The 115,343-nt window shown below is 50.1% G+C and carries 97 protein-coding genes, 1 tRNA gene and 2 pseudogenes; 48 read left to right on the forward strand and 52 right to left on the reverse strand.

The genetic code is table 11. The features are described from left to right. Positions 1–29 precede the first annotated feature (29 nt). Entirely contained in the window at positions 30–344 is a 315-nt protein-coding gene (gene rhaM, locus UC14_RS06480) for an L-rhamnose mutarotase (RefSeq protein WP_013577125.1), read from the forward strand. Here rhaM and UC14_RS06485 read toward each other — a convergent pair. Further along, a complete protein-coding gene (locus tag UC14_RS06485) occupies positions 319–2,493 on the reverse strand; it encodes a YgiQ family radical SAM protein (RefSeq protein WP_013577126.1) in 2,175 nt (724 codons plus the stop codon). The genes rhaM and UC14_RS06485 overlap by 26 nt on opposite strands. A gap of 259 nt (positions 2,494–2,752) precedes the next feature. Between UC14_RS06485 and UC14_RS06490 the strand changes: the two genes are divergently transcribed. Next, positions 2,753–3,484: a hypothetical protein gene (locus UC14_RS06490; RefSeq protein WP_013577127.1), complete on the forward strand. Its 732-nt coding sequence runs from the start codon at positions 2,753–2,755 to the stop codon at positions 3,482–3,484. 67 nt (positions 3,485–3,551) lie between these two features. Here the strand turns inward: UC14_RS06490 and UC14_RS06495 are convergent, their stop codons facing one another. From UC14_RS06495 to UC14_RS06505, 3 genes are all read right to left on the reverse strand, one after another. After that, a complete protein-coding gene (locus tag UC14_RS06495; RefSeq protein ID WP_112197406.1) occupies positions 3,552–5,204 on the reverse strand; it encodes a dihydroxyacetone kinase subunit DhaK in 1,653 nt (550 codons plus the stop codon). A 144-nt stretch (positions 5,205–5,348) separates the two neighbouring features. After that, positions 5,349–6,716, reverse strand: coding sequence for an L-serine ammonia-lyase (locus UC14_RS06500; RefSeq protein ID WP_013577129.1), 1,368 nt, complete (start codon positions 6,714–6,716; stop codon positions 5,349–5,351). A gap of 103 nt (positions 6,717–6,819) precedes the next feature. After that, complete coding sequence (locus UC14_RS06505) at positions 6,820–8,103, reverse strand: HAAAP family serine/threonine permease (protein WP_013577130.1); 1,284 nt, start codon at positions 8,101–8,103, stop codon at positions 6,820–6,822. Between the two features lie 587 nt (positions 8,104–8,690). On the opposite strand from UC14_RS06505, the gene UC14_RS06510 reads away from it, so the two are divergent. Genes UC14_RS06510 through UC14_RS06520 form a run of 3 tightly spaced genes read left to right on the forward strand, consistent with a single transcriptional unit; the run spans position 8,691 to position 11,074 of the window. Further along, positions 8,691–9,278, forward strand: coding sequence for a YfiR family protein (locus UC14_RS06510; protein ID WP_013577131.1), 588 nt, complete (start codon positions 8,691–8,693; stop codon positions 9,276–9,278). A 2-nt stretch (positions 9,279–9,280) separates the two neighbouring features. Beyond that, positions 9,281–10,561 (forward strand): diguanylate cyclase domain-containing protein, encoded by a 1,281-nt coding sequence (locus tag UC14_RS06515; protein ID WP_112197407.1) that lies wholly within the window; start codon positions 9,281–9,283, stop codon positions 10,559–10,561. 15 nt (positions 10,562–10,576) lie between these two features. Beyond that, the gene (locus UC14_RS06520; protein ID WP_037033513.1) at positions 10,577–11,074 is read left to right on the forward strand and encodes an OmpA family protein; all 498 of its coding nucleotides are present in this window, start codon (positions 10,577–10,579) and stop codon (positions 11,072–11,074) included. A gap of 1 nt (position 11,075) precedes the next feature. Here the strand turns inward: UC14_RS06520 and UC14_RS06525 are convergent, their stop codons facing one another. Then, complete coding sequence (locus tag UC14_RS06525) at positions 11,076–11,948, reverse strand: LysR family transcriptional regulator (protein ID WP_013577134.1); 873 nt, start codon at positions 11,946–11,948, stop codon at positions 11,076–11,078. 104 nt (positions 11,949–12,052) lie between these two features. On the opposite strand from UC14_RS06525, the gene budA reads away from it, so the two are divergent. Both budA and alsS read left to right on the forward strand, forming a co-directional pair. Beyond that, positions 12,053–12,835, forward strand: a complete 783-nt coding sequence (budA, locus tag UC14_RS06530; protein WP_013577135.1) for an acetolactate decarboxylase — start codon at positions 12,053–12,055, stop codon at positions 12,833–12,835. A gap of 27 nt (positions 12,836–12,862) precedes the next feature. Further along, positions 12,863–14,539, forward strand: a complete 1,677-nt coding sequence (alsS, locus tag UC14_RS06535) for an acetolactate synthase AlsS (protein WP_112197408.1) — start codon at positions 12,863–12,865, stop codon at positions 14,537–14,539. Positions 14,540–14,571: 32 nt separating this feature from the next. Here the strand turns inward: alsS and UC14_RS06540 are convergent, their stop codons facing one another. Continuing rightward, the gene (locus UC14_RS06540) at positions 14,572–15,405 is read right to left on the reverse strand and encodes an HNH endonuclease (protein ID WP_198670057.1); all 834 of its coding nucleotides are present in this window, start codon (positions 15,403–15,405) and stop codon (positions 14,572–14,574) included. 469 nt (positions 15,406–15,874) lie between these two features. On the opposite strand from UC14_RS06540, the gene UC14_RS06545 reads away from it, so the two are divergent. After that, positions 15,875–16,096, forward strand: coding sequence for a hypothetical protein (locus UC14_RS06545; RefSeq protein WP_013577139.1), 222 nt, complete (start codon positions 15,875–15,877; stop codon positions 16,094–16,096). A gap of 66 nt (positions 16,097–16,162) precedes the next feature. Here the strand turns inward: UC14_RS06545 and UC14_RS06550 are convergent, their stop codons facing one another. Beyond that, the gene (locus UC14_RS06550) at positions 16,163–17,299 is read right to left on the reverse strand and encodes a porin (RefSeq protein WP_112197409.1); all 1,137 of its coding nucleotides are present in this window, start codon (positions 17,297–17,299) and stop codon (positions 16,163–16,165) included. A gap of 629 nt (positions 17,300–17,928) precedes the next feature. On the opposite strand from UC14_RS06550, the gene UC14_RS06555 reads away from it, so the two are divergent. Next, on the forward strand, positions 17,929–18,264 hold the full coding sequence (locus UC14_RS06555) for a hypothetical protein (protein ID WP_112197410.1): 336 nt from the start codon (positions 17,929–17,931) through the stop codon (positions 18,262–18,264). Here the strand turns inward: UC14_RS06555 and UC14_RS06560 are convergent. The 11 genes from UC14_RS06560 to UC14_RS06615 form a co-directional block, all read right to left on the reverse strand. After that, a complete protein-coding gene (locus UC14_RS06560; protein ID WP_112197411.1) occupies positions 18,242–19,162 on the reverse strand; it encodes an alpha/beta hydrolase in 921 nt (306 codons plus the stop codon). The two genes, UC14_RS06555 and UC14_RS06560, sit on opposite strands and share 23 nt — an antisense overlap. A 344-nt stretch (positions 19,163–19,506) precedes the next feature. Continuing rightward, positions 19,507–20,343: a DUF4942 domain-containing protein gene (locus UC14_RS06565; protein ID WP_112197412.1), complete on the reverse strand. Its 837-nt coding sequence runs from the start codon at positions 20,341–20,343 to the stop codon at positions 19,507–19,509. A gap of 82 nt (positions 20,344–20,425) precedes the next feature. After that, a complete protein-coding gene (locus tag UC14_RS06570) occupies positions 20,426–20,914 on the reverse strand; it encodes a hypothetical protein (protein WP_112197413.1) in 489 nt (162 codons plus the stop codon). Continuing rightward, on the reverse strand, positions 20,911–21,219 hold the full coding sequence (locus UC14_RS06575; protein WP_112197414.1) for a TA system toxin CbtA family protein: 309 nt from the start codon (positions 21,217–21,219) through the stop codon (positions 20,911–20,913). Before UC14_RS06575 ends, UC14_RS06570 begins: the two co-directional genes overlap by 4 nt. A 12-nt stretch (positions 21,220–21,231) precedes the next feature. Beyond that, the gene (locus tag UC14_RS06580) at positions 21,232–21,681 is read right to left on the reverse strand and encodes a RadC family protein (RefSeq protein ID WP_112197415.1); all 450 of its coding nucleotides are present in this window, start codon (positions 21,679–21,681) and stop codon (positions 21,232–21,234) included. A 92-nt stretch (positions 21,682–21,773) separates the two neighbouring features. After that, positions 21,774–22,592 carry a DUF932 domain-containing protein gene (locus UC14_RS06585; protein ID WP_112197416.1) on the reverse strand — a complete coding sequence of 273 codons (819 nt, stop codon included), beginning with the start codon at positions 22,590–22,592 and terminating at the stop codon, positions 21,774–21,776. Between the two features lie 143 nt (positions 22,593–22,735). Then, positions 22,736–23,092 carry a hypothetical protein gene (locus UC14_RS06590; protein WP_112197417.1) on the reverse strand — a complete coding sequence of 119 codons (357 nt, stop codon included), beginning with the start codon at positions 23,090–23,092 and terminating at the stop codon, positions 22,736–22,738. Positions 23,093–23,146: 54 nt separating this feature from the next. Next, positions 23,147–23,638, reverse strand: a complete 492-nt coding sequence (locus UC14_RS06595; protein ID WP_198670058.1) for a hypothetical protein — start codon at positions 23,636–23,638, stop codon at positions 23,147–23,149. Positions 23,639–23,640: 2 nt separating this feature from the next. Then, positions 23,641–24,195, reverse strand: a complete 555-nt coding sequence (locus UC14_RS06600; RefSeq protein ID WP_112197418.1) for a hypothetical protein — start codon at positions 24,193–24,195, stop codon at positions 23,641–23,643. Positions 24,196–24,442: 247 nt separating this feature from the next. Continuing rightward, positions 24,443–25,327, reverse strand: coding sequence for a GTPase family protein (locus UC14_RS06605; protein WP_232829643.1), 885 nt, complete (start codon positions 25,325–25,327; stop codon positions 24,443–24,445). A 109-nt stretch (positions 25,328–25,436) separates the two neighbouring features. Further along, on the reverse strand, positions 25,437–26,225 hold the full coding sequence (locus UC14_RS06615) for a hypothetical protein (RefSeq protein WP_112197419.1): 789 nt from the start codon (positions 26,223–26,225) through the stop codon (positions 25,437–25,439). A gap of 291 nt (positions 26,226–26,516) precedes the next feature. Between UC14_RS06615 and UC14_RS06620 the strand changes: the two are divergent. The 16 genes and pseudogenes from UC14_RS06620 to UC14_RS06700 form a co-directional block, all read left to right on the forward strand. Then, positions 26,517–26,713: pseudogene (locus UC14_RS06620) on the forward strand (transposase); the annotation flags it as partial. Between the two features lie 343 nt (positions 26,714–27,056). After that, complete coding sequence (locus UC14_RS06625) at positions 27,057–27,698, forward strand: inovirus Gp2 family protein (protein ID WP_112197420.1); 642 nt, start codon at positions 27,057–27,059, stop codon at positions 27,696–27,698. A gap of 121 nt (positions 27,699–27,819) precedes the next feature. Beyond that, a complete protein-coding gene (locus UC14_RS06630; RefSeq protein ID WP_112197421.1) occupies positions 27,820–28,035 on the forward strand; it encodes an AlpA family transcriptional regulator in 216 nt (71 codons plus the stop codon). Between the two features lie 135 nt (positions 28,036–28,170). Next, a complete protein-coding gene (locus UC14_RS06635; protein ID WP_112197422.1) occupies positions 28,171–28,602 on the forward strand; it encodes a putative zinc ribbon protein in 432 nt (143 codons plus the stop codon). Beyond that, positions 28,599–29,009 (forward strand): zinc-ribbon domain-containing protein, encoded by a 411-nt coding sequence (locus UC14_RS06640; RefSeq protein ID WP_232829644.1) that lies wholly within the window; start codon positions 28,599–28,601, stop codon positions 29,007–29,009. The genes UC14_RS06635 and UC14_RS06640 overlap by 4 nt, the downstream gene beginning before the upstream one ends. 77 nt (positions 29,010–29,086) lie before the next feature. After that, a complete protein-coding gene (locus UC14_RS06645; protein ID WP_099755010.1) occupies positions 29,087–29,398 on the forward strand; it encodes a hypothetical protein in 312 nt (103 codons plus the stop codon). Beyond that, positions 29,376–29,804 (forward strand): type VI secretion system baseplate subunit TssG, encoded by a 429-nt coding sequence (locus UC14_RS06650; RefSeq protein WP_112197424.1) that lies wholly within the window; start codon positions 29,376–29,378, stop codon positions 29,802–29,804. The genes UC14_RS06645 and UC14_RS06650 overlap by 23 nt, the downstream gene beginning before the upstream one ends. A gap of 440 nt (positions 29,805–30,244) precedes the next feature. Continuing rightward, the gene (locus UC14_RS06660; protein WP_099755007.1) at positions 30,245–30,862 is read left to right on the forward strand and encodes a DUF1819 family protein; all 618 of its coding nucleotides are present in this window, start codon (positions 30,245–30,247) and stop codon (positions 30,860–30,862) included. Beyond that, the gene (locus tag UC14_RS06665) at positions 30,859–31,461 is read left to right on the forward strand and encodes a DUF1788 domain-containing protein (protein WP_112197426.1); all 603 of its coding nucleotides are present in this window, start codon (positions 30,859–30,861) and stop codon (positions 31,459–31,461) included. The genes UC14_RS06660 and UC14_RS06665 overlap by 4 nt, the downstream gene beginning before the upstream one ends. Before the next feature lie 12 nt (positions 31,462–31,473). Next, positions 31,474–35,088 (forward strand): BREX system P-loop protein BrxC, encoded by a 3,615-nt coding sequence (gene brxC / locus UC14_RS06670; protein WP_112197427.1) that lies wholly within the window; start codon positions 31,474–31,476, stop codon positions 35,086–35,088. A gap of 48 nt (positions 35,089–35,136) precedes the next feature. Then, positions 35,137–38,820 carry a BREX-1 system adenine-specific DNA-methyltransferase PglX gene (pglX, locus tag UC14_RS06675; protein ID WP_112197428.1) on the forward strand — a complete coding sequence of 1,228 codons (3,684 nt, stop codon included), beginning with the start codon at positions 35,137–35,139 and terminating at the stop codon, positions 38,818–38,820. Beyond that, positions 38,820–39,908, forward strand: coding sequence for an ATP-binding protein (locus UC14_RS06680; RefSeq protein ID WP_112197429.1), 1,089 nt, complete (start codon positions 38,820–38,822; stop codon positions 39,906–39,908). The genes pglX and UC14_RS06680 overlap by 1 nt, the downstream gene beginning before the upstream one ends. Further along, positions 39,908–40,741: a DUF4435 domain-containing protein gene (locus tag UC14_RS06685; protein WP_112197430.1), complete on the forward strand. Its 834-nt coding sequence runs from the start codon at positions 39,908–39,910 to the stop codon at positions 40,739–40,741. The genes UC14_RS06680 and UC14_RS06685 overlap by 1 nt, the downstream gene beginning before the upstream one ends. A 2-nt stretch (positions 40,742–40,743) precedes the next feature. After that, positions 40,744–43,341 carry a BREX-1 system phosphatase PglZ type A gene (gene pglZ / locus UC14_RS06690; RefSeq protein ID WP_112197431.1) on the forward strand — a complete coding sequence of 866 codons (2,598 nt, stop codon included), beginning with the start codon at positions 40,744–40,746 and terminating at the stop codon, positions 43,339–43,341. 10 nt (positions 43,342–43,351) lie between these two features. After that, positions 43,352–45,427: a protease Lon-related BREX system protein BrxL gene (brxL, locus tag UC14_RS06695; protein WP_112197432.1), complete on the forward strand. Its 2,076-nt coding sequence runs from the start codon at positions 43,352–43,354 to the stop codon at positions 45,425–45,427. Between the two features lie 122 nt (positions 45,428–45,549). Beyond that, on the forward strand, positions 45,550–46,899 hold the full coding sequence (locus tag UC14_RS06700; RefSeq protein ID WP_112197433.1) for a phospholipase D-like domain-containing protein: 1,350 nt from the start codon (positions 45,550–45,552) through the stop codon (positions 46,897–46,899). A gap of 273 nt (positions 46,900–47,172) precedes the next feature. Here UC14_RS06700 and UC14_RS06705 read toward each other — a convergent pair whose 3' ends face one another. Together UC14_RS06705 and UC14_RS06710 are read right to left on the reverse strand one after the other, a co-directional pair. After that, a complete protein-coding gene (locus UC14_RS06705; protein WP_112197434.1) occupies positions 47,173–48,453 on the reverse strand; it encodes an integrase arm-type DNA-binding domain-containing protein in 1,281 nt (426 codons plus the stop codon). Positions 48,454–48,652: 199 nt separating this feature from the next. Next, a tRNA-Leu gene (locus UC14_RS06710) sits at positions 48,653–48,737 on the reverse strand. A 219-nt stretch (positions 48,738–48,956) separates the two neighbouring features. Here UC14_RS06710 and ampH point away from each other — a divergent pair. Then, positions 48,957–50,096, forward strand: coding sequence for a D-alanyl-D-alanine-carboxypeptidase/endopeptidase AmpH (gene ampH / locus UC14_RS06715; RefSeq protein WP_013577143.1), 1,140 nt, complete (start codon positions 48,957–48,959; stop codon positions 50,094–50,096). Positions 50,097–50,189: 93 nt separating this feature from the next. On the opposite strand, the gene lptG is transcribed toward ampH, so the two are convergent. Both lptG and lptF read right to left on the reverse strand, forming a co-directional pair. Then, the gene (gene lptG, locus UC14_RS06720; protein WP_013577144.1) at positions 50,190–51,260 is read right to left on the reverse strand and encodes an LPS export ABC transporter permease LptG; all 1,071 of its coding nucleotides are present in this window, start codon (positions 51,258–51,260) and stop codon (positions 50,190–50,192) included. After that, positions 51,260–52,354 carry an LPS export ABC transporter permease LptF gene (gene lptF, locus UC14_RS06725; protein WP_013577145.1) on the reverse strand — a complete coding sequence of 365 codons (1,095 nt, stop codon included), beginning with the start codon at positions 52,352–52,354 and terminating at the stop codon, positions 51,260–51,262. Before lptF ends, lptG begins: the two co-directional genes overlap by 1 nt. 278 nt (positions 52,355–52,632) lie before the next feature. On the opposite strand from lptF, the gene pepA reads away from it, so the two are divergent. The 3 genes from pepA to UC14_RS06745 all read left to right on the forward strand — a co-directional run bounded on the left by pepA (position 52,633) and on the right by UC14_RS06745 (position 57,593). Beyond that, positions 52,633–54,144, forward strand: a complete 1,512-nt coding sequence (pepA, locus tag UC14_RS06735; RefSeq protein ID WP_013577146.1) for a leucyl aminopeptidase — start codon at positions 52,633–52,635, stop codon at positions 54,142–54,144. Positions 54,145–54,259: 115 nt separating this feature from the next. Then, positions 54,260–54,745, forward strand: coding sequence for a DNA polymerase III subunit chi (locus UC14_RS06740; RefSeq protein ID WP_013577147.1), 486 nt, complete (start codon positions 54,260–54,262; stop codon positions 54,743–54,745). Continuing rightward, a complete protein-coding gene (locus tag UC14_RS06745) occupies positions 54,738–57,593 on the forward strand; it encodes a valine--tRNA ligase (RefSeq protein WP_013577148.1) in 2,856 nt (951 codons plus the stop codon). Before UC14_RS06740 ends, UC14_RS06745 begins: the two co-directional genes overlap by 8 nt. 89 nt (positions 57,594–57,682) lie before the next feature. On the opposite strand, the gene UC14_RS06750 is transcribed toward UC14_RS06745, so the two are convergent. The 8 genes from UC14_RS06750 to UC14_RS06785 all read right to left on the reverse strand — a co-directional run bounded on the left by UC14_RS06750 (position 57,683) and on the right by UC14_RS06785 (position 67,648). After that, positions 57,683–58,714, reverse strand: coding sequence for a LysR family transcriptional regulator (locus UC14_RS06750; protein ID WP_205569701.1), 1,032 nt, complete (start codon positions 58,712–58,714; stop codon positions 57,683–57,685). Positions 58,715–59,208: 494 nt separating this feature from the next. Continuing rightward, entirely contained in the window at positions 59,209–60,165 is a 957-nt protein-coding gene (locus UC14_RS06755; protein ID WP_157962079.1) for a fimbrial protein, read from the reverse strand. A 14-nt stretch (positions 60,166–60,179) separates the two neighbouring features. Beyond that, a complete protein-coding gene (locus tag UC14_RS06760; protein WP_013577151.1) occupies positions 60,180–62,795 on the reverse strand; it encodes a fimbria/pilus outer membrane usher protein in 2,616 nt (871 codons plus the stop codon). Between the two features lie 47 nt (positions 62,796–62,842). After that, the gene (locus UC14_RS06765) at positions 62,843–63,532 is read right to left on the reverse strand and encodes a molecular chaperone (RefSeq protein WP_112197436.1); all 690 of its coding nucleotides are present in this window, start codon (positions 63,530–63,532) and stop codon (positions 62,843–62,845) included. 62 nt (positions 63,533–63,594) lie between these two features. After that, positions 63,595–64,104 carry a fimbrial protein gene (locus tag UC14_RS06770; protein WP_013577153.1) on the reverse strand — a complete coding sequence of 170 codons (510 nt, stop codon included), beginning with the start codon at positions 64,102–64,104 and terminating at the stop codon, positions 63,595–63,597. A 54-nt stretch (positions 64,105–64,158) separates the two neighbouring features. Continuing rightward, positions 64,159–64,674 (reverse strand): fimbrial protein, encoded by a 516-nt coding sequence (locus UC14_RS06775; RefSeq protein ID WP_015690498.1) that lies wholly within the window; start codon positions 64,672–64,674, stop codon positions 64,159–64,161. A gap of 754 nt (positions 64,675–65,428) precedes the next feature. Then, positions 65,429–66,454: a M48 family metallopeptidase gene (locus UC14_RS06780; protein WP_112197437.1), complete on the reverse strand. Its 1,026-nt coding sequence runs from the start codon at positions 66,452–66,454 to the stop codon at positions 65,429–65,431. A gap of 3 nt (positions 66,455–66,457) precedes the next feature. Beyond that, the gene (locus UC14_RS06785) at positions 66,458–67,648 is read right to left on the reverse strand and encodes a YjgN family protein (RefSeq protein ID WP_013577156.1); all 1,191 of its coding nucleotides are present in this window, start codon (positions 67,646–67,648) and stop codon (positions 66,458–66,460) included. A gap of 260 nt (positions 67,649–67,908) precedes the next feature. On the opposite strand from UC14_RS06785, the gene UC14_RS06790 reads away from it, so the two are divergent. The 4 genes from UC14_RS06790 to UC14_RS06805 all read left to right on the forward strand — a co-directional run bounded on the left by UC14_RS06790 (position 67,909) and on the right by UC14_RS06805 (position 72,375). Beyond that, positions 67,909–68,412 (forward strand): GNAT family N-acetyltransferase, encoded by a 504-nt coding sequence (locus tag UC14_RS06790; protein ID WP_112151033.1) that lies wholly within the window; start codon positions 67,909–67,911, stop codon positions 68,410–68,412. 44 nt (positions 68,413–68,456) lie between these two features. Then, entirely contained in the window at positions 68,457–69,197 is a 741-nt protein-coding gene (locus UC14_RS06795; protein WP_037035108.1) for a MurR/RpiR family transcriptional regulator, read from the forward strand. 147 nt (positions 69,198–69,344) lie between these two features. Beyond that, positions 69,345–70,877: a PTS transporter subunit EIIC gene (locus UC14_RS06800; protein WP_013577159.1), complete on the forward strand. Its 1,533-nt coding sequence runs from the start codon at positions 69,345–69,347 to the stop codon at positions 70,875–70,877. Positions 70,878–70,941: 64 nt separating this feature from the next. Then, on the forward strand, positions 70,942–72,375 hold the full coding sequence (locus tag UC14_RS06805; protein WP_013577160.1) for a 6-phospho-beta-glucosidase: 1,434 nt from the start codon (positions 70,942–70,944) through the stop codon (positions 72,373–72,375). 36 nt (positions 72,376–72,411) lie between these two features. Here the strand turns inward: UC14_RS06805 and rraB are convergent, their stop codons facing one another. Beyond that, positions 72,412–72,837: a ribonuclease E inhibitor RraB gene (gene rraB, locus UC14_RS06810; RefSeq protein WP_037035103.1), complete on the reverse strand. Its 426-nt coding sequence runs from the start codon at positions 72,835–72,837 to the stop codon at positions 72,412–72,414. Between the two features lie 168 nt (positions 72,838–73,005). Here rraB and argF (UC14_RS06815) point away from each other — a divergent pair, with 168 nt between their 5' ends. Continuing rightward, positions 73,006–74,013: an ornithine carbamoyltransferase gene (gene argF / locus UC14_RS06815; RefSeq protein ID WP_013577162.1), complete on the forward strand. Its 1,008-nt coding sequence runs from the start codon at positions 73,006–73,008 to the stop codon at positions 74,011–74,013. 160 nt (positions 74,014–74,173) lie between these two features. After that, positions 74,174–75,976: a sugar phosphorylase gene (locus tag UC14_RS06820; RefSeq protein ID WP_013577163.1), complete on the forward strand. Its 1,803-nt coding sequence runs from the start codon at positions 74,174–74,176 to the stop codon at positions 75,974–75,976. Here UC14_RS06820 and UC14_RS06825 read toward each other — a convergent pair. After that, entirely contained in the window at positions 75,957–76,427 is a 471-nt protein-coding gene (locus tag UC14_RS06825; RefSeq protein WP_013577164.1) for a YhcH/YjgK/YiaL family protein, read from the reverse strand. The genes UC14_RS06820 and UC14_RS06825 overlap by 20 nt on opposite strands. A gap of 688 nt (positions 76,428–77,115) precedes the next feature. On the opposite strand from UC14_RS06825, the gene arcA reads away from it, so the two are divergent. From arcA to ridA, 8 genes are all read left to right on the forward strand, one after another. Further along, complete coding sequence (gene arcA, locus UC14_RS06830; RefSeq protein ID WP_112197438.1) at positions 77,116–78,336, forward strand: arginine deiminase; 1,221 nt, start codon at positions 77,116–77,118, stop codon at positions 78,334–78,336. 22 nt (positions 78,337–78,358) lie between these two features. Beyond that, positions 78,359–79,270: a carbamate kinase gene (gene arcC / locus UC14_RS06835; protein WP_013577166.1), complete on the forward strand. Its 912-nt coding sequence runs from the start codon at positions 78,359–78,361 to the stop codon at positions 79,268–79,270. A 33-nt stretch (positions 79,271–79,303) separates the two neighbouring features. Next, positions 79,304–80,311, forward strand: coding sequence for an ornithine carbamoyltransferase (gene argF, locus UC14_RS06840; protein WP_112151034.1), 1,008 nt, complete (start codon positions 79,304–79,306; stop codon positions 80,309–80,311). Between the two features lie 52 nt (positions 80,312–80,363). Next, positions 80,364–81,767 (forward strand): YfcC family protein, encoded by a 1,404-nt coding sequence (locus UC14_RS06845; RefSeq protein WP_112197439.1) that lies wholly within the window; start codon positions 80,364–80,366, stop codon positions 81,765–81,767. A gap of 61 nt (positions 81,768–81,828) precedes the next feature. Beyond that, on the forward strand, positions 81,829–82,335 hold the full coding sequence (locus tag UC14_RS06850) for an arginine repressor (RefSeq protein ID WP_013577169.1): 507 nt from the start codon (positions 81,829–81,831) through the stop codon (positions 82,333–82,335). Between the two features lie 249 nt (positions 82,336–82,584). After that, positions 82,585–83,520, forward strand: a complete 936-nt coding sequence (gene pyrB, locus UC14_RS06855) for an aspartate carbamoyltransferase (RefSeq protein WP_013577171.1) — start codon at positions 82,585–82,587, stop codon at positions 83,518–83,520. A gap of 19 nt (positions 83,521–83,539) precedes the next feature. Next, the gene (pyrI, locus tag UC14_RS06860) at positions 83,540–84,004 is read left to right on the forward strand and encodes an aspartate carbamoyltransferase regulatory subunit (RefSeq protein ID WP_013577172.1); all 465 of its coding nucleotides are present in this window, start codon (positions 83,540–83,542) and stop codon (positions 84,002–84,004) included. Positions 84,005–84,059: 55 nt separating this feature from the next. After that, positions 84,060–84,446, forward strand: coding sequence for a 2-iminobutanoate/2-iminopropanoate deaminase (ridA, locus tag UC14_RS06865; protein WP_013577173.1), 387 nt, complete (start codon positions 84,060–84,062; stop codon positions 84,444–84,446). Positions 84,447–84,528: 82 nt separating this feature from the next. Here ridA and UC14_RS06870 read toward each other — a convergent pair whose 3' ends face one another. The 5 genes from UC14_RS06870 to UC14_RS06895 form a co-directional block, all read right to left on the reverse strand. Beyond that, positions 84,529–85,059, reverse strand: coding sequence for a hypothetical protein (locus UC14_RS06870; RefSeq protein ID WP_112197440.1), 531 nt, complete (start codon positions 85,057–85,059; stop codon positions 84,529–84,531). A 306-nt stretch (positions 85,060–85,365) separates the two neighbouring features. Beyond that, positions 85,366–85,896, reverse strand: coding sequence for a hypothetical protein (locus UC14_RS06875; RefSeq protein WP_013577175.1), 531 nt, complete (start codon positions 85,894–85,896; stop codon positions 85,366–85,368). Between the two features lie 315 nt (positions 85,897–86,211). Next, positions 86,212–86,742, reverse strand: coding sequence for a hypothetical protein (locus UC14_RS06885; RefSeq protein WP_015690501.1), 531 nt, complete (start codon positions 86,740–86,742; stop codon positions 86,212–86,214). Beyond that, positions 86,739–88,772, reverse strand: a complete 2,034-nt coding sequence (locus tag UC14_RS06890; protein WP_112197441.1) for a M23 family metallopeptidase — start codon at positions 88,770–88,772, stop codon at positions 86,739–86,741. Before UC14_RS06890 ends, UC14_RS06885 begins: the two co-directional genes overlap by 4 nt. A gap of 72 nt (positions 88,773–88,844) precedes the next feature. Further along, complete coding sequence (locus UC14_RS06895) at positions 88,845–91,160, reverse strand: type VI secretion system Vgr family protein (protein WP_112197442.1); 2,316 nt, start codon at positions 91,158–91,160, stop codon at positions 88,845–88,847. A 394-nt stretch (positions 91,161–91,554) separates the two neighbouring features. Here UC14_RS06895 and UC14_RS06900 point away from each other — a divergent pair, with 394 nt between their 5' ends. The 5 genes and pseudogenes from UC14_RS06900 (at position 91,555) to UC14_RS06920 (ending at position 96,623) form a co-directional block, all read left to right on the forward strand. After that, positions 91,555–93,006 carry a circularly permuted type 2 ATP-grasp protein gene (locus UC14_RS06900; RefSeq protein WP_013577183.1) on the forward strand — a complete coding sequence of 484 codons (1,452 nt, stop codon included), beginning with the start codon at positions 91,555–91,557 and terminating at the stop codon, positions 93,004–93,006. Then, positions 93,000–93,941 (forward strand): alpha-E domain-containing protein, encoded by a 942-nt coding sequence (locus UC14_RS06905; protein WP_013577184.1) that lies wholly within the window; start codon positions 93,000–93,002, stop codon positions 93,939–93,941. The genes UC14_RS06900 and UC14_RS06905 overlap by 7 nt, the downstream gene beginning before the upstream one ends. After that, entirely contained in the window at positions 93,941–94,735 is a 795-nt protein-coding gene (locus UC14_RS06910) for a transglutaminase family protein (protein WP_013577185.1), read from the forward strand. Before UC14_RS06905 ends, UC14_RS06910 begins: the two co-directional genes overlap by 1 nt. Before the next feature lie 26 nt (positions 94,736–94,761). Further along, the gene (locus tag UC14_RS06915; RefSeq protein ID WP_112197443.1) at positions 94,762–95,493 is read left to right on the forward strand and encodes a proteasome-type protease; all 732 of its coding nucleotides are present in this window, start codon (positions 94,762–94,764) and stop codon (positions 95,491–95,493) included. A gap of 99 nt (positions 95,494–95,592) precedes the next feature. After that, positions 95,593–96,623: pseudogene (locus tag UC14_RS06920) on the forward strand (LacI family DNA-binding transcriptional regulator). Positions 96,624–96,668: 45 nt separating this feature from the next. On the opposite strand, the gene UC14_RS06925 reads toward UC14_RS06920, so the two are convergent. The 15 genes from UC14_RS06925 to uxaC form a co-directional block, all read right to left on the reverse strand. Then, complete coding sequence (locus UC14_RS06925; protein WP_013577188.1) at positions 96,669–97,679, reverse strand: OmpG family monomeric porin; 1,011 nt, start codon at positions 97,677–97,679, stop codon at positions 96,669–96,671. 99 nt (positions 97,680–97,778) lie between these two features. Further along, the gene (locus UC14_RS06930) at positions 97,779–98,867 is read right to left on the reverse strand and encodes an ABC transporter ATP-binding protein (protein WP_112151035.1); all 1,089 of its coding nucleotides are present in this window, start codon (positions 98,865–98,867) and stop codon (positions 97,779–97,781) included. A 9-nt stretch (positions 98,868–98,876) separates the two neighbouring features. Continuing rightward, positions 98,877–99,560, reverse strand: a complete 684-nt coding sequence (gene pgmB, locus UC14_RS06935; RefSeq protein ID WP_112197444.1) for a beta-phosphoglucomutase — start codon at positions 99,558–99,560, stop codon at positions 98,877–98,879. After that, positions 99,550–101,796, reverse strand: coding sequence for a glycoside hydrolase family 65 protein (locus tag UC14_RS06940; RefSeq protein ID WP_112197445.1), 2,247 nt, complete (start codon positions 101,794–101,796; stop codon positions 99,550–99,552). Before UC14_RS06940 ends, pgmB begins: the two co-directional genes overlap by 11 nt. Then, a complete protein-coding gene (locus UC14_RS06945; RefSeq protein WP_112197446.1) occupies positions 101,793–102,851 on the reverse strand; it encodes a Gfo/Idh/MocA family protein in 1,059 nt (352 codons plus the stop codon). Before UC14_RS06945 ends, UC14_RS06940 begins: the two co-directional genes overlap by 4 nt. Positions 102,852–102,866: 15 nt before the next feature. Continuing rightward, positions 102,867–103,658 (reverse strand): sugar phosphate isomerase/epimerase, encoded by a 792-nt coding sequence (locus UC14_RS06950; protein WP_015690503.1) that lies wholly within the window; start codon positions 103,656–103,658, stop codon positions 102,867–102,869. Between the two features lie 12 nt (positions 103,659–103,670). Then, complete coding sequence (locus UC14_RS06955; RefSeq protein WP_112197447.1) at positions 103,671–104,723, reverse strand: zinc-binding alcohol dehydrogenase; 1,053 nt, start codon at positions 104,721–104,723, stop codon at positions 103,671–103,673. A 43-nt stretch (positions 104,724–104,766) separates the two neighbouring features. Further along, positions 104,767–105,612 carry a carbohydrate ABC transporter permease gene (locus UC14_RS06960; protein ID WP_013577195.1) on the reverse strand — a complete coding sequence of 282 codons (846 nt, stop codon included), beginning with the start codon at positions 105,610–105,612 and terminating at the stop codon, positions 104,767–104,769. After that, the gene (locus UC14_RS06965) at positions 105,599–106,480 is read right to left on the reverse strand and encodes a carbohydrate ABC transporter permease (RefSeq protein WP_013577196.1); all 882 of its coding nucleotides are present in this window, start codon (positions 106,478–106,480) and stop codon (positions 105,599–105,601) included. The genes UC14_RS06960 and UC14_RS06965 overlap by 14 nt, the downstream gene beginning before the upstream one ends. 30 nt (positions 106,481–106,510) lie before the next feature. Beyond that, positions 106,511–107,803, reverse strand: coding sequence for an ABC transporter substrate-binding protein (locus UC14_RS06970; protein ID WP_191996256.1), 1,293 nt, complete (start codon positions 107,801–107,803; stop codon positions 106,511–106,513). 106 nt (positions 107,804–107,909) lie between these two features. Next, complete coding sequence (locus tag UC14_RS06975; protein WP_112197449.1) at positions 107,910–109,589, reverse strand: alpha-amylase family glycosyl hydrolase; 1,680 nt, start codon at positions 109,587–109,589, stop codon at positions 107,910–107,912. A gap of 194 nt (positions 109,590–109,783) precedes the next feature. Next, positions 109,784–110,338, reverse strand: a complete 555-nt coding sequence (locus UC14_RS06980; protein WP_013577199.1) for a YgjV family protein — start codon at positions 110,336–110,338, stop codon at positions 109,784–109,786. Positions 110,339–110,434: 96 nt separating this feature from the next. Next, a complete protein-coding gene (locus UC14_RS06985) occupies positions 110,435–111,925 on the reverse strand; it encodes a UxaA family hydrolase (RefSeq protein WP_037035079.1) in 1,491 nt (496 codons plus the stop codon). A 10-nt stretch (positions 111,926–111,935) separates the two neighbouring features. Next, on the reverse strand, positions 111,936–113,387 hold the full coding sequence (locus UC14_RS06990; protein WP_013577201.1) for a tagaturonate reductase: 1,452 nt from the start codon (positions 113,385–113,387) through the stop codon (positions 111,936–111,938). Positions 113,388–113,542: 155 nt separating this feature from the next. Next, positions 113,543–114,955, reverse strand: coding sequence for a glucuronate isomerase (gene uxaC, locus UC14_RS06995; protein ID WP_112197450.1), 1,413 nt, complete (start codon positions 114,953–114,955; stop codon positions 113,543–113,545). Between the last annotated feature and the right edge of the window lie 388 nt (positions 114,956–115,343).

Below are 115,343 nucleotides of genomic sequence, written 5' to 3' on the forward strand. Positions count from 1 at the left end.
CCCCCCCGATAATCTAACCGGAGAAAAACATGATCCGTAAATCCTTCGTGATGCAGGTTAATGCGAATGCACACGATGAATATCAGCGCCGTCATTCGCCAATCTGGCCGGAACTGGCGGAAACCCTGAAAGCCCACGGCGCGCATCACTACAGCATTTTTCTTGATGAAAAACGTAATCTGCTGTTTGGCTATGTGGAAATAGAATCAGAAGAAAGATGGAACGCGGTAGCAAAAACGGAAATCTGCCAGAAATGGTGGAAGCATATGGCAGACGTAATGCCTGCCAATGCCGATAACAGCCCGGTCAGTAACGATCTTAAACCGGTCTTTTACCTCGATTAACCCTCTGCCCGGAGGGTTTTCCTTTTCCGGCAGACGGATTCTGCGCTTTTGAGGCGGTAAAACGCGTGGTGGCCGGTTTCGCTTTGCCTGAAACTGACGCCGCAAACTTCGGATCAAAACCGTCCGGCGGCACCAGACAATCAGGCCGGATGCCAATCAGACGGCGCATGCCCATCGCGGTCAGCGCCTCGCGGATCACCGGCCAGTTCACCGGATCGTGATAGCGCAGCAAGGCTTTATGCAACCGCCGCTGACGATCGCCTTTCGGCACCACGACGTCTTCACTTTTATAATCCACTTTACCGAGCGGATTCTTACCGCTGTAATACATGGTGGTGGCGCTGGCGAGCGGCGACGGGTAAAAGTTCTGCACCTGATCCAGCCGGAAGCGATTTTTCTTCAGCCACAGCGCCAGGTTGATCATGTCTTCGGTACGTGTCCCCGGATGTGCGGAGATAAAGTACGGGATCAGATATTGCTCTTTTCCGGCCTGTTTGGAATAGCTGTCGAAAAGCTCCTTGAAGCGGTAATAGCTGCCCATTCCAGGCTTCATCATTTTGGACAGCGGTCCGGCTTCCGTATGTTCCGGCGCGATCTTCAGATATCCCCCCACGTGATGTTCGGCCAGCTCTTTGATATAACGCGGATCTTCTACCGCCAGATCGTAACGTACGCCCGAGGCGATCAGTATTTTCTTGATGCCCTTCAGGCTGCGCGTACGGCGGTAAAGGTTGATCGTCGGTTCATGGTTAGTGTCCATGTGCGTACAGATTTCCGGATACACACAGGACGCACGGCGGCAACTTTGTTCCGCTTTCGGCGACTGACAGCGCAGCATATACATGTTGGCGGTCGGGCCACCCAGATCGGAAATCACACCGGTGAATCCCGGTACATTGTCGCGGATCTCTTCTATTTCGCGGACGATCGACGCTTCCGAGCGGCTCTGAATGATCCGCCCTTCATGCTCGGTGATCGAACAAAACGCACAACCGCCGTAACAGCCACGCATAATATTGATCGAGAAACGGATCATGTCATATGCCGGAATTGTCGCTTTGCCGTAAGACGGGTGCGGTACGCGCTGGAACGGCAGGCCAAACACTTCGTCCATTTCTTCGGTCGACAACGGGATCGCCGGTGGGTTGATCCACACATAGCGGTCGCCGTGTTTTTGCATCAGGGCACGCGCACAGCCGGGGTTGGTTTCATGATGCAGAATGCGCGAGGTATGTGCGTAAAGCACTTTATCGGCCTTCACTTTTTCAAATGATGGCAACAGAACGTAGGTTTTCTCCCACGGTTTCGGCTTTGGCGCGCGCACCGTTACCGGTTGCGGGGCATCCGGCGCAGGCAACTCTCCTTCCGAGCACGGCAGATCTTCGCCATACGGGTTCATGATCGGTTCAATACGTCCTGGCTTATCGAGCCGCGTGGAATCGACACCGCTCCAGCCGATAAGCGCCGTTTTGCGCATCACGGCAGTGTTACGCACATCGTGAATATCAGTGATAGATTCGCCCGCCGCCAGACGGTGCGCCACTTCCACCAGCGGCCTTTCGCCGTTGCCATAAATCAGCATGTCAGCTTTGGAATCCACCAGTACCGAGCGCCGCACGGTATCGGACCAGTAATCGTAATGTGCGATACGTCGCAGGCTGGCTTCGATACCACCGAGCAAAACCGGTACATCGCTGTAGGCTTCTTTACAGCGCTGCGTGTAGACCAGCGTCGCGCGATCTGGACGTTTTCCACCCACGTTACCCGGCGTATAGGCATCGTCATGACGCAGCTTCCGGTCGGCGGTATAACGGTTGATCATCGAATCCATATTGCCGGCAGTCACGCCGTAAAACAGATTCGGCTTCCCGAGCCGCATGAAATCTTCTTTGCTGGTCCAGTCCGGCTGCGCGATGATCCCGACGCGGAATCCCTGCGCTTCCAGCATGCGGCCAATGATCGCCATGCCAAAACTCGGATGATCGACATAGGCATCGCCGGTCACCACGATCACATCACAACTGTCCCAGCCAAGCTGTTCCATTTCCTCCCGGGTCATCGGGAAAAACGGCGCAGTGCCGTAGCATTCGGCCCAGTAACGTGGGTAAGAAAACAGGGTGCGATCGGGTTGGATCAGACTGACTGGCATAGTAAGGTCTTCGTTCGGCGGCAAATAATTGGCCGCAAATTATACGGGGACGGAAACTGCGGCGGGTGAGCAAATCGCTTAAAATTGTTTTAGATCAAATTATGTTTTCTGACTGAGCGCCGTATTATATCCAGGTTGCTCCGGCGCGGAGGGTCTCAGCAGATCCAGTATTTCTTAAGAAGTCATTTCCTTTATACCGGCAATAAAGAGTGCTCAAATAGTCCATTGCTGAATCAGGTTTTAAAGGAAAAATAGCGTTATGGATAATAAACGTTTCCAGAAATTACTCTTACCCAAGCTTACCGAAGCCATGCTGTTTACGCGTTCACGACTGTCGCTGAAATCTGCCAATAAGTTTTATCCGGATAAAAGAATGATTGATGGTCTGATGATGTCGGATCCTAAAAAATACCGGCTGCATTCACTGGGCGGCGACAGGGATCGGGGTGCCATGGTGCGGGGTCTGCGAAAGCTCAATCTTTCCTCCCAGCAGCTTTACCGGAAAGTTGAAGAAGATTATCGCAACGGGAAAGAAAATGCGGGCAACTGCGGCGAAAATGCCCGCGTCGCATTTTGTTATATCAGTGAAAACATTCAAAAATGGGAAAGGCTCGCCGGTACGCCATTAAAAGTGATCAGCATCTTCATTACGCGTCCGGTCGACCATTGCCTGGTATTAGTCGGCACCCAGCCTGTACATAACAACGGCAAAATCCTTGAGAACGCACTGATTTGCGATCCGTGGGCAAAGATCGTCTGCCCTCTGGCGCATTATTCTCTTGAGTGGAAAATGAAAATGAATAAATGGTCTAACCGTGGCCTGAAGGGGAAATATCCCGGCGGTGTTTACGACCATTTTGCTAACAGGGATTCCCGTGAAGCGATCCGTATCGGCAAGTTCGTTATTTATGAACAAAATCAGTACAAAATTTCACAGCGGATCCATGATAAAAAGCTTTATTCGCTGATTGATCCCAATGCGATTACCTGACGTTTTCATTGCCATAAAAAAGGCCTGCCGGTTTCCCGCAGGCCTTTCTTTTTTGCTGAGCTCAATCTTATTTTTTCGCCAGCGCCTCAAACACTTTTTCAACGGCCACTGCGCCGGGATCTTTCACCCCTTTCAGGCTGTTGCTGCTGAGATAAGAAGAGCGCCCCGCATTGGCTTTCTTCATGCTGGCCGTGTCTTTGGCCCCTTTGGCTGCCGCTTTAGCCGCCCCTTTCAGCGCATCTTTTTTGCCAAGGGCTTCCAGCGCCGGTTGCAGTGCGTCGATCATCGTGCGATCCCCGAGATCTGCCCCGCCGTAATGCTTCATGCGTTCGAGACCGGACAGCAACGCTTTCGGCAACTTCTCCCCCTCACCGACTTTCTTACCGGCGGCGGTAAAGAAGATCGACATCAGCACGCCGCTGGATCCGCCCATGACGGTCGCCAGACGATCGCCGACAACGCCCAGAAGATCGGCCACATTATTCAGCGGTAATCTTTTGCCTTTGTTTTCTTTCTGGATATCGCGCGCGCCGGTGGCAAACGTCGAACCGGTATCGCCGTCACCGACTTTGGCATCGAGTTTATTCAGCTCATCTTCCAGATCAGAAAGTGTCTGAGTAATGGTTTCAACGATTTTGCCAACCTGCGCATTGGACGAGGCTTTTACCGTTTTCTTATCGCTGATTTTCTTGCCTTTTTTGATCGCCAGTTTCTCAAGCTTCACCAGAGGCTGCCAGCCGGAGGCTTCCACTTCTGCCAGCAAGGCTTCCTCAATGCCGCCTTTAAGGGCAATCACCGAGAGCGAGAACCCTTTCATATCCAGCGCACTGACCAGCGATGCGGGGCCAATCAGATAACGGATCGAACTGCCGAGCGCAGAATGCACCAGTTCTTTGGTGATCTGATTCATTTCGAGCGGAGAGACGCCGCCGAGGTTATTGATCAGCACCGCCAGCTTGTCGCTTTTCTTCACATGTTCCGCAAGCTTGCCGACCAGCGTATCCACCACTTTTTTGCTGTTCTGGGTTTTCATGGTCGACACACCCGGTTCGCCGTGAATACCTAATCCCAGCTCAACGTGGCCCGATTCGATACGTTGCTCTTCTTCATCTTCACCGCCTCCCGGCAGGCTGCACCCCGCCGCCGCGACACCAATACTGGCGGTCGCATTAATCGCCTGCTGGGCGATTTTGGTGACATCTTTCAGGGATTTGCCCTGCTCAGCCGCGTAACCGGCAATTTTATGCACCAGCGCCGTACCGGCGATGCCGCGTGGCTGCTTGTTTTCCGGCAGGGAAATGTCGTCGGAGACCATCACCAGCTCGACGTTATAGCCCATACCTTTTGCTTTCTCAGCGGCCAGACCAAAGTTCAGACGGTCGCCGGTGTAGTTTTTGACGATCAGCAGACAGCCCGCTTTGCCGGTAACCGCCACAATCGCGTTCAGCACGGCGTCCACGCTCGGAGAAGCAAACACTTCGCCACACACCGCCGCCGTGAGCATGCCTTTGCCGACAAACCCCACGTGCGCCGGTTCATGACCCGAGCCACCGCCTGAAATCAGCGCAACTTTTTTCTTATCCCAGTCACGCCGCACGACAACGCGGATTGCCGGATCGATGTCCAGTTTTGCCAGGTTTTTGTAGGGAGAGGTCAGGATCACCCCTTCAATAACATCGTTAATCAGAGTCTTGCGGTCATTCATAAAGAATTTAGACATACCGGACCTTTCCTTTTAACTGTTTTCCAGGTGAAAAAAGAGCTTCTACGCAGTATAGATAACCCAAAACATAACACAGGGAAAAGTAACGAAGGGGGCGGGAAAGGCGGTTTCCCGCCTTTTAGGAAATGATGAGAAAAGAAATCAATTGCAGGCGAGAACCTTGATAGCCAACCCGCCTGTCGAGGTTTCACGGTATTTCGAGTTCATGTCCTTGCCGGTTTCGTACATGGTTTCGATGACTTTATCGAGGCACACACGCGGTTCGCTGGTGCGGCGTAATGCCATGCGCGACGCATTGACGGCTTTCACAGCCGAAATGGCGTTACGCTCGATGCATGGCACCTGAACCTGTCCGGCCAGCGGATCACAGGTCAGCCCGAGGTGATGTTCCATCGCGATTTCTGCCGCCATAAACACCTGCGCGGTGCTGCCGCCCAGCAGTTCGGTCAGACCTGCCGCCGCCATAGAACAGGCCACGCCCACTTCGCCCTGACACCCCACTTCCGCACCGGAAATCGAAGCGTTCATTTTGAACAGAATACCGACCGCGCCGGAAGCCAGGAAGAAGCGGCTGTACGAATCAGGGCTGATCGGGCGGATAAACTGATCGTAATACGTCAGCACGGCAGGAATAATGCCACACGCGCCGTTGGTCGGTGCAGTGACCACACGCCCGCCTGCCGCATTTTCTTCATTAACCGCCATCGCGTACATGTTGATCCAGTCAACAACACCCATCGGATCGACATTGTTCTTATCCTGCGTCACCAGAATGCGGCGCAGTGCGGCGGCACGGCGGTTGATTTTCATCGGTCCCGGCAGCAAGCCTTCGGTATGAATGCCACGCGTAATGCCTTCGCTCATCACATTCCAGATGGCCGCAAAGTGATCGCTGATTTCTGTGCGTGTGTGTCCCGCCAGTTCGTTTTGCAGCATCAGTGCCGACAACGACAGGCCGGTGTCCGTACAGTGTTTTTGCAAATCGCTGGCTGAATGGAACGGATACGGGCGCACCACCGGATTTTCATCCTGCATACCAAATTTGCTGGCTTCGACAATAAAGCCACCGCCGATAGAGTAATAAGTTTGGGTATAGAGCAGTTCATCGCCGCTGAACGCACTGATTGTCATGCCGTTTTCATGCAACGGCAGATTACCGGAATGGAAATTCATGCCTGAGCTGGCCGGGAAATCCACTTCTTTTGCGCCCTTGCCCAGCATCAGACGCCCGGTATTTTCTACCTCACGGATAAACGCAGGGATCGCATCGATATCCACATCATCCGGCATATTCCCCGCCAGCCCCATGATAATAGCCAGATCAGTGTGGTGACCTTTACCGGTTAATGATAATGATCCGTAAACATCAACCGCCACGCGGGTGGTTTGGGTTATATGGCCTGAAGAGATAAGTTCATCAGTGAATATTTTCCCGGCTTTCATCGGGCCAACAGTATGCGAACTGGAAGGACCAATACCAATTTTGAAAATATCGAAGACGCTGATCACGGTGGGTACTCCAAGTGAAATTATTTACGGGCGGAATAAACAGAAAAACGGGAGAGAAAGGAGCGGGATATTCCCGCTCACTTTATTTCAGAAGCTTTAATCATTAACCCATCAGGCTGAATACAATGGCTGACATCGCAATCAGACCCATTACAGCAACGAAGACATTACTGATATGGCCGCTGTATTTTTTCATCGCCGGAACTTTACGGATGGCATACATTGGCATCAGGAATAACAGCATCGCAATAATCGGACCGCCCAGCGTTTCGATCATACCCAGAATACTTGGATTCAGGGTTGCCACTAACCAGGTGGTTAATAACATGAAGATACCGGTATAACGGTTCAGCGTTGGCAGGGCAATTTTCTTGCCTTTACTGCGCAAAGATTTAATCACCATGCCGTTAAAACCTTCGCGTGCACCCAGATAATGGCCGAGGAAAGATTTAGTAATGGCAATAAAGGCAATAAATGGCGCGATATATTCAATGACCGGGTTAGAGAAGTGGTTCGCTAAATAAGACAGAATAGACACGTTTTGCGATTTGGCTTCCATCAGGTCGGCCGGAGACAGGCTCAGGACGCAGCTGAAGACAAAGAACATCACCGTGATCACCATCATGATGTGGCTAAATGCCAGAATGCGCGAACATTTTTTCTCAGCGCCATCACCGTATTCTTTGCGTTTTGCCACTGCAAAAGAGGAGATAATAGGCGAGTGGTTGAACGAGAACACCATCACCGGGATCACCAGCCACAGCGTCATCAGCATACCGTGACCTACGCCGTTACCGGAAAGCGAGGCGTTTGTAAACACTGACATATTCCAGTTAGGAATAAGGTAAAGCGCCAGCGCCATCAGCACCGTCACAAACGGGAATACCAGAATACTCATCGCTTTCACGATCATATCCTGACCAAAATGCACCAGTGTCATTAATCCGAGGATCAGGATCAGTGACAGCAACGCACGCGGTGGCGCATTCATATGCATCTGGTGAGTAATAAAACTCTCAACCGTATTAGTGATCGCCACGCTGTAAACCAGCAAAATAGGATAAATGGCGAAGAAATACAGCAGCGTAATTAATTTACCGGCCGTAATACCAAAATGTTCTTCCACGACTTCCGTAATATCTTCACCGGCATTTTTACCCGATAAAACAAAACGGGTTAATCCGCGGTGAGCGAAGAAAGTCATTGGGAAGGCGAGAATCGCCATAATAATTAACGGAATTAATCCGCCAATACCGGCATTAATAGGAAGAAAAAGAACACCCGCACCAATTGCCGTTCCATATAAACCTAACATCCACATGGTGTCAGTTTTACGCCAGGAACTTATTGATTTTTCAGACAGCGTCCCGATTGTTGTATTATCCATGATTCCTCAGCACCTAATTATAAAAATAATTCCGTTTTCCCCAGGAATGGTTGATGTTTTTTTACTGCACCCGTCATCGAAAAAACCACCCTGACGGTTAAAACATACCATTAATGCGGGCATGATACCTATCAGCAGCATAAAAATCTGACTAACGGTGTGGCTTTGAGATCATGGTCACGAATATAGCTAAAATGCCGTCTATTATTCCTTTAAATTCCAATCTATTAACATTTCCTGCAATTTAAATTCATCAAACGGTGATTACGGTAACATTTATTTTTTGTCATATTTTGTTATGACCGTGACTATTATTTTAATAACGGTTGAAATAACACCAATGTGTATTATTTATCGACGCCGCCCCTCTTATCGCTGCTCAAAAATCAACCACGCTCATTAACCTAAACATTCATTAGATTCTCTTCAGTATTCGCTGTTTTCCTGGTTTCTGTAAAAAATTCTACACAAGATGCGTGTTGTTTCAGGGTGAAAAACTTTTTATTGACGCTTTCAGAAATCATGCCGATAAAGTTATTCTTATTCCGGTGAAACAATTTCAACCGGAAGAAACACAGAGTGACGCTATGGAAAAAGCCCGATCACCTTTTTACCTGTTAGTGAAGATACGTGTCGGCCATTTTTTTAAGGCTGCGTATGGCTTCGCCCTGCTGATGGTGCTTCTGATCGCTCCGTTAAAACCGGTTATCGCAGAAACCAGCGAGACGTCACCCGACGCCGCCGTCGCCCAGACCGTTAACGGTATCCTCAGTTATTCGCGCTGGCCCGACAAAACGACCTCGTCTTCTTTAACACTTTGCATCATTCAGCCAGTTAAATACGCGGCGCTACTCACGCCCGATGGCAGCGCTTTTGCTGGCAGACCGCTCAAAGTGATGACGTTGCCTTTTGACAGCCCGCTGCTGACCGCGCAGTGCGATGCCATTTATTCCGGCAGAATAACGGCTGAACAGCAGAACGATTTGCATCAGCGCCTGGAAGGCCATGCCATTTTAACGATCAGCGAAGAAGACGAGACCTGCGGATTACTGAACGCTTTTTGTCTGGTGATCACGCCCCTTCACACCGGATTCAAACTGAATCTGGACACGCTGTCCCGCAGCGGTGTGCGGGTTAATCCCGCCGTATTACAACTTGCCAGGGAAAAGGAGTAACCATGGAAAATAAAATTCCTGTTCCTGACACAGAACAGCCGCGCCAGCGCCCGACGCTGAGCGCCGCACTGAACAGAATCCATGTGATTGTGATTTTGACCGCGATTGGCCTTGCCGGTTTTTTACTGATCTTGCTGGCCCTGATCGCCCTGCGTTCGCATGCCGAAAATAATCTGCAACTGACCGCTCGTGCTATCAGCTACACCACCGAAGCGGCGCTGGTGTTCAATGATCCTGCCGCCGCGCACGAGTCGCTGGAGTTCATCGCTAAACGCGGCGATTTCACGCAGGCTAAAATTCTGACCCCTGCCGGCGCAACGTTCACTGAATGGCAGCGGCCGGTGAACAGCAACTGGGACAAGCTCGGGCAGTTCGTCGGCCACCTGGCTTTCCCGGAGCCTGTCACGATGCCGGTGAATCATTCCGGTTCGCTCATCGGTACCGTCTGGCTCGCCGGTAATGGCGGAACCCTGGCGGGTTTCCTGCTGGAAACGGTGCTTAGCCTGATCGGCTGTCTGGTACTGACGGCCCTGGTGGCGCTGTATTTTTCCCGCCGGATGCAAAAAGGTATTGTCGATGCTCTCGGCCACATTACGCGCGTCACTCATGACGTCAGCGCTAACCGTTCGTTCAGCCTGCGTGTCCCTTCTGCGCCGATTGCCGAGCTGCACACGCTGAGCCAGGACTTCAACAGCCTGCTGACGGAGCTGGAAGCCTGGGAAAACCATATGCGCAACGAGAACGTCTCACTGACCCAAAAAGCATTGCATGATGGATTGACCGGCCTGCATAATCGCGCGTTTTTCATTGATACGCTTATTCAATGCTTTAACCCGATGCGCCCGGCGCTTTCACTGGCGTTGCTGTTTATTGATGTCGATAACTTTAAAGAGATCAATGACTCACTCGGTCATGCTGCCGGGGACCGCGTGCTGATGGTGATTGGTGAACGGCTGGCGAAAACACTGCGAAAAGGCGATGTGCTGGCGCGTCTGGGCGGTGATGAATTTGCCATCTTGCTTGAACCGATGGTTTCCACCGCAGAGGCCGTGGCTTTTGCCGAACGCATTGTTGAAATCATGAAAACCCCTGTCATCCTGCTCAATAACAAGACGCTGGATGTTTCTCTCAGTATCGGTATCGCGCTGTCGCCTTCTCAGGCCACTAACGCGAAAGAGTTACTGGATAAGGCCGATGAGGCCATGTACCGCTCGAAAAAAATTTCCGGCAGTTGCTGGCATGTTTCTTCAGGCATGCCGCTTCCTGTCGTGATGAAAGACTAAAAGGAATTAATGACAATGAATACCTGCAACACTTTCAAGACCTGGTTTCAGTTCGCCGCAATGGGGCTGTGCATTCTGCTGCTGGCCGCCTGTCAGACCAAACCGGCGGGATTAACGCCGGAACAGATCGCCGTACTGCAAAAAAACGGCTTCTCACAGACAGCCGAAGGCTGGGAACTCGGGCTGGATGCCAAAGTGCTGTTTGGCAATAATCAGGCGACGCTTTCGGCAGAAAGTAAGCAGTCGGTGGAAAAACTGGCCAGTGAACTGCTGCATGTCGGGCTGAATAAAGTCAATCTCGACGGCCATACCGACAACTACGGCGACGCCGGTTACAACAACGATCTGTCTCTGCGCCGCGCTAACACCGTTGCCGCCGCCTTTGCCGATGCCGGCATGCCACGCGCCAATATCCATACCCGCGGATTAGGGCAGAGCCAGCCGGTCGCCAGCAATAAAACCCAGGCCGGACGCGCCCAGAACCGTCGCGTTTCTGTGATTATTGTGGTGTAACTTACAACAACCCCACCATATGCAGCGCCGCCTTGCAGTTATCCGTTCTGCGCCAGGCGAGCGCGATCTGCGTCGTTAATGTCTGCCCTGCCAGGGGCAGACAGCGCACATTGGTTTCATCAATTTTACTTAGCGACGCCGGCACCAGCGCGTAACCAAATCCTGTCGCCACCATACTCAGCGCCGAGGTAATTTGCGGACACTGCTGCCCGTAGCGCGGCGAAAATCCCGCCTCTTTACACGCCTGTGTCACGGCATCATAAAGCCCCGGCGATAAATCGCGGGGAAAGGTGATCAGCGTGTCGTGGCGCAGCGCTGCCAGCCGGACTTCTTTCCCCTGACTGAGCGGATGCTTCTTCGGCAACGCCACCATCATTTCCTCAATATCCAGCACCTTATAACTGAACTCCTTGCTGCGCTCGCAAGGCAGACGGATAAACGCCGCATCCAGCGCGCCCTCGCTCATCGCGGTCATCAGCCCCGCCATATCTTTTTCCTGCGGCTCCAGCACCATGCCCGGGTACTTGTCACGGAAGCGATGCAGCAGCTCAAACACCTGCGGATTGAAGGCCGTTGAGGTGGCAAAACCGATGCGCAGCGTACCGTTCAGGCCGCGTGCCACCGCGCGCGTACGTTCAAAGGCGGCATCGGTCAGTTTGATGATGGTTTGTGCGTCGTCATACAGCACTTTTCCGGCTTCGGTCAGCTCAACGCCACGGGTCAGACGCTTGAGTAAAGGGGTTCCGATTTCATGTTCGAGCCGCTGGATTTGCTGGCTCAGGGGAGGCTGGGATATTCCCAGGAGTTCGGCAGCACGGGTGAAGTGGCCCGCCTCGGCTACCGCGACAAAATAACGCAGATGACGAAGTTCCATATCAAAAACGTCTCAAAGTAAACACCTCCTTATATTGGAACTCAGGACGGAATGGGGTCAACCTTTTAGTTAGCAAAGTTAATTATTCGACGGAGACCCCCTGCATGAAAAGCCATTCTGAGTCCTGTTCCTGCGTCGCCGATATTGCCCGCACGGCGACAGCGTTTAAACATCAGCATCCTGACCGCGTGCTTTATCAGTCGTCACTGATGAGCGCCTTGCTGAGCGGCGTCTATGAAGGCGACACCACGATGGCAGACCTGCTGAAACACGGCGATTTTGGCCTCGGCACCTTTAACCATCTCGACGGCGAACTGATCGCATTCAACAGTAATATCTTCCAGTTGCGTGGCGACGGCAGCGCCCGGCGCGCCCTTCCTGAACAAAAAACGCCCTTCGCCGTCATGACATTCTTTAACCCGACTAATGAATACGTGATTGACCGCCCGCACAGCCGTGAACAAATCCACGCCGTAATTGATAACGCCGTCGCCAGCCAGAACACCTTCTGCGCATTGCGCATTGATGGTGAGTTCAGCCGCGTCGAGACTCGCACCGTACCGGAACAGCACCGCCCTTATAAACCGATGCTCGAAGCCATCGAAGCGCAGCCAACATTTCATATTGAAAACAGCCAGGGCGTGCTGATTGGCTTTCTGACACCTGCGTATATGCAGGGCATCAACGTGGCGGGCTATCACGAACATTTCATCAATCAGACACGCAGCAGCGGCGGCCATGTGCTGGATTACCAGGTTGAGCGCGGCGTGCTGACTTTCGGCACGGTCGAGAAGCTGTTGATCGACTTTCCGCAGGACAGCGATTTCCTGCACGCCAACTTATGCCCTGACGATTTAAATGATGCGATTCAGTCCGTTGAAAGTTAACAGTCCGCAGACAAAAGGAATAAAGCCATGAAAAATTCAGACAGCCAAAGCGAATGGAAATGCGGTGCGGATCTGGTCGTCGCGCAGCTTGAAGCACAGGGTGTCAAACACGTGTTCGGCATTCCCGGCGCAAAAATCGATCGTGTTTTCGATTCGCTGGTCGATTCCCGCATCAAAACCATTCCGGTGCGTCACGAAGCCAACGCCGCCTTTATGGCCGGTGCCGTCGGCCGCCTGACCGGGAAAGCGGGCGTCGCGCTGGTCACCTCCGGCCCCGGTTGTTCGAACCTGATCACCGGCGTTGCCACCGCGACCTCCGAAGGCGATCCGCTGGTGGCTTTAGGGGGCGCGGTGAAACGCGCCGACCACGTTAAACAGGTGCACCAGACCATGGACACCGTCGCGATGTTCCGCCCGGTCACCAAGTATTCCGCCGAAGTCACCTCATCTTCCGCGCTGGCCGAAGTGCTGGCGAATGGTTTTCGCGCCGCCGAGTTCGGGCGTCCGGGTGCAGCATTTATCAGCCTGCCGATGGATATCGTCAATGAACCGGCCAGCGGCAAACTCCTGACCTCGCAACCGCCGGTACTGGGCAGCGCGCCGCACGACGCGATATTGCAGGTCGCACAATTACTGAAACAGGCCAAAAATCCGGTCCTGCTGCTCGGCCTGATGGCCAGCCAGCCGCGCAACGCCGAGGCGATCCGTCGTCTGCTGCATAAAAGCGATCTGCCGGTCACCAGCACCTATCAGGCGGCAGGCGTTATCGATCAGGCTTCGTTCCATCGCTTCGCCGGTCGCGTCGGTCTGTTCAACAATCAGGCCGGTGACCGCCTGCTGCGTAACGCAGATCTGGTCATCACCATCGGTTACAGCCCGGTCGAGTATGAACCGGTGCAATGGAGCAACGGCAGCGCCGAACTGGTTCACATCGACGTGATGCCCGCCGAAACCGACAGCGACTATCTGCCGGACGTCGAACTGGTGGGCGATATCGCCGACACACTGGATCTGCTGACAGAACAGATCCCGCAGCGCATCGATCTGAGTGCTTCTGCTATTGCGATCCTCGACGATCGCCGTCAGCAGCGCGAACTGCTGGCCCAGAAAGGCCGCAGCCTGAATCAGTTTGCCATCCACCCGCTGCGTCTGGTGCGCGCGATGCAGGACATCGTTAACAGCGACGTCACCCTGTGCGTTGATATGGGCAGTTTCCATATCTGGATCGCCCGTTACCTTTACAGCTTCCGTGCGCGTCAGGTGCTGATTTCCAACGGCCAGCAAACCATGGGTGTCGCGCTGCCATGGGCGATTGGCGCTGCGCTGGTCGATCCCAGCCGCAAAGTGGTTTCCGTATCCGGCGACGGCGGCTTTATGCAATCAAGCATGGAACTGGAAACCGCCGTCCGTCTGGGCGTCAACCTGCTGCACATCATCTGGGTCGATGAGGCCTACAACATGGTGGCGATTCAGGAAGAGAAAAAATACCATCGCACCTCCGGCATCCAGTTCGGCCCGATTGATTTCAAAGCCTACGCCGACGCCTTCGGCGCCAAAGGGTTTGCCGTCACCTCCGCCGAAACGCTGGAAAGCACACTGCGCGCCGCCATGGACGTACAAGGCCCCGCCGTCGTCGCCGTCCCGGTGGATTACAGCGATAACGCGCTGCTGATGGGGCAACTGGAGATGGGGCGGATTTTTTAGAGGGTGGGGTTTTTAGATGCAAAACGCCCTTGTCAGGGCGTTTTTTTACTCGCAGCTATCATAGCTTTTAGCTCATCAATCGAGAGCGTACGGTCTTTTTTGCGATGAATGATCCCGTGACAATTGGCGCAAACGGGAACAAGATCGGTTTTTGGATTTACGATCTTCGATTTACCAAATTCGGAAACAGGCACAACGTGATGAATATGGATAAAGTCGGTCGCATATTCTCCGTAGAAATCACCAAAGTTGAAGCCACAAGCGAAACAGGTAGTGCCATGTATGCTTTTTGCCAACTTCTTCAGTTTTGGGTTTCTTTCATACTTTGTAACGAACTTAGAAGTTTTCTTCCCTTCCTCATATGAAACCAGAGACTCTTCATCGGCTTCATCTTCTATACGGATTTCCTCGCTTTTAATGTCATCCATAATAAAGCGTGATTCCGTTAGCGCAGACGCAACAGCAATATCGGCAAAAACCTCTCCTGATATGGGACGAACACTAAAACGCCAATAATTGGTTTTTTGTTGGTCTGGAATTTCTTCGTAATAGACACCGTCATTTTTAGCTAACACAGCCTGTTCAAACGGCTGGAAATCCGTCAATACTGCATATAGATGACCGGCTTCATCCGGTTTGATCTCGCGTATGCGTCCGATACCAAAATAGTGCGGGGCATCAGACAAACGCTGTGACGAATACTCTTTATGCTCTGCCTTTAGCCTCCCTTTGTAATACACAAAACGCATTCCAGGGCTGAGTGACTTTTGATACTGCTTAGGAAAATGATATCGCTCTCCCGTTTTGTCATCCCATTTGGAGTCATCACTCTCCGCAAGAACGACACACATCTCTTCGTCCATCATCTATCGATACCTGTTAGTTGAATCAATAGGTTGAAAGTATAAGATGTTCTCAATTGCATACAACTCATGCATTTATTTTTTGAATGGTTTGACTACTTTTATCGCCAAATAAACGCAATGGACAACGCCGTTACTTTTCAAGTTTCATACCTTTTCCAAGACACCTCGCAAAACTGAAAACTGCCTAAAAATTCCGCTTACTGTACAAATCCCCACGTATTAGACTCCCTTCGCTGCGGCAAAATCCGCAGTCAGAATTAGCGTTCTGTCATTTTCTGGTACCGACAACCCTATGAAAAAATGGGGAATGTGGTACGGTCTGTTCTCACCCAAATTATGGTGGCTCAGACAGTGGCTTCTCATGAAGCACCGGATCCAGAAAACCGGTAACGCTAACGCTGTTTGAGCTACCACCCCGAGGTTAGCGTCTCAAGTGGTAGTAAATTCACTATTTTCTGGAGTACTCAACATGCCTAACCTTTACGACAATACCCCGCTGGAACTGGAAGAGATCGTCGATCACTGCCGTGCCTTGTCTTATGCCATTGTGTCGCTGGATAATCCGCAGGCGAAAGATCTGCTGAGCTATATTCTGTGTGAACGGCTTGAAGTGCTGTATCAGACACTGGAAATGCCGATTAGCGAGGATGATGTGGTGAGCATCGACGTCGCGGAAGCACTGGCGCATTAAGCAGATTTGCAGACGTAAAAAAGCCAGCGCAAATGCGCTGGCCTGATGATCCACGAGGCATGTGAATTAGAAATCGTAGAAAACGGTAACCCAGGTGGCGTCCGCTTCGTCGTCTGTGGTGTGCGCTAATGTGCGCTCCACGTAAACAGACAAACCGTAACCGATGGTGGTACCCGCGCCCAGATAAACGTGGTTCGCGTGATATTCTTCGCCGCCTTTCAGTTGCAGGGAATCGGCTGCAAGGTATGGCTGGATCGATTTCAGGAACGGCTTGTCGATATTAAAGGTATAACCGACGAAACCTTCCACACCGTAACCGCTGCCTGCGAAGTAATGATCGACAGGATTTTCACGGGTGCTCGGCACGAAATCTTTGTAATAGCTGCCGGTCCCGACGATGTACCAGTTATTTGGCTGCCAGGTTAAAGCCGTACCAGATAACTGTTGATGATAATCTTTTTCGTTATATTGATTATCTTTAACCGTGGCATCAGTCAGGCTATAAGCCGCACTCCAGACTAAATCTTTGGTGAGTTTATAATCGAACCCTAAACCGCCACCATTATTGCGGCGATAATGCTGATTCTCGCCCGCCTGAATTTCATCTTCCGGCAATAAATAGTTGGCATATAACGTCACAGGGCCAAAGTCGTTGGTATATTTCAGGCTACTTTTCGGCTTATTCGCGCCATCGTAACTGCCGTTAATACCAATACCCGTACCGCCCGCATGGCCATCGTTATCCCAGACGTCACTTTTAATCCCGACAACGGAATAATAAATACCGTACTGGTGGCCGTAGGTTAATGTCCCGTAACGATCGTCTTTAAAGCCCGCATATAACTGACGCTGAGTATCACGCTGACCGCCTTCCGGATAATGATCATTCATACCCAGAAGGTTCGCCATGTCCACACCCAGCTCGTAGTAAGCGATGACGGAGGTGTTTTGCGTCAGTTTATAATCACCACGGAAGCGGAAACGGGTGCCGCCATCGTGACCATTTTTATAATAACCCGGCTCCGGGCCGTTATTGAAAATCCACTCAGGGCGGATGCTCCCGCCTACCTGTAAACTTAATGGCGCCAGCAAAGCATTACTCTGAGGATTTTTATCTAAAACAGTAATCTCGGCCTGGGCGCTGGCAGATAATGCCGACAGCACGACGCCGCCAATTAAGATTGACGCTTTTAAATTGCTCATTATTACCCTGTCTTTATTATTTATGTGATGTGTGTGCGGTCTTGCGCCGCGTATAAATAATTAACATAGGTATGACGGAGGACAAAGTGAAAATTCAGAAAGTTCCCTATAAGAGAAAAATATGTTTAGGTGAATTATTAAACAAACAGGTTTTTAAATGTAACTCATAGAAACATTATTTGTATTATTGATTAAACAGGTATCAATACGATGAGTAATCCATCAATCGTAAACGATAAGAATGCCAGAATTGAAATATTTAATAACAATTACATCAGAAAAATAGCATCAATAAGTAAATCATGCCAGCGTGATAATAACACTACGTGACAACCCCCCGCTTTCATTATTTTAATTTGAGTGGTTTTCAACATCGCCAGAATAATATCCGGTAAATACTGTTATTCATTCACCCATTTCAATTTTTATCTCATGAATAGCGTTCTGGTGGTGAATATCTCCAATTCCCGGAACGGATTTTGCGAGACACATTCCAGATCTGACAACAAAACACTGTAAATATAAACAGGTTATTTCTTTGGCGTACGAACAGGCATAAAGTTCTCTGGCAGCGGCAATCACCTCGCCAGTACCGGGGGCCTCGACTCACTGACAATGGAATGACTTGTATGACTGATTCTGATAACCACACCGCGTTCACTACTAACTCTATCTCCGTCTTTCGCTCGCTTATCGCCGGGCTGGATTTCAGTCACTTTGATGATGCTCAGCTGTATGACCTCAATGCGCTGGCGTCAGAATCCGCCGGCGGATTATGTCAGGGGCTGTTGTGCTTAAGCGAAGGACTGGAGAACAGCGAGATATTGCTCCCGGAAGGGATTGCGCAGGTCAGCGATTATCTGAAAGCTTCCGCTCACCTGATCCCTGTGCTCTTTGAATTATGCGAGCAGGCCAACAGCGGGCTCGCAAGAAGCAAAAAGCTTACGGTGTATCCGATGAACTGACACGCGCGGCGATATCCTGCATCACATTACGCGCTGTCTGGCTGATTCCACCGAGTTGGAAAAAACCGTGGATCACCCCCAGATAGCGCTGTGCGGTGCAATTCACGCCCTGCTCTGTCAGCCGGGAGAACAGCGCTTCACCTTCATCGCATAGCGGATCGTATTCCGCCGTGATGATGTGAACCGGCGGCAACCCAGAAAAATCATCACGCCATAACGGGCTGACTTCTGGATGCATGAAATCCGTTTGCGGATAATAAGCTTCGAACCCGCTGAGCAGCGTGTCGCTGGTCAGCACGTAATCATCGCCATTGCGCTTGTGGCTGTCAGATGCTGCCATCGCGTCCAGCATCGGGTAAATCAGTACCAGCAGATGCGGCAGCCACTGCCCGGTATTTCGCAGGCGCAGCGCGGTGATCAGAGCCAGATGTCCGCCTGCGCTGTCGCCCATCAGCGTTATCCGGCTGCGTTCAACGCCAAGCCTTTCCGCGTTCTGCCAGATAAAATTTGCCGCCAGTTCTGCGTCGTCATGCGCCGCAGGATAAGTATGTTCAGGCGCTAAACGATACTGAACCGCAATCACCCGGCAGCCACTGTAATAAGCAAGCTGACGCAGCTGATTTTCATGCGTTGCAAAACCGCCACTGACAAAACAACCACCGTGATAATAGATAACGGCAGGCAGTGCGCCTTCTGCATTCAGCGGCGAGAAGATGCGTAACGAGATGCCGTCGATAACCACATCCTCAACCTCTGCACGTGGCTCAATATCACCCGCTAAAACTGCGCTGGCGATATATCCAGCGCGGCGCTGTGCAAAAGTCTGACTGCGCGACGACGGGCGACCTGCAGCGATGAAGTCATTAACAAGCCCGGCGATTGCGGGTTCCAGTGCCATGAAGAATTTTCCTGATTTTGGGGTGGGTAATTATTACATCAGTGTAAATCGCATGAGAGGGGGTGGAAAGTGCACAAAAAGCCCAAATGAACTGATTTTAGGCATAAAAAAGACCTCAGTTGAGGTCTATTTACATACTAATGGTGCGAAGGCCGGACTCGCCAATCAATTTCAACCGTCTGAATTATAAGTAAATAAATCGAGACACCACCACCTTGTATACTCACTTATATACTCAATTGATTTTGACATAAAATAACATAAAATCAATAAGTTAGTGAATTGGTGGTTTTGAGATTTTACGTGATTTTTCTGAAGAAAAACAGATTTTAGAAATGCCTAGATTAGATGCTTTGCGCTAACATTCCGGGATAGTGTTTCGCAATGATGTTATTCATCTTGTCGATTAGCTCTGGGCGCTTAAACGTCAAGTGTCCGGTACCCTTCTGGAAATATCGAATACTGAAATAATCATCTTCATACGACTGTTGGCTCGGGTTATCACGCACATGTTCCATAAGTCGGGTAATAATATCGCCCCGGTTATCAGGGATTGGTTTTCCGTCCAGCAGGAATAGCATCCTTTCCAAATCAGCTAACTGATCTCGACGCCAGCCCCAGTTCAGACTGTAGCCCCAGCGATTGTGAGTCACCAGATTATTGATGATGATCTTCTTTCCAAAACTGCACGGGCTGTTAGTTTTGTAATCCCATGACAGCCCCTTAAAGACGTTGATAATCCCCCGCTCAAATACCTCCAGTTTACTGTGATGTAGCTGCTCGAATGTGCTGAGAATGTTCTCTTCACTAATCGCAGGAAAATCACCCTCTTCCAGATTTTTTCGCCATTGGTCGCGAGCCTGTGCATCCATTAATGCCAACATCCCAGACTTCAACATCAGATCACGCCAGACACTACAATCAATGCTTCGAGTAATGGCGGGCATCGCTTCACTCACTGGCTTTGTCAGCCTGCAATCATGACGATGCCCTTGTTGCATTGCCCAGTCTTCGGCTATCCCACCGCCAATCCTGCTGGTCAGTTCAGAAATATCATTGAGGTTTTCAATCAACGCGCCAATCTGCTTGAGTGCGGCATCGCGGCCTGTGACGATCCGCTCGATATTGGTCGAGCAGATGAGTTCAGTATGGTCAGTTAGTACTTCAGGTTTTGTCTGCATAATTAGTTTTCCATGCACAAAAGCAAACACGCCTGCCGGGAATGGCTGGCGCATTATGATAGGAGAGTGGAGACAAGAAAAATCAGGCGTTCAAATCAGGAATGCGGCTCGCAAGATTTAGATACTTAGCGATCCAGTCAGCTGTTTTTTGCCAGTCAGAGAGAGGAATATCAGTATTTATCTGCCAGGTGACAGGGCAATAGTAGTTAGCTAATAGAATAACCACCCTGACCAAAAAACCATAAGGCAGGTTATTGGTATTACAGCGATAGTCGGCTGTTTGATGCATACCGCGAGTCAGTATAAATGCATCCCCAGCCTGCTGGCGGGCTCCGCTCCCGTTAAATGAAATGACGCCTAGCCCAATTAAACTATCGTCAAACCGTAGCGACGTATTACCTGAATGCTCGCAGATGGTCAGGCTGGGATGGCCTGTGGTTTGCGATTGCGTTCTTATGTAGCGATAAGCGAAAGTCACGGCCCTGCATAGATCCAGCCACGCGTCTGGTTCAGCCTCCTGAACCTGTTTGATACGGTATATTCCAGTATTGGAAGAATTCTTATCGTTCATGGCCTCTCCTCTTTTGTTTGAGAAAATATTCCGGTGGCCCGCCGCGCACGTAGAACATCGACGACGTTGAGATAAGGCTCTTCCCAGGAAAAACCATCACGGTCTGTTCGTATCAACGCATATCGCTCAACCTGGAAATTCACCGCATCTGCCAAAGAGATCCCCGCATCGATATGCTCCTGTATGACCCGGCTTTCACTGAACGGCGTATCATTTATTGTCAGGCCGTAATGTTGCTGAAACAGATAGGTCAGCAGGGTCTGCCAGGCTTCCAACGGAGTCACTGCTTTAGAACTTGAAGTCATCAGAGAATCTCCTCACAGCCAACCGCGTTCGGCAAAAGATATCGATTCGCCGTGTCCGATGACGACATGATCCAGCACCTTGATACCCATCAGAGTTGATGCTTCGATCAAACGGCCTGTCACGGAACGGTCTGTACTGCTGGGCTCCGCAGAGCCTGATGGATGATTGTGTGCAAAGACCACTGCCGCCGCGTTGTGGCTTAAGGCACTTTTGATGATTTCCCGTGGATAAACAGAGGTAGCGTTGATGGTACCCAATGACGTCATTTCACTGGCAATGAGGCGGTGCTGAGTATCCAGATACAGCACCATAAACACCTCACGTTCGAGTTGCTCCAGTTGTAAACGTAGGTACTGCAGGGTCACGGCGCTGGAATTAAAACTAACGGGTTTCTGTTTCATCTGTTTTTCGAGCAAGGTCAGCGCCATCTGGATCACTCGCTGCTGGGTTTGATATTGCATGGCGAACTCCAATAAAAGAAAAGCCGCTATCCGGTGAGATAGCGGCCTTATCGTGATGACATTCAGTAAATTAAAAATAGATAAGAGAAGGATCAGGAGGCCAGTTCCAGCATGTTTTCAGCCATAACCCAAAGGGCCCGGTTGAGCTTCACATCGCCATCGATACCTTTCACGGCGCGAGTATGGGCACGTTTACCTTTGGTCGTTCGCCCCGACAGTCCACCTTTAATCAGGTTTTCCTGGATTCGTTGATAAGTGGTCCAGAGATCGATACTTTCATCCTGCCATCGGCGAGCGCTGAGAATTTGTGATTCGGTCACTGGCTGATGCTCTTCGCCAAAGCGATACGTTAACGCAGCCTTTGCCAGCGCTTGTTGTGCAGGTGGCGGTAACAACAGAGATTGCATGGCGTCGCGTTTCTCCTCTACCCGATCAAATATCCCCAATACTTCGTATGCTCCCTCGATAACCTTCTCCACCACGTTGCCTTTATGTGGCACGCGCACTTCCCCAAAACTCTCACCGCAAATCAACCCATTTTGGCAAACTGACCTGAAGAGCCCCGGCAGCATCTGATACGAGCTGGAGCCGTCGTGGGAATTGAGGAGGATTATTTCCGGCACCTGATGCCCGGTGATTTGTCCGGTGCGGCGCAGGCGCAGCATATGTTTGGTGTGCTCGCGTTTGTTTGGGTCACGTACGCGGGTTTGACAGGCAAAGAACGGCTGGAAGCCTTCACGCTGCAGGTTGTCTAAAAGTGAGATAGTCGGGATATACGTATATCGCTCACTGCGCGACTCGTGTTTCTCTTCGCTGAATACGCTGGGAACAAAGTGCGCAAGTTCATCACGAGTTAATGGACGATCACGGCGAACGAGATTGGCCGCACCAAAGCGGCTGGCTAATTTCATGAATAAATCCTTATCTGCTAGAAAAAGAAAAGGGCCGCCCCTCCCGAAGGAGGAACAGCCCTGTCAGTACGGTCATATATGACCGGCTATGTATTTGTCGGTGAAAGTTTTGGATCCGTTTTATGCAGGCTGCAATACAGCTGTTATTTCCAGTTAAAGGTAAAAGCGCCTTTACTGGTTTGTACGCTTAGCTCCAGAGGACGACACTGCGTGAAGTTGCTGTTACTGGGTGTGGTAAAGGACAGAGTCTGACCGTACCCCAGACGTTTGTTCACATTCTGTCCCCTCCCCGACATTGAAATCAGACAGTTACCCCGGTTCAGGGTGATTGACTGGATAGTGATGTCATTTTCAAGGCTGGTCAGCGTCAGTTGCCAGACTGGAAAATTAACTTTCGGGAGATAAGTTCCCTGTGAATTGACAGACAACGGTGCGTTATCCGCCAGCGCAGGAAGCGCGACGGCAAGTAGTAGGGTGGTAAGCAGGGTTTTAAACATCATTAAAATTCCTTATTAACAACGAATTGTATTCTGGCGCACAGGCCAGATGCAGCATCAGAAGCCATTGGCCTGGGCAACCCCGTCATCCGCCAATGCGTGGCTGATGTTGTTCACCACCGTATGAGGGTCGAGCTTTACCTCTGCCAGCAGTTTTCCGGTGTCCGGAGCGCCCTTAAATACATAAAGTGAAGCTACTGGCTCACCCTCATCGTTTGATCCAGCGGATACCTGGTAGCGGGTTTCTCCGTTACGAATAGTGAATTCCTGAATACTGATGACCTGATTGCTCTGGTACGCGTAAGTGGTGCTGGCCGCTGGAACAGTGATATCCATCTCTTTATTTGTTGCTCCGGTTTTGCCAAAGGAATAAGACACGTGCAGGGTATCAATACAGATTTCGACTTCTTTGTTATGGTTGAGCGTCTGCGCATAAAAGACCGGCTTTGCACAGTGGGGACCTTCAGCCTGGACAGCGTTCATACATGACAGCAACAGCCCGGTGCTTAACAGCAGAACGCTGACGATACTTTTTAATTGATCTGTCATTTTTATTCCCCCAGTTCGGGTAATACGACATAAATATCCCTGCCCCTAACTTCAATGGTCATTGGCTCCTTGTTACCGGTATTCATCAGTGCCTGAGCCCGATAAAAACGCCCGCTGACCTCTTCCTTTAAATCCGTTACGCGAATACAGCGTTCATCAATGCCTTGCCGTTGCATGATCTGGGTAACAGTAGAACAGGCGCTCTGTGCAAGTTGTTCGGTGCCCGACTGCTTTTTAAAATGATTACCGGCCACGACTGACAATACGGTGCAAATCAGCCAAATCTGTAACAAACGCCAGGGTTTCCCCTGACGCTCGTCACGTTGTCGCAGATAAACCATCGGTAATAGGAAATATAAAAATGAAGATGCGCGTTTTTCTTGTTTCATCAAACTGAGTCGGTCGAGCAGCACCCAAATAAGGGAGAGCACCATATACAGGCCAAGGGCAATCTCTTTAGGAAAGAAAATGGCGAAGGGTACCCAGAGTATTGGAAGGCCAATGGACAAACACCAGGCGTAGGTGTCTTGCTTGAGAAACGGATAAGGTTTCAACATAGAGAAATATTCCTTTATTAATAATCAATTAGAAAATGTTGGGATTAAACGACCTCCCCAGCGAGGGGATCGTATCGGGATGTAAAGAGGAGAGATAATCGTTAGTGAAGATCAATAAACCGAAACCGATCGTTGTAACCTATCGGTATTGACGATAAAAAATATTAATTCAATAGTCACAGGCTATCATGAGTTTGTGTTCGATCGGCGAAACAGATCGAACGGGTGAGCTGCTGACCGTGAGGAATCAGAACAGGAGATGCCAGACGGCACGGACAACAGAAAGTAGCCTTTGGCGAAGCCGTTTAAACTGACGCACCACCGCACCAGTGGCTTGCATTGCACAGAGCGCATCATCGAAAATATCGCCAACTCCATGGGCAAAGTTGTCCTTAGCTGTGTTGATAACATTCTTCGTACGATACTCAGGCTCAAGCTGACGGATAACCGCACTGCTGGCGTTATCCGGCAAAGCACAAATGAAGGTTTCGGCCCAGAGGAGCATATTGAACCCCTCCGACGCCGATACGGCCAGAACTGGATGCTGGGGGGAAAACAGGGCATTGACCTGCGCTATTTTTACCTGCAGGTGCTGTTGCTGAAGTAAAGAGGGTTGGTGAGTGACGAGATCCCATTCCCGGCAAGGCTCTATTTTATCGGCCTGGTTGAGGACGAACAGAAAACGGGCGGGGTCTGCCCCCTGAGAAATCAATTGATTATAGCAACGTATATCATCATTCCACGCTCGGTCATCAGCTTTCAGCACCCAGATAATCAAGTCCAATTGACTTAACCAGTGTTGATATAACCGTGTATAGATGCGGTCAAGTTCGGGCGTTTCACCTATTCCAGGAAAGTCCACCATGAGTAAGGCATACGGCGCAAGGCTCAGTTGATAACGCTGTACCTGTCGGGTACACCCTTTGACTGCGCTGACTTTGGCAGGTGGCGGAGTAAATAGGGTATTGCAGAGGCTAGATTTACCCACACCGGTTTTACCCATAATGCCAATCGTTGGTTCATAATGAATGCACTGATGTATATGCTTGAGAATGGCAAGGGAGAGGCTTTCAGGGAGAAAAGATAGTGGTTGTGTCAAGGCAGAGATGCCTTGTTCGGTTTTATCTGGCACATTAACCTCCGTGATTTGAAATTACAAAATGGCAGAAAAATCTGCTGCCGTTCTCATGGAGATAATATAGGTCTGAAAACATTTACAACTAAAAACCTTAGATGCTGGCTTATCCGAAATGTCTTTTTTTCTGCGTGTCATTCATTGGCTTCAGTCTGACTCTGTCTTTATTGAAGGTGATATCAACGCCTTTGAGCAAAGGGATAGGAAACTTGTCTGATGGGAAAGCTTTAGCGGTTGTTCGTACAGGGATGAAAAATGCACCGACAGTATCCAGGGGTGCAATTTCTGCCAGTTGGCATAATCCCAAATTCTTTCTTACTCTGGATTTTGAAAGATCTCTGAATTTTATATATTGAATATTCTCGAAATCATATTTCCCCCCCCACCTCGCCCATTCAGACCGAGTGACATGGATGAGGGTACAGTTTGCTAAAAAATTCCCCTCGCAATATCCAGTCTCTGAGACATTACTAGTATAGAAACAAATAATATCGGTTTTAATCACAACCAAGAAACTCCCATCATGGTTAGGATTGTTGAAGTTCGAAGAGATATGTTGATAGATATTTTGATCAATTTCCTTCATCAAACCTTTGTGATCAAGTCTCTTTTGAGTTGCTTTACTCTCTAGTGAAAATGCAGGCAGGGCTGTAAAGGAAATCAGTCCGCTAACCTCAATCCTTCTTGAATTGGTATACTCAGGATAAATTCGAACCACACCGACTTCTTCCTGATTTAATTCAACAGAAGCTGCGTTTTCTCTTTCACGTGTTACCAGTGAATAAAGATAGTGTGAAGCACTTTTCTTTCCATTCGGCTTTGCGGATTTATCCCTCAGAAACTTATCGGTTTCATCATCAGAGTAGTACATCGTCGCCTTGTATTTATAACCCATTTTTTCGTACCTCTCTCCATAGCAACAGCATCAAAATTAATACTCCTTCGGTAACTGCTTAAGCTTTCCTCACCCAAAATGGTCATCGCTAGGTGCTGGTCAAAAAACGATGTCATCGCATAATTATGACCTACTTTTATGTTATATAAAATATTTAAGTAACCTATTTAAAAGTGACCTATTTTAGATTTATATGTTGGCAATCATGTAAATATATGAAAACCACTTTGCACGTGATAATGACCAGTAATTCTAGGTTTTCTTAATAAGATTGCAGTCAAAACAGAAGAGCAGCAGAGTGAAACCTGTAAGCCCCTGATGGAAATTCCCGGCGTGGGGCCGTTAATTGCCACGGCGGAAGTTGCCACCATGGAAGAAGCATCAGCATTCAAATCAGGGCGTGAGCTCGCTGCTTATGTAGGTCTGGTACCGAACCAGACTGGTTCCGGTGGAAGTGCGCCTGCAGGGGGTTAAGCAAACGTGGTGAACCACTTCAGACAACGTATAAACGCAAGAGGAATATGAGCTAAATCCCTCGAAAAGTTCAACGATAACTCGGGAGTGATTTCAGCAGGTTTACAGACTCGTCGAGGCCTGCTTTTGGCGAATCCTTCTACTATTGCAAACTGCCTTTATCCACTCGCCCTTGTCTCCGTATTGTTAATAATGGACATCAAGTCATCTAAAGATATAGGGGTATGAATAGAGCTATTAGTACGACATAACCACCTGTATGCACTTGAGTACTGTCAGTACAAGAGAGGCTGACACTCAGTAAAAAATTACCAGAGATCCGATGAACTGAACTCAATCAGCTAAGGACTCAACGTAATGAACAAGAAGAAATCAGATAAATGCACGCCTGATGAATACTATGTCAAAAGGATCAGCGAAACGGTAGATAAAGCCCTGGCGGACTATCCGCGTGTGATGGCTGTCAGATTTGACCTTCGCTTCCCCGATGAAGAAGACAGGATGGACTGCCCTACACGCTATTACGACGCTCCCGATGTTATTTCCAACTTTATTGCCTCAGTGAAATCCCAGATTAAAGAGGACATTAAGCGCAAGAGAAAAGCAGGTAAGACAACGCTGACCTGTAAGGTAAGGTTCGTATGGGTGCGGGAACTCAATCAGGATGAAACAAAACACCACTATCACGTCCTTTTGCTACTCAACAAGGATGCCTATCCCTGGCCTGGTAAAAGGCGAACAGAACCATTGATAAATTTTTACAGCATTTATCAAATAGTAATTAACGCCTGGATCCGAGCAATCAAACGTAATTGCCATGAAAAAAACTATCATGGTCTTATCCATATTCCTGCTGGGGGTTATTATTCTTTAAATCGTAATAAACCTCACTTTGAGACTGACTGCCAAGCATTAACCGAAAGAGCGATGTATCTGGCTAAAGAATTTAGCAAAGACCATTCAGATGGCAGACGTAATCTGGGGTGTTCTCAGGGGTAAACGTTAAGACAGTAATTTATTACTCGCATGTGGATGTTGAGAAGGAGAAAGTGCCAACGGTGAATCATATCTGAACGGCACATCTCCATACCTCTCAACGTTCCATATGGAGACCGTCATTATGACAACTCAGAATAACAATGCCAGCCTGCTCAGCGACCAGCTGGTCGATATGCCATTCATAACTAACTACACCAAAATGTCGGATAAGTGGTTCTACAAAATTATTCAGGATGGCGTCTTCCCTAAACCCATCAAACTCGGGCGCAGCTCCCGCTGGCTCAAAAGCGAAGTGGAATCCTGGATGCAGCAGCGTATTACGCAGTCACGCACGTAACCCACAACTCGGCAGTTACCGCTAAATCACCGCCCATCCATCTGAACTCAATCATTCCATCATACACACCCCGCCAGTCTGCCCATACAGGGACGGCTTTCGCCTGCGTGCTGTCTGGCGGTAAGGAGCAACATCATGTATGCCAAATCTTTTATTGCCCATGCTTCACGTGGACGCCTGACCTCGGCTGCCACGGCAAAAACATACCCTTACGACCGCTACGTCTGTCACTTGTGCAACAGTGCGTTGGTCTTCCATCCTGAGTGTAGCTCTGAGCGCCCTTGGTTTGAACATACCAAAAACACAATGACTGATAATGGACGTAAGCATTGCCCGTATTTGGTTATCGAACCTGAAGAAATGCGCCTTATCCGAAGACTTCGGCGTTTGGTGACTGACGTTCACCCGATAGTGCGGCAGGCTGACTGGTATTGCATGGAATGTGACAAGCATTATAACGAAGAACGCTACTGCCTCAGTTGCCGTACCGGTACCAACAGCGCAGAGGTGCCCGCGAGGCTTACCCTGTTGCGGACACCAGGAGCGGAGGACGTGACTTGCGTATGATGAAGTGTTACCTGGCGACTGATCGCGAGGGCCATTTTGTGACGGCAGAAGCGGCAATGAGTGCCACGGATCAGATATGGAGTTGTGCGTCCTGTGACTGTCGGCTGGTGCTGCACGGCGGTATACCCGCAGACCCAGCCTGGTTTGAGCATGACCAGCGGTCAGTGGCCGAGCATGTGCTGATGAACTGCGCACATCTCGACCCACAGGTAAAGGCCGATACCCGGCACAACCAGCTGCGCAGGATGGTGAGTGGGCTGGATGTCCCTGTTAGAGCGTTATCCTGGTACTGCACGTGGTGCGATAACCACTATCAAGGGGGCAAGTTATGTACCCAGTGTGGTACCGGCATATACAGCATCGAAGAAGCAAACTGGCAGGCCAATTACAACCGCGCCGTCCTGTAGTGTGCCAGCCTGTTCCCTATTTCATTACGCTACATCACCTTCCTGTGACCAATGCTATTCTCAACTGGAGAGACTTCATGAAATTATTCAATGAAGGGCTGACAGATGTGCAGCGGATTAACCGTAGGCTCCAGGCCGCGATTGATCATTACCCGCAACTTGCCGCTTTTCGGTTTAGCCTGCAACAGCCCAATGCAGAGACAGTATTTATCCCTGAAGACGATGCAGTGAAATTCGTTAATATGCTTCAGGAAACGATCAGCAGGTACATTGACATACGCCAGTCAGGGGGAAAAGTTACTCCACCTACGATCCTCAGGGCATTATGGGGAGTGAGTACGTCCCGCGAGATCCCTGTGCCAGACGATGCGCTGTCCGGCAACATTTGAAGTCGGTGGAGCCGATAATATCTCCCAAATCCTGATGGCACTGACCGGCATGCCCAACCCGGTGGGCATACCGGCTTCCCGTTTACTGGCGCTGTTGCCCACCCATACCTCCGATGGCGTGAAAGCGGTAATACGCAGTCAGGCACCGAACACGCAGGTGAGAATAACGCCCCGCTGCCCGGTCGATATGCCGGTGAGCAAACGCGCCCACATGTCAATTAATAGCGGGATGCCCCTCGGTGAGCACCCGGTACTGGGGGAACGTATCAGCGTGGCAAATTACTGTATCGGAGTAGAAATGAGAACGGAAGATGCGGATGAGGCCAGAGGGTGGATGCCAAACGGTGAGCTGCGAAGGACGTGTTTGCCCTGCTGCGAACCTATTTGGGTGTCGATTACGACGTGAGCCTGCACCTGACGATATCGACACGCTTACTGCCGCGCCCCCGTCTGGGCGACTCAAACCTTTTCTCGGGTTACAACATCATGCTGGGGCTGCGGGATAATAACGGAGATCAGATGCCGCAGACGGTGCGCATGCGGATAGAAAAGATGCGGAAGGTGGTGTTTGATGATGAGTAAATCAGGCACTAATCTCAGGGCCGAAAGCCATCAAAAAATTCGCCAGGATAATCAGGGCCAATAATGTTCTTTTACTAATGATTCTGTGTCTGCTTGCCTGGACAAAAATCATGGCAAAACGGGGTATGGTAGCCCGATCCAATTTACTCCAGCTAAATATATAGAGTTGTTCAAACCTCTCTTCCGTATGTAAGTCATGGCATCATGGCTCTATCGCCATTACAATCATTACTTGATTTTTGCGAGCAGCATTCCGGATTTCTGATGGCACAAACGATGAATAAAAACGATAAACGCTGGATTGGCGATCTGCTGGGCGGGCCGCTGATGGTTCGAGAGAGTCGGACAATTGCTGAATTGCTGCTTTCCGAACCAGACGAAACGACCTGGCAGCAGCAAATAATCGATGAAAATATCCTTCAGGCATCCTCCACCAACACGGCGAATCGCTATGCCAGAACAGTAAAACTTCGACTAATGACGCTGGATCGCGAGTGCTGGCAGCTGATAGTTGATGGTAGTGAAAGTGAACGTCTGCAAATGCTGCTAGTGGCTCTAATGATTCAGTCACCGATTGTCGCGGATTTTATGGCTGATGTCGTGAACCCGGCACGCCAGCAGTTTAAAGAAAAGCTTGGTATAAATTGCTGGAGTGAGTTTGTTGATGAGAATCTTCGTTTGCACCCCGAACTGGGGGCTTTTTCTGATTCCTCTATTCAAAAAATGGGCAACAACCTGATTAAGGCCCTCGCAGAAGCCGGATACCTGGACACCCCACGCCGCCGGAATCTTCAAACTATTTTCCTGCTATCTGATGTCGCTTCGGCTTTGCATCGTTTATACAAAGCCGAACTACTCCCAATCCTGGAGGGCAACGCGTGAATGACCCAATCCTTGATTACCGTTTAAAGCAGTTAGAAGAGCGTATCGGCGATGACCGTTTTTTAAAAAACCAGGGCTCCGGCAATGAGATTGGCTTCTGGATTTTTGATTATCCGGCACAGCAGGAGCTGCAGGTACGTGAGTACCTGGCGTTTCTTTTTAAGAAACTAGAAAAAAAATATACATTCACCCAATTGAATATTTTTCAGGTCATCATCGACATGCTGGAGGAACGTAAACTATTCGAGCGTATCTGCCAGCGTGAACCTGAACTTGGGCTGGAAACATTGAAAAAGCATCTGGCAGCGCCACTCAGCCAGAAAAAAATCGCTGAATATATTGCCCATACGGTAGATCTTCCCTCGCAGCAATTTGTCATTCTGACTGGGCTCGGCAACGCCTGGCCGTTGGTGCGCGGGCATGAACTCATGAGTGCTTTACAGGATGTAATGGGTTTTACGCCACTTCTGATGTTCTATCCTGGTAATTACAGTGGATATGACCTGTCTCCTCTAGCTGGCATTAACTCCCGTAACTATTACCGAGCCTTCAGACTGGTACCAGAAACCGGTCCTGCGGCGACTTTGAACCCTCGTTAAAAGACGACAGCAATGAATATTGAACAGATTTTCGAAAAACCGCTAAAACGTAATATTAACGGCGTGGTTAAAGCCGAGCAGACCGATGACGAAAGTGCCTGGGTTGAACTGGATGAGTATGTCATCACCCGAGAACTGGACGGTCACCTACGCCAGTTTTTCGAGGTGTACGCCCCCGCCACAGGCCCCGGTAGATTGCAACTTGCCGATAAGATGGGTGTTTGGGTTTCCGGCTTCTTTGGCTCCGGTAAATCTCACTTCATTAAAATCCTTTCTTATTTGTTGGCGAACCGCGAGGTCAGCCACAATGGCGTAACACGCAAAGCGCTCTCTTTCTTTGAAGAGAAAATCGACGATGCACTGTTATTGGCCGATATTCGCAAAGCGGTTCAACACCCGACCGATGTGGTGCTGTTCAATATTGACTCGCGCGCAAACGTTGAAGATGGCGTTGATGCGATCCTAAAAGTTTTCCTGAAAGTCTTTAACGAATTGGCAGGCTATTGCGGGGACTTCCCGCACATTGCACATCTGGAACGCGAGCTCGATAAACGCGATCAGTTTGATACGTTTAAAGCCGCCTTTGCAGACATTACCGGTTCTCGCTGGGAAGATGAACGCGATGTCTATCTGATGATCAACGATCAGATGGCGAAAGCATTAAGCATCGCGACCAAACAGAGTGAGGAATCCTCTCGTCAGTGGATCGAACAACTGGATAAGAACTTCCCGCTGGATATTAAGAACTTCTGTACGTGGGTGAAAGAGTGGCTCGAGATCCAGGGTAACCGTAACATTCTGTTTATGGTCGATGAGGTTGGTCAGTTCATTGGCAAAGATGCCCAGATGATGCTGAAGCTGCAAACTATCACGGAAAACCTGGGCGTTATCTGCGGTGGTCGCGCATGGGTGATTGTCACCTCTCAGGCTGACATCAATGCCGCGATTGGCGGTATGAGTAGCCGTGACGGTCAGGATTTTTCCAAAATCCAGGGACGTTTCTCCACACGCTTACAGCTCTCCAGTTCCAATACTTCAGAAGTTATCCAGAAACGACTATTGGTGAAAACCGAGGCGGCAAAACCGGCGCTGGAAGCTGTTTGGCAGGAGAAAGGTGACATTCTACGTAACCAGCTGGCGTTCGACACAACCACCACAGCCACGCTGCGCGCTTACTCCAACAGCAAAGAATTCGTTGATAACTATCCGTTTGTGCCATGGCAGTACCAGATCCTACAAAAGGTCTTTGAATCGATCCGTACCAAAGGGGCTGCGGGTAAGCAGTTGGCAATGGGGGAGCGCTCTCTGCTGGATGCCTTCCAGTCAGCAGCTGTGCAGATTTCTGCCGATGGTCTGGACAGCCTGGTCCCGTTCTGGCGTTTCTACTCCGCGATTGAAAGCTTCCTTGAACCTGCGGTTAGCCGCACTATCATTCAGGCTTGCCAGTCTCCGTCACTGACGGAATTTGACGGCAAACTGTTGAAGACATTGTTCCTGATCCGCTACGTTGACGTCCTGAAAAGTACTCTTGATAACCTCGTCACGCTCTCCATCGATCGTATTGATACTGATAAAGTGGAACTGCGTCGACAGATTGAAGCCAGCCTTAATCGTCTGCAGGCTGAAATGCTGATCTCGCGTATTGATGACAAATTCGTTTTCCTCACCAATGAAGAGAAAGAGATTGAAAACGAAATCCGCAATATCGACATTGAATTCACCACCATCAATAAACAGCTCTCGACTATCATTTTTGACGAGATCCTGAAGAACAAAAAGTACCGTTACCCGGCGAACAAGCAGGATTTTGATATCAGTCGTTTCTGTAACGGACACCCGCTGGATGGTGCAAACCTTAACGATCTGGTGGTGAAGGTTCTCACGCCTTTGGACTCGAACTACGAAAGCTATAGAAGTGCACATTCCAACAGCCTGCTGATGACGGATAGTAAAGACTGCATTCTGATTTGTCTGCCTGATGAAGCCCGTACCTGGCAAGACCTGACCATGTATGCACAGACCAAATCTTTCCTCAGTAAACAAAGCGGGCAACGTCCCGAGCAAGCAACGTTGTTGGCCGAAAAAGGCCGTGAAAATGGCATGCGCGAAAAAACACTCAAAACGCAGATTGAAGCCCTTCTGGCGCAGGCCGATGTCTGGGCGTTGGGCGAACGGCTGGATAAAAAATCCTCCTCGCCGTCGACGATTGTTGATGCCGCCTGCAGATATGTAATCGAAAACAGTTTCTCCAAACTTAAAATGTTGCGTCTCAGTACCGGGGATGTAAACCGTGAGACCCATGCACTGCTAACGGTAGAAAATGATACCCAGCTTGATTTGGGGGAAATGGAAGAGTCCAATCCAGAGGCGATGCGTGAAGTGGATAACTGGATCAGTATGAGTATTGAAACTCATAAGCCTGTTTATCTGCGGGACATTCTCACTACCTTTGGCCGCCGTCATTACGGCTGGCCAGAAGATGAAGTCAAACTGTTGGTGGCTCGTCTGGCGCGTGCCGGTAAATACAGCTTCACTCTGCAAGGCAGCGAAATCACACTGAAGCAGGCGTGGGATGCATTTAATAATTCACGTCGTTATAGCGATTTGCGCCTGCATAAAGTTCGTCGCCACGACGAAGCGCAGTTGACTAAAGCTGCGCAGCTGATGGCTGAGATTGCCGGAGAACCGTTTAACGAGCGTGAAGAACAGTCGTTGGTCTCTCATATTCGAGAACTCTTTGGCCGCTGGAAGAGCGAACTCACCGTTTTTAAAACTCGTGCAGAGAGTGGACAAAACCCTGGCCGTAAAGAGATAGAGGAAGGCCTGGTATTGCTGAACGGGATCCTCAGTGAGAAAGAAGAGTATGCCGTTATTGAAAAAGTGACCGCAGCGGCTGGCGACCTCGAAGATTTCGCAGAAGACTGGGACGATCTGGTCAGCTTCTACAAAAACCAATATGCAACCTGGCAACGTCTGAGTGCCGCGTTGAACGGCAGTTTTAAAGCTAACCGTAATGCGCTGGAAAAAAACGATACCGCCCAAAATACACTTCGGGAACTGGAGGCTATCTACGGGAAGCCGCGACCTTACGGTGAACTGCATCGTATTATCCCGCTGATTGAAACCGTTGAGTCTGTTAACCAGCGCCTGGTGGAAGAGTACCGAAGCCATGCGCTGTTGCAGATAGATGGTCATATCAATGAGCTGAAGCAAAGCATGCAGGAGATGCACGTCCCTGCTGATTTGCAGCACTCGCTTTTGCACCCGATGCAGCAATCGCGTAAGAAAGTGGAGCAGAACGGTCTGATCCCGCAGATTATGGAAGAGCAAGCTGAGGTTCGGGCGTTGCAATTTAAAGCAAACGAACGACTGAACGGTTGGGTTGAAGAACAGCGTAAGAAAATGCCTGAACCAAAACCCATCCCTCAGCCAGGGATTATCGACCCCGTAGTTAAGCCTGAACCCAAGCTGAAAAAGACCATCTACGTGAACACGCGTAAAACGATGGAACGAGCTGCCGGTGTGGCAACGCTGGATAGCGCTGAGCAGGTAGACAAAGCGCTGGAACAATTACGCAAAACGCTTATGGATGCCATTAACGCAGGCGAACGCGTACAGCTTCAGTAACACCTCCATTTTCAGGGCAGATGCTGTCTGCCCTATTCAGGACTTCACATGAATACGTCAAACATCAAAAAATACGCCCCAGTGGCACGTAAACAGTTCCGCGATGCGGTCATGCAGAAGCTGACCACGCTGGGCATTGAGACCGATAAAAAAGACAACCTGCAAATTTCGCAGGCGACAGTTCTTGGCGACAGCGTGCGTTATGGTCAGTTCTCGCTGGAAAAATCACTAACGGCACGTCGTGAACGCCTAGTTAAACGAGCAGAAAAACAGAGTTACGAAGTGCTGGTAGAGCACATCGCTTACACCTGGTTTAACCGCTTCTGTGCCATCCGCTATATGGAACTACATGGTTATCTGGATCACGGCTTCCGTATGTTGTCTCATACAAATCCGACACTGGAAGGTGGTTTTGAGGTGCTGGATCATGTACCAGAAGTGGCGGATGCTCTGGGGCTGGACAAATCGCGCCTGGTGGAGATGAAGCTGGCGGGCGATCGTGACGAAGAGCTGTACCGTGAACTGCTGCTGGCACAATGCCATGCACTTCAGGGCGCGATGCCTTTCCTGTTTGAAGCGGTCAATGATGATATCGAACTGGTGCTGCCGGATAACCTGACCCGCACCGACTCAATTCTGCGCGGGCTGGTGGACACCATTCCTGAAGAAGACTGGGCGCAGGTTGAAGTGATTGGCTGGCTGTATCAGTTCTACATCTCCGAGAAAAAAGACGACGTGATCGGTAAGGTGGTAAAGAGCGAAGACATTCCCGCCGCTACCCAATTGTTTACCCCGAACTGGATTGTTCAGTATCTGGTGCAGAACTCGGTGGGCCGCCAGTGGCTGCAAACCTATCCGGACTCCAGCCTGAAAGGCAAAATGCCCTACTACATCGAGCCAGCGGAACAAACGGCAGAAGTGCAGGCACAGCTGGCTTCAATTACTCCGTCCAGCATTGATCCAGAAAGTATCAAGGTTCTGGACCCGGCCTGTGGTTCCGGGCATATCCTGACCGAAGCCTATAACGTGCTAAAAGCTATTTACGAAGAGCGCGGTTACCGTACCCGCGATATTCCGCAGCTAATTCTTGAAAACAATATCTTTGGCTTAGATATCGATGACCGCGCCGCACAACTCTCCGGCTTTGCGATGCTGATGCTGGCGCGTCAGGATGACCGCCGTATTCTGAGCCCAAACCGTGGCGTGCGGCTGAATATTGTTTCCCTGCAGGAAAGTAAACTGGATATCGCTGAGCTGTGGACAAAGCTGAATTTCCATCAGCAAGTACAGCGCGGCACCACGGGCCAGATGTTCCCTGAAGGGCCAGCACTGGCCAATACCGACAGCGCGGAATATAACCTACTGATGCGTACGCTGGCGCTGTTCACCAGTGCGAAAACTCTGGGGTCGCTGATTCAGGTGCCGCAGGAAGATGAAGCGGCGCTGAAGACATTCCTGGATGGAATGTATCGTCTGGCTGTCGAGGGTGATATCCCGCAGAAAGAAGCGGCGGCGGAGCTGATTCCGTATATTCAGCAGGCGTGGATTTTGGCGCAGCGTTACGATGCGGTTGTGGCGAACCCGCCATATATGGGCGGGAAAGGGATGAATGGCGAGCTAAAAGAATTTGCTAAAAAACAATTCCCGGACAGCAAGTCAGATTTGTTTGCGATGTTTATGCAGCATGCGTTTTCTCTACTTAAGGAGAATGGTTTCAATGCGCAGGTGAATATGCAGTCATGGATGTTCCTGTCGAGCTATGAAGCACTACGCAGCTGGTTGCTAGATAATAAAACGTTTGTCACCATGGCGCATTTGGGGGCTCGAGCCTTTGGTCAAATCTCTGGAGAAGTTGTTCAAACTACCGCATGGGTTATTAATAATCTTCATACAAATAGTTACCAACCTTTGTTTTTCCGTTTGATTGAAGGTAATGAAGAGCAAAAGAAAACTGCTTTACTAGAACGTAATAATACTTTTGACAAAACCTTACAAGATGATTTTAAAAAAATCCCTGGTGCTCCAATTGCTTATTGGGTAAGCGATGTTTATCGAGATATTTTTGTGCAGTCACCTTCATTATCTTCCATTGCAAAACCTAGGCAAGGGCTAGCTACTTCAGATAATAATAGATTTTTAAAATTATGGCATGAACCATCTATGGCAAAAATTAATTTCTCAGCTAAAGATCGTAATGATGCGTTAAAATCTGGAGCGAAGTGGTTTCCATGCCAAAAAGGAGGGGGGTATAGAAAATGGTTTGGAAACCATGATTATCTTGTTAATTGGGAAAATGATGGGAGAGAATTACTGGATTTTGCAGCAAGTTTATATGGTTCTCCCACACGAACGATCAAAAATATTCCTTTTTATTTTAGGGAGGGAGCCACATGGTCTACGATTTCATCGAGTGATTTTTCTATAAGATATAGTCCAGTAGGATTTATTTCAGAAACGAAAGGTGCTATTTGTTTTGCTGATAACAAAGCGACTTTATTATCAATTCTGGGATTCGGAAATTCGAAACTAGTTAACTACTTCTTGAAGTCATTGTCTCCAACACTAGACTACCATGAAGGTCCTGTTGGAAAGCTTCCATTTAAAAAAGAATTGAGCCCTGCAGTTATCGAAAATGTTATCAATTTGATATCGTTGTCTGAGATGGATTGGAACTCCGAAGAAACATCATGGGGGTTCAAACAGCATTCTTCATTTAATTTCAACGAGTTAGATACCTTAAGTGATGTTTACGAAAAATTCATCAATGAATCAAAAAAATTAATAGAGAAAGTTCAGCAGCTTGAAGTGTTTAATAATAAGGAAATCATTCATGAATATGGACTAGAATCAGAATTGAGCTCTTATGTTTCGTTCGATGAGATAACTTTGAATGTCAATCCGGATTATAAATACCCGGGTGAATCAGACGATAAACTTATAAGAATGAGATCATATTACTTTGTATCCCTGATTTCTTACTCCACTGGCTGCATGATGGGCCGCTACTCCCTCGATCGCGAAGGCTTGGTCTACGCCCATGAAGGCAACAAAGGTTTTGCCGAATTAGTCGCCGAAGGTGCCTACAAAACCTTCCCTGCCGATGAAGACGGCATCTTGCCATTAATGGACTCCGACTGGTTTGACGACGATGTTACCGCTCGCGTCAAAGAATTTGTATCTACCGTCTGGGGTGAAAAACACTTACAAGAAAACCTCGAATTTATCGCCGAAAGCCTCTGTTTATATGCTATCAAGCCGAAAAAAGGTGAGTCTTCGCTGGATACCATTCGCCGCTATCTTTCCACGCAGTTCTGGAAAGATCATATGAAGATGTACAAAAAGCGCCCCATTTATTGGCTATTCAGCTCAGGTAAAGAAAAAGCGTTTGAGTGCCTAGTCTATCTGCACCGTTATAATGATTCCACGCTGTCACGTATGCGTACCGAGTATGTGGTTCCGCTGCTGGCCCGTTATCAGGGCAATATCGATCTGGTTAGCGATCAGCTTAAAAGCGTCGAATCGGGAGCAGCAACCACGCGCCTGAAAAAAGAGCTCGATGGATTGACCAAAAAATTCAATGAGCTGCGCAACTTTGACGACCGCTTGCGCCACTATGCTGATATGCGTATCACTATTGATCTAGATGACGGCGTTAAGGTTAACTACGGAAAATTTGGCGATCTGCTGGCAGATGTGAAGGCTATTACCGGTAGCGCACCTGAGGAGATTTGATGAAAATAGCGGCGATTTATACACAGGCCGTTGGTCCTTTGGCCGACGGTGAGATTAGTTTCCAGAGTGACTGGTCGGGAGAGATTGAATCGAACGTACTGCTCACCGGTCCGAACGGTTGTGGTAAATCGACGCTACTTTGCGGCACTGCTATGCTGTGGGATGCATTAGGGTATTGGCTTGATCATAAAAAGCCAATGCTTGCGAGCCATTCTGCAAGAAAATGGCTCGAACGCTGGGGCACTTTTGCCGTGGTTTTCTCCGATCTGAAATGTTCTAACCAGTCCCCTATTCGTGTTGGTTTATTCTTCGGAAATGAGGATGCTGTTGATAAACTTATAGCTAAACAACCGTCCAACACTACCTGGATTGGCGAAGTTAGTGGGGGGAAAAAGAAAACTAGTCTGATGACTCAGAATGGCTTTGTCACCGATTACGTACTTGATGAGTGGTTGCAGACACTTTCGATTACTCGTGCACAAGTTGTACTCGGAAGGCTCAATTCAGGCATGGCTCTGACAGTTCCAAATATCATCTATCTGGATGCAGAAGAACGCCGCTGGATTACCCCAAAGAGCAATCTTTCTTCGTTAGCGCCTGATGACCTAAGTAAAAATTGGTTAGCTACTTACTCTCCCTCCACTGACTGGAAAGATCAGCTTGAAGCATCGCTATTTAACATGAAAGCGACTCTCCCTGAACAATATCCGGAGATGATGAAAACCCTGAATCAGTTCTTCTCAGGGAAAATCATTGAAGAGGAAATCCAACCTGGACAGCGTCAGCAAGTCAGACTGGCTAACGGTGATACTCATACGCTGGATGAACTGAGTTCTGGCGAGCATCAAGTTTTGATCATGCTCTTTATGGTTCAACGTTGGCTTCAGCCGGGTGGCGTCGTATTAATCGACGAGCCGGATCTGCACCTTCACCCTTCTCTGGTTTCGCCTCTGCTTGCGACACTGGAAAACATTATCCAGAAAAAGCACGGCCAGCTTATTTTGACTTCTCATGCTACCGATGTTTGGCAACGCTACGAAAGTTTAGGACTCCGCTATCCTCTTTCGGTTGAAAAAGGTGATGATTAATGAAGGAGTTTGAGTGGCATATCAAAACTATCCTTGATGAAAAGATCCGCGATGGAAAAAGAGCGTTAATCGTTGAAGGCAAAACGGACGAAATCGTTTTTACCCAGCTCTTAAAAAAAGTCGACCCCCAATGGGAAACAAACTGGGTTCTTGCCGAAGTTGGCGGCAAACGTAACGTTGTAGACATCCTTGCAGCGCAGCCGACATGGCTGGGCATTGTGGATAGAGATGAGTGGGATAATGCTCAAATTAGCCAGAGGCAACAGCAACTTCGTAACCTGTTAGTTTTGCCCAGATTTTGCATTGAAAACTATCTTGTTGTTCCGAGTGAACTTTGGCTCGGACTGCCACCTAAGCAAAAAGCAAATCTCCCCACCGAGCGGGAAGCCGCTATACAGGCTATTACGGCGCTAATTACCACAAATCTTGAAAGTTGGATTCAGTTTGGTGCCGCATGGGCCATTATCAATCCGCTTTGGGATGAGCTGCGCTCGCTTGGATTTAACCGCGACCTTCTTGATCCTCGACAGGTGGTTACTGAGCAAGGGTTCCTGACACATTGCCAACGTTGGCATGCTCACTTAGAACCTATGGGGCTGTTAGAGAGATATCAACATAAATTGGCCGAAATCAGAGATCTGACTGTTGATGAACAGTTACGCACCATTATTCACGGCAAAAAATTTTATAATACTGTTGTGATGCCAGCGTTTAGGCAGTTGCTTGCACTCAGGAGCGCTATCTCAGTTGATGTATGGTTAAGGGAAATGCCGGTGCCAGCTGACCTTGACTTTATTTGGCATGAAATGAATTTGCCTGTAGAAGAAAATTAATTATGCAATTTAAAGAACTGGAATCAGGGCTTCGTCAGAAGTTTACCGACAATCGCATCGTCTTCTGGCACGACCCGGAACAACGCTTCATCGATTCGCTCAATGAGCTTGATCTCGACGACGTCTCGCTGCTGGATATGCGCGGCGTTTCAGTGCTCGCCACAAAAAAAAGAATCGAAATCGACGAGCCAACACAGAAATTTCTACTTTATTTCACCAGCGAAGTCCCCGCCCGCGAGCAAGACTGGCTACTGGATATCCGCCTTTATAGCACCGAATTCCACGCTGACTATGCCTCGATCACACTGAACTCATTGGGCATCCCGCAACTAGGGTTGCGTGAACATGTTCAGATTCGCAAAGCCTTCTTTACCGTCAAACGTACCCAGTTACTTAAAGGCTGGGTCACCGAACGTGAGACAGAAAAATCCCTCGATAAGAAGATGCTGGCGGTAGTTTCCGGAGCCAGCACCTTTGAAACCAAAGAGATCCTGTTTGCTCTTATCCAGCAGTTCGTTGCCGCAAGTCAGCAGGATGATAGTACTCTGGAGAATACTTTTGCTGTGCTGAAAAAGCTGGGGCTGGATAAGGTCCTCTGGGAAGTCCTTAGTCTAGAACTGGGTTACCAGGCAGAAGCACCAACGCTGGAAAATCTACTGCTGAAACTGTTCTGTACCGATCTTTGGGCACAAGGTGATGACGCTCATCGTGAGTGGTTAAGTAAAAATGTGCTGACTACTGCTGCAGGTCGTGCGTCTGCCATAGCCTTTATGGGAGCGTGGCGGAACGATCGTCGTTATAAAGCAGAATACGATTATTGTGCAGAAGACTTACAACAGACACTGCAGCCAAAAGAGCATTACAACTACAGCTCGCCGTATGCGCTAGCAAAATGTGACACTTTCGAAGCTATCGAGCAATTGATTATCCGTGGCCTGGTGACTCAACTACAGGAAGAAAGCACGACCCTGGACAGGGACGCGTTTAAAGCTCTGGTGTCAGAGCGTAGCGCGAAATACTGGAGCCAGACCCGCCCGGAATATCTCTCCATTTGGAATGCACTACGCCAAGCTGAGCGCCTGCTGAATCTGCGTAATCATTATACTGACGGTTTTAATTTCCCCGATACCGGCACGTTCTGGAAAGCCTACTGCGACGAAATTTATCGCTTCGATCAGACCTACCGCCTGTTCAATGAATATGCCGCACCGGTGCACAGTAAAGGGGCGATGATCCTCCATGAGCTGGATAAATTCATTGAAGAGCTTTACAGCAACTGGTATCTGGCAGAGCTGAGCCGTGGCTGGAACAAACTGCTGGAAGCGGAAAATCGCATGCAGACCTGGAAAATTAGCGGCGTGCCGTTGCAGCGTAATTTCTATAAAGAGAATGTGAAACGGCAATTTGACACTTCGCAGGTGAAACGTGTTTTTGTCGTGATATCAGATGCGTTGCGCTACGAGGTAGCGGAAGAGCTGGGCAGACATATCAATCATGAGAAGCACTTCAGTGCCGAACTGCGCTCTCAGACGGGAGTGTTGCCAAGCTACACGCAGTTAGGTATGGCGGCATTGTTACCTCATGAGTCGTTGAGTTATCAGCCTGACAATTCCGGCATAGTGTATGCCGATGGGATGTCTACCTCAGGGTTTGAAAAACGCGCCGCTATCCTGACAAAGGTAAATGGTGTTGCACTTAAAGCGAAGGACTTGCAGAACGCCAACAACCAGGAAGTGAACGATCAAATCCGCAACGCCTCCGTGGTGTATATCTGGCACGACACTATTGATGCCATTGGTGATAAGGCTGCAACAGAAGATAAAACGTTTGAGGCCTGCCGAAGTGCCATCACTGAGTTAAAAGATCTGGTCTCACGTTTACGTAACCGATTTAATGCCAGCCGAATTTTTGTCACTGCCGATCATGGGTTCCTGTTCCAACAACAGGCCCTGGTGGAGCAAGATAAAACGAAGTTGGAGAGTAAAGCCTCAAATGCGATTGAAGCGAATAAGCGATTTATTATTGGGCATCAGCTGCCTGAAAGTGAGTTTTGCTGGCACGGCAAACTGGCAGATACCGCAGGCGCAAGCGATGAGAGTGAATTCCTGTTGCCCAAAGGGGTACAGCGTTTCCACTTTGTAGGTGGTGCACGTTTCGTTCATGGCGGTGCCATGTTGCAGGAAGTGTGTGTTCCCGTCTTGAAGATTCGCGCGTTAGAGAAAAAAGCAGCCGAGAAACAACCACAGCGCCAACCAGTATCCGTTGTTGCACGGGACCACGTAATAAAACTGGTTAATAGCATTGATAAAATCGGCTTTATCCAGACGACGGCGGTGGACGACCTCAATGAACCGCGCACGCTGAATATCTTTATCGTTGATGAAAATAATCATGTCGTCTCCGGAACAGAAACGGTTTGCTTCGATAGTGACAATGACGATATGGGTAAACGCACCCGCGATGTGACCATGAAACTCATGGGTACGGAATTCAATCGTAAAAACAAGTATGTTCTGATTCTGGAGAATGCGGGCAGCGCGACAGAGTATGGTCGCTACCCGATTACGATCGATCTGGCCTTCCAGGATGACTTCTTTTAAGTGAGGCGTTATGCAACAGCAGGGTAACTCGGCTAACAACATGGAAATGGCCTCTGCATTGGCTCAGGACCTGGATTCATTATTGAATCAGCACTTTCGCGGTCGCGTGGTGCGTAAAGACCTGACTAAACAACTTAAAGAAGGGGCGAATGTTCCAGTCTATGTACTGGAGTACTTGCTCGGGATGTATTGTGCTTCGGATGATGATGAGGTCGTGGAACAGGGTTTGCAGTCAGTTAAGCGCATTTTATCGGACAACTATGTCAGGCCGGATGAAGCTGAAAAAGTGAAGTCTCTGATACGTGAGCGTGGCTCACACAAAATTATCGATAAAGTGTCAGTAAAGCTAAAAGAGAAAAAAAATGTGTACGAAGCACATCTTTCAAATCTTGGCGTTACCGATGTTCTTGTGCCTTCGCAGATGGTGAAAGATAACGAGAAACTGTTGACTGGCGGTATCTGGTGCATGATTACCGTTAACTACTTTTTTGAAGAAGGGCAAAAAACTTCCCCCTTCTCTCTCATGACTCTCAAACCTATCCAAATGCCAAATATGGATATGGACGAGATTTTTACTGCTCGAGCCCAATTTAATCGTGACCAGTGGGTTGATGTATTATTGCGTTCGGTGGGGATGGAACCTACAAACCTTGATTTGCGCACCAAATGGCACTTAATCGCTCGAATGATCCCGTTTGTTGAAAATAATTATAACGTCTGCGAGTTGGGGCCACGTGGTACCGGTAAAAGCCATGTTTATAAAGAGTGCTCCCCGAATTCGCTACTCGTTTCTGGTGGGCAAACCACTGTAGCCAACCTGTTCTACAACATGAGTAATCACAGAATCGGCTTGGTTGGCATGTGGGACGTTGTGGCGTTTGATGAAGTGGCGGGAATTACTTTCAAAGATAATGATGGCGTGCAGATCATGAAGGATTACATGGCGTCAGGCTCATTCTCTCGCGGACGTGACTCCATCGAAGGAAAAGCCTCCATGGTATTTGTTGGCAACATTAATCAGAGCGTGGATACCCTAGTAAAAACCAGTCATCTACTGGCACCTTTCCCAGATGCGATGATCGATACAGCATTTTTTGATCGCTTCCACGCCTATATTCCTGGCTGGGAAATTCCCAAAATGCGCCCGGAATTTTTCACCAACCGCTATGGTTTGATCACTGACTATCTTGCCGAATACATGCGAGAAATGCGCAAACGTAGCTTCTCCGATGCGATTGATAAATTCTTCAAGTTGGGCAACAACCTTAACCAGCGTGATGTGATTGCGGTACGTCGTACCGTCTCTGGTCTTTTGAAATTAATGCATCCTGATGGTGCTTACGTTAAAGAAGATGTACGCGTATGCCTGACGTATGCGATGGAAGTACGACGCCGGGTGAAAGAACAGCTCAAAAAACTTGGCGGCCTCGAGTTCTTTGATGTGAATTTTAGCTATATCGATAACGACAGTCTGGAAGAATTTTTCGTCAGTGTGCCAGAACAAGGCGGGAGCGAACTGATTCCAGCGGGTATGCAAAAACCTGGTGTAGTCCATTTGGTCACCCAGGCGGACTCAGGAATGACTGGGTTGTACCGGTTTGAAACCCAAATGATGGCGGGAAATGGTAAACATGCCGTTTCAGGCTTGGGATCAAATACTGCGGCCAAAGAAGCTATTCGTGTTGGTTTCGACTATTTCAAAGGCAACTTGAGCCGTATTAGTGCAGCAGCAAAATTCTCTGAGCATGAATATCATCTGCATGTGGTTGAGCTTCATAGCACCGGTCCGAGCACAACAACCAGCCTTGCATCGTTGATTGCCTTTTGCTCTATGCTACTGGCTAAACCCGTACAGGAGCAAATGGTCGTCCTAGGTAGCATGACACTGGGGGGGGTGATTAAACCAGTGCAGGATCTGGCAGCATGTCTACAAGTAGCATTCGATAGTGGGGCTAAGCGCGTACTGCTCCCTATGGCATCAGCTAAGGATATCCCAACCGTACCGACTGAATTATTTACCAAGTTCCAGGTGAGTTTTTATGCGGATCCTGTAGACGCTGTATATAAGGCATTGGGTGTCAATTAAATATATAGAGGAGTGGGTCACACTCCTCAGTTAAATAACCCGTCAGTCTTTTCTTGTTTATTTTTTCGAACTATATTCATTAACCTTGTTTTTCATCTGGAATGATCTACGGTTAGATAATAATGAAACTAATTGCAAATGGATTGAACAAACAGTTTTTTAGTTCTTTTTTACCCCCTCCGGATTACGAAATGGACGGTGTCGTTGCTGCAATAGCCTATGGTGATGATAAAACTGCCCTACTTGACCATTGTCTAAAAAATCATCATCGCCTTGATATCTGGATGCGATACGATCACACTGTCCCTGTATCTCCCTCACTTCTAGCAAAATTTCTTGCTAATACAAAAAATAATATCTTCTGCAAACTTGTTCCCGATCGTCTTCACAGTAAGGTCATCTGGTGGAAGGGTTATGGCGCATATATTGGATCGGCTAACTTAACAGATCGTGCATGGCATACAAACATAGAAGCTGGTATTTTCTTCAGTGAGAGTGATTTAAACAGTTCTAATCTAATTGAGCAACTTGAGGAATTCTTCGATAACTTAACGTCTCTTGACTGTTGCGTTGATCTTAGTAACGATATTATTAATGAACAAAGACAATTATTAAAATCAAAACTCGAGTTAGAGAAAAAAGAGCAAGAGCTTATCAAAAAGCGAAAAGTTCCTGAATGGAGCGGCGTAAATTTTATTGATAACAAAAAAACTAAAGATAAAAGAAAAGAAAGTTTTCATAAAGAATGGGAAAGCACGCTTTCAATCATTCAGAATATCTCAATCCAGATTAATGATTACAGGCCTATATGGGTATCAGAAGATACACCGAGATTCTGGCAAACCGATCAGTTTTTACATGCATATTATTATAAGCAAGTTCATCAGCAAGATAATACTTATCCTTTTGAAGATTTTTACCGTACTAACAGTAAAAATCCACAAGCAGCATTGATGAGTATGCTTTCCTGGTGGAAAAGCCAATCAGTTCCTCCGTCTAATGAGGATATTCACCTTGGGATCTATGCTCCAACTATTCGAAAACACTTGTCAAAAAACAGCATTAGTTCGTTGACTGAGGATAAACTTCATAAAATATTCGGCTATACGCATGCAACGATGGACCATGTAATAAAAATGAGTGCTGACACATTTGGCCTGCCTGCCAAAACATCCTTAAATAAGGAAGAACGTGCTATTTTATTCACAAAATGGATCATGGGCCAAACTAATCAAAAAGGTATGACTATTGCGGAATTACTCAACTATGTACTCTACGGTGGAAAGCCTTCTTTGATGTGGGAAAGGATCTATTTGGCAGGTAAAGATGATGAATATAAATTCCAGCATTACGGTATTAACTCCATTGCTGAAGTGGTTGGCTGGGCCAGACCTGATGATACGCCTCCCAGAAATGGAAGAACCAATAAAGCATTGCGGGCCTTGGGCTATCCAGTTCACGTGAATATTTGAACTTGTCCTCCCTTACTCCGATAAATATAATTCTCACTCAATGAAGCAGTTCAAAGGCGTGCTCAGTTCACTAGAACACGCCTGCCGGTGAAAAATAGTACAAAATAGAGTTATATTCTATCCATACTCTATCCAATCGGCCAAGATCACTCTGCATATTACTTTGAACCCAGAATCATTTTTCCCATTAAAGCATTCTTTGATACAGGCACTTCGCGGCATTTATGTGCCTTATGGAAGAAACTTACACTCGTACTGGAAGTTTCTATGAAACTAATTTCTCACATAAACCTCTTTTCTTGCATAGAGCCTTGCAAAGTCAAACGGACTAATCCCCTTCTCCCGATTCGCATCAAGAAAATCGGCCCACCACTGCAGCATTAGCCTCCGCTCATCCAAGTGCTCCGCCTTATGAATATAAGACGCACGCACAGAGTTACGTTCCTGATGGCTCATCTGCCGCTCTACTGCGTCCTTAGACCACATCCCTGACTCAATCAACGAACTACATGCCATAGTCCTAAATCCATGGCCGCAAACCTCAACTTTCGTGTCAAAGCCCATAACTCGGAGTGCATTGTTAACCGTATTTTCACTCATCGGTTTACGCGGGTCATGATCGCCAACGAAAATTAAATCGCGATTACCGTTTAGTCGTTTTATTTTCTCAAGGACTGCCAGGGCCTGCCGAGATAACGGGACCAGGTGCGGCGTTCGCATCTTAGATCCACGGTGAGAATGTTTAACACCTTCCAAGGGTTCGCGATCTGCCGGTATCGTCCACATTGCTGTCTCGAAGTCGATCTCTGACCAACGGGCGAAACGCAACTCACTGGAACGGATAAAGACCAGCAGCGTCATCTCAATAGCTAAACGAGTCAGCGGTCTGCCGGTGTAGGTATCGATACGATGAAGCAGTTCAGGGGTACGGCTAAGTTCTAAGGCGGGACGATGCTGCCGTTTTGCTGTAGCAACGGCTCCAGCCATTTCCTGCGCGGGATTGTAGTCGGTCAAACCACTTTGTACGGCATAGCGCATGATTGCTGTTGTGCGTTGTTGTAGACGCGAAGCCACCTCAAGACGTCCAGACTTCTCTACGGCTTTTATGGGTGCCAGTAAATCTCGAGTCTTAAGTTCAGTGATGTTGTGTTTACCGATGGCCGGGAAAAGAAAGTCTTCCAGCGTTTTCAAAACACGGTTGCTGTGATCCCTAGACCACTTCTTATTAGTCGCATGCCATTCTCTGGCAACCACTTCAAAGGTGAAGACTTCTTTAGCCAACTCTTCTTTTACCGCACGTTTTTGTTCGCGGGGGTCAATGCCTGCCGCAACCAGTTTTCTGGCAGCTTCTCTTTTATGTCTGGCATCAGCCAGAGATGTCTCTGGGTAAACGCCAAAGGCCATCAGGTGTTGCTTGCCGCCAAAGCGAAAGCGGAAACGCCAATATTTAGAGCCGTTAGGGTGTATCAACAAAAACATGCCATCGCCGTCTACTAGCGAGTATTCCTTTGCTTCAGGTTTTGCCGAACGCACCTTGGCATCAGTCAGGGCCATGATGGTATTCCTTCCATGTGCTGCCGTGAGTATATAAGCATTATCGAACCAGCATATATACTCGGTTCTATACTCACAAGCATGTTGATGTGGGGTAACTCAGATTGACGTCGGTTGACTGAAATGCGGGGCAAAGCCTTGCGGGGACTGGATTTTAGGCATAAAAAAAGACCTCAGTTGAGGTCTATTTACATACTAATGGTGCCGAAGGCCGGACTCGAACCGGCACACCTTGCGGCGGTTGATTTTGAATCAACTGCGTCTACCGATTTCGCCACTTCGGCACTGAAAGTAGTATGCGGAAAACGTGGGCATTATACCCAGCCCAGCCGGTCACGCAATAGTTATCCCGCCTTGTTCGGTTTAAGTGTTGAAAAAACAGTCATACACCGCAGCTCAGTGAGGATTTGCTGACAAAAATCTTCTGTTTACCCACGTTTTTCCAATGCCGTTTCTCAAACTTCGCATTAGTATACAAATCACGAATAGATCTTGCCCTGTTGATGGATACCAGCTTGTTGAAAAAACTCTCACTTTCGCTCCTCGCGCTGGCCTTCGCCAGTACGCCTTTATGGAGCCACGCGCAGCAGAATGCGCGTCTGGCGTCGCAGGTCGTGGATGACCATGCAGAACACATCTTTTACGGCAGCGGCGCGATGGGAATGGCGCTGGTTGTCGTTGATAACAATCAGCAGGTTTTCCGCAGCTTCGGGGAAACCCGTCCCGGTTCCGATGTGCGACCGCGTGAAGACTCTGTGGTGCGTATCGCCTCGCTGACCAAACTTATTACCAGTGAAGTGCTGGTAAAAATGGCGCAGCAGGGCAAAGTCAGTATTAACGATCCGTTGCGTAAATACGCCCCGGCCGGTGCCCGCGTTCCTGCTTACAGCGGCACAAATCCGATCACCCTGTTGAATCTCGCCACCCACACCAGCGGTCTGCCGCGCGAGCAGCCGGGCGGTGTCGCACATCGTGCCGTCTTCACCTGGCCGACTAAAAGTGATCGCTGGAGCTGGCTGAGTGTCGCCAAACTGACTGTGCCGCCGGGTGCACGCGCCTCTTACTCAAATCTGGCGTTTGACCTGCTGTCCGATGCATTATCGAAAGCCGCTAATCAGCCTTATACCCAGTTGCTGCGCGAGCAAATCACTCAGCCGCTGGGCATGGTCGATACCACGCTGACGCCAAACGCCAGCCAGTGTTCACGCCTGATGGAAGGTCTGCGTCCGAGCCCGTGTATCAACACTATTGCGGCAGCAGGCAGCGGGGGGCTTTATTCCACGCCTGCCGATATGGGCCGCTGGATGCGTCAGTTCCTCGGGCAACGCACTACGACCGCCGATATGGCGCAGAAGATGTATTACAAGCGTACGGATCTGGTCTCGCTCAAAGGAATGGATGTACCGGGAATGGCGGACTCGCTGGGAATGGGCTGGGTAACGATGGCGCCGACGCCGTTGCTGCCACGTATCATTCAGAAAACCGGCGGCGGTGGTGGCTTTATCACGTATGTCGCGATGGTGCCGCAGCGCGGTGTAGGCGTGTTCGTGGTTGTGACCCGCAGCGAACTGACCAAGTTTAAAAATATGAGCGATGGCGTGAACAATCTGGTGGCCGATCTGGTGCGTAATAACGAGATCTGACGGCTCAGTTCTCAATATTCAGAATTCAGAATTCAGATGTAAAAAGCAGGCCTCTGTAAAGAGCCTGCTTTTTGTTTATCTGTACTGCCGGATTTAGCGTTTTTTCAGCAGTAAGAACATGCTGATGACGAAGAACAGCCCGCTCGGCAGCAATGCGCCCAGAATCGGCGGAATGCTGTAAACCAGGCTTAACGGGCCGAATATCTGGTCAAGCACGTAGAACAGAAAACCGAAGCAAATACCGGTCACCACGCGCACCCCCATCGGTACGCTGCGTAAAGGCCCGAAGATGAATGACAGCGCCATCAGCATCATCACCGCAACCGACAGTGGCGAGAAGATTTTACTCCACATATTCAGTTGGTAACGTTTTGCTTCCTGCCCGCTCTGCTTCAGGTATTTCACATAGTTGTGCAGGCCGCTGATCGACAATGCGTCAGGGTCGAGCGCAACCACACCGAGTTTGTCCGGCGTCAGGTTGGTTTTCCATACGCCGGTCAGCGTCTGCGAACCGGTGATTTGCAGTTGATCCGTCAGATCAGATTCATCCACCTGAGAGAGTTTCCACTCACCATTATCAAAGGTCGCGGATGACGCATAACGGACTGACTGCAGTTTATTCTCTTCATTGAAATGATAGATGTTGACGCCGGTCAGCTCTTTTTCACCCGCCACGCGTTCGATGTAGATAAAATCGTGACCGTCTTTTGCCCACACTCCGTTTTGCGTGGAAAGCAGTGAGCCACCGTACATCTGTTGCGCACGGTAGTTACGCGCCATTTGTTCGCCCTGCGGCGCAACCCATTCTCCGATCGCCATGGTCAGCAGCACCAGCGGGATCGCCGTTTTCATCACGGAGGCGGCAATCTGCATGCGGGTGAAACCGGATGCCTGCATCACCACCAGCTCGCTGCGTGTTGCCAGCGTGCCGAGGCCCAGCAATGCGCCCAGCAGCGCTGCCATCGGGAAGAAGATTTCGATATCCTTCGGTACGCTCAGCAGGGTGTATAAACCTGCGCCAGCGGCGGAATATCCGCCCTGCCCGACTTTACGCAACTGATCGACAAACTTGATGATGCCGGAGAGTGACACCAGCATGAACAACGTCATCATGATGGTGTTGAAAATAGTGCGACCAATGTAACGGTCTAATACGCCAAACATCAGGCAGCTCCTCTCAGACGCGCGCGGATCTTGCGAACCGGCAAGGTGTCCCATGCATTAAGCACCAGTGCCAGTGCAAAGTAGAGCAGGTTGGTTCCCCACATCCAGAGCATCGGATCCAGCTTACCTTTGGCACCGTTGGAGCGCAGCGAGGTTTGCAGCAGGAAGAAAATCAGATACAGCAGGATCGCTGGCAGCATACTGAGTACACGCCCCTGACGAGGATTCACCACGCTGAGCGGAACCACCAGCAACGCCATAATAAAGACTGAAACGATCAGCGTTAAACGCCAGTTCAGCTCTGCCCGCGCTTCCGGTTCGTTGGAATTCCAGAGTTGAGTCATGGTCATCTGATCCGACTGATTAGGGTCAAGCTGTACAGCCTGATGCCCGATAACCGCCAGATAATCGGTGAAATCCGTCACGCGGAAATCACGCAACAGCGCAGTGCCTTCATAACGGGTGCCTTTATCCAGCATCACCTGCTGGGAACCGTCCGCACGCTGCAACATATGTCCTTTATCAGCGACCACAACGGAAGGCCGCTGGTTGCCGTTCGGCCGCAGTTGAGCCAGGAAGACGTTATGGAATTCCTTCCCTTTAACACTGCCAACGAACAGCACCGCATTGCCGTTCTGGGCTTGCTGGAACTGGCCTTCGACCATCGCGGCCATGCTCGGGTTGGCTTTCGCCTCCGCCAGCACTTCATCCTGATGTTTCGACGACCACGGGCTGAGCCAGATCGCATTCACGCCAGCAAAAACTGACGTAAATAGCGCCAGAACCAGCGCGGCGATGACCAGTGACCGTTTTCCAAGACCACAGGCGTGCATGACCGTGATTTCACTGTCGGTATAAAGTTTACCGAGCGTCATCAGCAGGCCGAGGAACAGACTGAGCGGCAGAATAAGCTGCGCCATCTCCGGAACGCCAAGGCCCAGAAGTGAGAGAACTAAATTTGTTGGGATATCGCCATCGACCGCTGCTCCGAGCACTCTGACCAGCTTCTGACAGAAGAAGATGAGAAGCAAAATGAACAGAATGGCAAATTGGCTCTTGAAGGTTTCCCTAACCAGATATCTAATGATGATCACGCTTAATACGCCTGTGAAAACTTGTCTTTTTGAAGGAAAATCGCTAGTTTCATCGCTAATCCGTCATTTATTCTCATCATATGGCAACCTTCGCAGCTAAAATAGTATTACAACACCGAGAATTGGGGTGTCCTATAGGAACTTGCTTATAGCCGCCAAAATAAAAACTAACGCCGTTTAAGGTTAACACAGGTCGTTAACACAATGACGGGAGAGTGTCTCCGGCGACTCATTCTAGCCGTACCTCCCGCCCTTGTCTTTAAGATTCAGGAGAGTGCATGGAGTTCAGCGTAAAAAGCGGTAGCCCGGAAAAACAACGCAGTGCCTGTATTGTAGTCGGCGTTTTCGAACCTCGCCGCCTGTCACCGATTGCCGAACAACTCGATAAAATCAGTGATGGCTACATCAGCGCCCTGCTTCGCCGTGGCGAACTTGAAGGCAAAGTGGGCCAGACCCTCTTACTGCATCATGTACCGAATATTCTTTCAGAACGCATTTTGCTGATTGGGTGCGGCAAAGAACGCGAGCTGGATGAGCGCCAGTACAAGCAGGTTATCCAGAAAACCATTAACACCCTGAACGACACCGGTTCTATGGAAGCCGTTTGCTTCCTCACCGAGCTGCACGTAAAAGGCCGTAATACTTACTGGAAAGTGCGTCAGGCGGTCGAAACCTCCAAAGAGTCGCTTTACACTTTCGATCAGTTGAAAAGCAACAAAACCGAGCCGCGCCGTCCGCTGCGTAAAATGGTGTTCAACGTGCCGACCCGCCGTGAACTGACCAGCGGTGAGCGCGCCATTCAACACGGTCTGGCGGTGTCAGCAGGTATTAAAGCCGCAAAAGATCTCGGCAATATGCCCCCGAACATCTGTAACGCCGCATATCTGGCATCACAGGCCCGTCAGCTGGCAGATGCGTTCAGCACCAACATCACGACCCGCGTTATCGGCGAGCAGCAGATGAAAGAGCTGGGAATGAATGCGTATCTGGCGGTGGGTCAGGGTTCGAAAAACGAATCACTGATGTCGGTGATGGAATATAAAGGAAATCCTAACCCGGACGCTAAGCCTATCGTGCTTGTGGGTAAAGGTCTGACCTTCGATTCCGGCGGTATTTCCATTAAGCCCGCTGCGGATATGGATGAAATGAAGTACGACATGTGTGGCGCCGCAGCCGTTTACGGTGCGATGCGTGTGGTGGCTGAACTCAATCTGCCACTGAACGTCATTGGCGTGCTGGCAGGCTGTGAAAACATGCCTGGCGGTCAGGCATTCCGTCCGGGCGACATTCTGACCACCATGTCCGGCCAGACTGTCGAAGTGCTGAATACGGACGCCGAAGGCCGCCTGGTGCTGTGCGATGCACTGACCTACGTTGAGCGTTTCGATCCTGAGCTGGTGATTGACGTCGCTACGCTGACCGGTGCCTGCGTGATTGCGCTTGGCCATCACATCACCGGTTTGCTGTCGAATCACAATCCGCTGGCGCATGAACTGATCGGCGCGTCCGAACAGGCGGGTGACCGTGCATGGCGTTTGCCGCTGGCTGATGAATATCAGGAACAGCTGGATTCTAATTTTGCGGATATGGCAAACATCGGTGGCCGTCCGGGTGGTGCGATCACCGCCGGTTGCTTCCTGTCGCGTTTCACCCGCAAATACAGTTGGGCACATCTGGATATCGCCGGTACCGCATGGCGTTCAGGCAAGAACAAAGGCGCAACCGGTCGTCCGGTTGCGCTGTTGTCACAGTTCCTGCTCAACCGTGCAGGGCTGGATGGCGATGAGTGATTCCTCTGCTAAATAAGATATAATCTCCACTATCAGGGTCTGGTTCGCCAGCCCCTCCACAGGCGGGCGCACCAGTTGCGCCCCTGTTTTTTCTCAGCAGCACAGTGAACTCATCATGAAACAGGCAACCTTCTTTCTTCTCGATGCGCCGGACGCCAGTGGCGAGCTCAGCTCGCACGAAGCACTGGCCTGTCTGGTCGCCGCTGAACGTTACCGGATGGGCAAACGTGTTCTGCTGGCCTGTGAAGATCAGAAACAAGCTGAGCGCCTGGATGAAGCGCTCTGGCAACGCGAGCCGAACCACTTTGTGCCCCATAATCTGGCCGGTGAAGGCCCGCGTTTTGGTGCGCCGGTAGAATTATGCTGGCCGGGAAAACGCGGCAATGCGCCACGCGACTTGCTCATCAGCCTGCTGCCTGAGTTTGCAGATTTTGCTACTGCTTTCCATGAAGTGGTAGACTTCGTTCCTTACGAAGATTCCCTTAAACAACTTGCGCGCGAACGCTACAAAGCCTATCGCAGCGTGGGTTTCTCTTTGACGACGGCCACGCCGCCCTCAGTCACCACATTGACCGACGAAAATACGAAGCGAAATGGATAAGACATATAACCCGCAAGACATCGAGCAGCCGCTTTACGAGCACTGGGAACAACAGGGCTATTTCAAGCCACATGGTGACACCAGTAAAGAAAGCTTTGCCATCATGATCCCGCCGCCGAACGTCACCGGCAGCTTGCACATGGGTCATGCTTTCCAGCAAACCATCATGGACGCCATGATCCGCTATCAGCGCATGCAGGGGAAAAATACTCTGTGGCAGGCGGGGACTGACCATGCGGGTATCGCAACGCAGATGGTGGTTGAACGTAAAATCGCCGCTGAAGAAGGCAAAACCCGTCACGATTACGGCCGTGAAGCGTTTATCAACAAAATCTGGGACTGGAAAGCAGAATCCGGCGGCACCATTACCCGCCAGATGCGCCGCCTGGGTGATTCCGTGGACTGGGAGCGTGAACGCTTCACGATGGACGAAGGCCTGTCTGACGCCGTGCGCGAAGTGTTCGTTCGTCTGTACAAAGAAGACCTGATTTACCGCGGCAAACGTCTGGTGAACTGGGATCCGAAACTGCGTACCGCGATTTCCGATCTTGAAGTGGAAAACCGCGAATCCAAAGGTTCCATGTGGCACCTGCGTTATCCGCTGGCTGACGGCGCGAAAACCGCTGAAGGCAAAGATTACCTGGTGGTCGCCACCACGCGTCCGGAAACCGTGCTCGGTGATACCGGCGTTGCCGTTAACCCGGAAGATCCGCGTTACCGCGATCTGATCGGCAAAGAGATCATTCTCCCGCTGGTAGGCCGTCGTATTCCGATTGTTGCCGATGAACACGCCGATATGCAAAAAGGTACGGGTTGCGTGAAGATCACCCCGGCGCATGACTTTAACGACTATGAAGTCGGTAAACGTCACGGCCTGCCGATGATCAATATCCTGACTTTCGATGGTGACATCCGCCAGACCGCTGAAATCTTCGATACTAACGGCGAAGAAAGCGATGCATGCGCCAACGATATCCCTGAGCAGTTCCGTGGCCTTGAGCGTTTTGCCGCACGTAAAGCCGTGGTCGCCGCCTTCGACGAAGCCGGTTTGCTGGAAGAAATCAAACCTCACGATCTGACCGTACCTTACGGTGACCGTGGCGGCGTAGTTATCGAACCAATGCTGACTGACCAGTGGTACGTGCGCACTGCACCGCTGGCGAAAGTTGCGGTGGAAGCCGTTGAGCAAGGCGACATTCAGTTCGTGCCGAAGCAATACGAAAACATGTACTTCAGCTGGATGCGTGACATTCAGGACTGGTGTATTTCCCGTCAGCTTTGGTGGGGACATCGCATTCCGGCGTGGTATGACGCCGAAGGCAACGTGTTTGTTGGTCGTGACGAAGCGGAAGTGCGCAGCGAGAACAACCTGGGCGCAGACGTCGTGCTGACTCAGGACGAAGACGTGCTCGACACCTGGTTCTCTTCCGGTCTGTGGACCTTCTCCACACTGGGCTGGCCAGAACAGACGCCTGACCTGAAAGCTTTCCACCCTTCAAGCGTGGTCGTCAGCGGCTTCGATATCATCTTCTTCTGGATCGCGCGCATGATCATGATGACCATGCATTTCGTGAAAGACGAAAACGGTAAGCCACAGGTTCCGTTCCACACCGTGTATATGACCGGCCTGATCCGTGACGACGAAGGGCAGAAAATGTCCAAGTCCAAAGGTAACGTTATCGATCCGCTGGATATGATTGACGGTATCTCGCTGGAAGATCTGCTGGAAAAACGTACCGGCAACATGATGCAGCCGCAACTGGCAGAGAAAATCCGCAAGCGCACCGAGAAGCAATTCCCGAATGGCATCGAACCGCACGGTACTGATGCCCTGCGCTTCACGCTGGCGGCACTGGCGTCTACCGGCCGTGACATCAACTGGGATATGAAGCGTCTTGAAGGCTACCGCAACTTCTGTAACAAGCTGTGGAACGCCAGCCGCTTCGTGCTGATGAACACCGAAGATCAGGATTGTGGCCTGAACGGCGGCGAACTTGAGCTGTCACTGGCTGACCGCTGGATCCTGGCGGAATATAACCGCACGGTGAAATCTTACCGGGAAGCGATGGATAACTACCGCTTCGATCTGGCTGCCAGCATTCTGTATGAATTCACCTGGAACCAGTTCTGCGACTGGTATCTTGAGCTGACCAAACCGGTCATGAACGGTGGCAACGAAGCGCAACTGCGTGGCACCCGTCATACGCTGGTGGAAGTGCTGGAAGGTCTGCTGCGTCTTGCGCACCCGATTATTCCATTCATCACCGAAACCATCTGGCAGCGCGTGAAATCGCTGAAAGGCATCACAGCAGAAACCATTATGCTGCAGCCTTTCCCTGAGTTTGATGCAGCAAAAGCGGACGAACTGGCGCTGGCCGATCTCGAGTGGATCAAGCAGGCGATCATCGCTATCCGTAACGTGCGTGCCGAGATGAACCTGTCTCCTGCCAAGCCACTGGAACTGCTGTTGCGTGGCGCGAGTGCGGATGCCCAACGTCGTGTGGAACAGAACCTGAGCTTTATTCAGTCTCTGGCGCGCCTGGAGTCCATTACCATTCTGCCTGCTGGCGACAAAGGCCCGGTCTCTGTTACTAAGCTGGTGGAAGGTGCGGAACTGCTGATCCCAATGGCCGGTCTGATTGATAAAGATGCCGAGCTGGCACGTCTGGACAAAGAGATGGCGAAACTGGACGGCGAGATTGCTTCCATCGAAGGCAAGCTGTCTAACGAAGGTTTTGTGGCGCGTGCGCCGGAAGCGGTTGTCGCCAAAGAGCGCGAACGTCTGACGGCCTGTGGTGAAGCGAAAGTGAAACTGGCGGAACAGAAAGCCACGATTGCTGCGCTGTAATCTCAGCCAGATGTAAATGTTAAAATCTATAAAAACAGATGCCAGTCAGGGAAACCTGACTGGCATTTTTTATTCCTGCTACACCCTGATTAACGCGGGGAATTATTCTGAAATTCCTGCAAAAAAGTATCTGTCATTTTTCTCACCAGCGTTGAGAAAAACTGGTTATTAAGTGCTGCTTTATTGTAAACCATATAGACCGGTTGAGAAGGCAACGTCATATCCGTCGACAACTTCTGGATATCAAAAGCATTTTTCATTTTTTCATAGAAACGTTCTGTGATAAAAGCCAGCATGTCGGATGTTTCTACCATCGAGATAATGGAGAGAAATGAAGGGCTGATAAACCGACATTTCCTGTCAACTTGCAGCAAAGTATTAACATCCAACCTGTTAGATAAAAGACTAGTACTCTCGGAATCAACGAAAATATGGCTCTCTTGCGCAGCCTGCTCCCTTGACAGGCTCCCTCTAAGGCGAGGATGCGATCGGCGGCAAATCATCACCGGCACTTCGCTGGAAATATGCTGGCTAACCCGGGAATGGCTAACGTGCGGATGAACGTCAAAAATGATGTCAGCCTTACGGAAAATCAGAGCATCTTCAGTTTCAGCAATCGAATTGCCGCTCGTGCTGTGCACTATTTCACAGTCGGGTGCAATTTCATCCAGTACCTTGCGCATCACGTTTATCGTAAACATTGAAATGTAAGGTGAGCAGTGAACAACAAGTCGGGTCGGCAGAGAATCAAACGAGATATTCTGCAATTTCGCCACTAAATTGTCGTAAGCCTCCGCCAGGCCTTCGTGTATCCCGATCGCAACGGTGGTCGGTGCCAGTGCCTTACCATCCCTGATGAACAATGCATCATTATAATGAACACGTAAGCGCCCCAGTGCCTGACTGACAGCAGAAGGCGTGATGCCAAGGGCATCTGCGGCTTTGGTTCCGCTACGATGAATAAAAACAGCCTCAAACGTAGTCAATAAATTGAGATCAAAATTTTTCACCATTTTAAAACGATCGGTGAGTGTGTTCTCTTTCATCCTGTCCAGTCCCCTGACCTCTGGTGAAATACGAGAGTTCGTATTCTCAACATCAATCATAGTCAAGATACTCAATTTTGGTCTCCTTACCAGCAATTAAATTTCATGTATCACTCTGTAAAAATAAGGTTTTTGTCTAAAAAAACAAATAATGCCTTTCATTAACACCACGGTATATAAAGTAAATAGCAGGCTGCAAGACAGTTTTAGTTAAACCTTACTTAACTATACCTTTAACAAAGTTAAAGTAAAATCCACTTTTTTTTATAAAATATATTTTTTTCTTATAAATTTTCTATGATTCAAAAAGATATAACCATAATTAACTTTTCTGAAAAATATATTCAGCAAATAACACGAATTGAACCTCATTTTAAGCATTGTCGTTTTCGCCAATACGACTCGTCTCCTGTCCATCCCGATAAATGGAAAAATAAGGCGTGTTATCGGGACGAGTGTGATTTACTCATCTGCCATTTGGGGCGGGTGGTGGTGTGTACGAATCTTCACATTGAAAAAGAAACAACGAAGCCCCCAGTTTTCACCAGGGGCTTCGTTGTTTACCGCAATTAATTATACTGGATAACAAATGCTGCAGTGGCTTTCAGTTCGCCCCCCGTGATCTGCTCGTCAGTTTGTACATAACGTGCCTGCAACGGAATAGTGACATCCATTTCCTGGGTTGTGTTAACAATATTATAAGAAGTATTAAAATCCAGATCCTGGCCATTCATTGCCAGACGGATCCCAAGTCCTTTTGCTTCACTATCTGAAGAAACAGGAATGATATTATTGCGACCTTCATTATTGAATACGCGGAAATAGACCGGTGTATTGGCACCGCAGGTAAGACGGATATTTGCATTAGCCGTTTTACTCGATTCACTGCCGATACCATCAAAGTCCTGATTACTCACCGGCGGCATAGGAACCAAGATGGATGAGGAATCGATAAAATCACAGCCAATTTCACTAATTGTCGCAAAAAAATTGTATGACCCTACTTTGTATTGGTTGCCACTATCATCATGTAAATACACGCTAAACAAAACGCCAATTATCCAACCCGGCGTAACCGTGCCGGTTTTCAGAAATTCAATATTGACCTGAGGCGACATGAGAGGTGAAACCGCGCTCGTTCTGAGAACGGTTGAATCATTGTTGACCACCTCTCCGTCTATTTTAACTCTGAAACCGATTCCTTCGGCACTACCTTCACCGGTCCCGCTTCCGAAAATATTATTTCCCATAGGCGTACGTGTGGCTTGCGTTTTAATAGTATAGAAGTAGGTACCAGTGCAAGAATCGGCAAATTTCTTCCCCCCTGCCGGATTGGCATTGGTATAGAAAACACTGCCTATGGGTGTTTCACGAGTTATTGGCAAAGTGCCTACACTCGTACTGAACCTATTTTCAGATTGCACATTCTGACACCCCGCGCTTGCGGCAAAACAGGTCAAAGCAATGGCAATGAATAACCCCACATTACATATCGATTTCAATAAAGGAATATTCTGTCTGTTCATTATCTTTCTCATAATTATTTGCATTGTGCAGAGGCTTGCTTGATCAAATCTTCAGCAGTTTCCGGGGTGCTCGCGAGTTGATAACTGGCATAGCATTGCTTCTCTGTGCCATTACCCCATTTCGCCAACAAGCGCCCTTGTGCTGCCAGCCCGGTCAGATAGACCTCGCCGTTCTCACCAACAATGCCTGTATTGTCTGTTTCGCTGTCCATGACAGAAACTACAGTACCGAACGGCAATGGTGCACCTGCGTAAGTCATCGTAATTAACGCACGATCGCCTACTTTGGCATTATATTTCGCCAAGACGACTGCGCCCTTGGTCGGTATAACGGTTAATGAAGGTTCTGCAATATCCAGTTTCGAACCCATACTTTCGGTTCTTAGCCTCACTTCATTTTTCTTGTACGGCTGAGCGTAAGGTACGACAGCATAACCACGCCAGTCGGTACTCACACCCGTACTGTTTTCAATGTAAACATCAGATGCCCCAGGTGCTTTAACAAGCGTCACACTGTCGCCCATATATTGAGAAAGCGTTACACCATTTTCATGTACTAATACGCCACCTGACAGGCCATAGGTCATTTGTTTATTTTGATCGGTATAGCTATACCCCACCAGCGCTTCACCGGATGAACCTTTATAATCTAATGAGGAAGACCCTGAGGCACCGCCGCCTTTATTTTCATAACCTTGTTGAACGCTATAACTAAGGTTATTATTTTCAAGTAATGTTCCATTAACACCCGCTTGCTGTGTTGTTGAACCATCTTTACGCGAAGTCATATTATAACTTGCCCAGGCCTGAGATGAATTCATGAATGCGCTGAACGGAATAGACATATTAAATGCCAGAACCTGATCGGATTCATCAATACCCGGGTTTTTGGTATAACTATAATTCAGGCCATAAGTCATACCTTTAAATGAGCTGGTTAATCCGGTTTGTAATGACAGTTCTTTGCCATCGCCTCCCCAATAATCTTGTTCACTGGCGCTAAAATAAATCGTAGCAAGGTCGGCGATATTCTGATTAATGCTGGCCTGAATTTTACTGCGAGCATTATGGGTACGATTAAACTCGTCCAGCCCGTCTTCCGTTTCTGCGCTAAATTTCTGCACATCGTCAAAGGAATAATATCCTTTGGTGGAATAACGATAACCAGCAAGTTGCAAGTTGGTATCGGTTTGATCGATATTTTTCGCATACATGAGGCGGTAGGATTGCCCGGTCTTATCACCGATACCCTCAAGGGTACTGACTGCATGGGTGACGTCTAAAGACAACGCACCAATTCGGCCCATATCCATACCCAGGCCCGCCGATGCGGCCTTATAATTATCGGCAAACTGTGTGCCACCATAGGCAGTGATGTTTGACGAAAGACCATAAATTGCGGTCAACTGGCCAAAATAAGGCTCTTCTACATCTTCCACGCCAGAACGATAGCGACCTGCCGTGGCGCTGTATTTCAGACGCCCTTCACGTTGCAGGATTGGCACTGAACTGGTGGCCTGAGTGTATTGCGTTGTCGACCCATCGGCCTCTTTGATTGTTACTTTCATATCCCCACCGTTACTGGAGGGATAGAGGTCAGTAATCGAAAACGGTCCAGGTGCCACGTTCGTTTGATAGATGGTGTAGCCATCCTGCTCGATAGTCACCTGAGCGTTACTGCGCGCGATACCGCGAATTATCGGCGCATACTGGCGTAAACGGTCCGGCAGCATATTGTCATCAGAAGATAATTGCGCACCAGTGAACTGGACACTGTCGAAAACTTCACCCGGCGAGGAGTATTCACCGAGCGTCAGTTGCCCGCCCTGCAGGAAACGCACATCGCGTTGCAAATAGGTTTGAATTGAATCCCATGATTGCGTTTTATCGCCATCATCATTGGTATTATCAGCATAGGTTGAATAATTACGTAAACGCCATGCACCAAGGTTAATTCCGCTACGCAGGTTCAAATAGTTAGATTGCGAGTCACCGCTGATCTCATCGTCAGTATCGGAGCCGGAATAGTTATAGTTCACCATTAACGCAGGGATACCGTCATCCCAAAGAGAGGGATCTACAGCATTTCGGATATGTGGCCGAACGCCGATTTGAGGGACAGTAATGTAATACTTCCCCCCTGCCAGATCGAGTTTTTCTGTGGCGTCTGGTATATAGGTTACCAGCGGTTTTTCCAGCGTCTGACCTGGAGATTGCGTTTTTAATGCCGGGAAAACGTCGTCTTTTACACCATACTCATAGAGTTGCGCAGGCGTCACTTTACCGAAAATCTTCCCCGGTGAATCAGGAACATCAACGAAGATAACAGAGCGTCTTTCAATTAACTCATTATTCAGGAAGACATCCACAGAATAAGTGCCAGGTGCTTGCCCACCTTCATTGGCAAAATAATTAAGATCGACGCCATCCATGTTACCGCCGTTGCCGACAGCTTTGAGCATTTCCGCACTAAATTCTTCTGCTGCAAAAGAATTATAATTAAATGCCAATAAAATTAATAAGGGCAGACTTTTTAGTTTGAATATCTGCTGTACTCCGCAATGATTAACAGTCCCGAAAAAAAAAGAGTGTTGTTTTTTCCTTGCAGAAAATCCTTTTTCGTCCTGCATTATTCTTCCTTATTAAAAATGGTGTTGAGCGATCTTATTTTTCAAATTTAAATTTTGGCATGACTTAGTTTTGAGATTCCGCCGTAATCATCAATAACCGTCCAGGAGACGTCATTACCCATAGGCGCTTTTTTTATTTTCGTACTTGCCAAAGGCGGAACCATAACACTTTCAGTTACTGGTGAGTTGTTTACAGTAATTTTACCGAATGAGACGTAATATGGCGTAGGGTTAGTCACAGTTAGACCTTCGCCCGAGCGGCTGAATTTAACCTTTGAATATATATCTTTTAAATCTTGATTGTTTAACGCGGCAGGACGATAAATCAATTTCAATCGGTTATTCACTGAGAACTGTAAGCTACCGCCTTCATCACTTTTCTTTTGTGATGGTGGTATCACCAGAACATTCATCCAGTAAATTGATTCCCGATCTTGTGGCAAACCAGCGGCAGATTTCAGCGCAATACGAATAATGCTATTTTGGTTCTTTTCAATTCTGAAAAGTGGCGGGGTAGCGATAAAGGGTATGCTTGCTTTACTTTCATCCTCAAAATTGCTGACCCAGGAGCGGACCAAAAAAGCTGAGTCGATGCCTGTATTATTAACAGAAAGCGATGTTTCTTTCATATCACTGGAGAAAACAACTCGCGTAGCACCCACTGTTACACCAGCGGTAGCCTGAAAAATAAAACATAACCCTAACAGGCCACATATAAAAATGGCTGCACGTTTCATACAATACCTCGAAAAAAAACGGAATAAGTCACCTTATTCCGTATATTTATTAAGATTCAAAATTATTGATAAGTAATTTCGAACGGAAGATTAAGAGTCCAGGAGCCGGTGCCAACATTACTAGTCTTGGTACGAGTCAGAGCAGCAACATAGTTAAGGGTGTTATCCCCTTCAACCAGGGCAGCCGGCATATCAGTATTTGGAACCTGAAGAGTACCATCGGCTGCTTTGATGATAGTACCTACAGCACTAGGAGTTGCATCAGTAAACTGGTTAGAGGTACTTGAGTTGCCTTTAAACTTCACGTTTGCGCTCGTCACGGATGCAGGGCAACCACGCAATACCAGACTAAATGGCTCTGATGCACCCGGAGTAGTTTCACCAACAGCTAATGCATTAAGGGTAGATGCTGCTACTTTCTCAATAGTTACAGTCAAATCTTTTGACTCCAGAGAACAAGCAGTAGATTTAACGGTACCGGTAAAATTAAGTGTACCATCAATAGCGAATGCAGCCTGAGAACTCAGTGCAGCAAATACAAATACAGCTGCTGAAACCATTTTCATTTTCATGAGATAATCCTTTATATATTCAAATATCAGCGAATTAAAAATTCACTTATTTTATTAATTGTAAGACAGAGTGAAACTGGTCGTTGCATCAAATGCGCCACCAGTTACAGATTCGCCCACTTTAACCGGAGCTGCTTTCAGGTTAATTACTGCGGTACCCAGTTCTGGATTTACAGCCACTGGGTTCGATTCTGTCTGAACTGCCAATTCGCTGCCATCTTCGTTATACAGACCAATACCAAAGCCCGTTGCTAAAGAAGAATCAGATAATTTCAGTAATTTATTGTTGGTGACGTCTTTATCACCGTTGGTGGTCAACTTCACATTCGCTACGGCCGGGCAACCGGTCAGGTTAATCGTGATGTCTTGTTTTGCAACGGAGCCATCAACAATTGCACTGCCTGAAACATCACCAAATGCGATCGGTGCAAGTTCACCATCAACCGTACATGCACCGGCAATAATTTCACCTTTGAATTTCAGGCTACCAGACTCATCTGCCGCATGAACACTTGCAGCAGCCAGGCCTGCAGCTAACAGACCCACTTTAAAATAGGTATTCATTTTCATCAACATATCCCTTTGCTTTTTGAGTTTACATTTCATAGACAGTACTGTCCGATTTAATAAAGCAGTAAGTTCTGTAAAATAATTACGCGCCCTTACTTCTGGGGCAGATAATAGTGCATCACAGGGATAACAATACAGCCGATCTCCTTAATTAATATTTTAGTAAAGTTAACGAACAATGTTTTAACCTTGAATTACATGCAAAAACCTATATATTCGCAAACAAAAATACTAGTAATTAAATAACTTTAGAACATACACCACATTAAATGTACAGACTAAACAATACCAGTACCTCGCATTATCCAGTTGAAATATAATGGGATATTTCATAACAGCGCGGGAGGCAATCCGACGAAAAAGTATCAACGGGCATGACAGTAAAAAAATTAGCGGAGTGCCTAAAAAACAATATGTTATTAAAGCTGGCCAATCAAAACCGGAAATAAATGTTTATTATAAATAATAATAATTATAAAAATCATCAGAGGAAATAGAAAATAGGATGAAAAGATAATAAAAACAAAAGCACAGTTCTGGAAGTAACGCTGATACCCGCAAGTCTTATTAACGACCTGATCAGTTTTTCCAAATTGTTATCTTCGCCCGACTTTGCTTTTTCATCTGAAGTCGTTGAGTTGAAGATACTTAATGCTATCGGCGAATGCAGTCGCGAATTTTACGGTGACCTACGAGTAAGACTTCACGTTCTGACGGGTTCTTTCGCGGACCCGTCAGAGGTTTTAGATCATCACTACTCCTTTGCCGCATCCCTGATATGCCCGATACGTGACTGCATCGCAGGATGTGTGCTGAGCCAGTCAGGTAACACGCCGTCCGCTTTCTCCTTCTGCGATTCTGCGGATACCCTGCTGTATATTTCCGCCATTTGCTCAAGCGAGCGCCCTTCCCGCTTCATTTCTGCTATCGCCCAGTTATCCGCTTCACGCTCCATACCGCGGGAAAATTGCAGTTCATTCGCCAGCGATGCCGTTTGTAATAAGGTATCGCCAATGCCGCTGACATCTCCGGTCATCCATAACAGCGTGAGGGACACCAGCGAGGAACGCACCAGCATGCGCATGGGATGCCGGTAAGCGTGATGTCCCATCTCATGCAGCATTACCCCTGCCAGCGCGTCATCACCCGGGCTAAACGCCACCAGTTTATCGCTGAGGATCAGCGTGCCGTCAGTCAGCATGAAAGCGTTAGCCACATCGGGAATATTCATCAGCTTCAGCCGGACCGGCGTACGGTCGGTGCGTAATGACGGCGGGATCACCTGCTGGAAAAGCTGCTGAAGTGCTTTCTGTTTATTGGCAGGCAACGCCGAATCCCGGAAATCACTGGCGCTGAGCAGTGTCAGCGTATGACGCCCGAGGTTTTGCTCAACAGTGGTGGGAATTCGCTGCGCAATCACATTGCTGGCCCACGGCAATAAACCGTAGATATAAAAGAAAATCAGCAGGCAGGTCGCCAGTAAGGTGAGGAGCACCCCGCGCTTATGGCTTTCCATGCGGTATACCCAGCCGGGCCGGCGATGCTGCCGTAACCAGTGACGAAATGCACCGTCATCGGCAGGCACAAAACGGCCGCCATCGGGAAAAGTGAGAAACAGCGGGATCGTGCCCAGCGCATCAGAAACCTCGATCTCGCTGAGAGAAAAAGTCGGGTTCAGGTTTTCAGTTTCCAGCGTCAGACACGGGTCGCCGCCCAAAAAAAGGCGGGCAGCCTTGCGAGCTGCCCGTCCAGGAGGCTGATAAAAGCCTTCAATGATCATGCATTACATTCCGACGCCAAGGTCGAACGCCTGAGTCACTTCTTCTGCCACTGCCGTGTTGGCGGTGTCAGCATGCGCCTGAACTTCCAGCAGGGATAAATCACCGGTCACCGCCGTGCAGGCTGCCATATAGCGGGCGGAACGGACATGGGCGACAGGCGTTGCGAGCCCCAGCGAGCAGACCACAATCAGCGCATTGGTGAACAGCAGACCCAGATAAGACATCGTTTTCATGGATGAACGCAGTTTCACGCGGTCACCGATTTGCGTCTGGTTAAAGACGTAATTGCGCACAGCCACCACCTGATAGCTCGCCACCACCAGCGCGCCGACAAACATGATGATGAAGGCCAGAATGAAGCTGAATAAATTGCTCATCAGCATCATGCCCGCCATGTCTTCAGACATGCCCCCCATATAAGCCATCTGTAACAGCGTAGTGAAGAAGGAACCCATCAGCCACAGGGCGATGATCAGGAAAGGCAGGAATAACACAATGCCCAGCAGGCTATATTTAATAAATGCGGCTTTTTTCAGATCAGCGCGGAAAGCGGTATTGCCGAAAAAGAGATTATTCACATACAGATCGTGTGTCATGGCGCTGATAATACCCTGCACCGCTGCCACACCCGGTACCAATGCCACCGCCACTAATACCACGCTGATCAGAATCGCGCTGATACTGGCCATCTGAACGGCAATTAATACCACCGCAGTGATCGGAATATACAGCGCCAGCATTAACAGAATCGGACACAGATACATTGTCCAGTACGCGCGGCCTGTTTTGCAGTGATAGTTAAAACGCACGCCACGGTAACTGGTCATGATCGCGTTATAACGCCAGCTGCGGATAATCACCCAGGGCAATAGCGCGAGGAAAACCAGCGCAATCAACAGAGCCAGCTGAGGCAGCAGTGCGGCCAGAATATAAAAGACGATAATGCCGCCAATCACCAGCAAACGTCCTTTCAATATCTGAACGGGTTTTGCGTGGTAATCAAAACGGTCGCCATTAATTTCGGTATTACCGAGGAAATAACGACGACGGCGAACGGTCGCCCATGCCGAATAAATCCCCAGAGTGATGATGGTTAATAATGCATTAACCAGCCATATTGCGAAATACTCTCCGCCCTTGCCATGAAAACGTACCTGATGCAGGTTATCGTTATATTGATTATTATCTGACATTTTTATCTTTCGTCCTGAAAGGAATGGGAAGCCGCCCTTCTTAAAATAAAGAAAGGTGGCAGAGCACATTGTGTAACGATGAAGATTTAATCATGTCTCTGACCTTTCAGGCAACGAATTATTCCCTCTGCCAATGAAAAAAATTCGCATTTGGGATAAGTAAAATCATCGGGAAACGCCTGCGGCGTTGCATCAGCACGCCCTAAAATGGTATTAAAACGGTCTGTTTGTTTGCCTGTTATTGAAACTGAGTGAGTAACATGACGACCTCCCTTCCTGTCAGCGTGCGGGTGCGCCCGATACGCCATGAAGATAACGCTGCCATCGCTAACGTGATCCGCCACGTTTCTGCCGAATTTGGCCTGACCGCCGATAAAGGCTATACCGTCGCTGATCCGAATCTGGATCACCTGTTTGAAGCCTACAGCCAGCCCCGTTGTGCCTACTGGGTGGTAGAACTGGACGGGGTGGTCGCGGGCGGTGGCGGCGTCGCACCCTTATCCGGTGCAGATAACGATCTGTGTGAATTGCAGAAGATGTATTTTATGCCAGCACTGCGCGGTCAGGGGCTGGCAAAACGACTGGCCTTACAGGCCATTGAACATGCACGCCAGCAGGGCTTTGCCCGCTGCTATCTGGAAACCACCGCCAGTCTGACCCAGGCGATTGCGCTGTATGAACGTCTGGGTTTCCATCACATTGACTGCGCCCTCGGCAACACCGGCCATGTTGATTGTGAAGTGACGATGTTAAAACACCTCTGACACCGTTGACGTTCTTTATTCGCGCTTTGCAAACAGGCATCTGAATGTTCACACATAAAGCCATTTCCGCGTTAAACGAACTGGAACTGACGGTCTACAACTACATCGTCAAAAACGGCGATAAAGTCATGTACATGACCATTCGTGAACTGGCGGATGCCGCAGGTGTCTCGACCACGACAGTTTTGCGCTTCTGCAAGAAAATGGATTGCGACGGTTATTCCGAATTTCGTATCCGTTTCAAGTTGTTTTTAGAGCATGAAGAAAAGCCACCGGTGTCGTTTGGCATCAGTGAGATCATCAGTTATTTCAAAAGTATTAATAACAGTGAATTTGATGAATTATTAGAAAAGGCCGCCCGCCAGATTGCCAATGCGCAGCGTATTATATTTGTCGGCGTCGGGACATCAGGTTCATTAGGAAAATACAGCGCACGCTTTTTCTCTAATGTCGGAAAATTCAGTACCTTTATTGATGATCCTTATTTCCCGATCAACAGTGATATGTATAAAGACGCTATCGCTATTATTCTTTCTGTCTCGGGTGAAACGGAAGAAGTGCTGCGTTTTGCTACGCAGTTCAGCCAGCATAATTGCAAAATCATCAGCCTCACTAACAGCGAGAACTCAACACTGGCGCGGCTTGCAGACCTCAACATCTCTTATCACATGCCGCAAATAGTCCTCGAAGGACAATATAATATTACCACGCAGATCCCGGTACTTTATATTATTGAGACCATCGGCAAGAAATTACCGTTAATAAAACGTGACTCAGCGCAATGAAAAAACAGGGTGTTTTTAATAAGTAACAAATCACCCGATTTGATTTTTGTTATATCGTGACAATACCTTTTCTTTTGCTACACTCCTGCCGACGAGTAAAAAAACAAAAAAGCTCACCTCTGTATTCCCGCAGGAGAATAATAAACAATGGCTATTGATTACGCTCAGACCGCTCAGGATATTGTTAAATATATTGGTGGCGATAATAATGTGATTAGCATCACACATTGCGCCACACGTTTACGCTTTGTTCTGAAAGATAATAAAGCCGTCGATAAAGAAGAATTAAAACGAGTGAAAGGCGTTATCACCGTTATCGAGGCCGGCGGACAAATGCAGGTGGTGATTGGCAATCACGTGAGCGACGCGTACAAGCAGGTGCTGAAACTGATCCAGATTGATGAAAATGCACCGGTTTCTGCACCGAATGTGGGTATTGTCAGCCGCGTCATGGACGTGATATCCAGCATCTTTACGCCTTTCCTTTATCAGCTTGCCGCCTGCGGTATTTTGCAGGGGATTATTTCCTTCCTGGCTGCCATCGGCATTATGGACGCCAGCAGCGGTACCTACCGTATTCTTAATTTTGTGTCGTGGACGGCCTTTACCTTCCTGCCGGTGATGATTGCTTTCACCGCCGCGAAAAAATTCAACGTCAATCCTTTCACCGCAGTCATTACAGCCTGCGCGCTGATCAGCCCCGATTACATGAATATGCTGACGGCCTTTAAGATCACGTCGATCAACTCCGCCGATCCGGCCATGCAGCAACTGATGCGTGAAGCGGTCAGTAATCCTGATATTGCGAATATCCTGCAGAACGTGGTCGGTATTCCGGTTTCCGCACCAACGCTCGATTTCCTCGGTATTCCGGTGAAATACCTGAGCTATACCGCGTCGGTTATCCCGATCATTCTGATGGTCTGGGCAATGTCTTACATCGAGCACTTCTTCAATAAAGTGCTGCCGGTGGTGATCCGCAACCTGTTCACACCGATGTTCTGTATCGCGATTATGGTGCCGATGACCCTGCTGGTGTTTGGCCCGGTCGGAAACCTGATTGGTGGTGCGATTGGCGGCGTTTATAACACTCTCTACCACCTGAGCCCGACCATTGCAGGTTTCGTGGTGGGCGCATTCTGGCAGCCGCTGGTCACACTTGGCGTTCACTGGGGCATTACGCCGGTCACCGTCGGCAACTACGCGACGCTGGGTTACGACACTTTTACCGGCCTGCAGGCTTCTGCCGTCTTCGCGATGACCGGCAGCATGTTTGGCGTGTATCTGAAAACCCGCAGCCGCGAAATGAAAGGGATCTCATTGTCTGCGGGCGTCACCGGCCTGTTCGGTATCACTGAACCCGCTATTTATGGTGTGGCGCTGCGCCTGAAAAAACCGTTCCTGTGCAGTTGTGTCGCAGGCGGGATTGGCGGTGCGATTGCCGGTTCCTTTAATGCAGTTTCATGGAGCTACTGCCTGCCGGGGATTGCCGTACTGCCGGTGTTCTTCAAAGAAGGTCATATGCCACAGTTCCTCGGTTTCCTGTTGTCCATTAGCGTCGCCTTTGTGCTCGGTGCGTTGTTCACCTGGCTGGTTGGTTTCAAAGATGAACCCGATGTTACCGCGACCCAAAAAGTACCGGCAGAAACCCGTCGGGCTGCGCAGGCGGAAATGAATTAAATCTGACATTACGATCTACAGGGCAGAAGCAATCTGCCCTCATCAAGTATCCAGGGAGAATCAAATGAACCATCAGTTACCGAAAGATTTCTTGTGGGGCGGCGCGGTAGCGGCGCATCAGGTGGAAGGCGGCTGGAACCAGGGCGGCAAAGGCATCAGCATTTGCGACGTCCTTTCCGGCGGCGCGCACGGCGTTGACCGGGTAATGACCGACGGCGTGCTTGACGGCTACAGCTATCCGAACCACGAAGCCGTCGATTTCTACTCGCACTACAAAGAAGACATCGCGTTGTTCGCCGAAATGGGTTTCAAATGCTTCCGCACCTCGATTGCCTGGACGCGTATCTTCCCGAACGGTGACGAATTACAGCCAAACGAAGCCGGTCTGCAATTTTATGACGATATGTTTGATGAGTTGCTCAAACACAATATTGAGCCGGTAATCACCCTCTCCCACTTCGAAATGCCGTGGCATCTGGTGAAGGAATACGGCGGCTGGAAAAACCGTCAGGTCGTCGATTTCTTTGTGCGTTTCAGCCAGGTGGTGATGGAGCGTTACAAAGGCAAAGTGAAATACTGGATGACCTTCAACGAGATCAATAACCAGCGTAACTGGAAATATCCGCTGTTCGGTTATTGCTGCTCCGGCGTGGTATTTACCGAGGAGGAAAATCCGGAAGAGACGATGTATCAGGTGCTGCATCATCAGTTCGTGGCCAGCGCTAAAGTGGTGAAACTTGGCCATGACATCAACCCTGATTTTCAGATTGGCTGCATGATCGCCATGGTGCCGCTCTATCCGTTCTCCTGCCATCCTGACGACGTGATGTATTCCGTTGAAGCAATGCACGAACGCTTCCTGTTCAGCGACGTCCATATGCGCGGTTATTACCCGGCGTATGCGCTGAAAGAGTGGGAACGTCGCGGCTTCAACATCAAAATGGAAGATGGCGATTTACAGGCACTTCGCGATGGCTGTGCGGATTACATCGGCCTGAGCTATTACATGAGCAACGCCATTTCAGCGCACAATCCGAGTGATGATAATGGCTTGTCAGGTTTTGCGGGCAGCGTGCCGAATCCGCATGTGAAAGCGTCTGACTGGGGCTGGCAGATTGATCCCGTCGGGCTACGTTACACCCTGAATATTTTGTACGAGCGTTATCAGAAGCCGCTGTTTATTGTCGAGAATGGCTTTGGTGCGATCGACAAAGCGGGTGATGACGGCGTCATTCACGATGATTACCGCATTGCGTATCTGAAAGCACACATCGCGCAGATGAAAAAAGCCGTGCTGGAAGACGGCGTGGATCTGATGGGTTATACGCCGTGGGGCTGCATCGACTGCGTGTCGTTTACCACCGGGCAGTACAGCAAACGTTATGGCTTCATTCACGTCGATAAAAACGATGATGGCAGCGGCACAATGGCACGCTCGAAAAAGGAGAGTTTCGGCTGGTATCAGAAAGTGATTGAGAGTAACGGGGACGTGCTTTAATTAACGCCTCCCCCTGCGAAGGGGGAGGCATTCAGATTAATGACGTTTTCCGTCATCATCTTCATCAACGAAATCTTCGTCTTCGCCTTCTTCACCTTCTTCGTCGTCATCGCCTTCGAAGTAAGTGCCCCAGCCGTCATAGTTGACGCCGTTGGCCTCGGCCAGATTCATCAGTTGCTCAACCTGGATGTCGATCAACTCCGCTTTCAGCGCGATTTCACTGATCACGTCGCAGCACATCACGGTTGAACCATCTTCCACTTCCAGTTCTTCAGCGTCAGTGACTTCATAACCCAGTTTGAATGCTTCAACTGCTGCTTTCTCCAGAACTTCAAACTTCTCTGAAGATAAGTGGTGTTCGATAGTGTAAAGCGCGTCAGGATCACTGCCATCATCCAGCAGTTCTTCGATGATTAAGCGAGTCTCTTCACGTTGTTCTTCCAGCAATTCACGGTTTGCCATATCTCTGTCCTCAATCAATGTGACGTTTGTACGCTATTTTCACACACCGCAGGGCGCGTCTCCACTATAAACGACAAAGTTTTTGCTGCGGGGTTGTATTTGCATATTCATCCAGTTAAATTGAATTTAAATTCAATCCGAAATGCTTACGCGCTATGGAGCGACATCATGAGTTTGTTGAGTAAACGTCATTTTCTCAGGTTACTGGATTTTACCCCGTCAGAGATTTCGTCACTGCTGAAACTCTCCGCAGAATTAAAAGCGGCTAAGAAAAACGGCACCGAAAAAGCCCGCCTGCAAGGCAAAAACATCGCGCTCATCTTCGAAAAAGACTCAACCCGCACCCGATGCTCTTTCGAAGTTGCCGCATACGATCAGGGGGCGAAAGTCACCTATCTCGGCCCAAGCGGCAGCCAGATCGGCCACAAAGAATCGATGAAAGATACTGCCCGCGTCCTTGGCCGCATGTACGACGGTATTCAGTATCGCGGTTACGGTCAGGATAAAGTGGAAATTCTGGCGCAATATGCCGGTGTCCCCGTGTGGAATGGCTTAACCAACGAATTCCACCCGACGCAGTTGCTGGCTGACCTGCTGACCATGCAGGAACACCTGCCGGGCCAGCCACTGAAAGGCATGCGTCTGGCCTATCTGGGCGACACCCGTAACAATATGGGCAATTCGCTGCTGGAAGCCGCCGCATTATGCGGTCTGGATTTGCGCCTTGTCGCACCGTCGGCCTGCTGGCCGGAAGCCGAACTGGTCGCCACCTGTGAGCACCTGGCGAAAGAAAATGGCGGCAGCATTACCCTGACCGAAGATATTGCGACCGGCGTGAAAGATGCTGATTTCCTGTATACCGACGTGTGGGTTTCCATGGGCGAGCCGAAAGAAGTCTGGAAAGAGCGTATTAATTTGCTACGCCCTTATCAGGTCAACAGCGCGATGCTGGCGCTGACCGGCAATCCGCAGGTGAAATTCCTGCACTGTCTGCCAGCCTTCCATGACGACCAGACCACGCTGGGCAAACAAATGGCGGAAGAGTATGGCCTGCACGGCGGCATGGAAGTCACCGATGAAGTCTTTGAATCCAGCCACAGCGTAGTATTTGATCAGGCTGAAAACCGTCTGCATACCATCAAAGCGGTGATGGTTGCCACCCTCGGTAACGACTGATTTCCCCCGGGCGTGCAGCAAGGATACACTTCCTGCACGCTGCAATCTTTACATCGTTTTGCACTTTATCCCGCCCGTTCCCGCCAGAAGACTGCATTTTCAGCTAACCTTTTTAAAGCGCTTTGGTCAAAAAAACAAAAATGCAGAAGAAGGAACCGATATGAGCTCAGTCAATCTTGAGTATGTTCTGCGGCTGGAAAGCCTGTTAAGCAGGATTTACCCCCGGGAACACATCGCCGACCTGCTGAAAAAAATCCTGCATCTCGCCGACAAATGGAATTACGGCAAACACCGCACCACCCGCTGGGTGGATGGTACCAATATTTATCTGATTACTTATGGCGATAATATCCGTCACGGCGAGCAACCGCCGCTGGCGACGCTCAATCATTTCGCTAACACTTATCTGCGCGACATTATCAGCGACATCCATATTCTGCCGATGTATCCGTACAGTTCAGACGACGGCTTTAGCGTCATTGACTACCGGCGGATCGATGAACATCTTGGTGGCTGGTCAGATATTCATCACCTTTCGGCCAATTTCAACCTGATGTTTGATTGCGTGATCAACCATATTTCCCGCTCAAGCGAATGGATGAAAGGCTATCTGCATGACGATCCGTATTACAAAGATTACTTTATTGCCGCTAATCCCGAGCTGGATTACAGCCGCGTCGTGCGCCCGCGCGCTTCGCCGCTGCTCTCGCCATTTATCAAAACCGACGGCACCGAACTGTATCTGTGGACGACGTTCAGTGAAGATCAGATCGATATTAATTTCAAGAATCCTCAGGTCTTGCTGGAAAGCATTGATGTGCTGTTGCAATACGCCGCCAGCGGCGGACAGTCGATCCGCCTTGATGCGATTGGCTATATCTGGAAAGAAGCCGGGACGCGCTGCATTCACATGCCACAGGCGCATAACATCATTAAAGTCTGGCGCACTATTCTCGATGAAGTGATCCCCGGCACGCGGATCATCACTGAAACCAACGTCCCGCATCACGAAAATATCAGTTATTTCGGCGAAGGTGACGAGGCACACATGGTGTATCAGTTCCCGCTGCCACCGCTGACCTTGCACGCTTTTTTGCGTCAGGACACCACCACGCTCACCCAATGGGCGCAAAGCCTGAATGCGGAAGCCCGTTACCCTGACACCACCTATTTCAACTTCCTTGCCAGCCACGACGGCATCGGTTTACGTCCGACCGAAACCTTCCTGACCGATGACGAACGTAAATACATGGCGCAGGAAACGCTGCGCAAGGAAGGCCGCGTGTCCTATAAAGACAACGGCGACGGCACCCATTCGCCTTACGAACTGAACATTAATTACCTGAGCGCGCTGACCGAACCGGAAGATAATACCGAGATGAAAGCCCGCAAGTTTCTGGCGGCACAGGCGCTGTTATTGTCGTTTATCGGCGTCCCGGCGATTTATATTCACAGCCTGCTGGGCAGCGAGAACGATCTCGACGGCATGCATCAGTCCGGGATCAACCGCCGCATCAACCGTAAAAAGCTGGATCTGATGGATATTGAAGCTGAACTGGAAAAAAAAGACGGCTTACGCGCCCGCATTTTTTACGGATTACAGGCACTCATCAGGCACCGCCGCGAGCACCCGGCATTTTCACCGCAGGCTGGCCAGCGCGTGTTTGATCTGGGCAAATCGCTGTTTGCGATGGAACGCTATGATCCGAAAACCGAAGACCGGATCAGCTGCATATTCAATATCAGCGATCATTCGCAGATGCTGAAGCTGGCGGTCGAAGGGAAGGATCTGATTAGCGGAGAAGTATTTAACGGCCAGATGCGTCTCCAGCCGTGGCAGGTGGTGTGGATCAAACACAAACTCAAAGCGCCGGAACGTCTCGGCAGGCTGCGTCGCTGGCGGATGAAGCTGATCAAGCGCACAAAGCGCTACACAATAAGCATTAAGCGGACAATGCGCTGACGTTCATTTTCACCACGGCTTTACGCACATTGGCCGGTTCGCCGACGGCGCACAGCGGTTTATGCACTTCGCCCGGATAAAACACCACGAAATCGCCGGTCTGCATGATCATGGTTTTTTCCTGCTCACCGGCAGCCAGGAACGCGATGTCTTTCTCTTCCAGCCAGTCGGTATCGACATACCCTGCCGGTAAGTTGCTGAACGTCATGCCTTCGGTGCCGTTGAGGATAATCTGGATATCCAGATTACGTGCGTGGAACTCGGCACGGCGTTCAGCCTGTGGCGCAGTGGAATCATTGGAAACCAGCACAAAAACGTCGTTGCCGCGGATATCGTGTTTACCCAACGGGGTGTCCGGCGTGATGTGTTGTTTAACGTATTCAATGGCCTCGCGCAGCTCAGCGGGCAGATAAGGGACGAGATGCAGTGCGTGGATGTTTCCTGTGATCATCATAACCTCGGGTTTGTAATGCATGAGTGAAACAGCGTTTCATAAATACTAATCCTGTTTGCTGTCTGCTTGCCAGAGCGGGATCAAAATTTTGACTTCCTGGGGGATATTTTTGTGGCTGAACATCACCCGTAGCCGGTAAACAATGGTTATGCAGCCAGATTGCATAAACCCTGAAAACGTATTCAGTGTGGCCCTTTCATCCTGTTGGTATTACGGATTTTTTATAAAAACTCACTCACAGATCACAAAGTTAATTAAACCGAAAACACCTCAAATAAATCATAGTTATTTAAGGTTTCAGAGTATTTATAAATATTTAATCATAAAAAAAGACATTCTATGCAAACGAGAAATAAACCCCTTATTTTTTAGCGAATTATAACTGAGTAAACATTATCTCAATCGGTCATTAACTGTCAGGATAAATAATTACGCTGATATTTCGTTTATTATTCACTTTACTGCGCCCGCTAATAAATAAAACAATGACGCTTATCAATCAACCTATAACCTCTTTCATCCGTTTATTCTGATGCGATCTGAATCACATATTAAATGCCTGAGCGGAATATTATTCACTCCGTTGCGGGCACATTCCATTTCAGGTTGAATATATTATTTATTCTCCGCGTAATTCATTTGCCCAAAACATTATTTGGTCTTCTTTTTATAAAAAGGGATAAATATGAAACGGCATTATGTAGGATCCGAAATAGGCCAACTTCGCAGCGTGATGCTTCACCGGCCAAATTTAAGTTTACAGCGACTCACCCCGTCGAATTGTCAGGAATTATTATTCGATGACGTACTTTCCGTTGAGCGCGCCGGAAAAGAGCATGACGTCTTCAGTCAGACCTTGCGCCAGCAAGGTGTGGAAGTCTTATTGCTCACTGACCTGCTGACGGAAACCCTCGATAACCGCGAGGCCAAAGACTGGCTGCTCAGCCGGCAAATCTCGGATTACCGGCTTGGGCCACAATTTGCCGAAGAGATTCGTGGCTGGCTGGCCGATCTTCCTCACCGGCAAACGGCCCGGTTTATGAGCGGCGGATTAACATACAGTGAAATTCCCGATACATTCCATAATATGGTCACAGATACGCATCAGTTAAATGACTTCGTGATTAAGCCTTTACCCAATCATTTATTTACCCGTGATACCTCCTGCTGGATATATAACGGCGTATCAGTTAATCCGATGGCAAAGGAAGCACGTAAACGGGAAACCAATAATTTACGGGCCATATATCGCTGGCACCCGCACTTTACCGATAACGAATTTATTACTTACTTTGGCGACGACGAATTTAATTACGACCACGCCACGCTGGAAGGTGGCGATGTTTTAGTCATTGGCCGTGGCGCAGTATTAATTGGTTTATCAGAACGCACGACACCGCAGGGTGTGGAGTTCCTCGCGCGTTCACTGTTCAAACATCAGCAAGCCACCAAAGTGATTGTGCTGCAATTACCGAAACACCGTTCCTGTATGCACCTTGATACCGTCATGACACATATCGATCTGGACACTTTCTCGGTGTATCCGGAAGTGGTGCGCGACACCACGTTGTGCTGGACGCTGACCGACAATGGTCACGGTGGCCTGCATCGCACCGAAGAACCACAGTTCGTGCGGGCAATCGGTAAAGCGCTGGGCATTGACGACATCAGACTCATCACCACCGGTGGCGACAGTTTTGAAGCCGAACGCGAACAGTGGAATGACGCCAATAACGTCCTGACCGTGCGTCCCGGCGTGGTCATCGGCTACGAACGTAACACCCGGACTAACGAAAAATACGACAAAGCCGGAATCACCGTTCTCCCCATTCCGGGTGATGAACTGGGAAGAGGTCGCGGCGGCGCACGTTGCATGAGCTGCCCGCTTGAACGCGACGACATCTGATCACCTATACCGGGAAAATTTCATGAACAAACCTGTTCTGGTTGTCGCCCTCGGCGGCAACGCATTGTTGCGCCGTGGCGAACCGCTCGAAGCCGAACTGCAGCGCAAAAACATCCGTCTGGCGGCCGAAACGCTGGCTGCGCTATGCCAGAAATGGCGCGTCGTGCTGGTGCACGGCAACGGCCCGCAGGTCGGATTGCTGGCGCTGCAAAACAGCGCTTATCCGGCAGTCGCGCCCTACCCGCTCGATATTCTGGTGGCACAAACACAGGGGATGATCGGCTATCTGTTGCAACAGGCGTTGAAAAATTGTCTGCCTGAGAGTCGCGTCTGCACCCTGCTGACGCAGGTGGAAGTCAGCCTACTCGATCCGGCATTTGATAAGCCGACGAAATACATCGGTCCGGTTTATACGCAGGCGCAGTCGGAAAATCTGGCCGCCGAAAAAGGCTGGGCGATGAAAGCCGACGGGCAGCATTTCCGCCGCGTGGTCGCCTCTCCTCAACCGCAGCGCATCCTCGAGATTGATGCCATCCGTGACTTGCTGGAAAAGCACTATCTGGTCATCTGTAACGGCGGCGGCGGTGTGCCGGTTCATCAGACCGCCGACGGGCTGGCAGGCGCAGAGGCCGTCATCGACAAAGACCTTTCGGCGGCGCTGCTGGCGCGTCAGTTACAGGCCGACGCGCTGCTGATCCTGACCGATGCCGATGCGGTGTACCTCGGCTGGGGCACGCCGGAGCAGCGTCCGCTGCATCAAATCACTACACGGGATCTCGCCGGTATGACCTTCGACGCCGGATCCATGGGGCCGAAAGTCAGTGCCGCCTGCCAGTTTGTCGACGCCTGCCACGGGCTGGCGGGGATCGGCGCACTGGAAGAGGGTGAAGCCATTCTGGCCGGTCTGAAAGGCACCTGTATCCGCGCGGAATAACCCGCCCTCACTTGATTATTTCAGGATGATGTTATGACTACCACATTGAAAAACCGTCATTTTCTTAAACTTCTTGATTTCACACCGGAAGAAATTCAGCAACTGATCACCCTGGCGCTGACGCTTAAAGACGATAAGCAAACGGGTCAGGAACGCCCTTGTCTGCGCGGAAAAAATATCGCGCTGATTTTTGAGAAAACCTCTACCCGCACCCGCTGTGCGTTTGAAGTCGCCGCGTTTGATCAGGGCGCACACGTGACTTATCTCGGCCCTGGCGGCAGCCAGATCGGACACAAGGAATCCATGAAAGACACCGCCCGCGTGCTGGGGCGAATGTATGACGGCATCGAATACCGGGGTTTTGCACAAAAGACGGTGGAAGAACTGGCGGAATTCTCCGGCGTACCGGTGTGGAACGGGCTGACCGACGAGTTTCATCCGACCCAAATCCTTGCCGACCTGATGACCATGCTTGAACACTCGCCGGGTAAAAAACTCAGTCAGATCAGCTTCGCTTATCTGGGCGATGCCCGAAACAATATGGGTAATTCCCTGATGGTCGGGGCAGCAAAAATGGGAATGGATATCCGTCTGATCGCGCCAAAATCCTTCTGGCCGGAAGAGACACTGGTCGCGACCTGCCGCGATATCGCCCGCACTACCGGCGCAAGGATCCTGCTGACAGAGCACGTTGATGAAGGCGTACAGGGCGTCGATTTTCTTTACACCGATGTCTGGGTGTCAATGGGCGAAGCCAAAACCGCCTGGGCAGAACGTATCAGTCTGATGACCCCGTATCAGGTTAATGCGGCGGTGCTTAACGCTACCGGCAATCCTGACGTCAAATTCATGCACTGCCTGCCCGCCTTCCATAACGAAGAAACCACCCTCGGCAAAGAACTGGAAATCGCTTACGGCATGAAAGGGCTGGAAGTGACGGATGACGTTTTTGAGTCCCCGCATTCCATCGTTTTTGATGAAGCCGAAAACCGTATGCACACCATAAAAGCGGTCATGGTCGCCACCCTTGGCGATGACTAAGCCCCTTGCGTGAAGGCGTTTTGCCTTCACGCTTTTTTTAAGGATTACGTTTATGCGTACATTCAAATTCCCTTCTGCCTACACCATTTTGTTTGTGCTTATCGCGCTGGTTGCGGGCCTGAGCTGGATTATCCCCGCCGGTCAGTACGACATGGCGATGAATGTCGGGCTGGGTAAAGAAGTTCCCGTCTCAGGCACCTATCACGCCGTTACCGGCAACCCGCAGGGGCTGGTGGATATTTTCCTCGCGCCCATTGATGGCCTGTACAACCACACCACCGGCCAGGCTGGCGCAATTGATGTCGCTTTATTTATTCTGATCATCGGCGGTTTTCTGGGCATCGTCACCAAAACCGGGGCAATCGACGCCGGAATTGAACGGGTGACTGTCCGGCTTAAGGGCAAAGAAGAATGGATGATCCCGATCCTGATGGCACTGTTCGCCGCCGGTGGCACCATTTACGGCATGGCCGAAGAGTCATTGCCATTTTACACCCTTCTGGTACCGGTGATGATGGCGGCCCGTTTCGACCCGCTGGTCGCGGCGGCTACCGTACTGCTGGGCGCCGGGATTGGCACGCTCGGCTCAACGATCAATCCTTTTGCGACGGTGATTGCCGCCAATGCTGCCGGGATCCCCTTCACCCACGGGATCGGCCTGCGCGTGGCGATTCTGATCGTCGGCTGGCTGATCTGCGTGATCAGGGTGATGCGCTATGCCCGTAAAGTGCGCCGCGATCCCTCGCTTTCTGTTGTGGCTGATCAGTGGGACAGCAACCGCGCCCACTTTCTCGGTAACCGCAGCGATGAACTGCTGCCCTTTACCGGCGTACGTAAAATCATTCTGCTGATCTTCGCGCTGGCTTTTGTGGTGATGATTTATGGCGTATCGGTAAAAGGCTGGTGGATGGGGGAAATCTCCGGCGTTTTCCTGGCTGCGGCGATCCTGGTGGGGCTGATTGCCCGCATGAGTGAGGAAGAACTGACCTCGACATTCATTGATGGCGCACGCGACCTGCTCGGCGTGGCACTGATCATCGGCATTGCCCGTGGCATCGTGGTGATCATGGACAACGGCATGATCACCCACACCATTTTGCACAGCGCAGAAGGCATCGTTTCCGGATTATCCAGCGTGATTTTCATTAACGTCATGTTCCTGCTCGAAGTGGTGCTGTCGTTTCTGGTGCCCTCTTCATCCGGTCTGGCGGTGATGACCATGCCGATTATGGCGCCTCTCGCCGATTTCGCCCACGTCGGGCGTGAACTGGTGGTGACCGCTTATCAGTCGGCATCGGGGCTGGTGAATCTGGTCACGCCGACCTCCGCCGTCGTCATGGGCGGTCTGGCCATCGCGCGGGTGCCCTATGTCCGCTGGCTGAAATGGGTCGCACCTTTGATGGGAATTTTACTGGTATTGCTGATGTTCGCGCTAAGTCTCGGTTCTTTGGTTTAACTCTTTGTAGAAAATGATTTTTTTGCCATGTTGACGTCCTTTATTTACCGGGAACATAACCATGAAAAGAACGTTGTCTACACTTGAAAAAGAACACCAGCAACTGATCCTCTGCCATCAGCTTATTGCCAGCCGGAGTTTTTCATCACAGGAAGAACTGCGTGTGGAATTCCAGCGGGCGGGATACCGCAACATCGGCCAGTCCACCATTTCTCAATTGCTGAAAATACTGGGCGTCGTGAAGGTACAGAATGCTAAAGGCAAAAAGATTTACGCCCTGAATGAGCAATCTCAGCTTATCCCTGATGCCCTGAGGCCAGTGAGTGAAATGGTCACCGATGTGGATCACAACCCTCAATTTGTCGTGGTACATGTCATGCCGGGCTATGGCCGCGCCGTGGGGCGGATTATCGATCAACACCGGTTGCCGGAGGTGCTCGGCGTGATCGCATCGAGTACTTCCGTGCTGGTTGCGCCACGGGAAATGACAGAGCTGGACAGAGTTTGCAGGATAATCAGGCGAATACTGGCGATAAAGGAAAACCACGGCAGCAACCGTTTGCCTTAGGCCATTTTTCCGCTTGATGTCGTCAATGACCCGCGTATAATGCGCCACAATTTGTCGGGAGAACCCATGAACAATCGCCAGGTTTTGTGCTCAGATGATCGACCAAACACCGTGCCATCAGGCAGCCCGCTGCCGTTGTTCTTCCGTGGTATTACCGTTTTACTGAAAGCCCCTCATTGAGGGGCTTTTTTTTGTCCGGAATTTGAGCGCCACACTTTTTTACGCGTAAAGAACAGGAGAATGACGACTATGGCCAATCCGCTGTATCAGAAAGACATCATTTCTATCAACGATCTCAGCCGCGAAGAGCTGGAACTGGTACTGGATACCGCTGCCAGCCTGAAAGCCAACCCGCAGCCTGAATTGCTGAAACACAAAGTGATCGCCAGTTGTTTCTTCGAAGCCTCAACCCGCACACGTCTGTCATTTGAAACGTCGATGCATCGTCTGGGCGCCTCGGTGGTGGGTTTCTCCGACAGCAGCAACACCTCGCTCGGCAAAAAAGGCGAAACGCTGGCCGATACCATTTCGGTCATCAGCACCTACGTTGATGCGATTGTGATGCGCCATCCGCAGGAAGGCGCGGCGCGTCTGGCGACCGAATTCTCCGGCGGTATTCCGGTGCTCAACGCAGGCGACGGAGCGAACCAGCATCCGACGCAAACCCTGCTGGATTTGTTCACCATTCAGGAAACTCAGGGCCGTCTCGACAACATTAAAATCGCCATGGTCGGCGACCTGAAATATGGCCGCACGGTACATTCCCTGGCACAGGCACTGGCGAAATTTAACGGCAACCGCTTCTACTTTATCGCGCCGGACGCGCTGGCGATGCCGGGGTATATCCTGACGTTGCTGGAAGAGAAAGGCATCGAATACAGCCTGCACAGCAGCATTGATGAAGTGGTGTCTGAAATCGACATTCTGTACATGACCCGCGTGCAAAAAGAGCGTCTGGATCCATCGGAATACGCCAACGTGAAAGCACAGTTTGTCCTGCGGGCTGCCGATCTGACCCATGCTCAGCCGCACCTGAAAGTGCTTCACCCGCTGCCGCGTATCGATGAAATCACGCCGGATGTGGATAAAACGCCTTATGCCTGGTATTTCCAGCAGGCCGGTAACGGAATTTTTGCGCGTCAGGCTTTGCTGGCGCTGGTTCTGAACGCAGACACTGCACAGTAAACTTGAGGAGAAAACGATTATGACGCACGACAACAAACTTCAGGTTGAAGCGATCAAATGCGGTACGGTCATCGACCATATTCCGGCCCAGGTCGGATTTAAATTACTGTCGCTGTTCAAGTTTACCCAGACGGAACAACGTGTGACGGTCGGCCTGAACCTGCCTTCCGGCGAGCTGGGCCGCAAAGACATCATCAAAATTGAAAACACCTTTCTGACCGACGAACAGGTCAATCAGCTGGCGGTGTATGCCCCGCGCGCGACGGTGAACCGCATCGACAATTACGACGTGGTGAAAAAGCTGATGCCGACGCTGCCGGACCGGATTGTCGGCGTACTGCGCTGCCCGAACGGCAATTGCATCAGCCGTTTTGAACCGGTGGATTCCAGCTTTGCGGTGAAACAACGCGCAGACGGCGTGCACCTGAAGTGCAAATACTGCGAAAAAGAGTTTGAGCATCAGGTGGTGCTCAATAACGACTGAGCCTTTATACTGGGGAACAATTTCTTGTTCCCCTTAACGCAAATCAGGAGACATTATGTCCCGCGAAATCAGCACTGAAAACGCCCCCGCCGCTATCGGTCCTTATGTTCAGGGCGTGGATCTGGGCAGTATGATCATCACTTCCGGCCAGATCCCAGTGGATCCTAAAACCGGCTCTGTGGCTGACGACATTTCTGCACAAACGCGCCAGTCACTGGAAAACGTACAGGCGATCGTTGAAGCCGCTGGCCTGAAAGTGTCAGATATTGTGAAAACCACCGTTTTCGTGAAAGATCTGAATGACTTCGCCACCGTTAACGCCACGTATGAAGCCTTCTTCACCGAGCACAACGCGCCATTCCCGGCCCGTTCTTGCGTTGAAGTCGCCCGTCTGCCAAAAGACGTGAAAATCGAAATCGAAGCCATCGCCGTCCGCCGTTAATTCGCGTCAGTGATGCACCAGACCAGCCTGCGGGCTGGTTTTTTTTGCCGAAATCAACACCTGACCATGACTTTAATTACCATCATTGCGGATGTGAGCAACTTTTTTTGGCCAAGTTCACATAAAAGCCATAGCTATAATCAATTTTTCTTTTTGTTGGAGGATAACTTGACAACCTTCCCTTTTCAGCCTCACCAGGAATTAATGTATAATCGAACTTATAATAAACCCCATTGATTTTAATAATGCTTTCATACATGTCAGTTAAAATACCATCTTCATTAAATATGCTGTAATTATAAAGAAAACTGTTAACCCAATGCGGCGCGCTTATTATTTTTAATGCATCTCCATTTGTATCAAACTCTAACAATCTAATTTTATAAATTTTTCCCAAGTTATTTTCAATCCACTCCCTATCGATTATACTCATTTCAGCCTTATCCTTTTTATATAGCGTATCTATTTCACAATTTATATAATAGTCCTTACTATATGAATCAACCACTTTATAGCCTAGTGGGCCAGAAGATATAATATATCTTGGCCACATATAATATAAACCTAGCAATAAAAAAACCAACCCCAGTGCTATTTTAATATTTACTTTCATTTTGGAAGGTAATCCTTATATTCCTTTGAAAGATTATAGGGCGTGGTGCCTACTCCAACATCATTCAATGCTCCATCAATGTTATATGAAGCCCGCATATTTTTATATTCATCTCACACTCTGAGGAAAGCATCTCAAACCAAGGGGTTTTAATTACCTTACTAGGTAAATATTACGACCCTGACCCCATGTATTCTCGTAATTACCGATGATAATAAACCCACCACAGGAATACTAAAATAACTCGCCTTTTCATACCCGGCCCTCCTTAGAGATAGGAATAGAACAATAACGTTGAAATTAACATCATTGCGGATGTGAACAACTTTTTTTTGCTAAATCAACATCAAAGTCATAACTATAATTTTTTCTTTCCGTTGAAGGTCTGAAACTTGCGAAATAGCCTTTCTGTATATCTCCTTTTCTGGGAGTATATTGAAAATGATAATACAATCCACTTATGAAAAATATACTTTCATAGGTATCACCATCAACATCACCACTCACATCAAAAAATGTGTATTTATACTTAAATGAGTCAATCCATAAGCCGCTTGTAATTGCTTTATAATAGCCTGTACTTTGGTCAAACTCCTTCAACTCATCTTCATATATAACATTTGTGTTATTTCTTAACCAATCTTTCGTTCTTTCATCCATTTCTGGGGCTTTTTTTTTGTATAATGCTGGTCTTTCACAGTCTATGTAATATTCCCTTGCATATGAGTCAGCTATTTTATAGCCATAGTCATCTGAATGTATAATATATTTAGGGAAAAACAAATAACCTAAAATACAAAAAGAAACAAAAATAAAGATAGCTATCTTACTCTTCATTTTGGCATGAATTCCATGTAGTCTGGCCCGAAATGAATTATTACAGGCGTTGTCCCCGCAACAACATCATGTAAAGCGCCCTGGACATTATATGCGGCCCTACAGTAGTTCACACTCTCATCGCGTTCTCGGCTCAACTCATTAAATAATTCGTCTTTTTTTATCTTACTTTCCAGACGTTCCATCCTTGTTCCCCATGCATTCTTATGATTACCGCAAATAATAAATCCCCTACGGGAATACCAAAATAAACTGCCATTTTCATACCCAGCCCTCCTCCGAGAGGAGAATCGAGCGATAACGTTGAAATTAACATCATTGCGGATGTGAGCAGCTTTTTTTTGCCAACCCCACATTAAACTCATAGCTATAATTAGTTTTCATTATTGAAGGAGTTAGGCTTGAAAGAACGCCAGAGTTCACACTTCCATTTCTAAACGAATATTGAAATTTATAATAACGGCCTGACATGAAAGTTATGTTTTCAAAAGTATCGACTAAATCCCCATCATAATCGAATAAGCTGTGCTTGTACAAAAAACCATCAACCCAATGATTGGATGTTACCACTTTTAAATAATTCCCGTCCTTGTCAAACCTCATTAACTCATCTTTATATAAATCAAGAACATGGTTTTCTATCCATTCTTTTTCAGATGGAAGCATAATGATAGGTTTTTTTTTGTATAGAGTCGCAGTCTCACAATCAATAAAATATTCCTTAGAGTAAGAATCCACCACTCTGTATCCTAACTTACCTGACTCTATTATATAATTCGGAAAAATTAAATATACGAAAAAAATAATAAATAATAAAATTATAAATAATATTTTATTGGCTTTCATACTGGAAGAAACTCCATGTATTCATCTGTCAAATTATATGGGGTAGTTCCTGCCCCAACATCATTTAGTGCGCCATCAATGTTATATGAGGCCCCGCATAATTTTATATTAACCTCACGCTCTAAGGAAAGCTTCTCAAACCAAGGATCTTTAATCACCTTACTAGCTAAACGTTGCGACCTTGACCCCCATGTATCTGCATAACTACTCCGAATAACATATGCAAAAACTGGAATATCAAAATAATTAGCCATTTTTTGCGCTAAACTTTCATTTATCTTGGGTGTGAATTCATAATCACTATGTCCATCAAGTCTTCCCATAGCAGTACGGCAAGCATAGGAATTAATTCTTCCCAACCGACTAAATATATTTTCATTTATCATTGTGTAGTTCTGTAAGTTCACACTCAACTTTTCTGAAACAGCATATTTATATCCAAATGCAAACTCACTTTGCAAACCGTGACAAAAAATAGATAACTGTTTGACGGGAATGCAATGCCTGTCACTGCCTTCATTTAGATATTTAAATAAATTAGTATTGCATTCAATTTTCTTATATTTAAAGCCAAACTTCATCGCTGATGATTCAAGCATAGCATAATGTTTATCTTCATAACCCTCTTCAAATATCAATACAGTGTATACTCCACGATTGCCTTCCTGCATATACTTCCTCATATACCTTACCGCCTGACCGATAAAAGACAGTTTATTTGCTGGGTCATTGTGTATTTGTGTCCCAACCACTGCAATATACTCAACCTGTGAGGCCTTATTGATATGCGTAATAAAAGCCGCAGGGTTGAAATGCCAGACCCTTCCTGATAATGCTGTTCGGGCTTCAGCAGGTAATTTGCCAAAAAAGCTGAGGGCATTGGCATGATTAAGAAATTTATCCCAGGAAGGAGGATTAAAAGCAGGTTGAACGAATTTATTATCCTGCTTTAACCAACTGAACCGTGAGTCAACGGTGGTTTCATCCCATTCAAACGGGAACCGGCAAATCGCGTAAAAATATTTTTCTTTTAAGCTTTTCTCATCGTTTATTTGCTGCTGCCATTGCTGAATAACCGGTGAATCACACTGGCTGTCTGCATTACTGTCATCATCAACAAGTGACCACCCCATCCAGTGAGGAAAATCAGCATCAGAGTATTGATTAATACCCGGTGCAGTCATTTTCACCCACCCCGAACCGCCGGGATAATTAGCACAAATCCATTCAGCTTCATTCCAGGTCACTGTTTCGCCGTAATCCCTTGCCGGTACGGCAGGCAAACGGACACCCGCCTCACTGAGCTTCGTGTAAATGCTGCTACCTGCCGGATTTTCCTGACGGGTAAAGACCTTCTTATTCGTAAAAGTGACGAAAAGCTCAGTGTCGCTGATATACAGCGGGGGTCTTGTCGCTTTCTTTTCGTCAGGAGAGGCCATAAAAGGCGTGCCGGAGGGCAAATAATAATGCTTATCACCATAGGTGATATCGCTGCGCCCAGGTTTGCTGATATCAAGATTGCCTGTGCTTCTCCCCGCAAGCTTTTGCAGGTTCGTATCATCACAGCAAATCTGAAAATGGAATCCGTTCTTGCCGTCTACGCGTCCGGATGTGCCCAATATCGTGCCTTTTTTAATGAGGGTTCCCACGCCTTCCAGTACATTCCTTCTCACCTGTTTCAGGTGCTGACACAACGAATAGAAAACGATGTTCACTTCGGGGTCACCCAGCGTCAGAGTGTGACGCAACAGCACCACCCCGTCGTCTGTCGCCCCCAGATAGCACAACGGATCCTCACTAATTCTGTCGGAAGGATAGCGACAAAAAACAATTTCTCCTTCCGCAATCGCCCTGACCGGATTGGCAGTCCCCCCCGCATCGGTATGAGGAATATGCACACCACCGTGCCAGGCCCCGAGATTATTTACGGGGAAGTCCCTGTATTTATCGACGTGAATACATCGCCTGACCCAGTCATCGTCAGTTTCTGTTTTTCGCTGTGAAAGTAAAATCGGGGGCGCTAATAACATATTTTCATCCTTGTTCAGCTTTCCGCTTGCTGGAATGTTGATTGCGATACTCGTGGGTTATATACCCTGTGCTCAGGAAATTCCGGCGCGGGTTATATCGTTTGTAGGCTCATTCTCTGCTTCCTGTTCCGTTAATCCGCTTATCACCGGTGGAACCGACGGAAAGTCATGCGGCATCGTTTCCGCCACCGTCAGCACCGTGTGCGGCGTTTTCCTGAAATACTCACCGGCCGTGCCGTACTCAATTTTGCCGTCCTGCAGGATGAGATAACTGCCGCCACCAATCAGCGTGATGCGCTTTTTCGCGCTGAACAGGATGTCGCCGTCCACCGCCGTGAGGCTCACTTTTTTGCCCGCCGCCAGTGACAGCTGGTTGTTCTGCGCCTGAACGTCGACCTTGCCCTCGCTGGCCTTCAGGCTCATTTCGCCCTTCAGCGCAAAGATGCCCATTTCCTCACCGGTGTTGACGGTCAGGTTCTTAATCACCCCGATATCCGCATTGTTACCGGCGTTCAGAATCATGTTTTGGGTCGCCGCCAGTTGCAGATGCTCGCCGCTGGTCAGCGCAATCCCTTGTGGCGCGCTGGCCAGTACCACCTGATTTATCGGCTTCAGCCGTTCGCTGAACATCGCGATTTGCGCCGCGATGTCGGCCTCCAGCGCGCTGGCTTCGGCGGCGGCCTGGCTGAGGGCTTTCACCTGACGCTGCAGGTAGTCGATTTCAGCCATCGCCGCGCTGTTATCCAGCACCTGACCCTGCGCGTTTGGCTGGGCGTCCGCGCTGAGAAAGACACCCTTACCGCCGCGCAGGACGCCGTGTTCATCGGTGCGCAGCTCGAAACCTTCGCCGCGCGGCGCGTTTTGCGCATCGACGATATGCCCGCTATTCAGCTGGGTCTTGCCGTATTCGGTGGCGAGTTTGATGTGCTCCTCACCGCGCCGGTCCTCCATCCGCAGTTTGTTATTTGACGGGGTGCGCAGAACGTTGCGGGTGTGGTTCCGTTCGGTCACGGGGTCGGGATGTTCGGAGTCGTGCAGCGCGGCGGCGATATACGGCCGGTCGGGGTCGCCGCCGTCAAAGGCAATCGCCACTTCGGTGCCGTCGGTCAGCGGCATATGCCAGCCGTAGCCGTCGCCGCCGTAGGGTTTGGCGAGGCGTACCCACAGGTACGCGTAACCGGCATCCGCCGACGCACGGTCGCCGTCAATCCGTACGCGGTAACGCCCCTGATTATCCAGCCACGCGTAGGTGTCGCCTTTGGCCGGGCTTTCCACCCGCGCCGGTATCGTGCCGCTGAGCACCGGCCGCGCCGGTGGTTCGGGGCGGAAGCCAATCGTTTCGCGGTAGGCCATCCCCCAGATATTGAGGCGAAAATGTTCGGTGCGTGAGCCTTTGGCGACGATGCGGGTAATGAGGATGCCGTCCGGCAGGTCGCTGAACGGGTAGGCCTGCGGCTCCAGCACCTGACCCGGCGCCAGCCCGCTGCCGGTGGTGCGGGCGAATATCCGGCACTGATGATTGAGTTTACGTTCATGGCGGATGCGGGCATAAAACGCGCCGGTTTCGGCGGCGGCGTCCACGTCCTCACCGGCCTCGCGGTAAGGGCGGGCGTACAGGTAGCTTTCGCCGGTCACCGGCGCGGCGCTGCGCACCTGCGCGCTGACGTCCAGCGGCGTGGTGGCCTCGCGGTAGTTGTAATCGCGTTTAAAGATTTTGCCGGTGACAGCGTTCCAGTGGATTTTCAGCCCCCAGACGCTTTCGGCGTGGCCGTCGCGCATCCCCGACGGCTCGCAGTACGGCAGGGTCACGCCAAACTGGTACTGCTCCGGCCCGTCGCCGAACAGCACCCTTTCACACGTCAGGCGGGTGTCCGCCTCAAAGCGGAACCAGATACCGACCTCGGCCAGAATGCGTTTTATAAACTGCAGGTCGGTCTCGCCCCACTGGGTGATAAGCTCGTGGTCGGGGTAGGTCTGGCTGAGGCGAAACTCAAAATCCTGCCCCTCGAGCCCGTGTTTGCGCAGGATAAACTCCGCCACCTCGGGCACCGACTGGTTCTGAAAAATAAAGCTGTTGGTGCTGTTTTCCAGCAGCCGCAGGCGCGGCACCAGCTCAAGGCGGTACAGGGTTTCGTCGGCGGAGGTCGACAGGCGCTGAAAGTCACGGATAACGCCGTACACGACGCGTTCCGGCTGGAAAGGCGTGCCCATCGTAAAGCTGGCGAACTGGCGCAGCATCTGCGCGGCACCGATATCCGGTTCGGGGCAGGTGACGTCAACGGTGTAGGAAAAAGTCTCGCTGAGCTGTTCCTCGCCGCGAAAGTTCAGCACGTCCAGACTGTACGGGCTGTTCCAGATATCGAGAGAATAGCGGGAAAGTGTATCCATTCCGGTCCCTGGTTGGCATGTGAAAAGCATCCTGCTTTTCGGGGTGTGAGGAAACTGTATTCACATGGTGAAATTGTGGGAATTTTGTATCAGGATCCGGAGAATGCGAATGTGATGATGCACAGAAATACTAAACATAATTAATGTATCCATAAGTTTTTTTTGTTGTTTTCATATCATCAATGGCGATTGCCTCATCAACGATCATACTTACAGTAACCTAATCATTTCTGCCCTCTTTTCACTCAACTTGAAAGCGCGCTGCACCCGAACAGGGCAGACCGGCCCCTTTTGACCTGATTTTCAGCCCGTTTTGCACGCTGGCACACTTTATGCCTGATCTTCATTGTTATTGAACGATTCAATTGCAGCCTGTCCAGTTTGTGAGGTGATGATGATCAAGATTGACCTTTCCGATTCACCCTTTTTTGATGAAATGTTGATGGCTGAAGGCAAACACCGCAGCCATTATCAGGCCTACTGGCAGTGGTTGCAGCAAGCCGATCAACAGGCAGTCCAGCGCAAAAAAGAGGAAGCTGCGCTGTTGTTTCACCGGGTGGGGATTACCTTTAATGTTTATGGCGAAGATGATGGCGCGGAACGGCTGATCCCGTTTGACAGCGTGCCACGCATTATTCCGGCCAGCGAATGGCAGATGCTTGATCGCGGGATCCGTCAGCGGGTTCAGGCGCTTAATGCTTTTCTGCATGATATTTATCATGACCAGAAGATCCTCAAGGCAGGGATCGTGCCCGCCGAACAGGTGCTGGCCAACGATCAGTATCAGCCCTGCATGCAGGGCATCGATCTTCATCGTGATACCTACGCCCACATTGCCGGAACCGACATGGTGCGGGGAGGCGATGGCGAATACTACGTGCTGGAAGACAACCTGCGCACGCCGTCCGGTGTGTCTTACATGATGGAAAACCGCAAAATGATGATGCGGTTATATCCCGAATTGTTTGCCGAGCAGCGTATCGCGCCGGTTTCCCGCTACCCTTCCCACTTACTGCAAACCCTGCGCGAAAGCACCACCGTCAACGATCCGACCGTCGTGGTACTGACGCCCGGCCGCTTTAACAGTGCCTATTTCGAGCACAGTTTCCTCGCACAACAAATGGGCGTTGAACTGGTAGAAAGCGTCGATCTGTTCGTGAAAGACGGCGCGGTGTTTATGCGCACCACCGCCGGACCGTGCAAGATTGACGTGATCTACCGGCGTATCGACGACGCCTTCCTCGATCCGCTGGCGTTCCGCGCCGATTCCATGCTCGGGGTTCCCGGCCTGCTGTCGGTGTATCGATCCGGTGGTGTGGTGCTGGCGAATGCGATCGGTACCGGCGTGGCGGATGATAAATCGATCTACCCGTATGTACCGGAGATGATCCGTTACTACCTGGCGGAGGATCCGATCCTCAATAACGTGCCGACGTGGCAATGCCGCAAGGAAAGCGATCTGTCTTTCGTGCTGGCAAACCTGGAAAAAATGGTGGTGAAAGAGGTTCATGGCGCAGGCGGTTACGGCATGCTGATTGGGCCGACGGCCAGCAAGGCAGAAATTGAACGCTTCCGCGAATTACTGCGCATCCGCCCGGAAAACTACATCGCGCAGGAAACGCTGGCGCTTTCCACCTGCCCGACCTTTGTCGGTAACGGGCTGGCACCGCGTCATATCGACCTGCGGCCCTTTGCGCTGACCGGCGCCGAAATTCGTCTGGTACCGGGCGGATTAACCCGCGTAGCGCTGGAAGAAGGCTCGCTGGTAGTGAATTCATCTCAGGGCGGCGGGACCAAAGATACCTGGGTGCTGGAAGAAAATCCGACGGAGGATGACGCATGCTAAGCAGAACAGCCAGCGAACTGTACTGGATGGCGCGTTATCTGGAACGCGCCGAGAATATTGCACGCCTGCTGGACGTGACCAATAAGCTGTCGATGATGTCGATCCGTGACGTCAACGCACGCGATGAAAACAATGATTTACTGGTACCGCTGACCATGACCGGTACGCGGACACTGTTCAACGAGCACTATCCGCAGGAGTCGATGGGTAATCTGCTCAACTTCTTCGCTCTGGACAGCTTCAACCACAGCAGCATTTTCAGTTGCCTGCAAATGGCCTGGAACAATGCGCATGCGGTGCGCGGCAGTCTTTCTTCTGAAGTCTGGGAAAGCATCAATGCCACCTGGATAGAGATGAAACTGATCCGCCGTCAGGGCGTCGGTTCTGCCGGTGCAGACGCTTTCTTCGACTGGGTCAAGGAGCGCTCACATCTGTTTCGCGGTGCGATGTTCGGCACATTACTGCGCAGTGATGCACTGAACTTTATCCGCCTCGGCACCATGCTTGAGCGGGCGGACAGCACCGCCCGCCTGCTGGATGCCAAAAATCAGTTACTGAATGCCGATGAAGATCCGGTGCGCGAGTACTACCGGATGGACACGCTGCTGCGTGCGGTCAGCGCCCGCGAAGCGTTCCACACGCTTTATAAGCAGCAACTTAGCCAGAAACGTATTGCCGAGCTGCTGATACTGCGCCGCGAGTTACCGCGTTCTCTGCTTTCCTGTGTCGAAATCATGGCCGAACAGCTGGAGGAAATCGGCGGCAGCGCAGGCAATTTGCCACGTCGCCGTGTCCATACCCTTCATGCTCAGCTTCGCTTCACCGAAATGGACGAGATTGTTGAGATGGGTCTCAGCCCCTGGTTGATGCAGTTTCTGGATCAGACCAATGCCATCGCTGAGAGCATTCATCAAACCTATCTGGAGGCCCAATAATGAAACTGAATGTCACACATCAGACGCATTACAGCTATGCGCAACAGGTTAAACACAGCACGCAATATCTGCGCCTCACACCGCAGGATTCCAGCCATCAGAAGATTTTGTCGTGGGATCTGACCTTGCCGGAATATGCCACCCGCACGCTGGATGCCTATGGCAATGTGCTGCATGTCCTGACGCTCGATCAACCCCATCAGGCGATCACCATTGAAGCCAACGGCGTGGTCGAGATTGAAGACAATACGGAAGACGATAATTGCGGGCATCTCTCGCCGCTGGTGTTTTTGCGCACCAGCCCGCTGACCCTGGCCGATGGCGCGATCCGCGATTTCGCCAGCCGTTATTACCGGCCGCAGGCACAGCATGAAAGTCTGTGCAGCCTGATGGGCGAACTGCTGCTGAAAATGCCTTACAACCCCGGCAGCACCACGGTGAAAGACAGCGCCTCACAAGCCTTTTCAGCACAAACCGGCGTATGTCAGGATCACACACACGTTTTCCTGGCCTGCTGCCGCAGCCTGGGCATCCCGGCGCGTTACGTCAGCGGCTATCTTTACTCGGAAGACTCGGCGCATGTGGCCATGCATGCGTGGGCGGAAGCCTGGCTGGATGACCGCTGGCAGAGCTTCGATGTCACCAATAACACCTGTAAACCGAATCAGCATTTGAAACTGGCTATCGGCATAGATTATCTTGATGCATGCCCGGTCCGCGGTATCCGGTTAGGGGGAGGAAGCGAAGACATGCGCACTGTCGCGGCCGTTGCCATACTCGACGTTCCGCAATGATCCTGAATACCTGAGGAAACCTTTTTATGACTTACTGTGTGGCCATGCGCTTGTCCTCTGGCCTGGTGTTTGTTTCAGATTCACGCACCAATGCCGGAGTGGACCATATTTCCACCTTCCGTAAACTGCATGTTTTTCATCAAAGCGATGAACGCGTGCTGGTGATCCAGAGTGCCGGAAATCTGGCGACCACACAGAGCATTATCAGTCTGCTGCATCGTCGCTGCGCAGACGATGAGCGGGAAAACCTGCTGAACGTGAAGTCGCTTTACGATGCCGCCAGCCTGCTGGGTGAAACGGTGCGTGAAGTGATTGCACGGGACAGCGGCGCAAATCAGGGGGGCAATACAGATTTCAGCTGCAATCTGTTGCTCGGCGGACAGATTAAAGGTGAGGGCCAGCGGCTGTTCCACATTTATCCGCAGGGGAATTTCATCGAAGCCACGCACGACACGCCTTATTTCCAGATTGGTGAGAGTAAGTACGGTAAGCCGATTATCGATCGCGTACTGAGCTACGACACCGCGCTGGATCAGGCGATGCAATGTGCGCTGATTTCGATGGACTCCATACTGCGCAGTAATCTTTCCGTCGGCCTGCCGCTGGATGTGATGACCTATCCGACAGACAGCTTCAGCGCCGCGCAACAGCACCGGATCACCGAAACACACCCGTATTTCGACATGATCCGCAAAGGCTGGGGCGAAGGCCTGCTGAGCATTTTTGCGCAGTTGCCGCCGCTGAAATTAGACGAGTAATAATCCGCCACATCAGGTCTGGGGAAAATGGACAACCTCAGACCTGCCCCGTATTATCAATATCCCGTCCTTAATACGGATATTTGAGGTGCATATATTGTGGCAGTCACTATTTATGATATTGCCCGTCTGGCAAAAGTGTCCAAATCTACCGTTTCCAGAGTTATTACCAACCAAACCAATATTTCGCCAGATGCCCGTGAGCGCGTGCTGGATGCTATCCGCACGCTGAATTATCAGCCAAGCAAACTGGCGCGGGCGCTGACATCCAAAGGTTTTGATGCGATTTTAGTGATATCCACCCGTTCGACCAAAACAACCGCCGGGAACCCTTTCTTCTCCGAAATATTGCAATCCATTGCGCTGAGAGCGGAAGAAGAGGGTTTTGACGTTATTTTGCAGACGTCCAAAAATAGCGAAGAAGATCTGCAAAAGTGTGTCGCTAAAATAACGGAAAAAATGGTGAAAGGCGTGATAATGCTCAGTTCACCCGCCGATGAATATATTCTGGAACAGTTAGATAATTATCAGGTTCCTGTGGTGGTGATTGGCAATATTGAAGGAACATATCAGCACGTCTTTTCCGTCGATACCGATAATTTTCAGGACAGTTACCGGCTGACAGAACATCTTATTTCGCTCGGTCACCAGGATATTGCCTGCCTGCACGCGCCGCTGGATTATCACGTTTCCATTGACCGCCTTGCCGGTTATAAACGCGCCATGCAGGATGCCGGTCTGACTGCGCAACCGGGCCTGATGATTGACGGCGGTTATACCACCGAAAGCGCTTATCTGGCGGCGACGACATTGCTGCAAAAGGCGCATCCGCCGACGGCCGTTTTCGCCACGGATGCCGTGAAAGTCATGAGCATTTACCGCGCGCCCATGAACAGAAAAAGATCATTCCCGATGAAATTTCCATCACCGGTTACAGCAGCGACAATATTTCGCCGATCCTGTCTCCGGGGCTGACCGGCATTGAAATTCCTATCCGCGAATTAGGCTGGCAGGGTTGCGGTGTGCTGTTCGATAAAATTTTCGATCGTCCCGGCGCGCATTCCCGCACGCTGGTGCCGACACAGCTGGTGGTGAATCATTCCGCCATAGAAATCACTGCCGGAAAATAAGAAAACCCAACCGGAAAACAGCTTCCGGTTGGGTGATGAGAGGCATCAGAAAGAATAGGTGACACCGACACCGGTATAATGGAATTTGGTCTTCGCATTGGCGCTGGCATCGGTATTATCGTGCAACTGCAATTCGTAGGCATATTCCAGTGAGATGGCAAAACCGTTGGGTAAAGGCTGATTGATTAACAACCCGAATCGCGTATCGGTTTCTCCTTCGCGTTCTCCGCGATCATCATTGTAATAATAGGTATCCAGCGTCCGGCGGGCATAAGGCGTCAGCACGGTTTTCCCGCTGGAGAAAAGATCGAAGCTCACCGGCAAATAGATACGCGCTTCCTGTTTAGCGAATTCCCCGCGCTGGCTGTCACCGGTATTCCATCCGCGATCTAAATAATAACTGACCTGCATCGCGATATCGTCGGTGAAACTGTATTTCAAACCGGTTTCACCTTCAAACTCTTTATTCAGATAACCGTTATCGTCCATACTATTATAATAATTATACAACGCCATCCAGCCGTTATATTTCAACGCAGGACTAAGCGACACCGACCAGTCTGGCTGAATGGTATAACGCTGGGTATTATAAGAATTGCCCTCTTTCTTTTTATCTTCATTATATTGCCACTGATAGTTCCTGAAACCGAGCATCAGCCCCAGCGCATAATCTGCGTTATCCACAAACTGATAATGCATATCGAATTCGACCTGATTAAACCAGTCACTTCGGGTATCTTCGGAGTAATCGACGTTATGGTCTTCCTGATAAAATGCGCCGTAGAAGTTCCACTTTCCTTTGCTGAAGTTAACAAATACCGTCGGTTCATAAGCGCCGTCTTTATCGCCCTGACCTTCTGTGTTCTCTGTTTCCTGCATGGCGCCGATCTGCACCTTCCAGGGTTCAGCAGGTAACGCAACGTTACCGATCGGTACCGGCGTCAGCATTGCCGGTGAATTATGATCTTCATTTTTATTTACGCTTTCGCTCTCAGCGGAAAAAGCCGACGAGCAGACTGTGCCGCATAATAATGCGGCAGCCACTTTCATTTTCATTATAATAATTCCTTTTACAGTAGGGGCAGATGGATATTAAAACAACGGATAACCTCTTTTAAAATTCGTGTTATTTATACACGTTAGTGAAATAACTTATTAATGCGCGGTAATGACTTCCTCAGTTTCACAATCAAAGAAATGACATTTATTCATATCAAAGCACAGGGATAATAATTGTCCGGCCTGATAATCAGTATTAGCGTTTGAACGGCAGACAAATTCATGACCGCCAATCGAGCAATACAACATAAATTCTGCTCCGGTCAGTTCAGCCACCGTAATTCGCGCGTCAAAATGTGCGTTCTGCTGCTCTGCACCGGCGATATCTTCAGGACGGATCCCGAGTACCAGCGGTTTACGTTGATAACCCCGTGCATTCAATATCGTCAGTTTGTCTTCAGGCACCGGAATATGCAGACTTTCCGTCACGAAAAAGTTGCCATCCAGCGCACCACGGATAAAGTTCATCGCCGGTGATCCAATAAAACCGGCCACAAACATATTTTGTGGATGGTTATAGACCGTTTTAGGCGCGCCAACCTGCTGGATAATGCCGTCTTTCATCACCACAATCCGCGTCGCCATGGTCATAGCTTCGGTCTGATCATGGGTGACATAAATCATCGTCGTATTGAGTTTATGGTGCAGCTTGCTGATTTCGGCCCGCATCTGTACCCGCAGTTTGGCATCGAGGTTCGACAGCGGTTCGTCCATCAGAAAGACTTTGGCATCACGCACAATCGCGCGCCCGAGCGCGACGCGCTGACGCTGGCCGCCGGATAACGCCCCCGGACGTCGCGCCAGATACTCATTCAGCCCGAGGATCTGGGCCGCATACTCCACGCGCTGACTGATTTCCTCCGGCGCAATCTTTCTCAGTTTCAGGCCAAACGCCATGTTGTCGTACACGGACATATGCGGGTAAAGCGCATAGTTCTGAAATACCATCGCTATCTCGCGATCTTTCGGTGCGACGTCGTTCATGCGCACGCCGTCGATCAGCAGGTCGCCGGAAGAAATTTCCTCCAGCCCGGCGATCATACGCAGGGTGGTAGATTTTCCGCAGCCGGATGGCCCGACAAACACGATAAATTCTTTATCCGCGATCTCCAGATTGAAATCCTTCACCACGTGAACCTGTTTGTCGTAAATTTTCTGAATGTGTTGCAGTGAAATCTGAGCCATAATTTTTCCTTAAATATCAGCCTGATGATGCAACCATAGTTGCCTGATAACCGCCCACGACAGCCCGTCGGTAGAATCCAGACGGTGATTTGCCCCTTCCAGCGTGGCGCCAATGCCAATCGAGAAAATGCCTCCGGCACGTAATGCATCAATCCCCGCCTGCGCATCCTCTATCCCTGCGGCATGCTGCGGCGCGATATTCAGCGCCTCGCAAACCTTGAGGAAAATTTCCGGATGCGGTTTGGAATGCGTGATCCGGCGGGCGTCCGCGACATAATCGAAAGCCTGCTCCAGTCCTAACGCCCTGAGCACCTGCGGGGCATTTTGTGAAACGGAAGCCAGACCGGTGAGTACGCCCTGGTCACGCAACGTGTGCATCAATTCACTGATCCCCGGCAAAATGTCCGCCGTGGTCAGCCCGGCGAGTAATCCGACATAATCGTCATTTTTCTCCGCCGCCATTGCGTCACATTCTGCCTGCGTAAAAGTTCCGGTTTTTCCGCCCACAGCGAGGATCTTCAACAGCGATTCCTGACGACTGACGCCCTTCAGTTGCTCATTAAACGCAGCATCGATGGGGATCCCGATACGCTGCGCCAGTCGTTGCCAGGCCATAAAATGCAGGTGCGCGGTATCGACCACCACACCATCGAGGTCAAAAATAACGGCACGCGGCAGGGGTTCAGTTTTCATCATGAGATCCTTTCAGAATGAGGCTTTCCGTAAATGTGTGAGAGATGCCGTTGATCCAGACCTTCAGCGGCTGAGCATCCGTTTTGCTGAGGGTAAATTGCCGGGGTTCGATAGACACCGTCAGGCGCGTTCCACGCCAGCAAAGGGGAAACTGTAACCGCGTCCAGCCCTGCGGCAGCGTGGGCCGGAAATGCAGTTCGCCTGACTGATAATCCAGCCCCGCAAACCCCATCAGCGCCCCCGTCCAGATAGCGGCCGTGGCGGCCGCATGAATACCGTCGTCCGAAGAGTGAGGTTCTTCGCCCAAATCGATGCGGCACGCCTCGCGGTAAAACTGCAATGCCTGTGCGACCTGCCCGGTCCGGGCGGCAACAATCGCATGCACCGATTTACTCAGCGAAGAGTCGTGAATCGTACGCGGTTCATAAAAACTGAGACTGGCAGCCTGACATTGTGGCGTGAACTGTGCGGGCAGCAGTTGCATGAGCATGACCACATCGGCCTGTTTCAGAATCTGCATCTCGTTGATTTCCGCACGGGAATAATCCAGCAAAATGGCCTGTGTGCCCTGCCGGGATTTATAGGCTGTCAGGTCGCATTGCGGTTTGCTGAGGAAGGAATCATCCTGCGCGATCACACCCTGCACATCGGGCTGCGGCAGATACAGGTGCGTCAGAAAATCTTCCGCCTGCGCAAAGAATGCGGCGTCCTCATGATTAAATTCATGCAGATACCGGCAGGCCTCCCGGACGTTGTACTGCGCCATATAATTGGTAAACGCATTATTATCAACATGTTCGGTGTATTCATCCGGCCCGATGACGTTGAGAATTGCCAGCCGGTCGCCACGCCATTCAGCGCGGCTCATCCAGAACCGCGCGGTTTCTTTCAGCAGCGCCAGTCCCATTTGTTGCATAAATTCCGTGTCGAGCGTGGCCTGGAAATAGCCCACCGTGGCATAGGCGATATCCGCCACCAGATGATGTTCTGCCAGCGCCGATGCCACCCGTTGCCGCTGACCGGTACGGATATTGATCGCGGCAAATTCAGGCGTTTCCTCTTCGCCGCTGAACGCGCTTTCCCACGGAAACAGTGCGCCCTGATAACCGTTCTGCCGGGCTTTGTCCTGCGCCTGCGCCAGATGCAGATAGCGGTATTCCAGCAATTTTCGCGCCTGTTCAGACGCATTCAGCAGGGCAAAAGGCAGGATAAATATTTCGGTATCCCAGAAAACATGCCCTTTATAGCCTTCGCCGGTCAGCCCTTTCGCCGCCACGCTGGCGCGCGCGTCATGCGCCGGGATCATCAGCTTCAGGTGATACAGCGCAAAATCCAGTGCACGTTGATCCTGGGGATCATCTGACGCCACACAGACCCGTGATGCCTGCCAGTAATGCTGCCAGTGGCGGGTATTTTCCATCAGCAGGTGTCCGTAACCTTGCTGCGCGTGTGCCAGCAGGGCCTTCAGGCAGCGTGCTGCGAAGGTGTTTTCTGGCAGGAAATCTGCGTCGAGCGACGTGGCAATCCAGCTGAATTTCTCCAGCGTCACCACTTCACCGGCAGATAACGGCAGGCTGATATGTTGCAGTAACTGGCGGTTTTTCGACGAAAAACTGCTGCTGGCGCGGGCAGGAAACAGGCACTGGCTGGTGATGATCGCCTGCTGCTGGCCGTCTGTGGTCTGATAACCGCCTTGTAAAACGTTTTGATCGAAAACCCGAACTGAACATTCATTCAGATGCTGTCTGCCGCTGTTGGTGAGCGTTGCATCAATGCCGGTGCTCACGCACAAATGTGCATCCGCATCCAGCGCGGTGACAGTTAAACGGCTCGCCACCAGCGCCAGCGGAGAAAGCGCCACAAAACGACGGGTTTCGATTTTGAACCGCTGACCGGCGGGCGACTGCCAGACCAGTTCGCGATACAGCTCACCGTTCATGATGCGCAGTTCACGCTGATAGGACAGCAGCGTGCCGGAAAGCAGCGATAAACTTTCGCCGTCCAGCTCAATGCGCATACCAATAATATCCGGCAGATTCACCAGTTCGGTGACTTCGGTCGTATTCGCACGGTGATAAAAACCCGCGACAAACATGCCCCGCTGTTGATCGGTATAGGCTTCTTCGTGACAGCCACGGATACCAATCCGGCCATTGCCGCAGGTATGCAGGCTGCCGTACTTATTCAGGCGATGTGGTGAAAACGGTGCTTCGGGCAGGATCTGAGGCTGAATCATAGATACACGCTCTCCCCCGACTCTGCCGACTGATAGACAGCCGCCACCAGTTGCTGGATCCGGTATCCCTGTTCCGCGTCTGCCAGACTCACCGTTTCCCCGCGAACCGCCGCTACAAACGCCTGAACGCTGCGCACATGGCGCTGATCGTCGGCAACCTCCCGGTGGAATAACCTCACCAGTTCACCCTTTTCATCGGTATACACCTGGGCAGGAAACAGTGTGGCACCGGCCTTATCACCGCAAAACTCAACATTCATCACCGATTGCGGCTGAATATTCAGCGCAAACGCCGTTTCCAGACGCAGCAACCCGCCGTTGCAGAACTCAATCGCGGCAAATACTGAATCTTCCACGCTGTATTTCTGCGGATCCCAGCTTCCGAACTGCCCTTCACTTTTGCGGTTACCGATTTTCTGAAACATCTGCGCGGTGACTTTGCGCACTGCCGGAAAGCCGAGCACGTACATGGCGGCATCCAGCATATGAATGCCGATGTCGATCAGCGGTCCGCCGCCGGACTGCGTTTTATCCGTGAAATTGCCCCAGCCGGGCACGCCGCAGCGGCGCAGGGCACGCGCGGTGGTGACATAAACGTCACCCAGTTCTCCCGCTGCGACTTTCTGGCGTAAAATGCGCGCATCTTCGGCGAAACGGTGATGAAAGTCATAGGCCAGAAGCCGGCCAGCCTGTTCCGCCGCCTGCCACATTTCCAGCGCCTGCGCGGCGGTCATGGCAGGCGGTTTTTCACAGAACACATGACAGCCGTGCTGCAATGCCGTGATCACTTGCTGATGATGGAAAAGGTTGGGCGTACAGATGCTGACGATGTCGGGCCGTTCAGCCTCCAGCATCTCTTCCAGTGAGGTAAAGGCACGGGCGATACCGTTGCGCCCGGCAAATGCCTGAGCGCGCGCCGTATCGCAATCCACCACCGCGACCAGTTCAAGCCCCGGAAGCTGGCGGTAACAGGCCACATGGACCTTTTCCGCCACCTGACCCGCCCCCACCAGCGCCACTTTCAGCGTTCCTGCCGGTTTCGTTATAAATTCCATTTCGCGGCCTGTCAGTCAGAGTAAATTGCGAAGATAAGTCAGTGAATCCTGATAAGCCTGGGTCGGATTTTCTGCCCGCACGCGGCATTCGTAGACGATATAGCCGTCGTAGCCATCTTCTTTCAGTTGCTGAAATGCGCGGCCAAAATCAATGCTTCCGCTGCCCGGCTGGTAACGATGATTGTCAGCAATATGTACATGGCCGAGCAGATCGCGTTGCTGATGGAACGCAGCGCTGAGGCAATCCTCCTCAATACTCATATGGTAAAAATCACCGATGATTTTGACGTGCTCAAGCGCCCCCTCTTCGATATAACGGCGTGCCTCCGCCAGCGTGTTTATCATGTGATCCTGATAACGGTTCAGCGGCTCCAGATACACCGTTGTGCCGGTGCGTCTGGCGACATTTTCCAGCTCCCGCAAGGATGCGCTGACCGCCAGACGGTCGCCCGCCTGACTGCGCGGTGAGGTCATCGGCGGCAGACGGTAGGTAAACATTCCCCAGGCGGCGGGCACGATAATCCCTTTACCGCCGACCTGCGAAAGGGCTTCCAGAATCGCAGTGATTTGCTGCAATCCGTTCAGACGACGCTCCTCGATGAAATCACCGATCCAACCCTCATAGCCGCCGCAGGCGGTAATCACTGGCAGGCCGGTTTGGGCGATAGCGGCTTTCACTTCGTCGAGATGATTTACCAGCAATTTGCCGTCAATTTCAAAACCGTCGAAACCCATTGCCTTGATAAATTTGAATTTCTCCAGAATATTTTCCGGGAAGAATGCCTGATTTTGTGTACCGATTTTCATGTCTAAGTCCTTTTAGAAAGTGATGCCGAGCTTGATGCTCTGATCAGGATGTTGATCGACGTATTTCATGTAGCTCTCCACGCTGTTGCTGAACGTGACCACCGGATCGATCAGGTCTTCGCAGTTCAGGTAGCCGTTCATCAGCAGTTCCCAGCAGGAGTCTTCGATGCGTTTACGGCTCCAGCGGGGATAATCGGGATTGGGTTCGCTGCATGCGCGGGAAAAGACGATTTTGGCATTGTTAAAATGGGCTTCCCGCCCGAGGTTAAAGCCTTCGGCAAAGGGTTTGGCAAAGGCGACATAAGAAATAGTGCCGCCGTAAGCGATACCCCGCAGCGCCGCCTGCAATGCCTGGGCATTGCCGCTGGTTTCGATGATGACGTCCGCACCCTGTTTGCCGGTGAGTTTTTTGATCTCCAGCCCGATGTCAGTACCGATCGGGTTAAACACGGCATCCGCGCCGTTTTTCAGCGCAATTTCCCCGCGTTTTTCCAGCGGATCGACGCCAATCACGATGCTGGCACCGGCCTTTTTCGCCAGTTGCACAGCGATTTGACCGATCGCCCCCAGCCCGACAATCACCACGAAATCGCCGACACGGACATTGCCGTCACGCACACCACTCATGGCGAACTGCGCCGGGTCATAACAGACGGCGTTTTTCCATGAGGCACCGGCGGGCATTTTGCGCAATTTGTAATTGTTCACGGCGTTGACGATCACCGTTTCGCTCAGCGGTCCGTAAGTACAGACATCATCACCCAGCGCGTAATCCGTCACCTCGCAGCCCTTTTCGCAAACGGTGCCCACCACCATGTTGCCGAGCTGGAATTCGCCGAACACGATACCGCGCGGCGCATCCGCCGGACGGGGGACAAACATGCCCCATTCAGCCGAAAACTCCTCGTCAATAAACGGGCTGACGCCGCGAAAATCTACCACTTCGGTACCGTGTTTCGGTGCGCCAAATTTCACGCGAATTTTGACTTCATATGCCGCGACCGGGCGGTCCTCATAATCCATCAGTTCAGCCACACGCGGCTGGGTTGCGACCAGTTTTTTCATCGGATATTCCTTCATCTTTAATCAGTCAATATGCGTTTTAACGTCAGCCTTTTACGCCGCCGTCAGTAAGATTGCCTTTGATAAACCGCTCCGAAAGCGCGTACATCAGGACAACCGGCAGCGCGGTCACCAGCGAGGCAGCCATCATTCTTCCCCAGACATAATCCGGTGTGCTGAACAACGTGTTCAGGCCGACAGGCAGGGTGAAATTGGCAGAGCTGGAGAGGAAAATGGAGGCGAAGAGATAGTCATTCCACGCCACCATAAAGCAGTACACAAACACCGAAATGATGCCGGAGATCGCCAGCGGCACGGTGATGTAGAAAATGATTTGCAGCCGGTTAAGCCCGTCCATCATCGCCGCTTCTTCAATGTCGTGAGGAATGGTGTCGAAGTAACTTTTCAGCATAAACACGGCCGTCGGCAAGGTCTGAACCACCATGGTGATCACCAGCGCGGTAGTGGTGTCATACAGGCCCAGCGCCGAAATAATCTTGAACAGCGGCACCACCAGCAAAATGCCGGAAAACATGTAGACGGTATAAAAGCTGGCGTTGATGGTGACGCGCCCTTTAAAACGCAGCCGTGACAACGCATAAGCGCCCAGGATGCCGAAAAACACAGCGATCACGGACGCCAGTACCGACACGGTCAGGCTGTTTTTGAAGTAACTGAGGAACGGGAAAATCTGCGGATTGAAAATATCCACGTAATGATGGAAATCCCACTCCTGCGGAAACAGCGTCGGATGGCGGGAAATCGCCTCTTTACTGCTTTTGAACGAGGTCATCAGCATGATGAAAAAAGGAAATAACATCGCGCCAAGGAAAATCAGCAGGCTGGCATAAAAGCCCGCTTTGCGCAGGATCTTGCGGTTAGTTGCTGCCATTGATATTCACCCGTTTTCTGGCAAGAAGGATCACGATAAAGATCAGGGCAAACAGCACCATGGATATGGCGGCTGCTTTACCTAAATCGTTAAAGGCGAAGGCGGTTTTATAGAGATACACACCCAGAATATTGACCTTGTTGGTCAGCAGGTAGACGTCGGCAAACATGTAGAACATCCAGATCGCGCGCAGCGTGACCACCGTTGCCAGTACCGGCATGATGGCGGGCAGCGTGACGATGCGGAATTTCTGCCAGGCATTGGCGCCATCCATGCCTGCGGCTTCGTACAGGGATTTATCGACGGTCTGCAAAATCGCCAGAAACGAAATAAAGGCGTAGGGGAAATAACGCCAGATGGCGAACAACACCACCAGCACGAAGCTGCTGACCGGATTGTCGAACCACAGCGGGGCATCGCTGAACAGGTGCAGCATGTCAGCACCGATCACATTCACAATGCCGTAGCCGTTGTTGAACATGTATTTCCAGGCAAATACCAGCGAAATGGAAGGCGTGACATAGGACAAAATCACCAGCGAACGCGCCGTTTTGCGAAAGCGGAACTCACGGTTAAAAAACAACGCGACGCCCAGCCCCAGCCCGGTACTGCCCGCGACGACCAGTGCGGTGTACCAGAACGTCACCCACAAGGAGTGATAAAAGCCCGGATCGCTGAGAATGCTGATGTAGTTATCCAGCCCGACAAACCGGTTATCAAGACGCGGATTCAGCGGGATTTGCAGAAAGCTGATCTGGATATTCGACAACATCGGATACGCCACCAGCAGCCCCAGCAAAAAGATGCTGGGGGCGAGCAGAAGCAGCGCAAAACGACCGTCAGAATGGTTAAATTTACGTGATTTCATGATCTTCCCTGACAATTCAGGCTCCTCCGTTTAGCGTTTTTGCATCAGTGCTTCGATACGCTTTTGCCCTTCCGCCAGTGACTGCTGCGGATCCTTCTTCCCGACGGTCACGCCATTGAGCATTTCGCTGAGCACGGCAGAGCCTGTGATATCGCCCATTGCTGCGAAGTTTTTCTCCCCGACGGAACCGAACACCTGCACGTTGGCAAACTCGTTCACCAGCATTTGCGGCAGCGTGCCAAATGCCTTGATCACCGGATTGTTTTGCCAGGTGGCATTACCGGTCACGCCTTGGGTCACCGGCAATGCGGCACCCGGTGACATCAGCACCCAGGCTGTCGCGTTATCCGGTTTTTCGAGGAAGCTCACCCACCGTTCGGCGGCCTCACGTTCAGGCGTATCCAGCCCGTTGGAGATGGTCAGTGAGGTGATGGTGCCGTAAACGGCTTTGGATTTTTCAGTCGGCACGGCAAAACCAAGGTCACCGGCTTTGCCTTCGCTGTACACCGCAGGAAGAATATAAGTGGAGTAAATCGCCATCGGCACCGTGCCGTTCATAAAGGCGTCTTTGATTTCCATGACGTCATTGGAACCAGGCATCGAGAAGGTGGCGAGCTGACGGTAATAATCCAGCGCCTGCTGCATTTCCGGCGTGTTAACCGTGATTTGCCCCTGAGCATTCAATACGTTGGCATCGTTGGAAAGCGCAAACTGCGAGAAAGCCTGTTCGGTCAAAACACTTTCGGCGGTCGGTAACGCAATGCCATATTTTTTCCGCGCGGGCTGATTAAATGCCGTGGCAATGCGGGTGACATCCTGCCAGTTTTGCGGCGCAGAGAATCCGGCGTCAGCCAGTTGTGATTTGTTGTACCAGATCCCCTGTATCCAGCCATGGATCGGTACGCCGGTGTAATTCTCGCCTTCTTCCGTGCGCACGATGCGCAATACGCCGGGATAAAACTGATCAGCACCTATGCCGTCGATCACCTGCCTGATGGCATCGCGGTCGATCAGCTGTTCCTGATCCATCACTTTGGCGTAATCGTGACTGACTTCAATCACGGCTGGCAGTGCGCCGGTACGGGCCAGCGTAATCACTTTGGTGTTGTAGGCATCTTCTTCCACCGGCACCGGTTTAATGGTGATCTGCGGATTTTCCTGTTCAAATTTCGCAATCAGCTGATTAATGACCACCTGACGTTCCTGCTCGACCGAAGAATGCATAAACTCAATGGTGACCTGTCTCTCTTTGGCGTCCTCACAGGCCGATAAACATAATGCGGATAATAATAACGGGGTTATAAGGATATATTTTCTTTTCATTTTTATATTCATGAACATCTCCTTTGCTAATTTATAGCCAGCCGAAATCACTGGCCTGTGAAATATCACACCCTTTAAATATAAAAAAAATAACGGAACATCTTAATTAATGGCGTAACCAGATATACTGATAAGGCTTTAATGTTATTTCCCCGTCACATTTCAGTGAATGATTATAAGGTAAGACCTGATAATCCCCCGAAGGGAGCGTTACCTGAATATTGTTAGCGGAAAGGTTAAACAGACACACTATTTCCTGGTTTCCCTGCCCCCGGATAAAGGCAAACACACTTTCATGACATTCTATGACCCGCATCGGCGCGGAAGGATGAAATGCCGCCTGTTCAGTTCGGCAGATAATTAATTTCTTCAGTTCACCAAATACCCGCGCACGTAATGAATCAGGTTCAGATAATATCTGTCCAATTTCCGTGACATCATATTTCTGCCGGTTAATTGCCCGGTTATGCCCGGCGTTCTCAACCCCCTGAATATCGTTACGCGAACCCAGAATACTTTGGATATACACCGCAGGAACACCGGGGAATGCCAGCAAAATAGCGTGCGCCAGCATGAAGCGTTGCAGACGGATATCGTCGTCGTCCGACTGCCGGTTCAGCGCATCCATATAGGTGACGTTGACTTCATACGGGCTGGTGCTGCCATCCGGATTATTTTTATACGACACCCTCGCGCCTTCCTGTTGCAGCGCATCCACCAGCCTGAGGATCTCTGATTCCGGCAGTAATCCGCGCAACGGGTTCAGGCCAATGCCATCATGCGAAGCAAGAAAATTAAAGAAGGTGGTGGCGGGTGTGCAGGCATCCAGACCGGCGGCCCAGCGTTTCAGCGTTTCCCCGTTTTCACTGTGAATGGCATGCAGAACCAGCGGCGGCAGCGGGAACTGATAGACCATCTGCGCCTCATCAAACCCGTTACCAAAGTAACTGATGTTGTCCTGATGCGGCACATTGGTTTCGGTAATAATCACAGTACCGGGTGAAACATACTCCACCACGGCGCGGAATAGCTTCACCAGTAAATGTGTTTTGGGCAGATGAATACAGGAGGTGCCGGGTTCCTTCCACATGTAGCCCACAGCATCAAGACGCACATATTCAGCGCCTTCCGACAGGTATTTCAGTAACACGTCCAGCATGTCACGCAGTACGTCAGGATGCGCAAAATTCAGGTCGATCTGATCCGCGCTGAAGGTGGTCCAGACATGACGGGTTTCGCCATTTTCACAGAGGAAAGGCGTTAACAGCGGCGATCTGCGGGGACGGGTCACGGCAGATAAATCACTATTTTCGTTCAGGCTAATAAAATAGTTTTCATATTTCGAATTGCCCGCCAGATATTGTTTAAACCATTCACTGCTCGCGGAAATATGATTACAGACATAATCAAACATCAGTCGTGAAGACTGGCCAAGCTTACGGATATCTTTCCAGTCCCCCGCCAGTGGATTGACCTGCTGATAATCAATCACCGAGAAACCATCATCCGACGAATAAGGATAAAAAGGCAGAAGGTGAACAATATTAAAAACATCCGCCAGATGCTGCTGATAAAAACTATCAAATACTGAAAGTGTTTTTTCTGCTTTGTTCGTGAACTGATCTGCATAGGTGATCAATACCACATCTTTTTCATCCCATCCCTGTTTGGCCGTATAGGTAATCTGATTTCTGGCAACCTCAATGCGTGTAATCAGATCATCTAAGAATACCGCTGACAATTTCCCTGCATATATCTGTTTCAGTAATCCCTGAATAGCGTCCATGATTTTCCTTTTTCCCTTTCCCTTTTTGTGGGACCGCTCCCACGGAATCGGAAATTACTCCTGCGTCCGGAGGTTGTCAACGAGGCAAACAGGCGGAAGGAATCAATAGAGGGGGAAACGCGGAATTATTATTGCAATCTGTGAGCAGATTCAAAATAAGCGGGGTACGCGAATGAAGGACAAAAAAGCAGGGACTATCCCTGCTCATCCATCTTCTGCACTAGCTTCTTCTCGACCTCAAACGGATCGATGCCACGCAATTGCAGGCGGCGGAAGCGAATGATATTAAAACCGTTCATGACCAGAAAACTGCCTTCGATAAGTGAACCGCCAATCGAGCCAAGCCAGATGTTGTGTGCCACCCAGCAGCAGGTTGAGCACCACATAATGCACCGGGTTGTCAGCCCGCTGGTGCGGAACAGCGCCCAGGTACTGACAACTGTCGCGCCGACCGGTAAGAGTTCCATCCAGTGATGGGCGCGGCTTAGCCCCAGCACCAGGGTCAGGACGATGAAAATTACCATAATCAACTGGTTACGGGTACGCAGGGAAATCAGTGTGCGCAGAGAATTCAGTAAGGCGCTCATGCCAGCGGGCGCGGCACCCATCATCAGGAAATGCACGCCGATAATGGCGCTGTAGGCAGAAAGCTGTTGTTTGAAACGGCGGTCGCTGCGGTTGAAAAACATCGTGATGCCGACCATGAAGGCCACAACACCAACTGACTGGGCAAACCAGTAATACGTCATTTGTCAGGAGTCTCATACGTGGGGGTCTTGCGCTGCAAAAGCAAACGGCGTTCCATAACTGAAACGCCGTTTCATCCTAACGATAAACCTGACCGGTTACAATGTGACACCGCTTTTAAAAATGGCTAATTCGCGGAAATCATTGAGTTCGTTTTTGGCTTTGCGGCCATCGGCGATCGCCACGATCAGATCCACAAATTCACCCAGCAACTGATCCATACTGACATCGTGGATCAGGCGTCCGGCATCGAAATCGATCCAGTGCGGTTTTTTCGTGGCCAGTTCACTGTTGGTTGCCAGTTTCACCGTCGGCACAAAACCGCCGTAAGGCGTGCCGCGTCCGGTACTGAACAGCACCATATGACAGCCCGCACCTGCCAGCGCACTGGTGGCGACGGCGTCGTTACCCGGCGCACTCAGCAGGTTCAGCCCCGGCGTAGTCAGGCGTTCGCCGTATTTCAGCACGTCCATTACCGGGCTTTGGCCGGCTTTTTGTGTACAGCCCAGCGATTTTTCTTCCAGCGTAGTGATGCCACCGGCTTTGTTACCCGGAGACGGGTTCTCGTAAATCGGCTGATTATGTTCGATGAAGTACTGTTTGAAATCATTCACCATGTGAACGGTTTTTTCAAACGTACTTTCATCGCGACAACGGCTCATCAGAATACGTTCTGCGCCAAACATTTCAGGCACTTCGGTCAGCACGGAAGTGCCGCCGTTGGCGATCACGTAGTCGGAGAAACGCCCCAGCAGCGGGTTAGCGGTGATACCCGACAAACCATCAGAGCCACCACATTCCAGACCGAATTTCAGTTCGCTGAGTTTACCGGCAACGCGTTTATCGTCACGCATTACGGCATACAGTTCGCGCAGGCGTTCCAGACCGGCTTCCACTTCGTCGTCGAACTTTTGCAGCGTCATGAAACGCACGCGCTCTTCGTCCACTTCGCCCAGCGTTTCACGGAACACGTCCACCTGATTGTTTTCACAACCAAGGCCGATCACCAGCACCGCACCCGCATTCGGATGGCGTACCATATTTTGCAGCATAGTACGGGTGTTCACATGGTCGTCACCCAGTTGCGAACAACCGAACGGATGCGTGAACAGGTAAACGCCGTCGGTACCCTCCGCGTCATTGGTTTCTTTCAGGAAACGTGTCTGGATCTGGCGGGCTATCCCGTTGACGCAACCAACGGTCGGGATCAACCACAGCTCGTTACGGATCCCCACCTGACCATTTTTACGACGGAAGATCTGCACATCGCGATCCGCCATCTGTTCCGGCAGGCTGGCGAAATCCGGCTGATACTGGTATTCGTCCAGATCACTCAGGTTAGTTTTGCCGTTTTGCGAATGAATATGCACACCCGGCTCAATCGCCGTCAGCGCATGCCCGATCGGCAGACCGTATTTAACAATGTTCTCCCCCGCCGCAATCTGGCGAAGGGCAAACTTGTGGCCACGGGCAACCGGCTGAGCCAACACGACGGTGTGACCGCCTGCTTCGACCTGCTCGCCCGCGTCGATATCGCGCAACGCGACGGCGACGTTATCAGCGGTATGAATTTGAATGATACTTTGCATAGTTGCTCTCTTAGCTGTAAGCCGCCAACGCGTCACGCATGCCAAGGTCTTCAATCGACTGCAATTGTTCGGTCACTTTTGCAGTCAGACCCGGCACGGTATTCAGGTCACGTCCCCAGTGTTCTTCATCTGCCAGCACGGTTTCGACCAGCCCGGCCAACGGCAGGCTGCCATTACGCACGTTACCCCACAGTTCGGAGAAACGGCTCAACCAGTGTGCATCGTCCTGCAGCGGATAAATTTCACCGTTACGTTCACCACGGTAAAACGCCAGCAAGGCTGCCAGTGCAAAGGTCAGGCGCGGAGGCAGAAGCTGATTCTTTTCCTGGCTCGCCAGCAGTTGCGGCAGAATGCGGGTGCGGTATTTGGTCATGCCGTTCAGGGCAATCGACAGCAGCTGATGCTGAATGAACGGGTTGCGGAAACGGCTGAGTACCGCCTGGGCAAAGGACGTCAGTTCATCCTGTGGCAAATCCAGCACCGGCGAGATTTCCTCAGCGATCGCCAGTTCGACAAAGCGGCTGATTTGCGCATCATTCATGGATTCGCCAACGGTGTTCAGCCCTGACAGGAAGGCCACCGGCACCAGCGCGGTGTGTGCGCCGTTAAGGATCGCCACTTTGCGTTCTTTATACGGTTTGATGTCGTCAACCAGACGGATATTCAGCGGCAGCTTGTCCAGACGCAGTTCCTGCGCGAGACTTTTTGGCCCCTGAATGACGAATAAATAGAAGTGTTCGGCACTGTCGAAGAAGCTGTCCTGATAACCCAGTTCTTCCTGCAGGCTGTCGACTTCACTGCGCGGATAACCGGTAACGATGCGGTCAACCAGCGTTGAGCAGAAGGTGTTGCTGTTTTTCAGCCACTGGGTGAATGCCGCTGGCAATGCCCAAAGTTGTGCGTAACGCAGCACCAGTTCCTGCAACGCTTCACCGTTGTAGTCGATCAGTTCGCATGGCAGCAGAACCCAGCCTTTATCGGCCGCGCCGGAGAAATGGTTGAAACGCTCGAACAGCAACCGGGTCAGTTTAGCCGGGAAGCTGGCCGGAGGCGTATCGTCCGGACGGTCGCTTTCAACATAGCTGATACCGGCTTCGGTCGTGTTAGAAAACACGAAGCGGATATTCGGGTCACGGGCCAGCGCCAGGTATTCATCAAACTGGTGATAGATATTAATTTCGCGGTTAACGGAGCGGATGATCCGGGTATCACGCACCGTTTCCCCCTGCTCGTTCAGACCGCTGATGATGGTGGTGTACAGACCATCCTGCGTGCTGAGTGAAGGCGGAAAGTCAGTGTCAATCGGACGAACAACCACGATCCCGGCATCCAGATCGGTATGTTCATTCAGCAGGTCGATTTGCCAGTCGACAAACGCCCGCAGGAAATTACCTTCACCGAATTGAATAATTTTGTCCGGATGTTGACGGCCAGGGAAGTCACGGCGATTTAACCTTTGCATCTCACATTCACCTTAATTTGCTCAGACTCCGGTCTTTGAGGGCGGGAAAATTGCCCTATGGCCGTCGTTATCTGTTGGGATAGTTGTTTGTTATTTCAATGTTTATTTCAGGAGCGCAGGAACCTGCGCTCGTCGTGCTACTCAGTTCAAGCCGATCAGTTCAGTTCAATCTGGAAATACTGTTTCGCGTTATCGAAGCAGATGTTTTTCACCATGCTGCCCAGCAGTTCGATGTCTGCCGGTGCTTCGCCCTCTTCCACCCAGCGACCAATCATCTGGCACAGAATGCGACGGAAATATTCATGACGCGTATAGGACAGGAAACTGCGGCTGTCAGTCAGCATGCCGACGAAACGGCTGAGTAAGCCGAGGTTGGCGAGCTGTGTCATCTGACGTTGCATGCCGTCTTTCTGGTCGTTAAACCACCAGCCGGAACCGAACTGCATTTTGCCCGGCATCCCTTCACCCTGGAAGTTACCGACCATGGTACCGATCACTTCGTTATCACGCGGGTTCAGGCAGTACAGAATGGTTTTTGGCAGGCCACCGGCCAGACCTTGCGCGCCCAGCAATTTGGACAGCGGCTCGGCCAGTGGCTGGTCGTTAATGGAGTCGAAACCAACGTCTGCGCCAATCAGCTGGAACATACGGGTGTTGTTATTACGCAGCGCGCCAATGTGATACTGCTGTACCCATTCACGACGTTGATATTCAGAAGCCAGATACAGCAGAACGCCGGTTTTGAACTGAGCAATTTCTTGCGCAGTTGGCGTTTCACCGCTCAGACGACGGGACAGAATGCCGTCCAGCGTCGCATCATCCGCTTCGCCGTAAACCACTACATCCAGCGCGTGGTCTGACACTTTGCAGCCGTGCGCCGCAAAGTGATCCATACGTTTTTTCAGGGCATCACGCAGATCGCTGAAACGGGTAATGGAGACATCCGCCGCGGCTTCGAGTTTCTTCATGTAATCGACGAAGGTTGCCGCTTCAATGTTGAAGGCTTTGTCCGGGCGCCAGCTTGGCAGCACTTTGACATCAAAGCCGGAGTCTTGTGCCACCGCTTTATGATGTTCCAGAGAATCGATCGGGTCATCGGTGGTGCCGACCATTTTGACGTTCATCTGTTTCATGATGCCGCGGGCAGAGAATGCATCCTGCGCCAGCAATTCATTACCGCGCTCCCAGATTTCGCCAGCGGTAGACGGGGAAAGCAGTTTACCGGTGATGCCAAACGGACGGCGCAGCTCAAGGTGCGTCCAGTGGTACAGCGGGTTACCGATCGTGTGGGGAACCGTTGCAGCCCAGGCGTCAAATTTTTCGCGGTCGCTGGCATCGCCGGTACACATCCGCTCAGGGACACCGTTGGTACGCATCGCGCGCCATTTGTAGTGATCGCCTTTCAGCCAAATGTCATACAGGTTTTTGAATTTATAGTCCTGCGCAATCAGCTCAGGTGGCAAATGGCAGTGGTAGTCAAAAATTGGCTCATCTTTCGCGTAGTCGTGATACAGGCGACGTGCGAATTCTGTGTCGAGAAGGAAGTCTTCCGTTAAAAACTGCGCCATCTTAGGTTCCTCATCATGAATTCTGTAGAGTTGTCACTCAATGGTGCGAAGTTATCACACCAATTTAAGCTATCGTCCAGTACTTTTTAATGCACCAAAGCCATTAAAATGACTGATTTCATTCCAAAAAAACAAACTAATTCTCTGTAAAATAATGACTTTAGCGTCATCAGCTGCTGGTGCTTATTATCCTCACAATTAGAGTGTCATTTTGTGATGTCACTCAAACTTTAAATCTGTATGACAAGTTATTTCGTACCAAATGTGACAAAACCTAAAAAGTGCGCGCCGGCTTGCGGACATTCAACCGGGCTTCGGCCTCATTATCCTCTTCCCACGCCAGCAGGGCTTATGTAATCCATTTGCCCTTCAGGCGGCCTGCATCGGT

Source organism: Rahnella sp. NRRL B-41462 (assembly GCF_003263525.1).
In the GTDB taxonomy this organism is placed as follows: Bacteria; Pseudomonadota; Gammaproteobacteria; order Enterobacterales; family Enterobacteriaceae; genus Rahnella; species Rahnella aceris.

Excerpts from the sequence above, each read along its gene's own strand:
- UC14_RS06765 (WP_112197436.1), bottom strand. The coding sequence starts at position 63,532 with ATGAAACGTGCAGCCATTTTTATATGTGGCCTGTTAGGGTTATGTTTT.
- UC14_RS06645 (WP_099755010.1), top strand. The coding sequence starts at position 29,087 with ATGAAATTATTCAATGAAGGGCTGACAGATGTGCAGCGGATTAACCGT.
- UC14_RS06560 (WP_112197411.1), bottom strand. The coding sequence starts at position 19,162 with ATGGCACTGGAACCCGCAATCGCCGGGCTTGTTAATGACTTCATCGCT.
- budA (WP_013577135.1), top strand. The coding sequence starts at position 12,053 with ATGAAAAGCCATTCTGAGTCCTGTTCCTGCGTCGCCGATATTGCCCGC.
- UC14_RS06515 (WP_112197407.1), top strand. The coding sequence starts at position 9,281 with ATGGAAAATAAAATTCCTGTTCCTGACACAGAACAGCCGCGCCAGCGC.
- rhaM (WP_013577125.1), top strand. The coding sequence starts at position 30 with ATGATCCGTAAATCCTTCGTGATGCAGGTTAATGCGAATGCACACGAT.
- UC14_RS06900 (WP_013577183.1), top strand. The coding sequence starts at position 91,555 with ATGATCAAGATTGACCTTTCCGATTCACCCTTTTTTGATGAAATGTTG.
- UC14_RS06940 (WP_112197445.1), bottom strand. The coding sequence starts at position 101,796 with ATGATTCAGCCTCAGATCCTGCCCGAAGCACCGTTTTCACCACATCGC.
- ampH (WP_013577143.1), top strand. The coding sequence starts at position 48,957 with ATGGATACCAGCTTGTTGAAAAAACTCTCACTTTCGCTCCTCGCGCTG.
- pgmB (WP_112197444.1), bottom strand. The coding sequence starts at position 99,560 with ATGAAAACTGAACCCCTGCCGCGTGCCGTTATTTTTGACCTCGATGGT.
- pglX (WP_112197428.1), top strand. The coding sequence starts at position 35,137 with ATGAATACGTCAAACATCAAAAAATACGCCCCAGTGGCACGTAAACAG.
- UC14_RS06510 (WP_013577131.1), top strand. The coding sequence starts at position 8,691 with ATGGAAAAAGCCCGATCACCTTTTTACCTGTTAGTGAAGATACGTGTC.
- UC14_RS06545 (WP_013577139.1), top strand. The coding sequence starts at position 15,875 with ATGCCTAACCTTTACGACAATACCCCGCTGGAACTGGAAGAGATCGTC.
- UC14_RS06770 (WP_013577153.1), bottom strand. The coding sequence starts at position 64,104 with ATGAAAATGAAAATGGTTTCAGCAGCTGTATTTGTATTTGCTGCACTG.
- UC14_RS06590 (WP_112197417.1), bottom strand. The coding sequence starts at position 23,092 with ATGATGTTTAAAACCCTGCTTACCACCCTACTACTTGCCGTCGCGCTT.
- UC14_RS06990 (WP_013577201.1), bottom strand. The coding sequence starts at position 113,387 with ATGCAAAGGTTAAATCGCCGTGACTTCCCTGGCCGTCAACATCCGGAC.
- rraB (WP_037035103.1), bottom strand. The coding sequence starts at position 72,837 with ATGGCAAACCGTGAATTGCTGGAAGAACAACGTGAAGAGACTCGCTTA.
- UC14_RS06890 (WP_112197441.1), bottom strand. The coding sequence starts at position 88,772 with ATGTTATTAGCGCCCCCGATTTTACTTTCACAGCGAAAAACAGAAACT.
- UC14_RS06930 (WP_112151035.1), bottom strand. The coding sequence starts at position 98,867 with ATGGCTCAGATTTCACTGCAACACATTCAGAAAATTTACGACAAACAG.
- UC14_RS06630 (WP_112197421.1), top strand. The coding sequence starts at position 27,820 with ATGACAACTCAGAATAACAATGCCAGCCTGCTCAGCGACCAGCTGGTC.
- UC14_RS06520 (WP_037033513.1), top strand. The coding sequence starts at position 10,577 with ATGAATACCTGCAACACTTTCAAGACCTGGTTTCAGTTCGCCGCAATG.
- arcA (WP_112197438.1), top strand. The coding sequence starts at position 77,116 with ATGAAACGGCATTATGTAGGATCCGAAATAGGCCAACTTCGCAGCGTG.
- UC14_RS06585 (WP_112197416.1), bottom strand. The coding sequence starts at position 22,592 with ATGAAATTAGCCAGCCGCTTTGGTGCGGCCAATCTCGTTCGCCGTGAT.
- UC14_RS06625 (WP_112197420.1), top strand. The coding sequence starts at position 27,057 with ATGAACAAGAAGAAATCAGATAAATGCACGCCTGATGAATACTATGTC.
- UC14_RS06875 (WP_013577175.1), bottom strand. The coding sequence starts at position 85,896 with ATGAAGAGTAAGATAGCTATCTTTATTTTTGTTTCTTTTTGTATTTTA.
- UC14_RS06505 (WP_013577130.1), bottom strand. The coding sequence starts at position 8,103 with ATGGATAATACAACAATCGGGACGCTGTCTGAAAAATCAATAAGTTCC.
- UC14_RS06705 (WP_112197434.1), bottom strand. The coding sequence starts at position 48,453 with ATGGCCCTGACTGATGCCAAGGTGCGTTCGGCAAAACCTGAAGCAAAG.
- UC14_RS06955 (WP_112197447.1), bottom strand. The coding sequence starts at position 104,723 with ATGAAAAAACTGGTCGCAACCCAGCCGCGTGTGGCTGAACTGATGGAT.
- ridA (WP_013577173.1), top strand. The coding sequence starts at position 84,060 with ATGTCCCGCGAAATCAGCACTGAAAACGCCCCCGCCGCTATCGGTCCT.
- UC14_RS06950 (WP_015690503.1), bottom strand. The coding sequence starts at position 103,658 with ATGAAAATCGGTACACAAAATCAGGCATTCTTCCCGGAAAATATTCTG.
- UC14_RS06485 (WP_013577126.1), bottom strand. The coding sequence starts at position 2,493 with ATGCCAGTCAGTCTGATCCAACCCGATCGCACCCTGTTTTCTTACCCA.
- UC14_RS06800 (WP_013577159.1), top strand. The coding sequence starts at position 69,345 with ATGGCTATTGATTACGCTCAGACCGCTCAGGATATTGTTAAATATATT.
- UC14_RS06525 (WP_013577134.1), bottom strand. The coding sequence starts at position 11,948 with ATGGAACTTCGTCATCTGCGTTATTTTGTCGCGGTAGCCGAGGCGGGC.
- UC14_RS06780 (WP_112197437.1), bottom strand. The coding sequence starts at position 66,454 with ATGATCATTGAAGGCTTTTATCAGCCTCCTGGACGGGCAGCTCGCAAG.
- brxL (WP_112197432.1), top strand. The coding sequence starts at position 43,352 with ATGCAACAGCAGGGTAACTCGGCTAACAACATGGAAATGGCCTCTGCA.
- UC14_RS06975 (WP_112197449.1), bottom strand. The coding sequence starts at position 109,589 with ATGGACGCTATTCAGGGATTACTGAAACAGATATATGCAGGGAAATTG.
- UC14_RS06775 (WP_015690498.1), bottom strand. The coding sequence starts at position 64,674 with ATGAAAATGAATACCTATTTTAAAGTGGGTCTGTTAGCTGCAGGCCTG.
- UC14_RS06755 (WP_157962079.1), bottom strand. The coding sequence starts at position 60,165 with ATGAACAGACAGAATATTCCTTTATTGAAATCGATATGTAATGTGGGG.
- UC14_RS06740 (WP_013577147.1), top strand. The coding sequence starts at position 54,260 with ATGAAACAGGCAACCTTCTTTCTTCTCGATGCGCCGGACGCCAGTGGC.
- pglZ (WP_112197431.1), top strand. The coding sequence starts at position 40,744 with ATGCAATTTAAAGAACTGGAATCAGGGCTTCGTCAGAAGTTTACCGAC.
- argF (WP_013577162.1), top strand. The coding sequence starts at position 73,006 with ATGAGTTTGTTGAGTAAACGTCATTTTCTCAGGTTACTGGATTTTACC.
- arcC (WP_013577166.1), top strand. The coding sequence starts at position 78,359 with ATGAACAAACCTGTTCTGGTTGTCGCCCTCGGCGGCAACGCATTGTTG.
- UC14_RS06490 (WP_013577127.1), top strand. The coding sequence starts at position 2,753 with ATGGATAATAAACGTTTCCAGAAATTACTCTTACCCAAGCTTACCGAA.
- UC14_RS06820 (WP_013577163.1), top strand. The coding sequence starts at position 74,174 with ATGAGCTCAGTCAATCTTGAGTATGTTCTGCGGCTGGAAAGCCTGTTA.
- UC14_RS06895 (WP_112197442.1), bottom strand. The coding sequence starts at position 91,160 with ATGGATACACTTTCCCGCTATTCTCTCGATATCTGGAACAGCCCGTAC.
- UC14_RS06915 (WP_112197443.1), top strand. The coding sequence starts at position 94,762 with ATGACTTACTGTGTGGCCATGCGCTTGTCCTCTGGCCTGGTGTTTGTT.
- UC14_RS06495 (WP_112197406.1), bottom strand. The coding sequence starts at position 5,204 with ATGTCTAAATTCTTTATGAATGACCGCAAGACTCTGATTAACGATGTT.
- UC14_RS06885 (WP_015690501.1), bottom strand. The coding sequence starts at position 86,742 with ATGAAAGCCAATAAAATATTATTTATAATTTTATTATTTATTATTTTT.
- UC14_RS06600 (WP_112197418.1), bottom strand. The coding sequence starts at position 24,195 with ATGTTGAAACCTTATCCGTTTCTCAAGCAAGACACCTACGCCTGGTGT.
- UC14_RS06660 (WP_099755007.1), top strand. The coding sequence starts at position 30,245 with ATGGCACAAACGATGAATAAAAACGATAAACGCTGGATTGGCGATCTG.
- UC14_RS06945 (WP_112197446.1), bottom strand. The coding sequence starts at position 102,851 with ATGGAATTTATAACGAAACCGGCAGGAACGCTGAAAGTGGCGCTGGTG.
- uxaC (WP_112197450.1), bottom strand. The coding sequence starts at position 114,955 with ATGGCGCAGTTTTTAACGGAAGACTTCCTTCTCGACACAGAATTCGCA.
- UC14_RS06960 (WP_013577195.1), bottom strand. The coding sequence starts at position 105,612 with ATGGCAGCAACTAACCGCAAGATCCTGCGCAAAGCGGGCTTTTATGCC.
- UC14_RS06565 (WP_112197412.1), bottom strand. The coding sequence starts at position 20,343 with ATGCAGACAAAACCTGAAGTACTAACTGACCATACTGAACTCATCTGC.
- UC14_RS06970 (WP_191996256.1), bottom strand. The coding sequence starts at position 107,803 with ATGAAAAGAAAATATATCCTTATAACCCCGTTATTATTATCCGCATTA.
- UC14_RS06905 (WP_013577184.1), top strand. The coding sequence starts at position 93,000 with ATGCTAAGCAGAACAGCCAGCGAACTGTACTGGATGGCGCGTTATCTG.
- argF (WP_112151034.1), top strand. The coding sequence starts at position 79,304 with ATGACTACCACATTGAAAAACCGTCATTTTCTTAAACTTCTTGATTTC.
- UC14_RS06575 (WP_112197414.1), bottom strand. The coding sequence starts at position 21,219 with ATGACTTCAAGTTCTAAAGCAGTGACTCCGTTGGAAGCCTGGCAGACC.
- UC14_RS06760 (WP_013577151.1), bottom strand. The coding sequence starts at position 62,795 with ATGCAGGACGAAAAAGGATTTTCTGCAAGGAAAAAACAACACTCTTTT.
- UC14_RS06985 (WP_037035079.1), bottom strand. The coding sequence starts at position 111,925 with ATGCAAAGTATCATTCAAATTCATACCGCTGATAACGTCGCCGTCGCG.
- UC14_RS06570 (WP_112197413.1), bottom strand. The coding sequence starts at position 20,914 with ATGAACGATAAGAATTCTTCCAATACTGGAATATACCGTATCAAACAG.
- UC14_RS06925 (WP_013577188.1), bottom strand. The coding sequence starts at position 97,679 with ATGAAAATGAAAGTGGCTGCCGCATTATTATGCGGCACAGTCTGCTCG.
- UC14_RS06635 (WP_112197422.1), top strand. The coding sequence starts at position 28,171 with ATGTATGCCAAATCTTTTATTGCCCATGCTTCACGTGGACGCCTGACC.
- UC14_RS06640 (WP_232829644.1), top strand. The coding sequence starts at position 28,599 with ATGATGAAGTGTTACCTGGCGACTGATCGCGAGGGCCATTTTGTGACG.
- pepA (WP_013577146.1), top strand. The coding sequence starts at position 52,633 with ATGGAGTTCAGCGTAAAAAGCGGTAGCCCGGAAAAACAACGCAGTGCC.
- alsS (WP_112197408.1), top strand. The coding sequence starts at position 12,863 with ATGAAAAATTCAGACAGCCAAAGCGAATGGAAATGCGGTGCGGATCTG.
- UC14_RS06850 (WP_013577169.1), top strand. The coding sequence starts at position 81,829 with ATGAAAAGAACGTTGTCTACACTTGAAAAAGAACACCAGCAACTGATC.
- UC14_RS06685 (WP_112197430.1), top strand. The coding sequence starts at position 39,908 with ATGAAGGAGTTTGAGTGGCATATCAAAACTATCCTTGATGAAAAGATC.
- UC14_RS06825 (WP_013577164.1), bottom strand. The coding sequence starts at position 76,427 with ATGATCACAGGAAACATCCACGCACTGCATCTCGTCCCTTATCTGCCC.
- UC14_RS06550 (WP_112197409.1), bottom strand. The coding sequence starts at position 17,299 with ATGAGCAATTTAAAAGCGTCAATCTTAATTGGCGGCGTCGTGCTGTCG.
- UC14_RS06580 (WP_112197415.1), bottom strand. The coding sequence starts at position 21,681 with ATGCAATATCAAACCCAGCAGCGAGTGATCCAGATGGCGCTGACCTTG.
- UC14_RS06595 (WP_198670058.1), bottom strand. The coding sequence starts at position 23,638 with ATGACAGATCAATTAAAAAGTATCGTCAGCGTTCTGCTGTTAAGCACC.
- UC14_RS06910 (WP_013577185.1), top strand. The coding sequence starts at position 93,941 with ATGAAACTGAATGTCACACATCAGACGCATTACAGCTATGCGCAACAG.
- pyrI (WP_013577172.1), top strand. The coding sequence starts at position 83,540 with ATGACGCACGACAACAAACTTCAGGTTGAAGCGATCAAATGCGGTACG.
- UC14_RS06790 (WP_112151033.1), top strand. The coding sequence starts at position 67,909 with ATGACGACCTCCCTTCCTGTCAGCGTGCGGGTGCGCCCGATACGCCAT.
- UC14_RS06680 (WP_112197429.1), top strand. The coding sequence starts at position 38,820 with ATGAAAATAGCGGCGATTTATACACAGGCCGTTGGTCCTTTGGCCGAC.
- UC14_RS06870 (WP_112197440.1), bottom strand. The coding sequence starts at position 85,059 with ATGAAAGTAAATATTAAAATAGCACTGGGGTTGGTTTTTTTATTGCTA.
- UC14_RS06980 (WP_013577199.1), bottom strand. The coding sequence starts at position 110,338 with ATGACGTATTACTGGTTTGCCCAGTCAGTTGGTGTTGTGGCCTTCATG.
- lptG (WP_013577144.1), bottom strand. The coding sequence starts at position 51,260 with ATGTTTGGCGTATTAGACCGTTACATTGGTCGCACTATTTTCAACACC.
- UC14_RS06615 (WP_112197419.1), bottom strand. The coding sequence starts at position 26,225 with ATGGGTTATAAATACAAGGCGACGATGTACTACTCTGATGATGAAACC.
- UC14_RS06805 (WP_013577160.1), top strand. The coding sequence starts at position 70,942 with ATGAACCATCAGTTACCGAAAGATTTCTTGTGGGGCGGCGCGGTAGCG.
- UC14_RS06795 (WP_037035108.1), top strand. The coding sequence starts at position 68,457 with ATGTTCACACATAAAGCCATTTCCGCGTTAAACGAACTGGAACTGACG.
- UC14_RS06785 (WP_013577156.1), bottom strand. The coding sequence starts at position 67,648 with ATGTCAGATAATAATCAATATAACGATAACCTGCATCAGGTACGTTTT.
- UC14_RS06845 (WP_112197439.1), top strand. The coding sequence starts at position 80,364 with ATGCGTACATTCAAATTCCCTTCTGCCTACACCATTTTGTTTGTGCTT.
- UC14_RS06650 (WP_112197424.1), top strand. The coding sequence starts at position 29,376 with ATGCGCTGTCCGGCAACATTTGAAGTCGGTGGAGCCGATAATATCTCC.
- UC14_RS06540 (WP_198670057.1), bottom strand. The coding sequence starts at position 15,405 with ATGATGGACGAAGAGATGTGTGTCGTTCTTGCGGAGAGTGATGACTCC.
- UC14_RS06745 (WP_013577148.1), top strand. The coding sequence starts at position 54,738 with ATGGATAAGACATATAACCCGCAAGACATCGAGCAGCCGCTTTACGAG.
- UC14_RS06555 (WP_112197410.1), top strand. The coding sequence starts at position 17,929 with ATGACTGATTCTGATAACCACACCGCGTTCACTACTAACTCTATCTCC.
- pyrB (WP_013577171.1), top strand. The coding sequence starts at position 82,585 with ATGGCCAATCCGCTGTATCAGAAAGACATCATTTCTATCAACGATCTC.
- brxC (WP_112197427.1), top strand. The coding sequence starts at position 31,474 with ATGAATATTGAACAGATTTTCGAAAAACCGCTAAAACGTAATATTAAC.
- UC14_RS06700 (WP_112197433.1), top strand. The coding sequence starts at position 45,550 with ATGAAACTAATTGCAAATGGATTGAACAAACAGTTTTTTAGTTCTTTT.
- UC14_RS06965 (WP_013577196.1), bottom strand. The coding sequence starts at position 106,480 with ATGAAATCACGTAAATTTAACCATTCTGACGGTCGTTTTGCGCTGCTT.